105 protein-coding genes and 4 pseudogenes (2 of these 109 only partly in view) are annotated in these 114,591 nt (G+C 52.4%); 62 read left to right on the top strand and 47 right to left on the bottom strand.

Annotated elements, in window-relative coordinates; all coding sequences use genetic code 11:
* A protein-coding gene (locus AB9F29_RS12125) for a KpsF/GutQ family sugar-phosphate isomerase (RefSeq protein ID WP_335584572.1) crosses the window boundary here: on the bottom strand, window positions 1-171 show its 5' portion. It extends 801 nt beyond the left edge of the window; 171 of the gene's 972 nt are visible here — the first part of the coding sequence; it begins with the start codon at window positions 169-171; the stop codon falls past the left edge of the window.
* 86 nt (window positions 172-257) lie between these two features.
* A complete protein-coding gene (locus tag AB9F29_RS12120; RefSeq protein ID WP_335584573.1) occupies window positions 258-1,196 on the bottom strand; it encodes a glycosyl transferase in 939 nt (312 codons plus the stop codon).
* A 255-nt stretch (window positions 1,197-1,451) separates the two neighbouring features.
* Between AB9F29_RS12120 and AB9F29_RS12115 the strand changes: the two genes are divergently transcribed.
* Window positions 1,452-4,889 carry a calcium-binding protein gene (locus tag AB9F29_RS12115; RefSeq protein ID WP_369755852.1) on the top strand — a complete coding sequence of 1,146 codons (3,438 nt, stop codon included), beginning with the start codon at window positions 1,452-1,454 and terminating at the stop codon, window positions 4,887-4,889.
* 248 nt (window positions 4,890-5,137) lie between these two features.
* Window positions 5,138-7,303: a M10 family metallopeptidase C-terminal domain-containing protein gene (locus AB9F29_RS12110; RefSeq protein ID WP_369755851.1), complete on the top strand. Its 2,166-nt coding sequence runs from the start codon at window positions 5,138-5,140 to the stop codon at window positions 7,301-7,303.
* Here AB9F29_RS12110 and AB9F29_RS12105 read toward each other — a convergent pair.
* The 3 genes from AB9F29_RS12105 to AB9F29_RS12095 are packed head-to-tail and all read right to left on the bottom strand — an operon-like array spanning window position 7,300 to window position 10,270.
* Entirely contained in the window at window positions 7,300-9,018 is a 1,719-nt protein-coding gene (locus tag AB9F29_RS12105) for a SulP family inorganic anion transporter (protein ID WP_369755850.1), read from the bottom strand. The two genes, AB9F29_RS12110 and AB9F29_RS12105, sit on opposite strands and share 4 nt — an antisense overlap.
* Before the next feature lie 13 nt (window positions 9,019-9,031).
* The gene (locus AB9F29_RS12100) at window positions 9,032-9,367 is read right to left on the bottom strand and encodes a TIGR01244 family sulfur transferase (protein WP_369755849.1); all 336 of its coding nucleotides are present in this window, start codon (window positions 9,365-9,367) and stop codon (window positions 9,032-9,034) included.
* Between the two features lie 18 nt (window positions 9,368-9,385).
* Window positions 9,386-10,270, bottom strand: a complete 885-nt coding sequence (locus AB9F29_RS12095) for an MBL fold metallo-hydrolase (RefSeq protein ID WP_335584578.1) — start codon at window positions 10,268-10,270, stop codon at window positions 9,386-9,388.
* Between the two features lie 201 nt (window positions 10,271-10,471).
* Here AB9F29_RS12095 and AB9F29_RS12090 point away from each other — a divergent pair, with 201 nt between their 5' ends.
* The 6 genes from AB9F29_RS12090 to AB9F29_RS12065 all read left to right on the top strand — a co-directional run bounded on the left by AB9F29_RS12090 (window position 10,472) and on the right by AB9F29_RS12065 (window position 15,395).
* Complete coding sequence (locus AB9F29_RS12090; RefSeq protein ID WP_335584579.1) at window positions 10,472-10,786, top strand: metalloregulator ArsR/SmtB family transcription factor; 315 nt, start codon at window positions 10,472-10,474, stop codon at window positions 10,784-10,786.
* 80 nt (window positions 10,787-10,866) lie between these two features.
* On the top strand, window positions 10,867-11,385 hold the full coding sequence (locus AB9F29_RS12085; protein WP_039000327.1) for an HdeD family acid-resistance protein: 519 nt from the start codon (window positions 10,867-10,869) through the stop codon (window positions 11,383-11,385).
* Between the two features lie 64 nt (window positions 11,386-11,449).
* Complete coding sequence (locus AB9F29_RS12080; protein WP_369755848.1) at window positions 11,450-12,292, top strand: YihY/virulence factor BrkB family protein; 843 nt, start codon at window positions 11,450-11,452, stop codon at window positions 12,290-12,292.
* A 23-nt stretch (window positions 12,293-12,315) separates the two neighbouring features.
* Window positions 12,316-13,728, top strand: a complete 1,413-nt coding sequence (cls, locus tag AB9F29_RS12075) for a cardiolipin synthase (RefSeq protein ID WP_369755847.1) — start codon at window positions 12,316-12,318, stop codon at window positions 13,726-13,728.
* Window positions 13,729-13,868: 140 nt separating this feature from the next.
* Entirely contained in the window at window positions 13,869-14,558 is a 690-nt protein-coding gene (locus AB9F29_RS12070) for a lysophospholipid acyltransferase family protein (RefSeq protein WP_369755846.1), read from the top strand.
* Window positions 14,559-14,606: 48 nt separating this feature from the next.
* Complete coding sequence (locus tag AB9F29_RS12065) at window positions 14,607-15,395, top strand: DUF2189 domain-containing protein (RefSeq protein ID WP_369755845.1); 789 nt, start codon at window positions 14,607-14,609, stop codon at window positions 15,393-15,395.
* 4 nt (window positions 15,396-15,399) lie between these two features.
* Here the strand turns inward: AB9F29_RS12065 and AB9F29_RS12060 are convergent, their stop codons facing one another.
* A complete protein-coding gene (locus tag AB9F29_RS12060; protein WP_335584584.1) occupies window positions 15,400-16,188 on the bottom strand; it encodes a GntR family transcriptional regulator in 789 nt (262 codons plus the stop codon).
* A gap of 190 nt (window positions 16,189-16,378) precedes the next feature.
* On the opposite strand from AB9F29_RS12060, the gene AB9F29_RS12055 reads away from it, so the two are divergent.
* Genes AB9F29_RS12055 through AB9F29_RS12040 form a run of 4 tightly spaced genes read left to right on the top strand, consistent with a single transcriptional unit; the run spans window position 16,379 to window position 20,066 of the window.
* Entirely contained in the window at window positions 16,379-17,350 is a 972-nt protein-coding gene (locus tag AB9F29_RS12055) for a sialic acid TRAP transporter substrate-binding protein SiaP (protein ID WP_335584585.1), read from the top strand.
* Between the two features lie 24 nt (window positions 17,351-17,374).
* Window positions 17,375-17,950: a TRAP transporter small permease gene (locus AB9F29_RS12050; RefSeq protein ID WP_335584586.1), complete on the top strand. Its 576-nt coding sequence runs from the start codon at window positions 17,375-17,377 to the stop codon at window positions 17,948-17,950.
* Window positions 17,951-17,965: 15 nt separating this feature from the next.
* On the top strand, window positions 17,966-19,243 hold the full coding sequence (locus AB9F29_RS12045; protein ID WP_335584587.1) for a TRAP transporter large permease: 1,278 nt from the start codon (window positions 17,966-17,968) through the stop codon (window positions 19,241-19,243).
* 52 nt (window positions 19,244-19,295) lie between these two features.
* The gene (locus AB9F29_RS12040; RefSeq protein WP_369755844.1) at window positions 19,296-20,066 is read left to right on the top strand and encodes an SDR family oxidoreductase; all 771 of its coding nucleotides are present in this window, start codon (window positions 19,296-19,298) and stop codon (window positions 20,064-20,066) included.
* Between the two features lie 96 nt (window positions 20,067-20,162).
* Here the strand turns inward: AB9F29_RS12040 and AB9F29_RS12035 are convergent, their stop codons facing one another.
* The 4 genes from AB9F29_RS12035 to ltnD form a co-directional block, all read right to left on the bottom strand.
* Window positions 20,163-20,912: an SDR family oxidoreductase gene (locus AB9F29_RS12035; protein WP_335584589.1), complete on the bottom strand. Its 750-nt coding sequence runs from the start codon at window positions 20,910-20,912 to the stop codon at window positions 20,163-20,165.
* A gap of 84 nt (window positions 20,913-20,996) precedes the next feature.
* On the bottom strand, window positions 20,997-21,758 hold the full coding sequence (locus AB9F29_RS12030) for a hydroxypyruvate isomerase family protein (protein ID WP_369755873.1): 762 nt from the start codon (window positions 21,756-21,758) through the stop codon (window positions 20,997-20,999).
* A 12-nt stretch (window positions 21,759-21,770) separates the two neighbouring features.
* A complete protein-coding gene (gene otnK, locus AB9F29_RS12025; protein WP_369755843.1) occupies window positions 21,771-23,045 on the bottom strand; it encodes a 3-oxo-tetronate kinase in 1,275 nt (424 codons plus the stop codon).
* Window positions 23,046-23,054: 9 nt separating this feature from the next.
* Window positions 23,055-23,963 (bottom strand): L-threonate dehydrogenase, encoded by a 909-nt coding sequence (ltnD, locus tag AB9F29_RS12020; RefSeq protein ID WP_369755842.1) that lies wholly within the window; start codon window positions 23,961-23,963, stop codon window positions 23,055-23,057.
* Between the two features lie 134 nt (window positions 23,964-24,097).
* Here ltnD and AB9F29_RS12015 point away from each other — a divergent pair, with 134 nt between their 5' ends.
* Complete coding sequence (locus tag AB9F29_RS12015; protein WP_369755841.1) at window positions 24,098-25,105, top strand: LacI family DNA-binding transcriptional regulator; 1,008 nt, start codon at window positions 24,098-24,100, stop codon at window positions 25,103-25,105.
* Window positions 25,106-25,202: 97 nt separating this feature from the next.
* A complete protein-coding gene (locus tag AB9F29_RS12010; RefSeq protein WP_369755840.1) occupies window positions 25,203-26,324 on the top strand; it encodes a BamA/TamA family outer membrane protein in 1,122 nt (373 codons plus the stop codon).
* Between the two features lie 4 nt (window positions 26,325-26,328).
* Here AB9F29_RS12010 and AB9F29_RS12005 read toward each other — a convergent pair whose 3' ends face one another.
* Window positions 26,329-27,237, bottom strand: coding sequence for a rhodanese-related sulfurtransferase (locus tag AB9F29_RS12005; protein ID WP_369755839.1), 909 nt, complete (start codon window positions 27,235-27,237; stop codon window positions 26,329-26,331).
* Window positions 27,238-27,334: 97 nt separating this feature from the next.
* Here AB9F29_RS12005 and pncA point away from each other — a divergent pair, with 97 nt between their 5' ends.
* From pncA to pncB, 3 genes are all read left to right on the top strand, one after another.
* Window positions 27,335-27,940, top strand: a complete 606-nt coding sequence (gene pncA / locus AB9F29_RS12000; RefSeq protein WP_369755838.1) for a bifunctional nicotinamidase/pyrazinamidase — start codon at window positions 27,335-27,337, stop codon at window positions 27,938-27,940.
* A 78-nt stretch (window positions 27,941-28,018) separates the two neighbouring features.
* Window positions 28,019-30,253, top strand: coding sequence for an ATP-binding protein (locus AB9F29_RS11995; protein WP_369755837.1), 2,235 nt, complete (start codon window positions 28,019-28,021; stop codon window positions 30,251-30,253).
* 62 nt (window positions 30,254-30,315) lie between these two features.
* Window positions 30,316-31,608: a nicotinate phosphoribosyltransferase gene (gene pncB / locus AB9F29_RS11990; protein WP_369755836.1), complete on the top strand. Its 1,293-nt coding sequence runs from the start codon at window positions 30,316-30,318 to the stop codon at window positions 31,606-31,608.
* Window positions 31,609-31,614: 6 nt separating this feature from the next.
* Here pncB and arfB read toward each other — a convergent pair whose 3' ends face one another.
* The 6 genes from arfB to AB9F29_RS11960 form a co-directional block, all read right to left on the bottom strand.
* Window positions 31,615-32,037, bottom strand: a complete 423-nt coding sequence (gene arfB / locus AB9F29_RS11985) for an alternative ribosome rescue aminoacyl-tRNA hydrolase ArfB (RefSeq protein ID WP_039000309.1) — start codon at window positions 32,035-32,037, stop codon at window positions 31,615-31,617.
* A 285-nt stretch (window positions 32,038-32,322) separates the two neighbouring features.
* Window positions 32,323-32,949, bottom strand: a complete 627-nt coding sequence (locus AB9F29_RS11980) for a queuosine precursor transporter (RefSeq protein ID WP_335584599.1) — start codon at window positions 32,947-32,949, stop codon at window positions 32,323-32,325.
* A 91-nt stretch (window positions 32,950-33,040) separates the two neighbouring features.
* The gene (locus AB9F29_RS11975; RefSeq protein WP_369755835.1) at window positions 33,041-33,937 is read right to left on the bottom strand and encodes an esterase-like activity of phytase family protein; all 897 of its coding nucleotides are present in this window, start codon (window positions 33,935-33,937) and stop codon (window positions 33,041-33,043) included.
* Window positions 33,910-34,782, bottom strand: coding sequence for a penicillin-insensitive murein endopeptidase (mepA, locus tag AB9F29_RS11970; RefSeq protein WP_369755834.1), 873 nt, complete (start codon window positions 34,780-34,782; stop codon window positions 33,910-33,912). The genes AB9F29_RS11975 and mepA overlap by 28 nt, the downstream gene beginning before the upstream one ends.
* On the bottom strand, window positions 34,779-36,149 hold the full coding sequence (locus AB9F29_RS11965; protein WP_369755833.1) for an MFS transporter: 1,371 nt from the start codon (window positions 36,147-36,149) through the stop codon (window positions 34,779-34,781). The genes mepA and AB9F29_RS11965 overlap by 4 nt, the downstream gene beginning before the upstream one ends.
* A 61-nt stretch (window positions 36,150-36,210) precedes the next feature.
* Window positions 36,211-36,750 (bottom strand): thioesterase family protein, encoded by a 540-nt coding sequence (locus AB9F29_RS11960; RefSeq protein WP_335584603.1) that lies wholly within the window; start codon window positions 36,748-36,750, stop codon window positions 36,211-36,213.
* A 137-nt stretch (window positions 36,751-36,887) separates the two neighbouring features.
* On the opposite strand from AB9F29_RS11960, the gene AB9F29_RS11955 reads away from it, so the two are divergent.
* The 3 genes from AB9F29_RS11955 to yaaA all read left to right on the top strand — a co-directional run bounded on the left by AB9F29_RS11955 (window position 36,888) and on the right by yaaA (window position 40,064).
* Window positions 36,888-37,175 (top strand): YggT family protein, encoded by a 288-nt coding sequence (locus AB9F29_RS11955; protein WP_335584604.1) that lies wholly within the window; start codon window positions 36,888-36,890, stop codon window positions 37,173-37,175.
* 66 nt (window positions 37,176-37,241) lie between these two features.
* Window positions 37,242-39,293 carry a DNA helicase RecQ gene (gene recQ / locus AB9F29_RS11950; RefSeq protein WP_369755872.1) on the top strand — a complete coding sequence of 684 codons (2,052 nt, stop codon included), beginning with the start codon at window positions 37,242-37,244 and terminating at the stop codon, window positions 39,291-39,293.
* 3 nt (window positions 39,294-39,296) lie between these two features.
* On the top strand, window positions 39,297-40,064 hold the full coding sequence (yaaA, locus tag AB9F29_RS11945; protein WP_369755832.1) for a peroxide stress protein YaaA: 768 nt from the start codon (window positions 39,297-39,299) through the stop codon (window positions 40,062-40,064).
* Here yaaA and AB9F29_RS11940 read toward each other — a convergent pair.
* The gene (locus AB9F29_RS11940) at window positions 40,048-42,330 is read right to left on the bottom strand and encodes an ATP-binding protein (protein ID WP_369755831.1); all 2,283 of its coding nucleotides are present in this window, start codon (window positions 42,328-42,330) and stop codon (window positions 40,048-40,050) included. The genes yaaA and AB9F29_RS11940 overlap by 17 nt on opposite strands.
* A gap of 158 nt (window positions 42,331-42,488) precedes the next feature.
* Between AB9F29_RS11940 and AB9F29_RS11935 the strand changes: the two genes are divergently transcribed.
* A complete protein-coding gene (locus tag AB9F29_RS11935; RefSeq protein ID WP_369755830.1) occupies window positions 42,489-47,933 on the top strand; it encodes an alpha-2-macroglobulin family protein in 5,445 nt (1,814 codons plus the stop codon).
* Window positions 47,930-49,984 carry a penicillin-binding protein 1C gene (gene pbpC / locus AB9F29_RS11930; protein WP_369755829.1) on the top strand — a complete coding sequence of 685 codons (2,055 nt, stop codon included), beginning with the start codon at window positions 47,930-47,932 and terminating at the stop codon, window positions 49,982-49,984. Before AB9F29_RS11935 ends, pbpC begins: the two co-directional genes overlap by 4 nt.
* A gap of 11 nt (window positions 49,985-49,995) precedes the next feature.
* Here the strand turns inward: pbpC and AB9F29_RS11925 are convergent, their stop codons facing one another.
* The 4 genes from AB9F29_RS11925 to AB9F29_RS11910 all read right to left on the bottom strand — a co-directional run bounded on the left by AB9F29_RS11925 (window position 49,996) and on the right by AB9F29_RS11910 (window position 54,939).
* Window positions 49,996-51,171 (bottom strand): acetyl-CoA C-acyltransferase family protein, encoded by a 1,176-nt coding sequence (locus AB9F29_RS11925; protein WP_369755828.1) that lies wholly within the window; start codon window positions 51,169-51,171, stop codon window positions 49,996-49,998.
* 72 nt (window positions 51,172-51,243) lie between these two features.
* Window positions 51,244-52,023, bottom strand: a complete 780-nt coding sequence (locus AB9F29_RS11920) for a metallophosphoesterase (RefSeq protein WP_369755827.1) — start codon at window positions 52,021-52,023, stop codon at window positions 51,244-51,246.
* A gap of 94 nt (window positions 52,024-52,117) precedes the next feature.
* Complete coding sequence (serA, locus tag AB9F29_RS11915) at window positions 52,118-53,713, bottom strand: phosphoglycerate dehydrogenase (RefSeq protein WP_039000298.1); 1,596 nt, start codon at window positions 53,711-53,713, stop codon at window positions 52,118-52,120.
* Window positions 53,714-53,796: 83 nt separating this feature from the next.
* Window positions 53,797-54,939, bottom strand: coding sequence for a phosphoserine transaminase (locus AB9F29_RS11910; protein WP_369755826.1), 1,143 nt, complete (start codon window positions 54,937-54,939; stop codon window positions 53,797-53,799).
* Window positions 54,940-55,094: 155 nt separating this feature from the next.
* Between AB9F29_RS11910 and serB the strand changes: the two genes are divergently transcribed.
* Together serB and AB9F29_RS11900 are read left to right on the top strand one after the other, a co-directional pair.
* On the top strand, window positions 55,095-55,973 hold the full coding sequence (serB, locus tag AB9F29_RS11905) for a phosphoserine phosphatase SerB (RefSeq protein ID WP_369755825.1): 879 nt from the start codon (window positions 55,095-55,097) through the stop codon (window positions 55,971-55,973).
* Entirely contained in the window at window positions 55,966-56,724 is a 759-nt protein-coding gene (locus tag AB9F29_RS11900) for a TSUP family transporter (protein WP_369755824.1), read from the top strand. The genes serB and AB9F29_RS11900 overlap by 8 nt, the downstream gene beginning before the upstream one ends.
* Here the strand turns inward: AB9F29_RS11900 and AB9F29_RS11895 are convergent.
* Window positions 56,721-57,716 carry an asparaginase gene (locus tag AB9F29_RS11895; protein ID WP_369755823.1) on the bottom strand — a complete coding sequence of 332 codons (996 nt, stop codon included), beginning with the start codon at window positions 57,714-57,716 and terminating at the stop codon, window positions 56,721-56,723. The genes AB9F29_RS11900 and AB9F29_RS11895 overlap by 4 nt on opposite strands.
* A gap of 201 nt (window positions 57,717-57,917) precedes the next feature.
* On the opposite strand from AB9F29_RS11895, the gene AB9F29_RS11890 reads away from it, so the two are divergent.
* Together AB9F29_RS11890 and rlmN are read left to right on the top strand one after the other, a co-directional pair.
* Window positions 57,918-58,457: an invasion associated locus B family protein gene (locus tag AB9F29_RS11890; RefSeq protein WP_039000292.1), complete on the top strand. Its 540-nt coding sequence runs from the start codon at window positions 57,918-57,920 to the stop codon at window positions 58,455-58,457.
* Between the two features lie 124 nt (window positions 58,458-58,581).
* Window positions 58,582-59,781 (top strand): 23S rRNA (adenine(2503)-C(2))-methyltransferase RlmN, encoded by a 1,200-nt coding sequence (gene rlmN / locus AB9F29_RS11885; RefSeq protein WP_335584615.1) that lies wholly within the window; start codon window positions 58,582-58,584, stop codon window positions 59,779-59,781.
* Between the two features lie 35 nt (window positions 59,782-59,816).
* Here the strand turns inward: rlmN and AB9F29_RS11880 are convergent, their stop codons facing one another.
* Window positions 59,817-60,662 (bottom strand): TIGR00730 family Rossman fold protein, encoded by an 846-nt coding sequence (locus AB9F29_RS11880; protein ID WP_039000289.1) that lies wholly within the window; start codon window positions 60,660-60,662, stop codon window positions 59,817-59,819.
* A 90-nt stretch (window positions 60,663-60,752) separates the two neighbouring features.
* On the opposite strand from AB9F29_RS11880, the gene dapD reads away from it, so the two are divergent.
* A complete protein-coding gene (dapD, locus tag AB9F29_RS11875) occupies window positions 60,753-61,580 on the top strand; it encodes a 2,3,4,5-tetrahydropyridine-2,6-dicarboxylate N-succinyltransferase (RefSeq protein ID WP_369755822.1) in 828 nt (275 codons plus the stop codon).
* Window positions 61,581-61,639: 59 nt separating this feature from the next.
* Here dapD and AB9F29_RS11870 read toward each other — a convergent pair whose 3' ends face one another.
* Window positions 61,640-61,930: a DUF1330 domain-containing protein gene (locus tag AB9F29_RS11870; protein WP_369755821.1), complete on the bottom strand. Its 291-nt coding sequence runs from the start codon at window positions 61,928-61,930 to the stop codon at window positions 61,640-61,642.
* Between the two features lie 132 nt (window positions 61,931-62,062).
* Here AB9F29_RS11870 and AB9F29_RS11865 point away from each other — a divergent pair, with 132 nt between their 5' ends.
* On the top strand, window positions 62,063-62,410 hold the full coding sequence (locus AB9F29_RS11865; protein ID WP_039000286.1) for a hypothetical protein: 348 nt from the start codon (window positions 62,063-62,065) through the stop codon (window positions 62,408-62,410).
* Here AB9F29_RS11865 and AB9F29_RS11860 read toward each other — a convergent pair.
* On the bottom strand, window positions 62,407-63,510 hold the full coding sequence (locus AB9F29_RS11860; protein WP_369755820.1) for a Hint domain-containing protein: 1,104 nt from the start codon (window positions 63,508-63,510) through the stop codon (window positions 62,407-62,409). The genes AB9F29_RS11865 and AB9F29_RS11860 overlap by 4 nt on opposite strands.
* Window positions 63,511-63,546: 36 nt before the next feature.
* On the bottom strand, window positions 63,547-65,124 hold the full coding sequence (locus AB9F29_RS11855; protein ID WP_369755819.1) for a Hint domain-containing protein: 1,578 nt from the start codon (window positions 65,122-65,124) through the stop codon (window positions 63,547-63,549).
* A 308-nt stretch (window positions 65,125-65,432) separates the two neighbouring features.
* Between AB9F29_RS11855 and dapE the strand changes: the two genes are divergently transcribed.
* The 5 genes from dapE to AB9F29_RS11830 all read left to right on the top strand — a co-directional run bounded on the left by dapE (window position 65,433) and on the right by AB9F29_RS11830 (window position 71,198).
* Window positions 65,433-66,578, top strand: a complete 1,146-nt coding sequence (gene dapE, locus AB9F29_RS11850) for a succinyl-diaminopimelate desuccinylase (RefSeq protein WP_335584618.1) — start codon at window positions 65,433-65,435, stop codon at window positions 66,576-66,578.
* Entirely contained in the window at window positions 66,575-66,997 is a 423-nt protein-coding gene (locus AB9F29_RS11845; protein ID WP_369755818.1) for a GNAT family N-acetyltransferase, read from the top strand. The genes dapE and AB9F29_RS11845 overlap by 4 nt, the downstream gene beginning before the upstream one ends.
* Window positions 66,998-67,014: 17 nt before the next feature.
* Window positions 67,015-67,578 (top strand): TIGR04282 family arsenosugar biosynthesis glycosyltransferase, encoded by a 564-nt coding sequence (locus AB9F29_RS11840; protein ID WP_369755871.1) that lies wholly within the window; start codon window positions 67,015-67,017, stop codon window positions 67,576-67,578.
* 43 nt (window positions 67,579-67,621) lie between these two features.
* Entirely contained in the window at window positions 67,622-69,886 is a 2,265-nt protein-coding gene (rnr, locus tag AB9F29_RS11835) for a ribonuclease R (protein WP_369755817.1), read from the top strand.
* Between the two features lie 175 nt (window positions 69,887-70,061).
* On the top strand, window positions 70,062-71,198 hold the full coding sequence (locus tag AB9F29_RS11830) for a lytic murein transglycosylase (protein ID WP_369755816.1): 1,137 nt from the start codon (window positions 70,062-70,064) through the stop codon (window positions 71,196-71,198).
* 31 nt (window positions 71,199-71,229) lie between these two features.
* Here AB9F29_RS11830 and AB9F29_RS11825 read toward each other — a convergent pair whose 3' ends face one another.
* Both AB9F29_RS11825 and AB9F29_RS11820 read right to left on the bottom strand, forming a co-directional pair.
* Window positions 71,230-72,270, bottom strand: a complete 1,041-nt coding sequence (locus AB9F29_RS11825; RefSeq protein WP_179946761.1) for a LacI family DNA-binding transcriptional regulator — start codon at window positions 72,268-72,270, stop codon at window positions 71,230-71,232.
* Between the two features lie 296 nt (window positions 72,271-72,566).
* Window positions 72,567-73,901, bottom strand: a complete 1,335-nt coding sequence (locus AB9F29_RS11820) for a FliI/YscN family ATPase (RefSeq protein ID WP_369755815.1) — start codon at window positions 73,899-73,901, stop codon at window positions 72,567-72,569.
* An 83-nt stretch (window positions 73,902-73,984) separates the two neighbouring features.
* On the opposite strand from AB9F29_RS11820, the gene AB9F29_RS11815 reads away from it, so the two are divergent.
* The 9 genes from AB9F29_RS11815 to AB9F29_RS11775 are packed head-to-tail and all read left to right on the top strand — an operon-like array spanning window position 73,985 to window position 78,552.
* Window positions 73,985-74,368 carry a FlgB family protein gene (locus tag AB9F29_RS11815; RefSeq protein ID WP_039000276.1) on the top strand — a complete coding sequence of 128 codons (384 nt, stop codon included), beginning with the start codon at window positions 73,985-73,987 and terminating at the stop codon, window positions 74,366-74,368.
* 16 nt (window positions 74,369-74,384) lie between these two features.
* On the top strand, window positions 74,385-74,777 hold the full coding sequence (gene flgC, locus AB9F29_RS11810) for a flagellar basal body rod protein FlgC (protein ID WP_039000275.1): 393 nt from the start codon (window positions 74,385-74,387) through the stop codon (window positions 74,775-74,777).
* 11 nt (window positions 74,778-74,788) lie between these two features.
* On the top strand, window positions 74,789-75,076 hold the full coding sequence (gene fliE, locus AB9F29_RS11805) for a flagellar hook-basal body complex protein FliE (RefSeq protein ID WP_039000274.1): 288 nt from the start codon (window positions 74,789-74,791) through the stop codon (window positions 75,074-75,076).
* A 3-nt stretch (window positions 75,077-75,079) separates the two neighbouring features.
* Window positions 75,080-75,346: a flagellar biosynthetic protein FliQ gene (locus tag AB9F29_RS11800; protein ID WP_335584625.1), complete on the top strand. Its 267-nt coding sequence runs from the start codon at window positions 75,080-75,082 to the stop codon at window positions 75,344-75,346.
* 3 nt (window positions 75,347-75,349) lie between these two features.
* A complete protein-coding gene (locus AB9F29_RS11795; RefSeq protein ID WP_335584626.1) occupies window positions 75,350-76,063 on the top strand; it encodes a flagellar hook-basal body complex protein in 714 nt (237 codons plus the stop codon).
* Between the two features lie 17 nt (window positions 76,064-76,080).
* On the top strand, window positions 76,081-76,866 hold the full coding sequence (flgG, locus tag AB9F29_RS11790) for a flagellar basal-body rod protein FlgG (RefSeq protein WP_039000270.1): 786 nt from the start codon (window positions 76,081-76,083) through the stop codon (window positions 76,864-76,866).
* Window positions 76,863-77,285 carry a flagellar basal body P-ring formation chaperone FlgA gene (gene flgA / locus AB9F29_RS11785; protein WP_369755814.1) on the top strand — a complete coding sequence of 141 codons (423 nt, stop codon included), beginning with the start codon at window positions 76,863-76,865 and terminating at the stop codon, window positions 77,283-77,285. Before flgG ends, flgA begins: the two co-directional genes overlap by 4 nt.
* Window positions 77,286-77,295: 10 nt before the next feature.
* Window positions 77,296-78,024, top strand: coding sequence for a flagellar basal body L-ring protein FlgH (gene flgH, locus AB9F29_RS11780; RefSeq protein WP_369755813.1), 729 nt, complete (start codon window positions 77,296-77,298; stop codon window positions 78,022-78,024).
* Window positions 78,025-78,039: 15 nt separating this feature from the next.
* Entirely contained in the window at window positions 78,040-78,552 is a 513-nt protein-coding gene (locus AB9F29_RS11775; protein ID WP_335584628.1) for a flagellar basal body-associated FliL family protein, read from the top strand.
* Window positions 78,553-78,747: 195 nt separating this feature from the next.
* On the opposite strand, the gene AB9F29_RS11770 is transcribed toward AB9F29_RS11775, so the two are convergent.
* The 6 genes from AB9F29_RS11770 to mgtE form a co-directional block, all read right to left on the bottom strand.
* Entirely contained in the window at window positions 78,748-79,926 is a 1,179-nt protein-coding gene (locus AB9F29_RS11770) for a DNA glycosylase AlkZ-like family protein (protein WP_335584629.1), read from the bottom strand.
* A 178-nt stretch (window positions 79,927-80,104) separates the two neighbouring features.
* A complete protein-coding gene (locus AB9F29_RS11765) occupies window positions 80,105-81,076 on the bottom strand; it encodes a zinc transporter ZntB (protein WP_369755812.1) in 972 nt (323 codons plus the stop codon).
* Window positions 81,077-81,128: 52 nt separating this feature from the next.
* A complete protein-coding gene (locus tag AB9F29_RS11760) occupies window positions 81,129-82,172 on the bottom strand; it encodes a succinylglutamate desuccinylase/aspartoacylase family protein (RefSeq protein ID WP_039000263.1) in 1,044 nt (347 codons plus the stop codon).
* On the bottom strand, window positions 82,172-83,077 hold the full coding sequence (gene rimK, locus AB9F29_RS11755) for a 30S ribosomal protein S6--L-glutamate ligase (protein WP_335584632.1): 906 nt from the start codon (window positions 83,075-83,077) through the stop codon (window positions 82,172-82,174). Before rimK ends, AB9F29_RS11760 begins: the two co-directional genes overlap by 1 nt.
* Window positions 83,078-83,114: 37 nt before the next feature.
* Window positions 83,115-83,549 carry a RimK/LysX family protein gene (locus AB9F29_RS11750; RefSeq protein WP_039000261.1) on the bottom strand — a complete coding sequence of 145 codons (435 nt, stop codon included), beginning with the start codon at window positions 83,547-83,549 and terminating at the stop codon, window positions 83,115-83,117.
* A gap of 23 nt (window positions 83,550-83,572) precedes the next feature.
* The gene (gene mgtE, locus AB9F29_RS11745) at window positions 83,573-84,946 is read right to left on the bottom strand and encodes a magnesium transporter (RefSeq protein ID WP_335584633.1); all 1,374 of its coding nucleotides are present in this window, start codon (window positions 84,944-84,946) and stop codon (window positions 83,573-83,575) included.
* Window positions 84,947-85,026: 80 nt separating this feature from the next.
* Here mgtE and AB9F29_RS11740 point away from each other — a divergent pair, with 80 nt between their 5' ends.
* The 5 genes from AB9F29_RS11740 to AB9F29_RS11720 all read left to right on the top strand — a co-directional run bounded on the left by AB9F29_RS11740 (window position 85,027) and on the right by AB9F29_RS11720 (window position 89,294).
* Window positions 85,027-85,308 (top strand): hypothetical protein, encoded by a 282-nt coding sequence (locus AB9F29_RS11740; RefSeq protein WP_369755811.1) that lies wholly within the window; start codon window positions 85,027-85,029, stop codon window positions 85,306-85,308.
* Window positions 85,309-85,400: 92 nt separating this feature from the next.
* Window positions 85,401-86,027, top strand: a complete 627-nt coding sequence (locus AB9F29_RS11735) for a paraquat-inducible protein A (RefSeq protein WP_039000259.1) — start codon at window positions 85,401-85,403, stop codon at window positions 86,025-86,027.
* The gene (locus AB9F29_RS11730; RefSeq protein ID WP_335584635.1) at window positions 86,003-86,647 is read left to right on the top strand and encodes a paraquat-inducible protein A; all 645 of its coding nucleotides are present in this window, start codon (window positions 86,003-86,005) and stop codon (window positions 86,645-86,647) included. The genes AB9F29_RS11735 and AB9F29_RS11730 overlap by 25 nt, the downstream gene beginning before the upstream one ends.
* On the top strand, window positions 86,644-88,728 hold the full coding sequence (locus tag AB9F29_RS11725; RefSeq protein WP_369755810.1) for an intermembrane transport protein PqiB: 2,085 nt from the start codon (window positions 86,644-86,646) through the stop codon (window positions 88,726-88,728). The genes AB9F29_RS11730 and AB9F29_RS11725 overlap by 4 nt, the downstream gene beginning before the upstream one ends.
* Window positions 88,729-88,730: 2 nt before the next feature.
* Entirely contained in the window at window positions 88,731-89,294 is a 564-nt protein-coding gene (locus AB9F29_RS11720) for a membrane integrity-associated transporter subunit PqiC (protein WP_369755809.1), read from the top strand.
* 54 nt (window positions 89,295-89,348) lie between these two features.
* Here AB9F29_RS11720 and AB9F29_RS11715 read toward each other — a convergent pair whose 3' ends face one another.
* The 6 genes and pseudogenes from AB9F29_RS11715 to AB9F29_RS11690 all read right to left on the bottom strand — a co-directional run.
* Window positions 89,349-91,580, bottom strand: coding sequence for an NADP-dependent isocitrate dehydrogenase (locus AB9F29_RS11715; protein WP_369755808.1), 2,232 nt, complete (start codon window positions 91,578-91,580; stop codon window positions 89,349-89,351).
* Window positions 91,581-91,868: 288 nt separating this feature from the next.
* Window positions 91,869-92,246 (bottom strand): hypothetical protein, encoded by a 378-nt coding sequence (locus AB9F29_RS11710; RefSeq protein WP_369755807.1) that lies wholly within the window; start codon window positions 92,244-92,246, stop codon window positions 91,869-91,871.
* Window positions 92,239-93,336, bottom strand: coding sequence for a flagellar biosynthesis protein FlhB (locus tag AB9F29_RS11705; RefSeq protein WP_039000254.1), 1,098 nt, complete (start codon window positions 93,334-93,336; stop codon window positions 92,239-92,241). The genes AB9F29_RS11710 and AB9F29_RS11705 overlap by 8 nt, the downstream gene beginning before the upstream one ends.
* Window positions 93,333-94,100 carry a flagellar biosynthetic protein FliR gene (locus AB9F29_RS11700; RefSeq protein ID WP_335584640.1) on the bottom strand — a complete coding sequence of 256 codons (768 nt, stop codon included), beginning with the start codon at window positions 94,098-94,100 and terminating at the stop codon, window positions 93,333-93,335. The genes AB9F29_RS11705 and AB9F29_RS11700 overlap by 4 nt, the downstream gene beginning before the upstream one ends.
* An 8-nt stretch (window positions 94,101-94,108) precedes the next feature.
* Entirely contained in the window at window positions 94,109-96,202 is a 2,094-nt protein-coding gene (gene flhA, locus AB9F29_RS11695) for a flagellar biosynthesis protein FlhA (protein ID WP_369755806.1), read from the bottom strand.
* A gap of 371 nt (window positions 96,203-96,573) precedes the next feature.
* Window positions 96,574-96,830: pseudogene (locus tag AB9F29_RS11690) on the bottom strand (IS3 family transposase); the annotation flags it as partial.
* A gap of 276 nt (window positions 96,831-97,106) precedes the next feature.
* On the opposite strand from AB9F29_RS11690, the gene AB9F29_RS11685 reads away from it, so the two are divergent.
* The 4 genes from AB9F29_RS11685 (at window position 97,107) to AB9F29_RS11670 (ending at window position 100,325) form a co-directional block, all read left to right on the top strand.
* Complete coding sequence (locus AB9F29_RS11685; RefSeq protein ID WP_335584642.1) at window positions 97,107-98,642, top strand: flagellin; 1,536 nt, start codon at window positions 97,107-97,109, stop codon at window positions 98,640-98,642.
* A gap of 80 nt (window positions 98,643-98,722) precedes the next feature.
* Window positions 98,723-99,100, top strand: coding sequence for a flagellar biosynthesis regulator FlaF (gene flaF, locus AB9F29_RS11680; RefSeq protein ID WP_039000250.1), 378 nt, complete (start codon window positions 98,723-98,725; stop codon window positions 99,098-99,100).
* Complete coding sequence (flbT, locus tag AB9F29_RS11675) at window positions 99,097-99,504, top strand: flagellar biosynthesis repressor FlbT (RefSeq protein ID WP_335584643.1); 408 nt, start codon at window positions 99,097-99,099, stop codon at window positions 99,502-99,504. Before flaF ends, flbT begins: the two co-directional genes overlap by 4 nt.
* Window positions 99,501-100,325, top strand: coding sequence for a DUF1217 domain-containing protein (locus AB9F29_RS11670; RefSeq protein WP_369755805.1), 825 nt, complete (start codon window positions 99,501-99,503; stop codon window positions 100,323-100,325). Before flbT ends, AB9F29_RS11670 begins: the two co-directional genes overlap by 4 nt.
* Window positions 100,326-100,477: 152 nt before the next feature.
* Here AB9F29_RS11670 and AB9F29_RS11665 read toward each other — a convergent pair.
* A pseudogene (locus AB9F29_RS11665) lies at window positions 100,478-100,678 on the bottom strand (integrase core domain-containing protein); the annotation flags it as partial.
* A gap of 189 nt (window positions 100,679-100,867) precedes the next feature.
* Here AB9F29_RS11665 and AB9F29_RS11660 point away from each other — a divergent pair.
* Both AB9F29_RS11660 and AB9F29_RS11655 read left to right on the top strand, forming a co-directional pair.
* Window positions 100,868-101,005 carry a hypothetical protein gene (locus AB9F29_RS11660; RefSeq protein WP_369755804.1) on the top strand — a complete coding sequence of 46 codons (138 nt, stop codon included), beginning with the start codon at window positions 100,868-100,870 and terminating at the stop codon, window positions 101,003-101,005.
* Between the two features lie 120 nt (window positions 101,006-101,125).
* Window positions 101,126-101,401, top strand: coding sequence for an IS3 family transposase (locus AB9F29_RS11655; protein WP_369755803.1), 276 nt, complete (start codon window positions 101,126-101,128; stop codon window positions 101,399-101,401).
* A gap of 299 nt (window positions 101,402-101,700) precedes the next feature.
* On the opposite strand, the pseudogene AB9F29_RS11650 reads toward AB9F29_RS11655, so the two are convergent.
* A pseudogene (locus AB9F29_RS11650) lies at window positions 101,701-102,526 on the bottom strand (transposase); the annotation flags it as partial.
* Between the two features lie 56 nt (window positions 102,527-102,582).
* Here AB9F29_RS11650 and AB9F29_RS11645 point away from each other — a divergent pair.
* Window positions 102,583-102,964: pseudogene (locus tag AB9F29_RS11645) on the top strand (hypothetical protein); the annotation flags it as partial.
* Between the two features lie 167 nt (window positions 102,965-103,131).
* Here AB9F29_RS11645 and AB9F29_RS11640 read toward each other — a convergent pair.
* Together AB9F29_RS11640 and AB9F29_RS11635 are read right to left on the bottom strand one after the other, a co-directional pair.
* Window positions 103,132-103,491: a hypothetical protein gene (locus AB9F29_RS11640; RefSeq protein WP_335586955.1), complete on the bottom strand. Its 360-nt coding sequence runs from the start codon at window positions 103,489-103,491 to the stop codon at window positions 103,132-103,134.
* Window positions 103,484-103,699: a rod-binding protein gene (locus AB9F29_RS11635; protein WP_236940073.1), complete on the bottom strand. Its 216-nt coding sequence runs from the start codon at window positions 103,697-103,699 to the stop codon at window positions 103,484-103,486. Before AB9F29_RS11635 ends, AB9F29_RS11640 begins: the two co-directional genes overlap by 8 nt.
* A gap of 194 nt (window positions 103,700-103,893) precedes the next feature.
* Here AB9F29_RS11635 and AB9F29_RS11630 point away from each other — a divergent pair, with 194 nt between their 5' ends.
* From AB9F29_RS11630 to AB9F29_RS11620, 3 genes are all read left to right on the top strand, one after another.
* Window positions 103,894-105,819, top strand: coding sequence for a flagellar hook-length control protein FliK (locus AB9F29_RS11630; protein ID WP_369755802.1), 1,926 nt, complete (start codon window positions 103,894-103,896; stop codon window positions 105,817-105,819).
* A 12-nt stretch (window positions 105,820-105,831) separates the two neighbouring features.
* Entirely contained in the window at window positions 105,832-106,503 is a 672-nt protein-coding gene (locus AB9F29_RS11625; RefSeq protein ID WP_335586958.1) for a flagellar hook capping FlgD N-terminal domain-containing protein, read from the top strand.
* A gap of 164 nt (window positions 106,504-106,667) precedes the next feature.
* A complete protein-coding gene (locus tag AB9F29_RS11620; RefSeq protein ID WP_369755801.1) occupies window positions 106,668-107,459 on the top strand; it encodes a phosphotransferase in 792 nt (263 codons plus the stop codon).
* Between the two features lies 1 nt (window position 107,460).
* Here AB9F29_RS11620 and ubiB read toward each other — a convergent pair whose 3' ends face one another.
* Both ubiB and ubiE read right to left on the bottom strand, forming a co-directional pair.
* Window positions 107,461-108,993, bottom strand: coding sequence for a 2-polyprenylphenol 6-hydroxylase (ubiB, locus tag AB9F29_RS11615; RefSeq protein WP_369755800.1), 1,533 nt, complete (start codon window positions 108,991-108,993; stop codon window positions 107,461-107,463).
* Window positions 108,994-109,746: a bifunctional demethylmenaquinone methyltransferase/2-methoxy-6-polyprenyl-1,4-benzoquinol methylase UbiE gene (ubiE, locus tag AB9F29_RS11610; protein WP_369755799.1), complete on the bottom strand. Its 753-nt coding sequence runs from the start codon at window positions 109,744-109,746 to the stop codon at window positions 108,994-108,996.
* An 87-nt stretch (window positions 109,747-109,833) separates the two neighbouring features.
* Between ubiE and mutM the strand changes: the two genes are divergently transcribed.
* The 5 genes from mutM to dnaN form a co-directional block, all read left to right on the top strand.
* Window positions 109,834-110,685, top strand: a complete 852-nt coding sequence (gene mutM, locus AB9F29_RS11605) for a bifunctional DNA-formamidopyrimidine glycosylase/DNA-(apurinic or apyrimidinic site) lyase (protein ID WP_335587008.1) — start codon at window positions 109,834-109,836, stop codon at window positions 110,683-110,685.
* Window positions 110,686-110,747: 62 nt separating this feature from the next.
* Window positions 110,748-111,524, top strand: a complete 777-nt coding sequence (locus AB9F29_RS11600; protein ID WP_039003977.1) for an enoyl-CoA hydratase — start codon at window positions 110,748-110,750, stop codon at window positions 111,522-111,524.
* Between the two features lie 94 nt (window positions 111,525-111,618).
* Window positions 111,619-111,882: a 30S ribosomal protein S20 gene (gene rpsT, locus AB9F29_RS11595; RefSeq protein WP_039003978.1), complete on the top strand. Its 264-nt coding sequence runs from the start codon at window positions 111,619-111,621 to the stop codon at window positions 111,880-111,882.
* 618 nt (window positions 111,883-112,500) lie between these two features.
* A complete protein-coding gene (gene dnaA / locus AB9F29_RS11590) occupies window positions 112,501-113,862 on the top strand; it encodes a chromosomal replication initiator protein DnaA (protein WP_369755798.1) in 1,362 nt (453 codons plus the stop codon).
* Window positions 113,863-113,988: 126 nt separating this feature from the next.
* A protein-coding gene (gene dnaN / locus AB9F29_RS11585) for a DNA polymerase III subunit beta (RefSeq protein ID WP_335586950.1) crosses the window boundary here: on the top strand, window positions 113,989-114,591 show its 5' portion. 516 nt of this gene lie beyond the right edge of the window; 603 of the gene's 1,119 nt are visible here — the first part of the coding sequence; its start codon is at window positions 113,989-113,991; its stop codon lies off the right edge, out of view.

The following is a 114,591-nucleotide window of genomic DNA, read 5'->3' as shown; positions in this document are numbered from 1 at the left end:
TCCAATCCCAGAGAGAATAATGCGCCCCTCGCACTTGAGCATCTTTTCAACGGCAACATGGAATTCAGGCGTCAGGTTTTGGGCAAAATGAACCAGTGCTTCGCCCTCAGACAGCAAAACACGGGCGCCAATGGCATTGATTATTTCCGGAGAGAGGCGAGGTTGGGTCACGTTTGGTCCCTTGGTGCAATTTTTACCAGTTTGGCACGGTCTTAAACTCAAATGGGGGAAATCAACATAGGGTAAAAATTTCCCCGCTAGATTTTGCCAAGGGCGATGGCACTCCACATTGCGGCGTTGCTAAATTTAGTTTGCCGATAGACGCCAACTTTCTGCAGATCATTTAAGCGCGCAATCCCGCGCCGCCGTCGCGCCCGCGCAAACAGTGCAAGGCGACGTTGGTTTTCGGGGGTAAACCGATGCGCAGAGCGGCGCAGCGCGGCGATGTTGATATCGTTCCATTCGCTGAACCTGCCGTTGGCAACCATGCGCGTCCGCGTGAGGAGGGCAGCGGTGCCAACATTCGCGCCGATGAGATTGCCGCCATGTTGGCGATAATAAAGCGACGGTTCCTGATCAAAAATAACCTTTCCGCCCACACCTGTGATCATCTGATAAATCCACCAATCATGGGCCACAATTGCACCCGCTTCCAAGCTGGCGTCCTGCAGCAAATCAAGCGCGGCACGGTTCATCATGATCGTGTTTCCCGCCGCCACATTTTGGACCAACGCATGTGGAAACCCGAGGGTTCGGGCAGGCATCCGGGACAGTCGGAGCGACTTTAATTCGTTGTCACACCTTAGGGTCCGACTGCAGTAAATTGTTGGAATATCTGCGGGTTCGATTTCCAGCATATTACGGCTGCGTTCTATTTTTGCCGGAAACCAGACGTCGTCCTGATCCGAGAGGCAAGCGTAGGCGACATCGGGGCCAGCCAAGCGAATGAGCGAAAGGAAATTCTGAGCAAACCCCTCGCGAGGGCCACTTGCTAGCGTTACAGGGCCTTTGGAGAACCGCTCAAGTGTGAGACGCAAAAAAGCCGAAGGCTCCCCTTCAGAGTCGTCGCTGACGATCAAGGACAAGTCCTCAGCCACTTGCTCTTGAAAGCTCACCACTTGCTCCACGAGAGTCTCGCAAGGTTCATAAGTAGCCATCAAAATTGCGACCTGTTTATTTTCCGACTCTATCTTCAAGGACCGTTCCTGCGTTTGTAAAAATGAGCGGTATGCACGCTCGTTTCCGCTGTTCTAGCACAGGTTTTAAGCTTCAAAAAGGATTTGTAACACAGGGGGAACCGCCGACCTTAAAGGGCGTATTCAAAACGCATTTGTTAAGGATTGTTTGTAAATGCCTTATGGGTGCCACATTTGGAAAACGTTTTGTTATCCATCTGGCCGCTATCTTCCCAGCATGCGTGTGGGCGCAGTATAACAAATGGGGTAGCCTGCGTGGCTTATTTCTCTTACAAAACAACGCTTTTGGGCGGCCATGAGAGCTATTGGTCGGGTATTTCCGACATGGCTGTTCAGTGGAATGATGGGGTGGCATCGTTGTATGCGGCGTCCCAAGTTGGCAATGGCGTGACGTCTTATCAGTTGGGTTCTGGTTCGGATGCGCTTTTCCGAAGCCAGACTGCCTATAGTCAAATCGAAGTCCCTGGAGTTGCGACAGCACTTGAAACCTTCACAATGGAGGGCGGCACTTATGTCATTTCTTCGGGTTTGCAGGCTGATAATTTGCTGTCCTTCACTTATGCTTCATCGGGGGTTTTTTCGAAACTTGAGACTTTCGCTAGTGACGTTCCATTTGAGGCGAATTTGCGGGATGTAACTTGTGTCATGGTGGCAGAGTCGATGTTTCTTTTCTCGGCGCACTCGGGCATTGCTGGCATCTCGATTTATGGAATTGATAGCGACAGAGTGATGACCCAAAGGGGGCCTGAAGCCTTGTCGAGCGGGCAGACGGGCGAAGATGTGGCGGGGATGAAAACCCTTACCAATGCTTCCGCAACGTACCTTTTGGTCGGGTCCGCGTCGCTCGACAATGTCACGAGTTATCGTATTGGAGGCGACGGAACGCTTACATCCGTTGGAAGCATGGGCACGGAGCAAGGCCTTGGGATTAGCGACATTTCGGCGATCTCGACGGTCTCTAATAACAGTGGAGATTATGTCCTGGTCGCCGCAAGGGGGAGTTCGTCCATTTCCGTTCTGCGGATGTATGGCAGTGGAACTCTTGTGCCAGTCGATCATGTCATTGATGACCTCTCGACGCGGTTTCAGAATGTAACAACAATGGAAACCATCGTGAGTAATGGGCGCACCTATGTTCTGGTCGGGGGGGCGGATGATGGGTTGAGTCTGTTCACTCTTTTGCCTGATGGTCGGTTGCATCATTTAACCAGCATGGCTGACACCGTCCAAATGGCCTTGGAAAATATTTCAGCTGTGACGATGTCTGACCAGAACGGCGAGTTGCAAATTTTTGCGGCGAGTGGCGTGGAGGCCGGAATTACCCAGCTTACTGCGACAATAGGTGAGGTGGGAGAAACGCGAACTGGTACGGGTGGCAATGACACGATAACCGGTTCGGCCAGTGACGATATTCTGTTTGGCGCAAACGGAGACGACGAGATTTCGGGGGGTGCGGGCGACGATATTCTCATGGATGGATCAGGGGTGGATCAGCTGCGGGGCGGCGCAGGGCACGACACATTTATCCTGTCCGAAGATGGTCAACGCGACACAATCCTCGACTTTGATGCCACTTTGGACATTCTTGATCTCTCGGGATTTACGCTCTTCAGGAGCATCGAACAGCTTACGGTCACAACGACATCAAGTGGCGCACTGCTGACCTTTGGAGAAGAAGTGATCAGCCTTATGTCTGCCAATGGCCAGCCTATTTACCATTCCACACTCGCTGGAATGACGATCGTGAATGCGACCCATACTCCGGTCTCGTGGATTTTACCCGAAGGTGCGCGCAATGGCAGTGCAGATAACGACGTGATGGAAGGGTCTAGTGCTGTTGATATTCTCTATGGATTAGGAGGGGCTGATTTCTTGCGTGGCTACGGCGGCAACGACACTCTCGATGGAGGCGACGGGGATGACATTCTGGTCGGTCTCGCGGGGGCAGATTACCTCTTAGGGGGGCGCGGGGATGACACCGTGGCATATGTTTATGATGCCGCCAGCGGTGGCACATCTGGCGTATTGGTCAATTTGCATGTGGGCGTGGCATGGGATGGCTTTGGAAATAAAGACACAATTGAGGAGGTGGAAAACGTATCAGGAACCAATCAAGCCGATACGATAACGGGTAACAACGATGGAAATCGACTTTTTGGACTAGATGGCAACGACAAAATCTATGGCCTTGATGGAGATGATCTTATTGCTGGCGGAGTTGGTGCTGATTATCTTCGTGGCGGCCTTGGAAACGACATGATTTACGGCGGAACTTGGGGTGACCAACTTTTTGGAGAAGCAGGGAATGATCTTCTCAATGGGTATTGGGGGAACGACTATCTTGACGGTGGAACCGGATATGACACCTTATTTGGGGGGGATGGCGACGACGTCCTTTCGGGAGGGTACCATCGCGATAAATTATACGGCGACGCTGGCAATGATCGGCTGTATGGCGGCGTTGGCAACGATGACGTTTTAGGAGGTTCTGGGAATGATCGATTGTATGGCGGCCAGGGGAACGACCTTTTGGGTGGAGGCTTGGGGAATGACACCCTGGTGGGCGAGGACGGAAATGACAGGCTCTATGGGTCCCACGGGAACGATTACCTTCAGGGTGGCGACGGTTATGATTTCCTCTACGGGGGAGATGGCGACGACGCGCTTTCGGGAGGGTCCCTTCGCGACATAATGAACGGTGACGCTGGCAATGATCGCCTTTATGGCGGCCTTGGCAATGATGACCTCTTGGGCGGCACGGGTAATGACCAATTGTATGGCGGTCAGGGGAACGATCTCTTGGGTGGGGGAATAGGAGCCGACACCCTTCGGGGCGAGGATGGAAATGACAGGCTCTATGGGTCCCACGGGAACGACTATCTTCAGGGTGGCGACGGGTATGATTTCCTCTACGGGGGGAATGGCGACGACGCGCTTTCAGGTGGGTCCGATCGCGACATATTGAACGGTGACGCAGGCAACGATCGCCTTTATGGCGGCCTTGGCAACGATGACCTATTGGGCGGCGCGGGTAACGATCTAGTCCTCGGTGGCTATGGTTCTGACCTCATTGGAGGTGGCGCGGGCAACGACACTTTATACGGTGAAGCCGGAAATGACCGGATTTATGGCGGTGACGGGGTTGATCGGCTTTTTGGCAACGACGGGGATGATTTCCTTTTTGGCGGCGGCTCTCGAGCAGATGGAGGCGACGTGATCGACGGCGGCTCTGGCCATGATTATGTCAATGGCGGGTATGGAAATGACGTCATCATGGGTCGGGATGGCAACGACACGCTAAACGGCAGTGTAGGTTCGGACACGCTTTATGGCGGGGTCGGTAATGATCTTTTGGTTGGTGGGATCGGTAATGACAGGCTTCACGGCGGAATGGGTGCGGATAGGTTCTATCACAATAGCTATTGGGGGAACGGAACGGACACAGTCATGGATTATGATGGCAGGGAAGGTGATAGGTTGCTTTTCTCGCACGCGGCCTCAGAGAACGACTTTAGAGTTGTTCTGCAACACTCCAGTGAAACAAATGGGCAGCGCATGGGCAGCGATAATATTCGTGAGGCGCATATTGTTTATATTCCCACAGGGCAAACCGCTTGGATTTTAATTGATGGGGCCGCTCTGGATCAGATCAATATAAACTCCGCCGGTGCGACGTTTGACCTGATGAATTAACCTGCGAACGATGTTTAAAATGAGTGCCATAAAATGAGCAAACCTTTGACGTAATTTCGAAGGCAGAGAACTCTATCCTAAAAGTTGAACAATTTTGCTCAATTGGACAATGACTTATGTTTTTTCCAACGAAGGGCACTTACAGATCTTCGGAAACGTGTTTCGACTTCATTTTTTCGGAGAAATGCACGATAATAGGACCACCGCGGAACCAGTTTTCGCACAACAAAGTATGAATGGGAATAGTTATGCCTGCGCTTCGCGTCGATCAGAATTCTGAGTTGGAAAGTGACATTGTCGATTTTGCAGCGCGATCTGAGAACGGTGATGCCGCGGGAAGCACTGCGACGACGGCTTTTCTGTCCGTCGGCGACACGTTCTCAGGGTCGTTGACCTCAGGTAGCGACAACTACGACTGGGTACGCGTTACATTGACCGCGGGGCAACGCTATACGGTTTCCCTTGATGGAAATACTTTGGACGACCCCTATTTGCGTGTTCATAATTCCTCGGGAACCGAAATCGCTGAAAATGATGATAGTAATGGCTACAATTCGGAACTCTCCTTCACAGCGACATCTTCGGGCACCTATTATCTTTCGGCAGGCAGTTATCAGAGCGCGTCATCAGGGTCGTATTCGCTGAATATAGAAGCCGAGGCCGCGCCGTCCATAGGGTCAATCAATGCGATGGCCGCCTATCTCACTGACGGGTATTGGAACGATACAGGGCGCAATCGGCATACGTTTGATACCAGCTCTTCCAATCAGATTTCAGTGGATATCACAGGGCTTTCTTCGGGGGCGCAGCAACTTGCGCGCTGGGCGTTTGAGGCTTGGGAAGCGGTTGCAAACATTGACTTTGTCGAAATTTCGGGTTCCGCAGATATTGAATTCGACGAACCCTCCTCAGGAGGGGCTTCTTCTGGTTATTCCGCCAGCGGGACAACAACGAACTCCGCGACTGTTTCCATAGACTCCTCTTGGATCGCGAGTTACGGCACATCCTTAGATAGCTATAGTTTCTCAACCTATCTTCATGAGATCGGGCACGCTCTTGGCCTTGGTCATCAAGGGAATTACAACGGCGACGCAGAATATGGCGCGGACGAAGAATTCAGCAATGACTCGTGGCAAATGTCAGTTATGTCGTATTTTGACCAAACGGAAAACACCGCTATTACGGCCAGTCGAGCTGGGGTGGTCACCGCCATGCGTTCGGATATCGTAGCGATTCAAGACCTCTATGGAACGCCGGGTGCCAGTTCGGTGTCAGCTGGCAATACGACCTATGGGGTTGGCAACACGCACGGTGGATATATGGCGGACTTGTGGAATGCCACAGTTTCCCCCAACGCCTCAATCTATGGCGGAGATCCCATCACGTTCACGATCTATGACCGTGATGGAATCGACATAATTAACTTCTCAAACGATACAAACGATCAGCGTATAGAGTTGCGGGCTGGGTATGTTTCGGATGCCTTTGGGTTGATTGGGAATATAGCCATTTCAGCAGGGACGACGATTGAACACTACATAGCGGGGAGTGGCCAAGACAGAGTCACTGGGAACAGTGCTCGCAATTATATAGATGGACGCGACGGCAACGATGTCTTGATCGGTTACGGGGGCAATGACAGGCTCTTGGGTGGCAACGGAAACGATAGATTGGTTGGTGGCACCGGCAACGACCGGCTGGAGGGCGGGTATGCCAATGATCTTCTTGGCGGAGGAGAGGGGAATGATACCGTTCTCGGCGAGGCAGGTAATGACGACCTCTATGGCGCCAATGGTAACGACCTTCTTGGTGGCGGCGATGGCTCAGACGCTTTGCATGGAGGGAATGGAGTAGACCGACTTTATGGGGCTGATGGAAATGACGCAATCTACGGCGACGCTGGCAATGACCGCGTCTATGGTGGCGATGGGAATGACCTCATAGGTGGGGGCTCTGGCGACGATTTTGTATTTGGAGATGCCGGCGAAGATCGTCTCTATGGGGGCTATGGAAACGACACGTTGTATGGCGGCTCATACTCCGACCTCCTCGACGGCGGTCCCGGTAGTGACCTGTTTAATGGTGGCGGAAGCAGCGATGAAATCACTGGTGGATCAGGGGCAGATAAGTTTTACCACTCTGGAACTTCTGTCGACGGTCGCGATGTTATAACGGACTTCAACCACTCCCAAGGAGATCGTCTCTTTATGGGTGGAAGTGCGACACGCAGTGATTTTTCCGTTGTTTATGGCCATGCCAGCGACTCCAACGGCCGACTCGGCAATGACAACATTCAAGATGCCTACATCGTTTACTCTGGAACAGGGCGCGCCGTTTGGCTTCTTACCGACGGGGCACAAGTGGGTCACATGATTGTCACTTCAGACGGAGAGTCATTCGACCTCCTAGCTTAACCCATTTCTGCGGTGCGTAAAGTTAGCGTCGTTATCGCTTGATGTTGTGACAAAAATATTTGGCCGCTGAGTTTTTTCTGAAAATCAATGCGCAGAAGGCGATCCATCACGGGGCCTTTCACTTCGCTCAAGTGAAAGGTAACACCGGATGCTGCAAGCCGCTCGTTGATGGCCTCAAGTGAATGCAGGGCGCTCATGTCAATCGCGTTCACTGCGGAACAGAGCAATATCACATGCTTCAAATCTGGGCGCTGAGCGGCAAGGTCATAGATTTGATCCTCCAAGAAACGCGCGTTGGCAAAATACAGACTTTCGTCCACTCGGAGCGTCAGGATTTCGGGGTGGATCTCAACCTCGTGACGCAAAATATTGCGAAAATGTTCGGTGTTCGGCACTTGTCCCACAATGGCCATATGGGGGCGTGAGGATTTGAACAGGTGTACCAATATGGACAGCACAACGCCTGAAGAAACGCCGATTTCAACGCCAGCTCCCAGTGTGATGACAATTGTCGTCAAAACGGCGGCAAAATCGGCTTTTGAGTAGGCCCATGTTTTTCTGAGGATCGAAAAGTCCACCAGACTCATCACAGCAACGATGATGGTGGCGGCAAGGGTCGCTTTAGGAAGAAAGAAAATAAGCGGCGTCAGGGCAAGGGCGGCAACGGCCAAGCCCATAGCGGTGAAAATCCCAGCGGCGGGCGTTTCGGCCCCTGCGTCATAGTTCACAACCGAGCGGGAAAAGCCGCCAGTCACGGGAAAACCACCGGTAAAAGCCGCTCCGAGATTGGCCGCGCCCAGCCCAATGAGTTCTTGGTTTGGGTCGATGCGTTGGCGCTTCTTTGCTGCCAGTGTTTGGGCCACGGAAATGCTTTCTACAAACCCAATCACCGAAATTAGAATCGCGGGTCCGATGAGGGCCGACAGTAGGTCTGGAGAGATATCGGGAAGGGTGAATGGCGGAAGGGATTGCGGGACCTCGCCCACAATTGCGACACCCATATCTTTAAGACCGAGCGCAAAGACCGCCACAGTGGTCAGGGCCACCGCGAAAACGGGTCCAGCTTTGGCGCCAAACTCCGCGCCCGTGGCCGACAGCCCTGCTTTCAACAGCAGAGGTTTAAGTCCCTTGCGGACCCAAAACAAAAATGCGGTGGCCAAAACGCCTAGGGTAAGGGTGATAAAGTTGGTTTGCGGCAGGCCATTGAAAAGGGAAGTGACAAGTTCAGGAAGGGTGTGTCCCTGCGCTGAAATGCCAAAGATATACTTGAGCTGGCTCGCGGCAATCAACACGCCTGAGGCTGTAATGAAACCGGAGATCACGGGATGCGACAGGAAATTGGCGAGGAAGCCGAGACGGAAGATCCCCATAAGCAGCAAGAAGCCGCCCGACAAAAAGGCGAGCGTCAGGGCTGCGATTGCATAGCCCGCCGTACCCGTCTCCGCGATGGCGCCAATGGACGCCGCGGTCATCAGGGAGACAACTGCAACCGGCCCTACGGCGAGCGCGCGGCTGGTCCCGAAAATGGCGTAAAGGATAATCGGGAGGATGGATGCATAGAGACCCGCTTCAGGTGGTAGCCCTGCTAGCAATGCGTAGGCCAACGATTGTGGGATCAACATGATCGTCACAATCAACGCGGCGACCATATCGTTGGAAAATGCCGTGCGGGAATAGGTCTTACCCCACGTGAGAATTGGCAGGTATCTATGCATGTTTTTGCCTAACTTAACTTTCCATTGCCTGTGTCCACAACGCCATCGACCGACCGCCAGAACGACAATAGGCGAGGACCGGAGTTGGCGTGTCGCCAAGTGCTGCTTTTAAATCTTTTGCCGCGGCCTCCGTGGGCTGACCGTTCACAACAGGGATATAGATCGCTTTAAGGCCAAGTTTTTGCGCGACGCGCTCAATCTCAACGAAGTTTGGTTGGTCAGAGCTTTCACCATCCGGGCGATTATCAATGATTGTTTTAAACCCAAGTTCTGCAATTCTTTCCATTTGGCTGGGCAATACTTGCTCACTCACAGAGAAAATCTCTGTGACTTTTCTGATGTTAGACACGTTTGGATCTCCTTGGATCTAGAGCTTGTTTACGGGCACTTTAAGCATGGGGTTGCCGTCTGGGTCGCGCGGAACTTCACCCGCCCGCATGTTCACTTGAAGCGACGGAATGATAAGTTTTGGAACTCCGAGCGTGGCGTCGCGTTCGGTCCGGAACTTCACGAATTCTTCCCGTGTTTTGCCTTTTCCGACGTGGATATTGTGTTCTTTTTCTTCGCCCACGGTTGTTTCCCAAGCGATATCGCGGCCATTTGGTCCGTAATCGTGACACATGAACAACCGCATATCGTCAGGCAGTTTCAATACTTTGAGGATGCTGTCATAGAGTTCGCCCGCATCTCCGCCTGGGAAATCTGCCCGTGCTGAGCCGCCGTCGGGCATGAACAACGTGTCGCCCACGAACGCAGCGTCGCCCACGACATGAACCATACAGGCTGGCGTGTGGCCCGGTGTGTACATCGCAAACGCGTTCAGGGATCCGATCTTATAGGTGTCGCCATCTTTGTATAGCGCATCAAATTGGCTACCATCTCGTTGGAATTCTGTGCCTTCATTGAAGATTTTTCCGAAGGTATCCTGAACCACCAAAATTTGGTCGCCAACGCCGATTTTCCCGCCAAGAATTCCTTGAATGTAAGGGGCGGCCGAGAGGTGATCGGCATGGACATGAGTCTCGATGATCCATTCAAGGTTAAGGCCGTTTTCGCGAATGAATGCGATGATTTTGTCCGCGTGCTCATAGGTTATGCGACCCGCAGCGTAATCAATATCCATCACGCTGTCGATGACGGCGCAGGTTTTGGTGTCCGGATCTGAGACCACATAGCTGATGGTATTTGTCGCCTCATCAAAGAAGGCCTCAACATTTGTTTTTTGTTTCATATCAACGGGATAACCAGACATAGCGTCCTCCTAGTTCAGCATTGGCGCTTTTCCAAAATGGTCGAACCTCACGATAGTTTAGAAGTTCTAGTATTAAAGAGAGCGTTTTTGGGTAGAGACAACATTTGTTTTCTTACTTAGATACACAGAACGGCTTGCGTTTCGGCGTTTCTATTGATAAATACTTATATAAGCACTTGCGTATATACAAGGGGTAAATTCATGGATATCTCAATCAACGCGCTGGACGATCATTTGGACGCCGCAGCTCATTTAATGAATATGCTATCACAACCCGTACGACTCAAGGTTCTTTGTCATCTTTTAGGGAGCGAGAAATCGGTGCAAGTGCTCACCGAAATTTGCGGACTGTCTCAGCCTGCAATGTCTCACCATTTGGCAAAGCTACGCGCCGCAGAGCTGGTCAAAACACGCCGCGACGGGCAAACGATCTATTACAGCGTCGCCTCGAAGGAAGCTGAAGCCGTCTTATCTGTGTTGCACAAAATCTACTGTGCGCCGACTCAAATTACGTAAGCCTATTAGAATTGTCGCCTGACGAAGGTTATTATGCGCAGAGTCTGATTTAGGTTAAGTCCATCAAAAGGATATATAAAATGAAACATTGGTTATTGTGGTTTATAGCTGGTATCGTCCTCGTCGCTGGGGGCATTCTCGCACTTGCTAATCCCCTTGCCGCAACTCTCACGGCGACCGCAATCGCGGCGTGGTCGTTCCTGATCGGTGGCGTTGTGCAGCTCTATGCGGCGCTCAAACATGAGGGTACGGGTAGTAAAGTATGGCCAGCCCTTGCTGGTGGTGTGAGCATTGTGCTTGGCGTTGCCTTGTTAAATAATCCGTTCGCTGGGATTATCTCGCTTACCCTTTTGGTTGCGATTCTGTTTCTTGTGATCGGCATCACCAAGGTCGTCGTCTCATTCTCTCTCAAAGGAACGGGCGCTTTTTGGCCTGTCCTTATTTCGGGCGCGTTGTCGGTTATCTTGGCTTTGATGATTTTCTCAGACTTTCCTCAATCTGCCGTTACGATTCTTGGTGTGTTGTTGGCTATTGAGTTGATTTCAAGCGGCGTTTCCCTGATTATGATGTCTCTGAATAGCAAAGCCGCCACGGCTTAATACACTTCCCCCCTCGTAGCTCTGCTGCGAGGGGGGGCGAAAGTTTTGACAATGGGCCCGACAAATGACAACTAATCAGGTCTTTCGAGCGTTCTTTATCGCTCTCAAAGATTTTGATGCTCGCGATGGTTGGATAATGTGCAGCCACGTTGCTATGGCCATTATGATGGCCATTTTTCCGTTTACGATCTTCCTGCTCGCATTGGCCAGTCAGTTAACCACAAGCTTGAATACCACCGAAATGATGGAATTGATTTTTGGCGGTTGGCCCGATGTCGTCGCCGAACCGATTATGCGTGAACTGCGTGCGGTTCTGGCCCAAGGCTCTGGGCAAACCCTCACATTGAACTTGCTCCTCACCGTTTTCTTCGCGTCGACGGGTGTTGATGCTATTCGCCGCGCGATTTCAAAGTCTTATCGTAGACCAGACCTCCGGCCCTATTGGCGCAAGCGGCTAACCTGCATATTGTTCGTTTTGTGTGGCACCATTACGTTGATTGGTGTGGCCGTCCTTCTTGTTGGCCTGCCGATCTACTTCTCGTACTTTCAGGATGTGATTCCAATTTTGCCGCTAGAAGTGCTCAATAACGAATTTTTGCGCGTGTTATTGGCTGCGACCCCCCTGATCTTCGGCGTTTTTGCATGCCATACCATTTTGACGGGCGCCAAGCGTTCGTTTCGGTCCGTATGGCCAGGTGTTTTGCTGACAATCGCGCTTTGGGTCGTTTTTGCAAAGCTGTTCACCTTTTATTTGGGGAATTTCGCGAACTATAGCGTGACCTATGCGGGCCTCGCGGGGGTGATGTCCGGGTTGATGTTTCTCTATCTCATTGCCGCCCTTCTGATTTTGGGGGCCTCTTTCAATGAAGCCCTCATTGAGCTTAAACAAAGCGAAAACCAAACTTAAACCGCAATAGGAAAGGGGTGGCGATGCTGGTGTTTCTCCTTCTAATCGGTACCATCGTTCTCTGGACGACGGCTATGCTTTTCGCCTATTTCGCGGTGGCGTCCGCGCGCACGCCGCAAGGGTCCGTGGCCTGGGTTTTTTTGCTCCTTGGTCTGCCAATGATCGGCATTCCAGCATATCTCTTTCTTGGGAATTTTCGCTTCAAAGGGTACATCGTTGCACGACGGGATTCCCAACGCGTTATTGCGAGGATCGCGGCATTCGCGAAGGAATTTGAGCCAGTTGGCGATGACGACAATGTCGGGTATCAAGCGTTTGAGAGTATCGCACAGGCCCCCATTGTTTCGGGCAATTCTGTGGAGATTCTTGTAAATGGGGCCGCATCATTTTCGAGTATGTTTGCCGCCATCGACAGTGCAAAAAGCTACATCCTCGTTCAGTTCTATATCATCAAAGACGATACCCTTGGCCGCGAGTTTAAACAGAAACTCATTGATGCCGCGCTTCGTGGTGTCCATGTGCGCCTCCTATTTGATGCGGTTGGAAGTTCAAAACTACCCACTGAATATTTGGCGGAACTCGAAGATAGTGGCATCGAGACAGTAAATGCCCATTCCCTTCACGGGCCACGCACACGGTTTCAAATCAACTTTAGAAATCATCGCAAAACTTTGGTGGTTGATGGTGTGATTGGGTTTACAGGCGGCCTCAATGTGGGGGACGAATACATGGGACGTGACCCCGCGTTTGGGCCATGGCGCGACACGCATTGCCGCCTGATCGGGCCTGTCGTGTTGCAACTCCAACTCGTGTTTTCCGAAGACTGGCACTGGGCGACAAAGCAGGTTTTGGGGGACAATCTGAATTGGTCACCCACACGTGCGCCCGAAAATATGGATGCGCTGCTTATGGCCACGGGCCCTGCGGATACTCTCGAAACAGGCAGCCTCTATTTCTGTGCCGCTATTTCCGCCGCGAAAAACCGGATTTGGATTGCCTCCCCCTATTTGGTTCCAGATGTTGATATTCTGACCGTTTTGAAGCTGGCAGCCCTGCGCGGAGTCGACGTTCGGATCATGGTACCCGAGAAGGCCGACCACTATCTTACATGGCTGGCAGCCTTCGCCTTTTTTGACGAATTGCGCGAGGTCGGAGTGAAGATCTTGAAGTATCAAGACGGGTTCATGCATCAGAAAGTTCTGGTCGTTGATGAGGCAATCGCATCAATTGGTACAACAAATATGGACAACCGCTCCTGTCGGTTAAACTTCGAGGCTACGGTTATGGTTTTTGATAAGCGAGCCGCGTGCGCCGTGGCGGCAATGTTGGAAGAAGATTTCACGCGTTGTAAAATGGTGGCCTATAACCTTAACGAGAAGTCGAGATTGTTGCGCGTCGGTGCGCCGATCGCGCGTCTATTCGCCCCTCTGCTTTAGCTGTCGCAAGATCCATTAATTGCGTTCCCTTCCGCAGAAGTTTGACGTACCAACGAGGACTTTATAGGCACACCTTCCAGAAAACAAAAATCGCTCGGGGAAATATGTCGGGGAAAAAGAAGCAATCGCTTGGAAAAAAGATGGTAAACAGTCGGGCTGTGAGCCGGATTGTTGCCAAAATTCTGGCTAATTATGTGCGCTTTGTTTGGCTGACAACCCGTTGGGAAAGCAAAGGCTTTGAAGACATGCGGGCGGCTCTTAAAAACGGTCCGATCATCGTTGTTCTGTGGCACCAGCGCCTCCTCATGGCGCCGTATCTGTTTGACCTCAAAGCGGGACGAATTTGCTCGCTAACGTCGGAAGCAAAGGGCGGGCGCATGGCTGGGCTCGTGCAAACCGAATTTGGATTTGAAACCATCGCGATGCCCAAGGGAGAGGGCGGTTTTTCTATGTCCCGCGAGGTTCTACGAAAAATGCGCGAGGGCGTTTCGGTGGGGATCGCGGTGGACGGAACAACTGGCCCCGCCCGCGTTGCCAAAACCGCGCCTTTGCTTTGGGCGCGCGCAACCGGTTGCCCAATTTTTGTTGCCGCATTTGCAACCAAGCGGCACAAGATTTTCGGAGCCTCATGGGATCAAGCGATGGTGGCGTGGCCGTTTAACAAAGGTGTTCGGTATTGCGAGCGGTGGCCGCACGAAGTACCGCGCAAAGTGTCAGAGGTCGAAATGGAACGTCTAAGGCTTCAACTGGAAGCCTCGCTAGACGACATAACTGAGCGTGTGGATGCAAAACTTGACATCAACGTGCGGCGAACGCGTCCTCACGATTGATTTGCGTCTAGTCGCAGGCTAGCCTTTCCCAAAGGGGATACGCAACGCATGCAGGACACACACGACAAACCACGGCTAGAGGCCTCGGACCCGCCAGAAATTGGCAAAATTACCCTATTTGAGCTTCGGGCCTGTATTGCAATGGGCGCGAGTGATTTCAAACGGGCGCCGCTTTTTGGTGTATTTTTCAGCAGTTTTTACGTGATCTGCGGCATTATCCTCGGTGTCAGTGGCGCGGGGACATTTGCGTGGACTCTCATGCTTTCGCTTGGGTTTCCCCTCGTGGCGCCCTTTGCCGCGGTTGGCCTCTATGAGGTCAGTCGACGGCTTGAGGTTGGCGAGCCGTTGGGATGGTCGGATATTTTGGGCGTCGTTTGGCGCGAACGGGGGCGGCAAGTCCCATGGGTTGGCGCAATTCTGGTCATCATTTTCCTGTTTTGGAGCTTCTTTGCCCATATGTCGCTGGCCCTTTTTCTGGGCAATATGTCACTCACCAATATCTCGACCTCGTGGGAAATATTCGCGACACCCCAAGGACAGATGCTCATCGGATTTGAGTTTATCGTTGGCGGTTTGGTCGCGTTTCTGGTTTATGCCCTGACCGTGGTTTCCCTGCCGCTTCTTTTGGACCGGGAAATCGATTTTGTGACCGCAATGATTGTTTCCGTAAAAACCGTGGCCGAAAACAAGATCGTCATGTTGGTTTGGGCGGGGGTCATCGGCCTCTCGATGCTTGCGGCCATGCTGCCCTATTTCCTCGGGCTTTTTGTTGCGCTGCCGATCTTGGGGCACGCGACGTGGCACCTCTATCGTCGGGCGCTATATTTTCCCGTTTGAGGCCTTAAATATCGGCGAATTCATTCAAGTCGATGTCATGAATGAAATAATCGGGGTACAAATTTATCCCGACTGCGAAATGCAACTGTAGGCCCGTTAGGTGGGCTTCCATTGCTGCAACGGCGCCATCACCGTCGCCGCTTTCCATGGCTTCAATAATCGCCATATGTTCGTTCTCGACCATTTCGGCGCGTCGCTCTTTTGGAAGCTTTAGGGTTAAGCATCGATACCTGTCGATTTGCACTTTAACCTGTTGAATGAGCTTCCAAAGGCCGGGGAGGCGACCGATTGAGGCGATGGTCGCGTGAAACTCTTCGTCGACCAAATGAAGGGCGCTTATGTTCGCTCGGTCCGTAATTTCTCGGTGTCTCTCAACACAGGCCCGGAGACTCAAAATCTGGCTGCGTGTGGCCAAACGTGTGGCCGAGCGCACGGTCACCGCCTCAAGAGCGCGACGTGCAATAAGCGCTTCGGGGAGGGCGGAAACCGGTATCCTTGCGACGAAGGTTCCCGATTTCGGCACCACTTCAACCAGCTTCTCGTCCGATAAACGTAGGATCGCTTCGCGCACGGGTGTACGACTTACACCTTCGGTGAGCGCCGTTGCGTTTTCTGAAATTGGCGTGCCTGGAGGAAGCTCAAGGCTAATGATCTGAGCGTGCAGACGGTTGTAGATTGAATCCGAAATTGTGGAGGTTGAACGCTTGAGTAAGCCCATGCGGCCCTCTGGGGCAGAATTCGGCGCGCGACGGCGACGTTGGGCAGGCGAACTTGCAACAATTGGCTTTGCCATTTCTTCCCCTCCCAGGGTGATTCCTCAAAGCTTCTACACCAAGCCGCTCTTATTGAACAAAATTTTCCGCCTTGATTTCGTTAATAACTTGTATACTAATTATACTAGAAGCCGTCAAGAAACGCAGTAGCTCTGTTTTTTCGGGCGATTTGGATAGGCTTGGAGTTTTTCAAGCTAATGGGAGGATACAATGAAATTTACTAAAATCACGACGGCCTTGGCCGCAGGCGTACTTGCAATGACATCCGCTTCGGTTGCATTTGCGACGGAAACACTAAAGTTTGCGCATGTTTATGAGATCGGTTCGCCGTATCATAAAAACGCGGAATGGGCCGCAGAAGAGATTGCTAAGAAGACTGATGGTCGCGTTGAAATGAAAGTCTTTCCAGCATCTTCGCTTGGGAAAGAAGTTGAAATCAACGAAGGTCTCGGCATCGGCGCTGTAGACGTTATCTATACGGGCCCAAGCTTTGTTGAGCGGTATTATGGCCCCATCGCAATTTCCGATTACCCATTCATCATGCGTGGATTTGATCACTGGGAATCCTATCGTGGAAGCGAACTCTTTGCTGAGCTGTCCGAAGGTTACCATGAAGCAACTGGAAACCAAGTTTTGGGCCTCGTCTATTATGGCCAGCGTCACGTGACATCCAACAAGCCAATCTTGGTGCCAGAAGACATGAAGGGTCTTAAGATCCGTGTGCCTAACTCACCGCTTATGTTGATGTTCCCGAATGCAGTTGGCGCAAACCCAACACCAATGGCGTTCTCCGAAGTTTATCTTGCCCTTCAGCAAGGTGTTGTTGACGCACAAGAAAACCCGCTTCCAACAATTCAGTTCAAGAAGTTCTATGAGGTTCAATCCAACATTAACCTTACAGGCCACATCCTAAACTCCCTTCTGATCATCGCTTCCGACGACGCTCTTGCGCGTTTGGGTGATGACGAAGCCGTGGTACGCGAAGTTCTTATTGAAGCTGCCAAGAGATCGTCGGACGAAATTTATCAAGCCGAGACAGATCTTATTTCTTGGTTCCGCGATCAAGGCATCACGGTCAATGAAATTGACAAAGCTCCTTTCCAAGCAGCTGTGAAACCATTGCTCACTGGCGACGGCGTTCCATACACTTTGGATCACTACAAGCGCCTCGGCGAGCTTTGATCTGAACGGATTGTGGGAACAGAAATGAACAATCCCAACGACAGTCAGGGCGCGCAAGACGCGCGCTCTGAATTCGTTTTCATGGACTCGGAAGTAGACATCTCGGATTTCGGCACTGCTGACTTGCCAGGTCTTATTGCCCTATGGGGTCTCTCAATTGTGGTTTTCGTACAGTTCTTCACGCGGTATGTGTTGAACGATAGCCTCGCTTGGACCGAAGAGCTTGCGCGTTATGTGCTTGTTGTTGTTGCCTTTTTCGGAGCAATTTCGGTAAGCCGTAAGGGCACGCATATTTTCCTCGAATTCTTCTATCGTTACCTCTCTCCTGTCGCGGGCAAATGGCTTACCGTCGCGATGGAGATACTGACGATGCTGTTTTGGGCCTTTATGTCGCTTCAGGCGTATAAGCTTGCTCTCAAAACAAAAACCAAAATGGCCTCGATGGAGTTTCCAAAGAACGCCCTTTATTACGCCGTCTCATTCAGCCTCGCTGTGATGGCATTGTATTCCCTTTGGTGGCTCATCCACAAAATCCGTCAGTCGCCAGAAGACGTCCTTCGTGAAATCGAAGAGAGCGCCTTGCATGACGTTCCAAAATAGATAGCGAGCAGCACTATGGCTTTGGCCCTTCTCTTTATTATTCTCTTTCTGCTCCTCATTGCAGGAGCCCCTGTGGCGGTTGCACTGGGTGTCGCGTCGCTTGCGTTCACACTCATTGATGGTGTGCCAAGCATGGTAGTTTTGCACCGTATGGTCGGGGGGATTGATAGCTTCCCGTTAATCGCAGTTCCGTTTTTTATCATGGCGGGTCACTTGATGAACTCCGCTGGTGTGACGACGAAAATTTTCGCCTTCGCACGGTCGGCTGTGGGCTGGATGTACGGGGGTCTCGGCCACGTAAACGTTGGTGCCAGCATCATTTTCGCTGGGATGTCGGGCGCAGCGGTTGCTGACGCGGGAGGCCTCGGGAACATCGAAATCAAAGCCATGCGTGAAGCAGGCTATGACACGGATTTCTCGGTTGGCATCACGGCCGCCTCCTCAACAATCGGGCCGATCATTCCGCCCTCACTTCCCCTCGTGGTGTACGGCGTTATTGCGGACACATCTATCGGACAGCTGTTCGCTGCGGGTCTTATCCCCGGTCTTCTGATGGCTTTTTCCCTGATGATCATGGTTGCGGTCTATGCGAAAATTCGCAACTACCCCCGCGATGACCGCTTTCGGTTGAACGTATTCCTGAAGGCATTTGTTCAAGCGATTTTGCCCTTGTTTACCCCGATTATCATTGTTGGCGGTATCCTCTTTGGCATCTTTACTCCAACCGAAGCCGCAATTGCCGCTGTTGCCTATTCCTTGTTCCTCGGGCTTGTTGTCTACCGGACGTTGAATTTCAAACGCATCCTGCGCGTTTCGATGGACACGGTTGAGACCACAGCTTCGATCATGATGATCGTCGCCGCCTCCACCATTTTCGCATGGATTTTGACGTCCGAACAGGTTGCTCAGTCCTTTGCAAACGAGTTGTTGGGCTTCACTGATAACAAAACCGCAATCTTGTTGATCATGATGCTGATTGTTCTGGTTGTTGGGTGTTTCATGGAAACAATTGCTGCCATTACAATTCTGACGCCCGTGCTTCTGCCCGTGGCGATGACGATCGGTGTTGATCCGGTGCACTTCGGGATTATCCTAATCCTGAACTTGATGATCGGCTTGCTCACCCCGCCCGTTGGCATGGTTCTTTATGTGCTCGCCAAAGTGTCGGATGTGCCGTTTGAGCGCTGCGTTGTGGCGACGGCTCCGTTCTTGGTTCCGCTGATTTCGGTGCTCCTTTTGCTGACGTTCATTCCGGAATTGTCGATGTGGCTTCCAACCAAGCTTTATCGTTAAATCATTAGGTGGCGTGATCGTCGCTTCTCAAAATACCTCAGAAAGTTGCAAAATGTCTTCTCTACCTTCGTTCGACCTCACGGGCAAAACTGCCCTCGTCACTGGCTGTAAACGCGGCATTGGCAAAGGCATCACGGTCGCGCTCGCGGCTGCTGGCGCGAACATCATCGGGGTCAGTGCTTCGCTTGAAAAAACAGGAAGCGCCGTTGCCAAGGAAGTCGAAGCCCTTGGCCGCACCTTCACGGCTTATCAATGTGACTTTAGCGATCGCAAAGCTGTCACCGCTTTTGCTGCAGCCGTCCAAGCGGACCATCCCACAATTGATATTTTGGTGAATAACGCGGGCACAATAAAACGTGCCCCTGCCGCTGAACATCCCGACGAAATGTGGGACGAAGTCATCGAAGTTAATTTGAACGCCCAGTTTGTTCTTAGCCGCGAAATTGGCAAAAACATGGTTGCGCGCGGTTCTGGGAAAATCATCTTCACCGCTTCGCTTTTGACTTTCCAAGGCGGCATTACCGTTCCCGGTTATGCGGCATCCAAAGGCGCAATCGGGCAATTAACCAAAGCTCTGGCCAACGAATGGGCGGGCAAAGGCGTGAACGTCAACGCCATCGCACCCGGCTATATCGCCACCGACAACACCCAAGCTTTGCAGGACGATCCGGACCGCGCGCGCTCCATTCTTGAACGCATTCCCGCGGGCCGTTGGGGCCAGCCTGAAGACTTCGCCGGCCCTGCGGTCTTCCTCGCATCCGACGCGGCGAATTATGTGCATGGCACAATCTTAACCGTTGATGGCGGTTGGATGGGTCGTTAACCGCCCCTTCCTGACACATGCAAAAAGGGCCGCGATCAACTCGCGGCCCTTTTTGTTGAATATGTCTGCTTCACGGTTGTTTAAGCAGGGTTTCCCCTAGCAAGTATAGTTCATTCCAAGGCGCCCGCCGTCGACGTAGATCGTTTCGCCGGTGATATAGCTGGCCTTTTCGGAAGCCAAAAACGCCACCACATCGCCGATTTCACGTGCCGTACCGAGGCGCTTAAGCGGCGTCCGTGACAGCAGTGTTTCCATCGCCTTCGGGTTGCCATTCACGCTCGACAACATTTCGGTGTCGATGGATCCGGGTCCAACCGCATTGACGCGAATGCCGTGTGGCGCAAGAGCGAGCGACGTCGCTTTTGTCATCTGCATTACGCCACCTTTGGACGTGCAATACGCGACGATGGTTGGGATCGAGACCACCGCATTCACCGACGACATGTTTACAATCGCGCCTTTGATGCCATTCGCGACCATGGTTTTCGCTGCGCGCTGTGTGGCAAGGAAAACGCCAACCGTATTGATGCTCAGAACTTTCTGGAAATCCTCAAGCGAGGTTTCAAGGAAGTCGGAAGGGATCGACACGCCCGCGTTGTTTACAAGGATGGAAACGTTGCCAACTTCGGCTTCGATTTTATCAAACATCGCGGTGATTTGCGCAGGGTCGCTCATGTCGCAGGTAATTGCTACGGCGTCATTTCCCAATTCCTCGGCGGCTTTCTGCGCGCCTGCTCCGTTAATATCGGCGACAACAATCCGTGCACCATTCTCTGCAATCGCTTGGGCGCAAGCAAATCCGATGCCTTGGGCACCACCGGTAATAAGGGCAATAGGGCGTGACATATGAACTCCAGTTTTTGTGTTAGGGGGTATCGATGAACCCAACTTGTGCGCATGTCAATGTTTGTTAAGGGCGCGGGTGTGCGTCTAAAACAAAGTCCCGTTTTTGAGCCAACCAAGGCCCGCGTCGGTGGTCGCGACGGGCTTGTATTCCGCACCAATGGCACCGCCATAGCCTATCTTGCTCAAGTGCCTAAAAATATGGGCATAGTTCACTTCCCCACAATCAGGCTCGGAGCGCTCGGGTACGGAAGCAATCTGAACATGACCGATGAGCGGCAGAAGTTTGATCAAACGGCGGCTCAAATCCCCCTCCATGATTTGCACGTGATAGCAATCAAACATGAGTTTGAGATTTTCTGCGCCAACCTCCGCGATAATGGCTGCGGCTTGAGACGTGGTTTGCAAAAAGTAATCTGGCGCATCATAGGCATTGAGGGGTTCAATCAGAATTGTGATCCCCCGCAAGGCGGCTTGGGTACAAGCATATTTCAAATTCTCTACAAAGCAGTTGTGCGCCGCCGAGCCACTGGCAAAACCTGCCATCGCATGCACATTCGGCGTTCCGGTTACCACGGCATACGAAAGCGCCTGATCAATCGAAGCGCGGGCTTCGACCTCCCGCCCAACCAATGCCAAAAGCCCATTCATGCCAGTACCGCCTCGTGAAGTATTCAGACCGAGCATGCGCATGTCGACACTTTCAAGCGTGGCGCGCAAGTCCTTTGCGTCCGTATCATAGGGCCAGTGGCACTCAACGGCGTCAAAACCCGCTTCCTTTGCGGCGTGGATGGCCTCTAGTAGGGGCAGCTCTTTCCATAAAAAGCCAAGGTTTGCCGAAATAGGAATTGCCATTGAGCCTCAATTTTCGTTTAGTTTTTCCAGCGCATCTGCGAAAAAGGTTTCGCTGCCAAAGTTACCCGATTTTAACGTCAGCGCAATCTCATGTCCGTCGCTTTCGCAATATGTCCAAGGGACACCGGGCGCGATTTCGGCTCCGATGGTCAGGCGCGATACTTTTAACGCCTTCGTCACGGCTCCAGAGGTCTCCCCACCTGCCACGACAAATCGGCGGGTCCCCGCGTCGCGTGCATCAATCGCTAATTGCGCCAGTGCATCCTCGACAATCTGGCCTGCCTTGGCAGTACCAAGCTTGTCTTGTGCGGAGCGTACGCCATCGGGGTCGGTCGTGGCATAGATCAGTTTGCTCGCGAACGGATCTTGTTTGGCAAGCCACGCACGGGCCGCGTCCACGCCGTTTGCTGCCAGTTCCAGCGGATCAAGCTGATAACCCCCGACCGTTTCCAAACACGCCGCAACTTGGGCGCGGGTCATTTTTGAACAGCTTCCCGAGAGAATAATTGCCCCTTCCGGCAGCACAGGTTTCTGCACCTTTTCGGCGTATGGCGATAGCGTGCCGTCCGCTAAATAGAGCGCGGGCAGGGGCATCGCCACGGCACTTCCCCCCGTCATGAGCGGCATGTCGCGGCAAGCTTCGGCGATGGTGTAGAGGTCCTCGTTCGCCACCGCATCAACCACCACATGGGCAATCCCGTCCGCGCGCAATTCTGCGAGGCGTGTCTTGAGGGCCTCCGCACCCATTGCCACACAAAGCCGATTGGCCAGCCCAACCTCGCCCTGCACTTGGGGGGCGAGCAGGCGTACCAAATTGCTGTCACGCATCGGAGTGAGGGGGTGGTCTTTCATCGGGCTTTCCGCCAATGGCTGCTCCCCAACAAAGAGGTTCCCCATGAAAATACTACGCCCGTTTTCGGGAAACGCAGGGCAGTAAATTGTCTGGTTCGTTTGCAAATCGGCCATAAGCGCCTCGGCCACCGGGCCAATATTTCCCTCGGGTGTGCTGTCGAAAGTTGAGCAATATTTCCAGAAAAACCGCTTCGCGCCCGCCCGTTTGAGCCAGTCAAGCGCGGCCCGCGTTTCCGCGATGGCCTCCGCGACAGGGGCCGTGCGTGATTTTAAGGCGATCACTTCAAAGGCCGAGGTTTCGCATGTTTCGGGGGCCTCCTCAGGTAGGCCCATGCGCAAGGAAACCTTCACGCCACTTCGCGCCAACAGGCCTGCAATATCCGTGGCACCTGTGAAATCATCGGCGACACAGCCCAAAACAACGCTCATAATCTTCTCCTAATTTTGCCGGACATTCGGCAAGGAAACCCCGCCTTTTGCCGCGAGTATTTTGGCAACTGCTGCGTCATCTTCGCGGCCTAAACCGGCTGCGCTGGCCTCTTTGAACAGGGCCAAAGATGTCGCCGTCAGGGGCGTTGTGCATCCAAGGGCTTCGGCTTCGGAGGCGACTATCCCAAGGTCTTTGACGAAAATATCGACTGCCGAATGCGGGGTGTAATCGCCGTTAACGATGTGCGGCCCGCGATTTTCAAACATCCAAGACGTCCCCGCGCATGAGGTGATCACGTCATACAAGGTTTTCAAATCGATCCCCGCCGCCGCACCAAGGGTCATGGCTTCAGCGGTTGCAGCGATATGAACGCCTGCGAGAAGCTGGTTAATCATTTTGACTTGCGAGCCCATTCCGGGGGTATCGCCAAGGCGGAAAATCTTGGTGGCAATCGCGTCAAGGGCGGGCGCTACGCGTTCGAAATCAACTGGATCGCCCGCTGCCATCAGGGTCATTTCGCCACTCAAGGCTTTGGCCGCACCGCCAGACACGGGTAGGTCCAGCGCGCGCATTCCAGCGTCGGTAATCCGTTCGCAAAGCTCGATGGCATCATTGGGTTGCATCGTGGCGCATAGGGCGAAAATCGTATTCGGGCGCGCTGCCGCAACGGCCCCGTTTTCTCCGAACAAAACCGCCTCAGTTTGGGCAGCATTTACAACAAAAATAAACACGATATCCGCGTTTTTAACCGCCTCTGCAGGGGAAGGGGAAGTCGTGCCGCCCTCTGCTTCAAACTTCGCCAAAACCTCGGGCCGAATATCCACCCCGACGGTCGGAAGCTTCGCGCGCAAAAGCGAGATCGCCGCGCCCCAGCCCATCGAACCAAGGCCAATCACGGCTGTTTTGAGTTTTGCCATCCAACGTGCTCCGAATTTTGGTACCGATACCATTTAATGAATACATTGGGCGAGGGGGAACTGAAAGTCAAGGGTGTGCTCCGGTTGGTTTCTGGCTAAACTGCCTTAAAGTCGCTGTCGCATGAGGAGGTCTCGTGGCAAAAAAACGGCCAACACTCGCGGATGTCGCCTTGAAATCTGGGGTGAGCAAAATGACCGCGTCCCGTGCGCTGCGCTCGTCGCAAGGCGTTTCCAAGCAAAGCTATGAGTGCGTCCAAAAAGCCGCGCGTGCCCTCGGATATGTGGGCAACCCTTTGGCGACGTCCCTGTCCAATCGAGCGTCCGATTTGATCGGCGTGATCGTGCCCTCCATGACCAACGCCGTGTTTCCCGAAGTACTCAGTGGTATCGCGGAGGAAATCCAAGGCACGGGCTTGCAGCCGGTTTTTGGCGTGACGGAATACGATCCAGAACGCGAATATCAGATTATTCGCCAAATGCTGTCTTGGCGTCCGGCGGGCCTAATTGTGACAGGGCTCGATCAACCCGAAGAGACCCGCGCCTTGTTGCGAGACGCCGACATTCCGATTGTTCAGATCATGGATTTGGACGGTGATCCCGTGGATTGTTGTGTGGGAATATCGAATTTTGACGCGGGAAAAACGATGGCCGAGGCGTTGTTGGAGCGCGGGTTTCGGGCGTTTGGCTATGTGGGGGCCGTGGACGTTCGTGCGCGCAAACGCCTTGACGGGTTTCGATACGCGCTTGCGGAGCATGGTCTTGAGTTTGTCTCGGAAAAAACCACCGACGCGGCATCCTCAATGGTGTTGGGGCGCCGATTGACTGAAGAGATTCTATTAGAGTCGCCGACGCTCGATTGTCTTTATTTCTCGAACGACGACATGGCGGCGGGCGGAGGATTTGCCTGTATGGCGCAAGGTATTTCCATCCCCGACGCTGTGGCAATTGTGGGTTTTAACGGTTTGGAATTCGTTCAGGCATTGCCGTGTCGTATGGCAACGTCCGTGTCGCCACGCCGAGGAATTGGCAACCGTGCCGCGGCTTTGATCATTGCACGATTGGGAGAAAAAGAGCGTCCCCCTGCCGAGACAATCCGTCTAACGCCACGCATTGATCTTGGTGCAATTTTGCGAAAAGAATAGCGCTTAATCCTAGAAACCCTGAACAATTGCCCCTAGTATCCGGCCTGAAGAAATGAATTTTTACGGACCCCTCAAAGTAAATGAAAGATTGCCGACAATGCATTTGAAAAACATAGCTTTGAGCTTTCTGGCGACTCTAACCCTTGTGACGGGGGCGCATGCGCAGGGAGCGTTGGGGAAACCCACGGCGAATGGTGAAGCGACTGTGGCTCAGGAGGCGAGCGCCTTTGGTTTTACCCATGGCAGTTTCGTCGCAGCGCCTATTCCAATTAAGAACCCTACGCTGGGCTCAGGGTTTGCGCTTGGTGCGGGGTACTTGTTCGCAATGGACGATGTCTCGGACGATTCCTATTTGGGGTTAGGCGGATTTAAAACCGACAATGGTAGCTTCGGATATGGCATTTCAGGCGATATTGCGTGGGACGAGAACCGTTGGAATCTGGCCTTAACACTGGGGGAAGTCTCGCTGAACTACGATTATTCTCTCTTCGACGGCCATGGCCCGAAAATTCCGTTGGAGCAGGAAGGCCGGTTGGTAAACTTCACTTTGAAATACGGTCTTACGGACGCGATGCGCCTTGGATTGAATACCGCCTACGTTGAAACCGAGTTGGGTCTAAATTCATCGGGTAGTTTGCCGCCAATCTTAGAGCGAGACGCCGATTTGAAAATTTGGAAAATCGGCCCAATGTTTGAAATTGATACGCGCAATGACTCAACCTATCCAACTGCGGGCTCACACCTGTCGCTCAATAGCAATTATAACATTGTTGAAAGTAAAATTTTTGAGCGCACATATACCAAGTCGATTGCAAAACTTGATAATTACACAAGCGTAAACGATAGTTTGGTCGTTGCATCTCAGGCAACGATTTGTAACGCGTCAGAAGGCGCTCCTTTCTTTGACCAATGTGGTTTGGGCACGGTCGATGCTTTTCGCGGGTTTGCTTTTGGGGAAGTTTTGAACAACAGCTTGGTGTCGGTTCAAGCCGAGCTTCGCGGCGTCGTCACCGATCGACTAGGCTATGTGGTATTTGCGGGTCTAGGCAATGTAGGTCCCGATTTTTCCGATATGAAGTCGAAAAATATCAGGTCCTCTGGCGGCGTTGGCTTGCGCTTCCGTCTTTCCCAAAAATTCCCATTGGATTTTTCGATGGATGCTGCGCGTGCGGATACGGGCGAAGACACATACTATATCTATGTCGGGCAGCGTTTTTAACAGGCTAGCTATGTGCCCCGAAATGCCGCTCGCCACGCGCCGCCGACAGAGCGATTTGCTTCTGCCGTTCGCGGAACCGCGTTTTGCGATCCTCAGAAGTTGTCTCGTAACACAAATGGCAGCTCACGCCGTCTTCAAACTCAGGACGTTTTGTATCTTCGGGCAGCACAGGTTGGCGACAGGCATGGCATAAAACATGAGGCCCTTCCGTGAGCCCATGACCAATGGATACGCGTCCGTCAAAAACGAAACATTCGCCTTCCCAAGTGCTGTCTTCTGCGGGCACCTCCTCGAGGTATTTCAGGATGCCTCCCTTAAGGTGAAACACATCTTCAACCCCCTGCCCGATCAGGTAATTCGTCGATTTCTCACAGCGAATACCACCCGTACAAAACATCGCCACGCGCTTATTGTGAAAGCGATCCTTATTGGCTTCCCACCATGCGGGGAATTCGCCAAAACTTTTGGTTTCAGGGTCTATCGCGCCTTGAAACGTGCCAATGGCGACCTCATAATCGTTGCGTGTATCAATCACCACAACGTCGTCTTGGGTGATCAGATCATTCCAATCCTTGGGCGCAACATAGTGCCCAACCGAGGCCGTAGGATCGACGTCGGGCTGCCCCATCGTCACGATCTCTTTCTTAAGGCGCACTTTCATCCGCCCAAACGGCATCTCGGCGGCGGGGCTCTCTTTGTGCTCCAGCGTCGCGCATCCTGGAAGCGAGCGCAGATGCACCAGCAAGCGATCAACACCGGCGCGCGGTCCGGCAACCGTTCCGTTCACGCCTTCGGCGGCGATCAGAAGCGATCCTTTGATTCCCTCCTCGGCACAAAGCGCAAGTATGGGCGCGCGCAGGGCGTCGGGATCGGTGAATCGGGTGAAATGATATAAGGCGGCTACAACTGTCATGGGCGTTTAAATAAGCGCATGATGGCCCGCTCGCAAGGGCTACAGTTGACGCAGGCCAAATGGCCTCTTACCAATCCTAAAACGAAAGGTTTCCTCCATGCGCCCCGCCAATGAAGCTCTCCTTGTTATCGACGTCCAAAATGATTTCTGCCCAAAGGGTGCCTTGGCCGTCACGGATGGCGATACAATTATCCCCCTCATAAATGACATGCTTGGCCAGTATCAAACCCGCGTTTTCACCCAAGACTGGCACCCTGCGGGGCACGCGTCCTTCGCAAGCTCTCACGCTGATAAAGCCCCGTTTGAGATGATCGAAATGCCCTATGGTCCCCAAACCCTTTGGCCAGATCACTGTATCCAAGGCTCAATCGGCGCCGCGTTTCACCCCGATTTACGGACGGCCTCCGCCAACGTCATCATTCGCAAAGGCATGAACCCGTCCCTTGATAGCTATTCTGCGTTCTTTGAAAACGACCACGTCACACCAACGGGCCTTGCAGGGTATTTGTCGGCGCGCGGCATTACCTTGGTGCGCCTTGTCGGATTGGCAACGGATTATTGCGTTTTCTACTCGGCCCTCGACGCGGCGGGCCTTGGGCTAGATGTCGAAGTGGACCGCGCAGCCTGTCGCGCCATTGATTTGGACGGGTCCCTGAAAGCCGCGGAGGCGCAGATGGTAAGTAAAGGTATAAAATTGCTTTGATTTTTCTACGAAAGATAAGTGATTTTTAAACTCTAGCTGGCAGGGTGCTTGTATATTGCGCATCGGAACCCAGCGGAAATGACCTCACCGGCTAAAACACCTACAGACGAACTCATGGAATTCGAGGCCCGCTATACGCCTGAAGGTCTCTTCCTTCGCTATGGCCGCGCGCGCGTGCGCGATTTTCGAAGCCGGCAAATTGTAACCCTTGGGGGATCTATTGCCCTTGCATGGCTCGTGTCCCCGTTCTTTGGGCTGGCCATGGCGGTTTTGGTTGTGTGTGGCGAGGTGTTGGATTGCTTTTGTCTCTATCGCCTCACCAAGGCGGATTTGGTCTCAAAAGATCTTCCCCGGGCGCTCAAATTAAGCTCTGTAACGGCTTTTATTCAGGGATGTACGCTTGGACTGTGTGTCCTTGCCACGTGGTATTCTGTTTCCGACGGGTCGACTCACTATTTTGCAATGATTTTCCTGGCGAGTGCATCCATCAATGCTGGGCTTGTGTGGGAACATCACAAACGGGCGAGTAAAGCGCGGCTCTCGGTCTATGCAACCGTCGCGATTTGGTTGAGTTTTTGGGATATTTTTGGGGCTTCAGGGATCGGAAATCCAAACCTATTCGATACGCTCGCAACGGCCATGCTGGCCTATATGACGTTCCTTTATATCAATTATGCAAATTCCACCTTCAAACGGCGCCTCGTGAATAGTAGAAATATTTTTGAACAAAAGAGAAAACTTGCAGAGATGCACGCGACCCTCATTTCAAAGGAATTGCATTCTCGGAATCTCGCATTGGTGGCGCAGTCCGCCAATGACAGTGTAATCATTTCGGGCCCTGACCGCGGGATTGAATGGGTGAACCCAGCTTTTACAAGAATTACCGGATACGATCGAGAAGAAGTTTTGGGCAGGAAGGTGGCCGATCTCCTAAACGGTCCAGAAACCGATCCGAAGACGTTAAAAGCCATCGCTGATGCGCTTGACCAACACAAATCAATTCGGGTTGAAATTCTGAGCCACACGAAATCGGGAGAGATCGTTTGGGTCGATGCGAATATTACGCCGATTATTGCGGAAAACGGGACCCTCGCCAAGGTGATTTCGGTGGAGCGTGACATCACACAGGCAAAGGAACGCGAGAAAGAGTTGGCCCTCGCAAAGGTCGCAGCCGAAGATGGGGCGCGGACCAAGGCGAATTTTCTGGCAACCATGAGCCATGAAATACGGACGCCCCTAAATGGGATCATTGGCATGGCCGATTTGCTAAAACAAACGAAGCTTGAGGGCGATCAAGAAAAGTATACGGATACGATCCTCAGTTCAGGCGAAGCGCTGTTGCGGATCATCAATGATATTCTCGATCTCTCTAAACTGGATGCCGGCGGGATAAAAATCCTGATGGAGCCATTTTCCCTGTCCCGTTGTCTTACGGATTCCGTCAATCTTCTGGCGCCATTGGCGGAGGAAAAAGGCATCGGACTCAAGCTGGAACTCCTCCCCGATACACCTGATTTCTTTGTGGGGGACGTCGGGCATATCCGCCAAATCGTTATCAATCTTGTTGGCAACGCAATAAAATTCACGCCTACGGGAGAGGTGGCCGTTTGCGTCAATATTCAATCTATTGACGCTGGGAGTTTCATTGAAATCGCCATCAGGGATACGGGGATTGGGATTGCTCCAGACGCCTTATCGCGAATTTTCGAAGAGTTTTCTCAGGCCGAAGAAGACACCACGCGCAACTACGGCGGTACTGGATTGGGGCTCACAATCTCGCGCAGGTTTGCCCTTGAAATGGGCGGTGACATTGGCGTCCAATCCATCATTGGCGCAGGGTCATGTTTCATATTGTCGCTCACTCTGACCGCGCATTCCGGTTTTGAAAGCCTACCGCCTCTGGATGCCGCGCCCGTTTCAAATGTATTGGACCTCCGCGATAAGCGTATCCTCGTTGCCGAAGACAACGGGACAAATCGCTTGTTGATCCGAAAAATGCTGGAGCGGCACGCGGGTGATCTTCAGTTTGCTCAGGACGGTATTGATGCCGTGGAGCAGTATAAAAAACACAGGCCGGAATTGGTATTGATGGATGTTTCAATGCCTAAGCAGAACGGCTTGCAGGCGACACGGTGCATTCGAAAATTTGAGGAAGAAGATGGATCGCGCGCCATTATTATTGCGCTTACGGCTAATGCATTTAATAGCGACCGCGAAGAATGCCTAAATTCAGGTATGGACGGCTTCCTCACAAAACCGGTAAAAATGAAAGAATTGTTGGATTGCGTCAGCTTTCATATTGCTCAACGCTAGTTCTAGCTTTTCCAAGCTCGCCCGATGCCCTATCACAAAGGGAACTTAACGGGGACTGAGCAATGGTCGATATCGCGTCACGTGTGTACAACCACAAATGGAAGATTGACCCGATCGTTCGGTCCTTGATTGACACAGATTTTTACAAACTGCTGATGTGCCAATCGGTTTTTCGAAATGAACCCACCGCAATTGTCACGTTTTCCCTCATCAATCGCAGCAAAAATATCCGTTTGGCAGATATAATTGATGAAGGCGAATTACGCGAACAGCTCGATCATATGCGCAGCCTTTCCCTGAGCCGTGGAGAGAGCACCTGGCTGCGCGGGAATATGTTCTATGGGAAGCGGCAAATGTTTCGATCCGATTTCATGGAGTGGTTCGAAAAACTCCGACTACCCGCCTATCATCTCGAAAAAATAGACGGGCAATATGAGCTGACTTTTGAGGGGACTTGGCCAGAGGTCATGCTCTGGGAGGTCCCCGCCCTTGCCATTTTAGTGGAATTGCGCAGTCGGGCCGTCACGGCGGATATGGGCCGGTTTGAACTTCAGGTTCTATACGCCCGCGCCATGACAAAAGTCTGGGAAAAAGTCGAGCGGTTGAGACATGTTGACGGCCTCAGGATCGCAGATTTTGGAACGCGCCGTCGCCATTCCTTTATGTGGCAGGATTGGTGCGTTCAAGCCATGCAGGAAGGTCTCTCGGAAAAATTTGTTGGCACCTCGAACTGCCTGATTGCCATGCGCCGCGAAGTTGAAGCGATTGGCACCAACGCACATGAGTTGCCGATGGTTTCCTCGGCTTTGGCTCCCGATGATGCGACGTTGCGCGAGGCTCCCTACAAAGTTCTTGCCGATTGGCATGAGGAGCATGAGGGAAATCTTCGCATTATTCTGCCCGACACATACGGCACAGAGGGATTTTTGCGTGAAGCTCCAGATTGGCTCGCCAGTTGGACGGGCATTCGGATCGACAGCGGCGATCCCGCAATAGGCGCAGAAATCGCGATCAATTGGTGGAAAGAACGCGGCGAAGATCCCACGAAAAAACTGGTCATTTTCTCTGACGGTCTCGACGTTGAGAAAATCATTGAACTGCAAGCAATGTTTGCGGGTCGCGTGCGCGTATCTTTTGGTTGGGGGACACTACTGACCAATGATTTTCGCGGTTTGGTTGAAAACGATGGCCTTGCGCCTTTCTCATTGGTCTGCAAAGCAGTCAGCGCCAACGGCCATCCCACGGTCAAACTCTCTGATAACCCTGCCAAGGCGATGGGGCCCCCCGAAGAGATCGCAAGATACAAACGGGTCTTTGACGTTGGTGAGCAAACAGCCTTTAATGTCGAAGTCTGAGGCAGGCTAGTCGTCTGTATTGACGCGCCCGCGTAGGGATTTCACCTGCCCACGCTGAACTTTTCCTTCAACCCGCCGCCGTTTGCTCGCGAGGGTTGGGCGTGTTTTGACGCGGTGTTTTGGGCGTTTTAGAGCCGCAAGAATAAGCTCTTTTAGGCGCTCTCTGGCGATCTCGCGATTGCGTGCTTGGCTCCTCGTGTCCTCAACGCGAAGGATTAGCGCGCCTTCCAGTGTCCATTTTCGACCTGCAAGGCGTTTTAGTCGGGTCTTGGCGTCCGCCGGAAGGTTGGGGCTGCGAGCCGCTTCAAAGCGTAACTCAACTGCCGTGGATACCTTATTAACGTTCTGTCCCCCAGGGCCGGAACTGCGGGTGAAACTCTCTGAAAGTTCCCAGTCTGCAAGAGTTATGGCTTCGTTGATAACTAACATGTGTTAAGGATTTCCTGCTCGGCCCTTTAGAGAGTTAACATGCACGTCGTTCAACGGAAAGAGCCCTAGTGAAACTCACTAGGGCTCCCCTCGAGAAGTGGAGGTGGCTAAAAGGGCGAAACAGAGCCCTAGAGCTGGATTATATTTAGAAGGACTGCCTCCTAAACATTTCCCCGCTCGTGACCTTAGCCATCTGCTCCTGTTTCCCAATAATCATAGGCACCTCCTTTCAAGTTGTTACGATAACTAGAAGCCTGCCACATATTTAGGGATTGTCAAAATGTTTTACGCTACATTTGGATGAAGTTTTGTAACAATGACCCGAAATGGCACCAAAGCGATTAATGCGAGGGCGAGTTTTACCGCCCAATCGGCGCAGGCCAACGACACCCACAAAGGCGCCGCCGCCCCAAATCCAAGGAAGGGGATGCTCTCCCATGCCCAACTGATCGCGGCATCAGATTCGGCGCCAAAAATCGTAATACTCGCTGCAAAAGCAATGGTGAAAAACAGTGCGGTATCCACCACGGATCCGACGAAGGTTGAAGCGAGGGGCGCTTTCCACCATTTCCCATCCCGAAGGCGATTGAAAATAGAGATGTCCAATAACTGGGCGACAAGAAAGGCAACCGCGGAGGCAACAGCAATTCTGAGGGCAACGAGGGGGCCGTATTCGCCGATGATTTGGGTTCCGATAAGCGAGCAAATAATGCCAACGAAGAAGCCCACGAGGACAACACGCCGTGCGGCGGAAACACCATAAACGCGGTTCATGATATCCGTCACAAGGAACGCAAGAGGATAGGTAAGGGCGCCCCACGTGAGCCAGTCGCCCAGCAAAAATTGCACTAGAATGTTACTGGTCACAACAATGGCAGCCATGGCGAGGACGCCAGGAAGAATTTTCTTCATGTTTTGATTCCGTTTTTTCAAGGTAGCGGAGACTCGGCCCCACACCTTGCGGGACGGTAGGCGTTTAACCAACGGAACCACAACTTGCAAGCTATTCCGTCAACGAATACTCGACAATTTCGCTGCGCAGAAAGAACTTGAAATTGTTGTCTGCGATCATGGTCAGGCGGGTATTTCCCAAAGCGTCGCGCCAAACGGACAAGCCTTCGAGGTTTCCGTGTTGCCCGAACGTGCTTTCCAAAATGACGTCTTCTTGTCCAAAATCATTCCCAACTATATCAAATCGACGGACACGGGATTGGAAACCCGCGAGCACGCTGAAGTTTCTTTCCAGCAAATAGAATTTTCCATCAGGCCCAAATTCAGCGTCCACAGGCAGGTATTTCCCACGCCTTTCTATGGTGTCGAATAATTTCCATTCGCCGTTGAAATAGCGAAAGACCGAATGCGGGTTTGTGTGTTTGGAAACCCCTTCTGCGAGGGTGAACAGCGCGCCGTTAGGGGCAACAGCCAGTGCCTCAAGCGCGCCGTTTTTTGGCAATTTCATAAAGCTTGGGGGCACGGGAATGTCGACGGCTTTACTCAACGTATTGCGATAGGACAACACGCGGGCTGGGCCCTCAAACGAAACAAAAATTTGCCCGTCTTTTCGCACGGACAACCCTTCGGAGTCATTTTCGGGCTTGAGAACGGGAAGCCCCTCCGTACTCAATAGGGGGGTGGATCGTTCGAGGACAACCTTTCGTATGACGTTGTTTTCGCGCAATAAATGACCAGAGAAGAAAGTACCGTGGTCCGTAATTGTCAAGAATTTGTCGCCAGATGTATCCAGCGAAAGTCCCGAAAAACCACCATTCTCAGGGCTGGTTTGCGGTATCAGAATAGAGCCGACATATCGGGCTTTTGACGTGATGCTGGTTGCTAAACCTTGAGAAAAAAGGCCGATTAAGGCCAAAACCGCTATTGCGACGACAAAACTTGAGCGCATTGGTTGGGAAGGTCCGATAAAATGAGTTCACGACGTTTTTTAGGAGGCGGAGCGTTTGGATCGCGGGGCTTTGGCGCGGGTGGATTTAGAATATCGGCAACCCATTTTTCGGCGTCCGCACAGCCATCACCCTTCGGAGGGGGCGCTTGATCGACGCAGTTTTTCTCGCCTTTGGGACAGGCAAGGCGCACGTGGAAATGATAGTGGTGACCGTACCACGGGCGAATTTTTCGCAACCAATCGCGATTGCCTTTTTCATCCCTACACATTTGGACTTTGGCACCGGGAAATACAAAGATCCGCGCAACGCTTTTGTCTTTTGCAGCGGCTTTCAGGATATTATGGTGCGCCGCCGTCCAGCCAGAATTCACATAAGCGCCTTTACTTTTCTGCATCGAGATCGACGAAAGGTTCTCTCGATCTTTGCGAGACAAATTCAAGTTCGTGGCCGGCAGCATCCAGATATCTGCATCCAAGCCCAGCTGATGACTGCGGTGACCAGACGTCATTGGCCCCCCACGCGGCTGAGACATATCGCCAACATAAAGGCCATTCCAACCGCTTTGTTGCGCAGCCGTTTTCGACAGGCGTTCAATAAACTCAATTGTATCGGAGTGCGCCCAATTGCGATTCCGCGACAGGCGCATTGCTTGCCACGTCGGGCCGGTTTCGGGCAGTTGCTGCGCGCCTGCAATGCATCCTTTTGAGTATCCACCAAAGGACATGGACTGATGATTTGTACCCGTTTTCTTGGCCCCAAAGAGGGAGCGCGCTTCGGGTTCGGCCGCCATACTCGGCGCAGAAGCGAGGGCGAGGATAACAGTCAATATGCCGCGCAATTTCATGCGGTTTGATCTCCTTGGGGTTTCACCCAGACTAACAGGACGAGGCCGATAATGAATAGCGCAATTAAGGGCGTTATCCCTATCCGCGCGTTTCCGCTTATGTCCGAGGTCAATGCCACCAATGCGGGCGCAAGGAAAGAGGTGGCTTTGCCCGACAGCGCATAAAGGCCAAAAGCTTCGGTTGCGTGCAACGGGTTTGCATGGCGGACCATCATGGTGCGCGAACTCGCTTGCAACACGCCGCCCATGCCGCCAATGAGGCCGCCGCAAATGAAGAAAATAATGTCAGGTGCGCTGGAACCCTGCGAAAATTGGATGCCGAACAGGCTCTCGCGTGTCATCGAAACCACAACAATACAAACGCCAATCAGGACGAGGATCGCCACCTTTAGAATTGGTTTCGGCCCCGTCCTTTGATCGATATGCCCGCCGAAATACGCGAAAATCGCCGCCGTGATGGCCCCCACAATTCCGAATATCCCGATCTGAATGATTGACCAATCCAGCACCGCTTTCGCATAGAGCGCCCCAAAGCCATAAAGCCCGTTCAGCGCGTCGCGATAAAACAGACTGCTGGTGAGAAAGGCAAAAAGGCTACTGCGTTGGGGCAAGGATTTAATGGTTTTCCACAGGGACCCAAGAGCGGTTTTTACGCCGCCCTCTGTTGCATTTTCGCGGGGTGTTTCACGTACCCAAAGGAAAAACGGGATCATCCCGATGATAAACCAAAGGGCGGTAAAAGGGCCGACAAACCGAGTGCCTTCACGCGCTCCGCTCTCAAGTCCGAACAGAGGTGAAATGCCCAAAAGAGTCACCCCCGTCGCATTCTCGGCAAAGAACAAAAGCATGATAAAAAGCGATATTACCCCGCCCCAATACCCAAGCGCAAACCCCGATCCAGAGATACGTCCGATGTCCTCGGGGGGCGCGAGGGTTGGCAGGATTGAATTGGTGAAAATCGTGGTGAACTCCGCCCCGATAAGGCCAATACCAAAAAACATCAGGACAATCGCGATGTTGAAATTGCCAGGATCGGCGAACCATAAGCCTCCAGCCCCCAAAACATACAGCACCGAAAACGTTTTAATCCAGAGCGTTCGCCGCCCCGAACTATCGGCAAACGCGCCCAAAACGGGGGCAGAAAAAGCGATAATAAGGCCGGTGATCGAAAGCCCGTATCCCCAATAGGCCTGCGCTTGGGCTTTTGCGGCATCGGGCGTCATGCCCGAAGTCATCAGCGAGTTAGCGACGATTTCCGCAAAATAAGGTCCGAAAATAAAGGTCAAAAGCAACGTATGATAAGGTTGGCTAGCCCAATCAAACATCATCCATCCCCAGATGCGTTTCTTCGCGGAAACCTCTGTCATGCCTATTCCTCTACGTCTTTTTCAAACAACTGAATAGAGAAGTGGCTCTTTGCGCAAGGTTTTAGAGGGCGTCCTGCATTGGTGGCCACGGGCGTTGACCTTCGGCACCCACCCAAGCGGCGACCCATTCTGGCATCGCGGGAGCAGCCGTTTCCACACCCATCGCCGTCATAACGCGATCTGTCGCAACAATCCCGTTGCGATCCGTTATCGCCATTCTGAACAGCGCATGGCTCGTACATTCGCCCTTATACCACATCGATTGCTCCAGAAAGATGAACCGCGCATCCCACGTTACAAGGCGACTGTGCATTTCGAGGCGGTCAAATGCGCGCACGCGGCGTCGGTAACGAACGCTCGATCCTGCTACCGTTAGACCCCATTTCTGCGCCTTCAGCGTTTTCATAACGCCAGTACGTGTGGCCAATGGAATACGCCCAAGGTCATAAATCGAAAGGGTGCGACCATTGTTAAGCTCGAACCAAAAATCCAGATCCCAAGGCCAGCAGATGTGGTGCGAGACATGCGTTTCCCCAAGTTCGAGCGCAGGGGCATTTCGGAACTTAACGACTTCTTTGCCCATTCGGAAAAACGGATACATTGGGAACTCCTTTTTGCATTGGCTTGGCGCGTAACTGACCTATCGTCAATACCTACGTCGCGGCAAATCCACCTAAACTCTTGTCAGCGCGCGCTACGACCTTTACTTGAGGGAAACAAAGCAAAAAGGTTCGGTTCATGTCTTCACTCTATCAAATTCTAAATCTGCTCATCAGTGTCGCGTGGTACATCATGATTGCGCACATCATCATGAGTTGGCTGATTAACTTTCAGGTTCTGAATTTGCGCCAACCGCTTGTCGCGCAACTTTGGTTTGGGTTGAACAAATTACTTGAGCCGATTTACAGTCGAATTCGCCGTTTTCTGCCCGAAATGGGGGGGCTTGATCTCGCGCCGCTGGTTACCTTTCTCGCGCTGATCATCGTCCGCATTCTTCTTCAAAATAACGCAGCGCTTTTCTTCTAGGATCGCTTGCCCTTGCGCACAGCCTGTGGGATTGTGGTGACAACCAAAAAAGCAGCACCACAGGCCATGACCACCGCGCAATCGCTCCTCTCTTCTGTCTTCGGGTTTGATGAATTTCGACCCGGCCAAGAGGAGATCGTTGATGCCGTTACCAACGGCAAAAACACTCTCGCGATCATGCCAACTGGGGGCGGAAAATCGCTGTGTTTCCAACTTCCCGCATTGGTGCGTAGCGGTGTAACGGTTGTTATTTCCCCGCTGATCGCCCTTATGCGCGATCAAGTGCGTGCTCTCAAAGAGGCGGGGGTCGAAGCCGGAGCCTTAACCTCTGGAAACACCGAAGAAGAAACCGCACTGGTGTTTGAAGCACTGGATGCAGGCCGTTTAAAGCTACTCTATTTGGCGCCCGAACGGCTTGCGAACGGCGGCACGATGAACATGTTGCGCCGGATCGGAGTCAGTCTCATTGCCGTTGACGAGGCCCATTGTGTTTCGGCTTGGGGTCATGATTTCCGTCCCGACTACCTCAAAATCGGCGAGTTGCGGGAGCTTCTTGACGTGCCCCTCGCGGCCTTCACGGCAACTGCCGATCAAGAAACCCGCGATGAAATTGTCGAGCGCCTCTTTAATAATGTGCAGCCAGAAACCTTCCTGCATGGGTTTGATAGGCCCAATATCCACCTTAAATTCGAAGCAAAAGACGGCCCGCGCGGGCAAATTCTGGCCTTCGCCGCTGCCCGCAAGGGCCAACCTGGGATCGTATATTGCGCCAGCCGTGCGAAAACCGAGGCCCTCGCCAAAGCCTTGCGCGATGCTGGCCACCACGCATTACATTACCATGGTGGCATGCAAGCCGATGATCGCCGCATTGTGGAAAGCCGGTTCCAACGCGAAGACGGTTTGATCGTCACCGCGACCGTGGCCTTTGGCATGGGCATCGATAAACCCGATATTCGATGGGTCGCCCACGCAGATTTGCCCAAATCCATCGAAACGTATTATCAAGAAATCGGCCGTGCGGGTCGTGACGGGGCCCCAGCGGAAACCCTGACGTTGTTCGGGGCCGAAGATGTCCGCCTACGCAGAACCCAAATTGATGAAGGGCTCGCCCCACCTGATCGGCGGATGGCGGACCATGCACGCCTGAATGCGCTACTGGGTTTGGCCGAAGCGCTGCGGTGTCGTCGCCAAAACCTGCTGTCCTATTTTGACGAAGACAGCCCGCCTTGCGGAAATTGCGACCTATGTGAAACGCCTGCGGATATTTTTGACGGCACCATCGCGGTGCGAAAAGCCCTCTCCGCGATTTTGCGCACGAACGAGTATTTCGGCGCGGGCCACCTCATCGACATTCTGATCGGAAATGTGTCGCCAAAAGTCCGCGAACGCGGCCACGACGCTTTGCCAACTTTTGGCGTTGGAAAAGAGTTCAATAAGCGCGAGTGGCAAGCGATTTTCCGGCAAATGATGGGGCATGATTTGGTGCGCCCTGACGCCGAGCGATACGGCGCCCTTCGGATGACCCAAGCGGCGCGCCCCCTATTGCGCGACGAAACGACGATTGAGTTGCGGCGCGATCTGATCAAAAAGGCATCCGAAACGCGGACGCCTGCGATCAAACGCATGGTTTCCGATGAGGATGAACCGCTCCTCAGCGCGCTAAAAGCCAAACGCCGCGCCCTCGCCGAAACGGCGCGCGTACCCGCCTATGTTGTTTTTAACGACAAAACGCTTATCGAAATGGCGGAAACGCGCCCGAAAAATCTCGACGATATGGCGCGTATTGGCGGCGTCGGTGCGAAAAAGCTCGAAACCTACGGCGCTGTTTTTCTGGAGGTCATCGTTGGGGCGGCATCCGAAAATATGCACCCCTTGCGCCGAAAAATAGCGGGCAGGGCCTCGGGCGATGTTTTTGACAAGCTTGCCGAAACACAGGTTCGACTGGCGCGCGGCGAGTCTGGATTGGATAAATACCTAAGTTGCAGCACGTCCACGCTGCGCCATATAGCTGAGCGAAAACCGGCGTCGTTGGATAATTTGGAACGTGTGTCCGGTATGGGGGCGGTAAAAGCTGAGCGCTTTGGCCCTGCGTTTCTTGAAGTTTTGAAAGAAGATTGAAAAATGCTAACCGTAATCTCCCCCGCAAAACGTTTGAATTTTGATCCCATTGATGGCCCCGTGTCCTTTCCGAAGTTTCAGGAGGATGCTACCTCGCTCGCGGCCACCGCGAGTCGCCTTTCCGTCAAAAAGCTTCAAGAACTAATGTCTATTAGTTCAGATCTCGCCAAACTCAACGCGCAAAGGTTTCGCGATTTTGAATCGGAATCAACATTGGAAAACGCTAAACAAGCGGCCTACGCCTTTGCGGGTGACACCTATTTGGGTCTCGAAGCTTCGAGCCTAGATGCCGACGAGATGGATTTCGCACGCGGGCATTTGCGGATTTTGTCGGGCCTGTATGGCGTGCTGGCACCTCACGACCTCATTCAACCCTATCGTTTGGAAATGGGCAGCCGATTAAAAACGCGCCAAGGAAAAACGCTGTACGCATATTGGGGAAACCGAATTGCTAAGGCCCTCAATGATGCTGCCCAGGCCAGTGGCAGCGATATCCTCGTAAATTGCGCGTCCAAGGAGTATTTCACAGCCGTTGATCTATCGGTGCTTACCTTGAAAATCGTGACCCCTCAGTTTCTGGAAGATCGTCCTGGCGGGCCGAAAATAATTAGTTTTAGCGCCAAGAAAGCACGCGGGGCGATGGCAAGATTTGTTATTCAAAACCGTATTGAAGATCCCCAAGGCCTTCGCGATTTTGAAAGTGGCGGTTTTTTGTTTGCTCCTGAGCGCTCGACCCCTGAGCAACCCGTGTTTATCAAGCCAATGGCGTAGCTTCCAACGCTTCGGTTGGTAGTTGAATTGGCAAAGCACCATGAGGGAGGTGTTTCTCTATTTTTTCGAAAATAATGGCTTTTCGAAGGGGTTTGGTGGAATATTCATCCAAGCCAGCTTTTAAAATTTCGTCCTTATCTTCGGGCATAGCATGGGCCGTGAGCGCGATGATGGGCGTGTGCTTTAATCCATCTTGAGTTTCGATTTTCCGGATTGATCGTGTGGCTTCCTTGCCGTCAACTTCTGGCATGGAAATGTCCATAAAAATAACGTCGGGCCGAAAACTCTGGAACAATTCAATGGCCTCACGGCCGTTGTTCGCAAACTTGAGGTCGATATCGAGATTTTTAACCATCTTTCGAAAAACCAATTGATTGGTTTTATTGTCCTCTGCAGTAAGCACGCGCATTCTGCGAGGCGACCCGTCAATGACCTCATCTTCAGGGGGGGTAGGATTGGGCGCAACAATGTCTGTCTGAGCGGCAGTCGAGGAATCGGTTGGCAGGGCAGGTATGGTTGGCGCCGGATCGGATACTATGGTGGAAATACGTCGCAGAGCGCTATGGAGGTCGCACTTGCGAATGGGGTGTTGCAGGCATTGAGCCGTTTTCGCGTTAGCGGGAAGCACCGTTTTTCCAGAAGCAACCAAAAGGATCGGTTTGTTCGCCCCTGCCTCAGTGATTTTTTCAATAATTTCAGACGCCCCTAATCCATGAAAACTCACACCGACGACAAAAAAATCAGCAGCGTTTTCCGCCAGAGCCAGTGAGAGCGAGGGAGGTGCGATGGTTTCAATTCCCATAGGATTCAACTGTGTGGCAATGATATGGGCAAGTTCCGATTGGTCTTCGAACACATACGCAGTCGATAGATTCTCGAAGTGTTCAGCGCTAATATGGGCGGGCCCTGTAGTCGTCTGTAGTTGAAGTCTGAAGCTGAAACATGACCCAACGCGATATTGCGACGTCACCCAGATTTTGCCGCCCATCAACTCAACCAGTTGTTTGGAAATTGCGAGGCCCAGTCCGGTGCCCTCAAACTTCCTGTTCCGGTCATCCTCAACTTGGTTGAATTCCCCAAAAATGTAGTCGACCATATCTTCCGGAATGCCAATGCCCGTATCCGTAATCGAGACTTGGATATTAGCCACGTTTCGTTGCTCGGAAGGCAACTCTAAAACTTGCACAAGGACGTGGCCTTTGGGGGTAAACTTGACGGCGTTTCCTATTAAATTGGTTAATATCTGGCGAATACGTCCTGGGTCCCCCAAATAGTTCGAAGGCAAGTGCGGAGCATAATCGATAATGAGGTCGATACCCTTGTCATGGGCCGACGGTTGCAAAAGCATGAGTATTTCATGGAGATTCTTCTCTAGATCAAATGGTTCTGGCTGAAGGATTAGTTTTTCCGCTTCGATCTTGGAGTAGTCAAGAATGTCATTAATAATGACAAGGAGCGCTTCTCCCGAGTGTTTGATGGTATCAATATACAGCTTTTGCTCGTCGTTCAGCGGGGTGTCCGAAAGGATGTCGGCCATGCCTACGACACCGTTCATGGGCGTGCGGATTTCGTGGCTCATATTGGCCAAAAAGGCAGATTTTGCTCGATTGGCGGCCTCGGCCTTGGTGCGTTCTTCTTTCAACTCCGCTTCATACCGAATTGTTTCGGTAATATTGATCGCCAAAGACACGGTATCGCCGGCGTCGGCCCGCCGATCGATGAGCTTGATAAACTGGTTGTTCCACATTTTAAGGGTACGAGGTTCAATCTCGGGGGATTGCCATCGATCGAGCATAGACTCCCGCCACTCGGCGCGCGTCTCGCCCTCGGTATCAACAATGCCTTCATCGCTAAAAAACTCAAGGATTTGGGAATAGTTGATCCCCGTTCGCACATCTTCAAGTTCGTCGAAAATGGCCAAATACGCGCGATTAGCAGAAATTAGGTTGCTGTCTTTGTCAAAAACGGCAAACCCGTCCGGAATGGTTTCAATGGAATCCCAAAGACGGCGTTCCGCAATTTGAACTTTGGTTTCCGCATTCCGAAGGTCAGATAATACTTGGTGCTTTTCGTTTTTTAGCGTTGCAGCAGCGCTTCGAACATCCTTCACTTCTTTGCGTTTTTCGACAATTTGATTGGATAGCGCGCGGGCATGATCCCCCAGCCGCGAATTCGCGTTGAACAACTCCGATTGTTTTTGCTCTAGCAATCGCTCCGCCGCAAGACGTGCGCGCCGTTCTTGAGCTAGCTTGTTGGCGATGTTCATTCCAAAATTATGCCCCGAAGAATGCTTAAGAAAGCGAGTTTGGGCGATTCTGGTAAAAAGATTCTTAAGGACATCTAAATTCGCCTGATAAAAGGCAGTTGGTGGATTTTTAACAAAATTTGTGCAAGGCTTCGAACGATTCATTTTGAGGGTTTTCCATGCGCATTATTTTTGCCGTTTTCGCTTTTCTCTTGCTCCTGCCAATCAGCGTCGCCGCGAAGGATGGCATGCCGGACCGGCGGTTCTCGATTTCCCGTGATTTGGATTTTTACGGCGCTGATTTACAGTCCATTTTTGATACAACTTTCGAGGTTTGCCAGCGCACCTGTCTGGCCGATACTCAGTGCAAAGCCTTTACCTTCAATAAGCGCTCTAATGCCTGTTTCACCAAGAAAAGTGTCGAAGATACAGTCGCTTATGAAGGGGCGCTTTCGGGCCGTGTCTGGGACAATGACCCTCGATTGGTTGCTTCTGCTGAACAGCGATTGACTGAAATACCCTTCGTCGGCCAACCGCTACGCGATGGGGCTTATACGTTGGCGGCAAACCTTGGTCAGTATCACTATAGTGGCGAATGGGGTGCCGAAGACCTGTTGAATTCCGCCAGTGATCGTGAGGCCAATGGCGATCTGATGAATGCTCTGCATTTTGTTGGCGGCGCACTCTCCCTAACGGATTCGTCGGATTTATGGGTTGAATATGCGCGTCTTGCATTGGCCGTGAAGTTTGAGAACAGCGCCACACAAAACACCTATCGCCAACGCGCGATGTGGGCCGCGATAAACGGATATATTCGCGCAGTTAACAATCCTCAAAAATCCAACGCGCTTTTCCAACTCGCGCTCGCGTATGAAGCTAATGACCTTGGTCGCCAGATGATTCCCGCCCTCAACAAAGTCGCAGAAATCGCGCCACGGGCCGATGCGGATGCCCTCCTAGAAAGCGCCATTGCCAAATACGGATTCCGCATTACGGGCAACGAAATCGAGAGCGATTTGGCCGCTCCGCGCATCTGTGCAACCTTCTCCGAAAATCTGGTTGCCGCTGGGGTTGATTATACATCCTACATGCAGTTTCCAAGTGCCTCGCTTGCCGTAGAAGTCGAGAATGATCGCCTCTGTATTTCGGGTCTATCCCACGGCGAACGCGCCAAATTCACCTTCCGCCAAGGGCTACCTGCTGCCAGTGGCGAGACCCTCGCAAAAGACGTCGAAATCACCGGATATGTCCGCGATAGAACCCCCAGCGTCAGCTTCCCAAGCCGCGCTTATGTTCTTCCCAAAACCCCCAATGCCGCCCTGCCGATTGAATCGGTTAACGCGAGCGAAATCGACCTAACCCTGCGCCGCGTTTCGGACCGCAATTTGTTGCGCGCCATTCAGGACAACTACTTCGGTCGCCCCATGTCCACATGGACCGAGCAAACCTTCGCCAGTGAAATTGCCGAAGATATCTGGACGGGCACGGCGACCCTCACTCAAGACCTTAACCAAGACGTCACCACGCGCCTGCCGCTTGATGAAGCACTTGCGGGGCAGCCTGCGGGAATCTATGCGCTCAAAGCCAGCATTCCGGGCACCGACCCCTATGATAATCCGCCCGCAACCCAGTGGTTTGTGCTCTCTGATCTTGGGGTCGCTACAGCGAGTGGCATTGATGGGCTGCATGTATTTGTGCGCAGCCTTGCGAGTGCCGACGTAAAGTCCGGCGTGACGGTCACCTTGCTTTCTGAGGCGAACTCCGTGCTGGCCGAGGGGCTAACCGATGCAAAGGGTTATGTTCATTTTGATGCGGGGCTCACTTTGGGCACTGGCGGCCGCGCGCCCGCGCTTGTGACGGTCACGGATGGCGAAACCGATATCGCCTTTCTCTCGCTCAAGGACGCCGAGTTTGATCTCTCGGATCGCGGTGTTGAGGGGCGGCCTCCCGCGCCTCCGATTGACGTTTTCATGACCACGGATCGCGGTGCGTATCGTGCGGGCGAGACGGTAAATGTGACCGCTCTTTTGCGCGACCAAGCGTCCCAAGCGCTGCAGAATGTGCCTGTAACTGCCATTCTTCGCCGCCCCGATGGGGTTGAATATACGCGGCAAGTTTCCACCTCCTCTGAGATGGGCGGTCACGTGCTTTCGCTGCCAATTGCCGCCACGGCGCCGCGTGGGAAATGGACGCTTGCCTTATATGCCGACCCTGAAGTCGCAGCTCTCGCAACCCAAACTTTCCTTGTTGAAGATTTCCTCCCCGAACGTATTGATTTCACGTGGGACTTTGCCGACACCCCTCTGCGCCCGGGACAGGATATGTCCGTGGCTTTTGATGTGAAATACCTCTTTGGTGCCCCCGCCGAGGGGATGGGGGTATCTGGTTCCGTGTCCTTGCGCGCATCTGAAGGCCTAAGCGCCTATCCTAGGTATCAATTCGGCCGCTACGACGAGAGTTTCTATGCCGAGCGCAACTATTTTGACGGCGGCGATACCGACGCCCAAGGGCTGGCAAACGCTGTGCTCACACTCCCCGAAAGCGATGGTGCAAATCGCCCTCTGAGCGCTGATTTCACCTTTTCGGTCACCGAAGGGTCGGGTCGTCCTGTTGAGCGCCGCGAAACCCGCGATCTTGATCTTGCGGGGTCTGTCATCGGAATCAAACCCCAGTTTGACGATGTGGTCGCCGAGGGTACAGCTGCCGAGTTCCTCATCCTACCTTTGGACAAGACCCAAACCCCCGTTGCGATGGATTTGGTCTATGCGGTCAATCGCGTGGAAACCACCTATCAATGGTACCAACAATACGGCAATTGGGACTATGAACCGATCACCCGCCGCACCCGCGTTGATAGCGGTTCCCTCGCCTTTACGGGCGATCCAATCACCGTAAGCACCCCTGTTGAGTGGGGCCATTATGAACTGGTCGTGGAGCGCGCAGGCGGTGAAGCCCTCTCAAGTTCGCTGGACTTCTACGCCGGTTGGTATGTCGCCGCCGATGTGACCACCACGCCCGACGTGCTCGACGTTTCCTTGGACAAAGCGAGCTATGTTCCTGGCGAGACTGCGACCCTGCGTTTTGTGCCGCGATATGCCGGCAGGGCCCTGATCACGGTCATGTCGAACCACCTGATTGATATGCAAATGATCGACGTGGTTGAGGGCGAAAACACCATCTCCCTCCCCGTCACCGAGGCTTGGGGCGGCGGCGCATATGTCACCGCCACGGTCATCCGGCCCATGGATACGGCGACCAAACATAATCCCGCCCGCGCACTCGGTCTGTCCTATGCGCCCGTCGATCCGGGGGCGCGTGTTTTGACCGCAACTTTCCTCACGCCTGAGGAGGTCGCCCCGCGCGGCCCGCTCGATGTTTCCCTCAAAGTCGACGGAATAGAGCCACATGAAGACACTTACGTCACCATTGCTGCCGTCGATGTTGGCATTCTCAATCTCACAGGATTTGATGCCCCCGATGTGTCTGGTCACTACTTTGGTCAGCGCCGCCTCGGCGTCGGTCTGCGCGATATTTACGGCCGTCTTTTGGATGGCATGAACGGCGCGATGGGCGAAGTACGCTCGGGTGGCGACGCGGCCCAAAGCGGAAGTTTTGACGCACCACCCCCCACCGAAGAACTGGTCGCGTATTTCTCTGGTCCGCTCAAAGTTGCCGCCGATGGCACCGTCCAAACCACCTTCGATCTTCCCTCCTTCAACGGCACCGTCCGCTTGATGGCCGTGGTCTGGTCGGATACCGCCGTTGGCGAAGCACAGGCCGATATCCTCGTGCGCGATCCCATCGTTGTCACGGCTTCTGTACCGCGCTTTATGGCCCCCAACGACACTTCGCGCCTATTGCTCGAAATCGTGCATGCAAAAGGCCCCGCAGGTCACATGGACATCGCGGTTTCCTCCGCGGGTCTTGATCTCGACATCACCGCTTTGGTCACAGGGTTCGAGTTGGCCGAGAAAGGCACAGCGCGCCTGACGGTTCCCATTCGTGCCACGCATACGGGCCTTCAGGAAATCGCAATTACCCTGATCACGCCTGACGGAAAAATCTTGGAAAAAACCCTAACGCTCCCCGTGCAAAACAACGATCCCGCCGTGATGCGCACCAGCCGTTTTGACCTCGCGAACGACAAAAGCCTGCTCTTTAACAAAGACGTTTTCGCAGGCCTCCTTCCGGGAACGGGCGAAGCCACTTTGGCAATAGGCACCCTCGCACAGTTTGATGCCCCCGGCCTTCTGTCCGCGCTGGATCGATACCCCTATGGCTGCACCGAGCAAGTCACCTCCCGCGCGATGCCGTTGCTCTATCTAAGCTCCGTTGCCGAGGCGATGGACCTCGATACCCCCGAGGGCCTCAACCTGCGGATCGATCAGGCCATAATCGAGGTTTTGGCCAATCAATCTTCCAGCGGAGCCTTCGGTCTGTGGCGTCCGGAATCAGGCTCTCTTTGGCTTGATGCCTATGTGAGCGATTTCCTGTCGCGCGCACGCGTCACGGGGCATGACGTGCCCGATCTCGCTCTGCGCTCTGCCTTGGACAACCTGCGCAACCAAGTGAACTACAACGCCGATTTTGACTCTGGTGGCGAGGGTCTTGCCTACGCGCTCCTCGTTCTTGCCCGCGAAGGGGCGGCGGCGATGGGCGATTTGCGCTACTATGCCGATGTAAAAGGCGACGCTTTCGCAACGCCCCTTGCCCAAGCCCAAATAGGCGCGGCGCTGGCCAGCTATGGCGATCAAACCCGCGCGGATCGGATGTTTAAGAAAGCCGCCGTGTCCTTGTCGCGGATGGAATCCGACCGTGATCGTCAGTATTGGCGCGCCGATTTCGGCACGAACCTGCGCGATACTGCCGCCGTCATCACCCTTGCCGTGGAATCCGGTTCCACCGCGCTGGATATCGACGCCCTCACGCAATTGGTCACTCAAAACGGCGAAACCACGCGCTCTACCCAAGAAAATATGTGGACGCTCATGGCCGCGAATGCCCTGCTTGAGGATCCCTCCGTCGCAGGCTTTACGGTGGATGGCGTCCCCGCAACTGGGCCATTGGTACGCGTGCTTGACGCCCAAACCAATGCGGGACAATCGCTCGATATTCGCAACCAATCAGGCAAATCCCAGCAAGTCACCGTCACCACCTATGGCGTCCCAGAAGTGCCCGAACCCGCGCGCGGCAACGGCATGAGCATCACCCGCAGCTATTTCACCATGGATGGCGAAGCCGTCACTTTGGACAGCGTTAGTGCCGGAACGCGGCTGGTCACCGTCCTTGAAATTACCCCCTTCCGCAATCTCGAGGCCCGCCTGATGGTCGCCGATCCCCTCCCTGCGGGCTTTGAAATCGACAACCCATCCTTGCTGCAAGCGGGCGATATCAAATCTCTCGAATGGCTCGATTTGGATATCTACGTCGAAAACGCCGAATACCGTCAGGATCGCTTCCTCGCCGCCGTAAATCATCGGTCCGACAAAGCGTTCAATCTGGCCTATATCGTACGTGCGGTTTCTCCCGGCGACTATCATCACCCCGCCGCCAGTGTTGAAGATATGTACCGGCCTCAATTCCGCGCCCATACCGATTCTGGCCGCGTTTCTGTCGTGGAATGATACTCAGACACATCACATGGCGGGGGCTCGTTTTCCTCGCTGTGTTCCTCCTCATGCTGGCAACTTTGCGCGACCGGTTCGACCAATGGGTGCGCGACACAGAGCTGCCCCCGATCGTTCAGGAAACCTCGGTCGAAGTGCGGGATCGCAGCGGCGCACTGCTGCGGGCCTATACCACCTCTGGCGGGTACTGGCGCCTCGCGACAACCTTGGATCACGTCGATCCACGTTATGTCGACATGTTGATTGCCTTCGAAGATAAACGCTTTTTCACCCACAATGGGGTCGATTTGCGCGCCATGAGTCGTGCCGCCAGCCAAGCTATTTGGAACGGTCACATCATCTCTGGCGCGTCCACTCTTACCATGCAAGTCGCGCGTCTGCTTGAGGGCGGAAGCACGGGGAGTTGGCAAGGGAAAATCCGCCAAATCCGACTGGCCTTGGCGCTCGAGCGCACCCTCACCAAAGACGAAATCCTCACGCTCTATCTCAACCGTGCGCCGTTTGGCGGCAATATCGAAGGGGTACGCGCCGCGTCTCGCGCCTATTTCGCTAAGTCCGCCCGACGCCTGACCGCCGCCGAGGCCGCGCTGCTCGTGGCGCTCCCCCAATCGCCAGAAGGGCGTCGCCCTGACCTGAATTCCGAAAATGCGCATCTTGCCCGTGACCGCATTCTAGACCGCCTCGCGTTGGCAAATGTACTGCCCCCCGACGAGATTGTTGCCGCTAAAACAGAGCCTATCCCAAGGAATAGACGCGAATTTCCCCGTCTCGCGCCGCATCTCTCGGACCGCGCAATCGGTCAAGCTCCGCTGCGCAGCGAGCACTATCTTACGGTTGATGCGCGGCTTCAGGAATCCCTTGAGGCCCTCGCCATTACCGCCCTCAGAAACCAAAACGAGTCGATGCAGGTCGCAATTCTTCTCGCCGATCACACAACGGGCGAAATCCTCGCAAGTGTCGGATCGGCGGGGTACAAAAACACGCGTCGCCGTGGGTTTGTCGATATGACCAACGCCGTGCGCTCCCCCGGTTCAACCCTTAAGCCGCTCATCTATGGCCTCGCGTTTGACCAAGGGCTCGCGCATCCCGAGACCCTGATCCAAGACCGCCCCACTGCTTTTGGCTCCTACGTGCCGCAAAATTTCGACGGTCAGTTTCGCGGCCTTTTACCGGTGCGAAAAGCGCTCCAACTCTCGCTCAATATCCCCGTGGTTTCCCTCACCCAAGCGCTTGGCCCCGCACGCCTCGTTGCGGCTCTAAAACAGGCCGGCGTGACCCCCATCATTCCCGGTGGCAAGGCGGGCCTTGCGGTCGCTTTGGGCGGGGTTGGGGTCACATTAACCGATCTTGTCACCCTCTATGGCGGCCTCGCCGAAGGCGGCCAAACGCGCCCGCTTTATTGGCGCCAAGAAGACGAACCCATCCGCACAGGACGCCGTTTTCTGGCCCCGATTCCCGCGTGGTACGTCAACGATATCCTCGCAGGAGTCGCCCCGCCCAAAAACGCTCCCAAGGGTCGGATCGCCTATAAAACCGGCACGAGTTATGGCCACCGCGATGCATGGGCGATTGGCTTTGACGGTAAATACGTGGCGGGGGTCTGGATGGGCCGCGCCGATGGGACGTCCTTACCCGGCATTTTTGGCGGCGAACTCGCAGCGCCGATTTTGTTCGAAGCCTTCGCCCGCCTTAATCAACCAACCTATCCCCTTGCCCCGCCACCCGCCGCCGCCCTCACGGTGGCAAACGCCGACCTCCCTCAGCCCCTAAAAGAATTCCGCCCCCGCGACGCCGCCTTTAGCGCACCAATGGGCGGGCCGGAATTGGCCTTCCCCCCCGATGGGGCAATCCTTGAGAAGATGGATGTGTTCGTCGCCAAAGTCCGCGACGGAGAAGCGCCATTCACATGGCTCTTGAATGGGGCGTTGGTGCAATCTGGCACCCGCACGCGCGAGGTCGCGCTGCCCTATCCGGGCCGTGGATTTGTCTCGCTTTCGGTGATCGATGCGCAGGGCCGCTCCGCGCGCACCGATGTGTTTGTGAACTGAATTAGGGCGGGTTAGAGCCTTTCAATGGCCAGTGCGATCCCCTGACCGCCGCCAATGCACATCGTGATCAAGGCCCGTTTTCCGCCCGTGCGTTCCAATTCATACAGCGCCTTCACTGTCAAAATCGCCCCCGTCGCGCCCACGGGATGCCCAAGCGCAATCGCCCCGCCGTTTGGGTTAATCACGGCGGGATCCATCCCCAATTCCTTCGCCACGGCCAAGGCCTGAGACGCGAAGGCTTCGTTGCTTTCAATCACATCAAAGTCGCTGATTTTGAGGCCAGTCTTTGTTAAAAGGTCTTTAACCGCTGGCACAGGCCCGATCCCCATAACCTCGGGGCGCACCCCCGCAATCCCATATCCCAAAACACGCGCGCGTGGTTTTAGGCCCGCTTTCTCCGCAGCCGACGCCGTGGCATAAACCAAAGCCGCCGCCCCGTCGTTGATCCCTGATGCATTGCCCGCCGTAACGGTCCCGTCCTTTTGAAACGCTGGGCGCAACCCCGCCAAGGCCTCAAGCGTCGTTGCACGCGGATGCTCGTCGGTATCAAACTGAACCGTCTCGCGCTTCACCTTGATTTCAACCGGTACGATTTGGCTCGTGAAATATCCGTTCTTAATCGCCGCGATCGCCTTCTCTTGGCTCGCAAGCGCAAAGGCGTCCTGCTGCGCCCGTGTGATGTCATGTTCCTGTGCCACGTTCTCGGCGGTGACGCCCATATGCCCCGACCCAAACGGACAGTTCAGCGTGCCCAACATCATATCCTGTGCCACCGCATCGCCCATTTTCGCGCCCCAACGCGCCGCAGGGAGGATATACGGCGAACGGCTCATATTCTCCGCCCCTCCGGCCAGTCCAAAGTCACAATCTCCCAGCATTAGAGACTGAATCACCGAAATTTGTGCCTGAACTCCTGACCCGCAAAGTCGGTTCACATTCATCGCGGGAACCCCGTCTGGCACACCTGCCTGCCGCGCGCAAACGCGTGAGAGATACATGTCTTGTGGTTCAGTATTGATCACGGTTCCAAAAACCGCTGTGCCAATTTGCTCCGGTTCAACACCCGCGCGCAGCATGGCTTCTTTGGCGACGATTGTGCCCAATTCAGTTGGAGCAACGCCGACCAAACTCTTGCCAAAACTGCCAATTGCCGTCCGCGCGCCGTCTAGAATTACGATGTCTGTCATGGCTCTCTCCAATGTCATTTTGAAAGAGCCTAGCATTCTGGCGGCGCACGCAAAGAATTACGTCACGTCGGTCTAACGCTTGAAAAAATGCGCCTCTGGTAGGGCCGTCGGAACCTCATGCCGCATAATTTCCTCGCGCTCAGTTGACGAAAGTTGCCAAACATCCCGCCCCTCAAAAACGGCTGCCGTCAGGTAATTTCCGTAAGCCGCAGAACTGTCCAAATTAACGCGGTTAGGATAGCGCGTCGCATGCATTAACGCCGTATGCCCGTGCACAATAAGCGCCCCGTGGTCCACATCGCTGTCCAAAAAACCTTCGCGAATCCAAACCAGATCATCCTCATCTTGGGCATTCAAAGGCACTGTCGGGCGAATCCCCGCATGTACAAAATGCACATCGCCGCGTGTAAAGGACGTCGGCCGTTGGCTCAGGAAATTGATGTGGGATTGCGGAACACTGCTGCGCGCCTCGGCATGAACTTCGCCATAGCGCCGCTTCGCGTCAACCTCGACACCATAGGACGCCAGCGTTTCCGTGCCACCAATCCGCGCATTCAGCCAGTCGAGACCGATAAATAAATGCGGGTCGTTTTTGGACACCTCTTCCAAATACCACAGGAACATGCGGTCGTGATTTCCCATCAGGACGACCCAGTTTTCACCAGCATCAATCCCGTCGAGAAGATATTGCACCACCGCTTTGCACGCGGGGCCACGGTCCACCAAATCGCCCAAATGCACAATCGGCGCTTCGGTATCCTGCACACGCTTTTTGTCCTGCGCAATACGGGCGTGCGCATCATGCAGCATGTCGAGTTGTCCGTGGATATCACCGATTGCATACGTGCGCATATTGCGTTCCTTCAAGATTATTTTGCGATAAAACCACAAAAGACCCGCCAGCAAAACCGGCGGATCTTCTGTGAAATTCTCAGTACCCGTGGGCCTAGGTAGCGTCAAATTCCAAAGGCTTCACGGATTGGAACAAGCCCGTATCCGTGAGTTTTTTCAGGACGGTGTCAGAGACCTTTCCATCCACATAAAGCAACGCAATCGCGTCGCCGCCTTGATCTGCGCGACCCAAAGTGAAGTTGGCGATATTGACGCCGTTTTCACCCATGATGCCGCCCAACGTCCCGATAATGCCCGGAACATCTTTGTTGGTGGTATAGAGCATATGCGCGCCGACTTCGGCGTCGATGTTGATGCCTTTGATCTGGATAAAGCGTGGCTTGCCGTCGTTGAAAACAGTTCCCGCAATCGAGCGTTCCCGTTTCGCCGTGGCGATTGTTACCTTGATATAAGCATCAAACGCGCCCGATTTTTCCTGCGTGGTTTTGCTGATTTTAATGCCACGGTCCTTGGCGATAACTGGCGCTGAAACCATGTTAACGTCGGGGTTTGTCGACTGCATGATGCCAGCAATCGCTGCACATTCGAGGGCGGCCAAGTTCATTTCGGCAACCGTGCCATCATAGGTGATGTTGATGGCCTTGATGGGTTCGTCGGTCAATTGGCCGATGAACGCGCCAAGGTGCTCGGCAAGTTTGATCCAAGGGCCCATGATTTTCGCTTCTTCGGCAGTCACCGATGGCATGTTGAGCGCATTTGTGACGGCCCCAGTGAGGAGGTAGTCGGACATTTGCTCGGCAACTTGCACCGCGACATTCTCTTGGGCTTCGGTGGTGGACGCGCCAAGGTGCGGCGTGCAAACCACGTTGGGAAGGTTGAACAATGGGCTGTCCGTCGCAGGCTCAACTTCGAAAACATCAAAGGCCGCGCCAGCAACGTGACCAGATTTGAGGGCTTCGGCAAGGTCCGCTTCGATCACAAGACCGCCGCGCGCACAGTTGATAATGCGGACACCTTTTTTCATTTTCGCAATTGTCTCGGCGTTGATCATGCCGCGTGTCGCATCCGTTGCCGGCACGTGCAGCGTGATGAAATCGGAACGCTCAAGCAACTCGTCGAGTTCAACTTTGGTAACGCCAAGTTTCGCTGCGCGCTCTTCCGAAAGGAAAGGATCATAGGCGATCACTTTCATTTTCAAGCCAACCGCCCGATCACAAACGATGCCACCAATATTACCCGCGCCAATCACGCCGAGGGTTTTATGCGTCAGCTCAACACCCATGAATTTGGATTTTTCCCATTTGCCCGCATGTGTGCTGGCGCTCGCTTCTGGGATTTGACGGGCCACCGCAAACATCATCGCAATCGCGTGTTCGGCGGTGGTGATCATGTTGCCAAACGGCGTGTTCATCACGATCACACCTTTTTTGGACGCCGCAGGGATATCAACGTTGTCCACCCCGATGCCAGCGCGCGCGATGACTTTGAGGTTGTCGGCAGCAGCGAGGATTTTTTCGGTGACTTTGGTCGCCGAGCGAATGGCCAAGCCGTCATAGTCTTTGATTTTCGCGAGCAACGCGTCCTTGTCTTTGCCAAGGTTGGGTTCGAAATCTACGTCGATTCCACGGTCGCGGAAAATTTGAACAGCAGCGTCGCTGAGTTTGTCGGAAACGAGAACTTTAGGTGCCATGGTGGCCTCCTCAGAAGTTTAAAAAATTTAAAAAGGGGGTGCCTGAAGGTTTAAAAACTTTAAAGTTTCAACCTTCAGACAGATTATTGAGCGGCGATCTCGGCGTTGAACGCCCAGTCGACCCACGGCATCAGCGCCGCAACATCGGAGGCTTCAATCGTGCCACCACACCAGATCCGAAGACCCGCAGGCGCATCGCGATACGCGCCAATATCCAGCGCAACACCCTCGTTCTCAAGGCGCTTTGCAACGGCTTTGGCAAATACTGCGCCATCCTTGATCCGCGCATCCGTGAACTTCACGCAAACCGAAGTTGTGGAACGAATAGCAGGGTCGGCGGCGAGGAATTCAATCCAGTCATGTGTCTCAACAAACTTGGAAATCTCGGCAGTATTTGCGTCCGCACGAGCGATCAAACCCTTAAGGCCACCTTGTTTTTTGGACCATTCAAGCGCCACAAGATAGTCTTCAACACAGAGCATCGAAGGCGTGTTGATTGTTTCGCCGCTAAAGATGCCGTCGATCAATTTGCCACCTTTGGTAAGGCGGAAAATCTTGGGCAGGGGCCAAGAAGGTGTATAGTTTTCAAGGCGTTCCACGGCACGTGGGCTTAGGATCAACATCCCGTGCGCCGCTTCGCCGCCCAGCACTTTCTGCCAGCTAAAGGTTGTAACGTCGAGTTTATCCCATGGCAGGTCCATCGCGAATGCCGCCGAAGTTGCGTCGCAAATGGTCAGGCCTTCGCGGTTCGCGGGGATCGCGTCGCCGTTGGGCATCCGCACACCAGACGTCGTTCCGTTCCATGTGAAAACAACGTCCTTGTTGTAATCAACGGCGGTCATATCGACGATTTCGCCATAGTCTGCGGTGCGCACATTGGCTTCGATTTTGAGCTGTTTCACGACATCGGTGACCCAGCCAGCCCCGAAGGATTCCCACGCAACCATTTCTGCGGGACGTTCGCCCAAAAGCGACCACATCGCCATTTCCATCGCGCCAGTATCCGAAGCGGGGACAATGCCAATTTTATAATCTGTAGGGATTCCAAGGATTTCGCGGGTACTTTCGATCGCGGCCTTGAGTTTTGCTTTGCCGACAGCTGCACGATGCGAGCGGCCCAAAGGCGCGTCAGCGAGATCGTTTAATGTCCAGGAAGCAGGTTTGGCACATGGGCCAGAAGAGAAACGCGGATTGGCCGGGCGCGTTGCCGGAGTCGTGGTAGCCATTGATGGTATCCTCACAGATATAAGCCCTTCGTTGGGGAAGGGTGTCCCACGGATCGAGATAGAGGGCTTCAATGACTGGCGCAAGCCGCTAAATTGCGCTAATTCGCGGTTAGTCACACAATTTTACCGCGCAATATCCACTATCGGAAACTTCCATGTATATAGCCACGCTCCTTACCAACCCCGCTTCTCCCACGCTTACCCGCGAGACCGTTGAATCCCTGCGCAATGCGTGGGGTGGGGGCGATGCGGTTTGGCTTTCTGTTGGCGAAGCGGCGGAGTTTATCCTTGCGGATATACCGGTAAATCGTTGGGAAGTATGGGAGAATCTTCAATCCTTGGGTGTGGATTTGATCGTGCAGCCCCGCGAAAATCGCGTGAAAAAAATGCTGCTCGCGGATATGGACAGCACGATGATCGAGCAAGAATGCATTGATGAATTGGCCGATGAAGCGGGCGTTGGCCCCCGAGTTGCCGACATTACAGCGCGCGCGATGAACGGGGAATTGGATTTTGACGGCGCTTTGCGCGAACGCGTGGGCTTGCTCAAGGGACTCGACGAATCCGTCATCGATCAGGTTTTGGAAACACGCATTACCTTGATGCCCGGAGGCCCCGTTCTTCTCGCAACCATGAAGGCAAACGGCGCTTATGCTGCCCTTGTTTCGGGTGGGTTTACCGCCTTTACCGCCAAGGTCGCGGCCACGCTAGGGTTCGACGAAAATCGCGCGAACACCCTTATTATCAAGGACGGAAAGCTTAGTGGCGAGGTGGGAACACCCATTCTTGGACGGCAGGCAAAAGTCGACGCACTTGAACAAATCACTACCCGTCTGGGGATTTCGGAAACGGATGTCCTTGCTGTCGGGGATGGTGCGAACGATCTTGGGATGCTGGGCCGCGCGGGTTCTGGGGTTGCTCTGCATGCCAAACCGACGGTTGCCGCCCAATGTGATATTCGCATTAACCACGGTGATTTGACGGCGCTACTTTACCTCCAAGGCTATGCCAAAACTGATTTTGTAGATGTTTGAAGTCACCTATGAGGTCCTTGCGCTCCTGATCCTTGCGGGTTTCTTTGCAGGGTTTATCGATGCGATTGCAGGGGGCGGTGGGCTAATTACTGTTCCGGTTTTGCTGATTGCGGGGGCGTCACCAATTGAGGCGCTTTCCACCAATAAAGTGCAGGGCGTTTTTGGCGCAGCGACGGCCGCTTTGTCTTATGCGCGGGCGGGCCAAGTCTCGCTGCGAGAGCAAGTTTTCCCAGCAATCATTGCCTTTTTCGCCTCTGCTGCGGGCGCGTTCATGGTCTCGTTTCTACCGGTTCATTTGATCCGTTTTATCCTGCCTATCCTCATGGTTGGCATCGCCCTTTTCTTTGCGTTCAAGCCCGGTCTGGATGATTTTGATCGCACAAGGCGTATGTCGGTTCCGGTTTTTACGGCCACCATGATTCCGCTTGTTGCGGCATATGACGGGTTGCTTGGGCCGGGGACGGGCTCCTTTTTTATGATCGCCTTTGTGACTTTGGGAGGCTATGGAATTCTTAAAGCAACGGCGCATACGAAGTTGCTAAATTTCGCCTCAAACCTCGGCGCAATCGTGGCGTTTTCCATGGTGGCAACGCCGTGGTGGTTTACCGGATTGGCCATGGGCGCGGCGCAAATTGCGGGCGCAACCTGCGGCGCGGCGCTCGCGGTGAAGATCGGAGCGCGGGTCATAAAACCCCTTTTGGTCATCACATCAGCGACGTTGGCAGCCAAATTGCTTTGGGATTTACTCTAGGCGAAAGCTGCGCTCGGCCGAATCCATGCCGCCTCAATGCCACGCCTGTTTAACTGCGGCGCATTCATCCGCTTCCGTGTGGCGAGGTGGTTCGCGTCCAAAACGCCAAGCTTCACCAGAATCGCGGCAATGGCGCATTCACTCGCCCGCGTCGCACCATCGGTGATTTTCAAAGCGATCCCAAGTTTCTGTTCTGGGAGAATGGCAACAAAAACACCGTCCGCGCCGGTTTTTACGGCGACTTTATGATCCATCGCCCGCATCAATTCGGTACAGGCCCGTGTTTCCCCCGCCACGAGTTCAGGGTAGGTGCGCATGGCTGTGACGAGTTTGGCGGCCGCTGTTTCGCGTGTGCCTTGGCCTTCGCGTGCGGTTGCGAAAAAGGCCATCGCGCGGGCTAACCCGTGAACCGATGTCGCGTAATTTGGTGCGCTGCATCCATCGATGCCATATCCGGGACTGGTCACGCCTGTAACTTCTTCAAAAGCGGTCTTAATTGCGGTTTGGACGGGATGGTTTGGATCGATATATTCCGCATCCCCGCCGATATGTTTGTTCAACGTCAAGAAACCCGCGTGTTTTCCTGAGCAATTGTTGTGTAGCTGACAGGGGGATTCATGTTCCAGAATTAAACGTGTTCTTTCGGCGTCATCCTGTGACGGCTGCGGGCCACAGCGTAAATCATCGTCACTTAGGCCCAAACCGGACAACCACTTTTTAACACGTGTGGTGTGGATCGAGGCGCCTTGGTGGCTGGCACAGGAGAGTGCGAGTTGTTCTTGGGTAAGGTTTGCGGCCTCGGCGGCGCCACTTTCCATCAAGGGGAGTGCTTGGATCATTTTGCAAGAACTGCGCGGGAAAATGATCTGCTCAGGGTCGCCCCACGCGTTCACAATCGCACCAGATTCGTCGCAAACCACGGCGTGTCCCATGTGATAAGATTCGAGAATTCCGCCGCGCCAGAGTTCGGCCATTTGGATTGGGGATGTCATATTTAGCTTCCTTGAATTCCGTCATCTGGTCGCGCGCGCAGTTTTGAGCAATTTTCCGCCAACGGGGCTTTTAAAATCTGTTCGCTTTACGCTAAAGTACGCTTATCGAGAATAAAAACTCAGGACCAGTGCAAAAGTCATCCTATAGAGTGACGACAGTCTTGGAAAATTGAGGCAAAACAGCTGGAGGCTGTGAACAGTATGAAATCACTATTTACAAAAACACACGGCATTGTTTTTGGACTACTTGCGTGTGTTGCTTTTGGAACAAGTGCAGGTGCCCAAGAATCCACGAATCGTGTGGCGGCAAACACCGATTGGAGTGTGTTTGTTGAGGATGACCCCACCGAATGTTGGGCCGTGTCCGCGCCTAAGAGCACCAAAAACACCAAAGATGGTCGGGATGTGGCCGTTCGTAGAAGCGACATTTTGCTTTATGTAACGTATCGCCCGGGGTCTGCGGTAACTTCGGAAATATCGTTCACGGGCGGCTATCCCTTCGCGGATGGCTCGATTGTGACTGTCAAAGTTGGCGAAACGACATTTGATTTCTTCACCACCAAAGAGAACGCATGGCCCGCAACCTCTGGAGATGACGCGAAAATTATCGGTGCCATGAAGCGCGGTGCCGATGCTGTGGTGACAGGGCGCTCTTCGCGTGGAACGCAAACCCAAGACACGTTTAGCCTGCTTGGATTTACTGCGGCCATTGATGAAGCCGAAAAACGGTGTGGTTCCTAACTCGAGATTATCGAGAGGATTTTACAACTGGACGTAATTGCGGATTCGCTCGTTTGAGCGAATCCTTTGGCATTCCGATAGATTCCCTGTATAGACCCGCCTTCGTCCCCGTCTGGAGAGTGAAATGACCGATCCAATTGTGCCCGTCTCAAAAGCTGTAACACCCGATATCCTGACCTTGCCGCGCAAAGACGCGCCGAGCGAGAAGGTGAATCTTGTAGGCTTAACGCGACCTGCTTTGCAGGACGCGCTGATTGCCATCGGGACCAAGGAAAAACAGGCCAAAATGCGGGCTGGTCAGGTCTGGCAGTGGATCTATCAAAAAGGCGTGCGTGATTTTGCTCTGATGAGCAATTTGGCCAAGGACTATCGCGAACTTTTGGCGGCCACTTGCGAAATTCGGATACCCGAAGTTGTGACCAAACAGGTTTCCGAGGATGGAACGCGCAAATACCTCGTGCGGATTGCGGGCGGCCATGAAGTCGAGATCGTTTATATTCCCGAGGAAAATCGCGGCACCCTTTGTGTGAGTTCGCAGGTCGGGTGTACCTTAACCTGTACGTTCTGTCACACAGGGACGCAAAAATTGGTGCGCAATCTGTCGCCCGCTGAAATTATTGGCCAAGTTTTGGTTGCGCGGGACGATTTGGGCGAATGGCCCAAACTCGGCGTGCCGAACCCGCCTGAAGCACGACTTTTGTCGAACCTCGTTTTGATGGGCATGGGCGAGCCGCTTTATAATTTTGAAAACGTGCGCGATGCGATGAAAATTGCGATGGATCCCGAGGGTATTTCCTTGTCGCGCCGTCGTATCACGCTGTCGACGTCTGGAGTGGTTCCCGAAATTTGGCGCACTGCCGAGGAAATTGGTTGCCAACTTGCGGTGTCTTTCCACGCGACAACCGATGAGGTGCGCGACGTTTTGGTGCCGATCAACAAACGCTGGAATATTGAAGCCTTGCTAGATGCGCTGCGGGCCTATCCCAAGGTCAGTAATTCCGAGCGCATTACTTTTGAATATGTGATGCTCAAAGGGGTGAATGATTCCGACGAAGACGCCCATCGTTTGACGAAGCTGATCGAGGGAATTCCTGCGAAAATCAACCTCATCCCCTTCAATCCATGGCCCGGTGCCCCCTATGAACGCAGCTCGAACAACCGCATTCACGCCTTTGCGGATATTGTGCACAACGCGGGATATTCATCGCCTATTCGTCGTCCCCGTGGCGAAGACATCATGGCCGCTTGTGGTCAGTTGAAGTCGGAAACCGAACGCGTGCGTAAAAACAAAAAGCAGATCGCAAGAGAAGCTGGTTTAAGCTGAAAATAGGGCGACCTGAGGGCCGCTCTAACTTGGAACTAGCGCCCCGGAACGCTCTTGCGTTTCGCGGTCTTTTCCCAGCCTTCCATTACTTCAATGGCTTCTGCCGCCGTATCCACAAACTGGAACAGCTTTAAATCCTGCTCGGAAATAGTTCCCGCCTCGGCAAGGGCTTCCCAATTGATGATTTTTTGCCAGAACGCTTTGCCAAACAACAGGAACGGGACGGGTTCCATCCGTCCCGTTTGAATGAGTGTCAGGGCCTCAAAAGTTTCATCCAGCGTACCAAACCCACCCGGAAAAACCACGATCGCACTGGCACGCATCAGGAAGTGCATTTTGCGAATGCCGAAATAGTGGAAGTTGAAGCAAAGCTCGGGCGTGACATATTCGTTGGGGGCTTGCTCAAACGGTAAAACAATATTGAGGCCAATCGAGCGCCCGCCAGCATCAGCGGCACCGCGGTTTCCGGCTTCCATCACACCAGGACCACCGCCTGTGACCACGACATTATCGCGGCCCCCAGTTTCCATAGATTTCAACGTCAATATCCGCGCAAATTCGCGCGCTTCGTCGTAGAATTCCGAAAGATCGGCGAGCGTTTTGGTGCGCGCCGTGTGTTTTTTGGCGGGTTCTGGAATCCGCGCGCCGCCAAACATGACGACGGTGGAGTCGATGCCCTGCTCATCTAGCATCATTTCGGGTTTGAGTAATTCAAGCTGTAATCGAACGGGCCGAAGCTCTTCGCGGCACATGAAATCATGGTCGTCAAAGGCCAACCGATACGAGGGCGAGAGCGACTGCGGCGTGTCTGGCGTGTGGTGCGATTGCTCGCGGTCTTGATGGCTGTCGCGAAACGGGTGGCGGCGGCTGTCTTCATTCATGTTCCGTATCCTTTAACCTGCATTGCGCGTTTGTCCTTCTAGGTTTATATCCTTCGACCAACCAACGCCATACAGGAAGACGAAAACGCTATGTCAAACGCACAATTAGAGAACGCCATCGAAGCCGCTTGGGAAGCTCGCGACACGATCACCCCCGCCACAAAGGGTGAGCAACGCGACGCCATCGAAGACACATTGAATGCGCTAGATAGCGGTAAATTGCGGGTCGCAGAGCGTCAAGAGAATGGCGATTGGCACGTCAATCAATGGGCCAAGAAGGCCGTATTGTTGGGCTTTCGCATCAAAGATATGGAAGAACAATCCGGCGGCCCACAAGGCGCAAGCTGGTGGGATAAAGTTGATAGCAAGTTTTTAGGCTGGGGTGAAAGCGAATGGAAAACAGCTGGATTTCGCGCCGTACCAAACGCGATTGTGCGCAAATCTGCCTATATCGCGCCGCGCGTGGTTTTGATGCCATCGTTTGTAAATCTTGGGGCACACGTCGGCGAAGGCACCATGGTTGATACATGGGCCACCGTTGGCTCCTGTGCGCAAATCGGCAAAAACGTGCACCTTTCTGGCGGTGTAGGCATCGGCGGCGTACTTGAGCCCATGCAAGCAGGTCCTACAATCATCGAAGATAATTGCTTTATTGGCGCGCGTTCGGAAGTTGTTGAAGGCTGTATTGTGCGCGAAGGCGCGGTTCTTGGCATGGGGGTTTTCATCGGCCAATCCACCAAAATCGTCGACCGCGAAACGGGCGAAATCATGTACGGCGAAGTGCCCCCTTACTCGGTCGTTGTTTCAGGCTCCTTGCCAAGCAAAAATGGCGTGAACCTCTATTGCGCTGTGATCGTGAAAACGGTTGATGAGCGCACGCGTTCCAAAACGGGCATCAACGAATTACTCCGCGATTGATCCATTCGGTTCAGTGAAATTAGCGGTGGCGACCATTTATTGGGCTGCCACCGCACAATTTATTCAATACCTTCGACACTCACCAAGCGCGCGGAACTGCACCCATCTCGTATGTGTTTCAAGTTTTGATAGGTCTCGCCGTAGTAAAATTCTTCCCATGCTTTGTGCGACGGAAACTCCAGCAAGACAATCCTGCGTGGCTGCCAATCGCCTTCATAGGTTTTGAGATCGCCACCTCGCGCCAGATACCTTGCGCCAACCCGTTCAAGTTCTGGTGAAACCCCCTTCATAAATACCTGATATTGTTCAATGTCCGAGATTTCGACGTCGAAAATTACATAGGCCACCATATGTCTGATCCCCGCGTTGGTTCGTTTCTGAAAATCGATAAGATGAGCTTAAGTGCTCAAGGCCAAATCGCGGAACTATAAATTTAAAAGGGAGAAGATTGACCGCATGCGCTGCGATTGTTAAGCGGAGGCATGACACAAGACTCACAGCCCAAAAAACCAAAAACGCCTTCCCGCCAACAGGTCTATACTTTGCTCGTCGAAGTTGGGCGCAGCGATAACGATGGTTTGCCCGCAAAGTCTACGGGGGCCGCATTAATGATCTATGCGAGTGGCGTAGATGAGGCCGAAGCCGTGCGCGAAACCGTCGCGATTTTGAAGCAGGCAGATATGGCACCGCTGGATGTGTCGGGCTATGGCACGCTTGATGAGCGCCTTGCCGAAGGGCATGATATATCCGACGATGAGCGCGCGTTGATGGCCCGAGCGAAGGCAGAAAACAGCGTTATTGTCGTTCAATCAACACCTTTTTACGACTAGCCCATAAGCGCCGATCTCAGGCTTAGCGCTTCGTATGAACGCAACAGCGGGCGGGCAAGGTTTAGATGGCGTGGCAATGATCCGGCGGGCATTTTGGCCAGAAGAGTGGTTTGCAACAACTCGGGATCATCGCAAATTGATCCTGTGTACAGGCTTTCAAGAGACCCACCAGACACATCAATCACCTCGTGGTTATCCAAGAGCACTTGATAGTATCGGATAGCCGAGAACCTCGATTCCTTAAACGCTGTGCGGCCATTCACAAGATGGCGGGCTTCGACCAAAATTTCCTCTTCGCCAAACAAGTATTCCACCTCTGCACCACCAACGAGGAGGCGCTGCTCTGGTGCCACAAGGAGATCATGCGTCAGGCCAAAATACGGAGCAGACAGGCGCACGGGCTGAAAACTACCCTTGGTTGGTACGTGTCTACTCCCCACCCAGCGCACGATCTGTGGCCCATTATCGCGCGTGAGAATTTCATCGCCCACCCGCAGTCTTTCAATGGCTTTGGGACCACGCGGCGTCATGACGGGCGCACCCGCGGCGATCGTCGCGGCGAACCCGACGGGTTCCACGCGGTCCGATATGCCAAAAAAAACGGTCGCCGAATCCGCACGAGTTGTTTGGCGCAAAACGGTTAGCCGTTCGACGATATGAATTGGGAATTCGATGGCTGTGCGCTTCTCGGCCTGAACTAGAACCCCTTCGAGGAGGTTCTCAATCGTTAAGAGAGATCGTTGGTGCGTCATGTCCCAAGAGTAGGTGATGCGCATATTGCGGTCGCGCATTGACGTCCCCGTTGCGACCGACATTGTTTGTCTATTCTGGCCGTTAACCATTTCCAGAACAGTTTGGCCCGTAGGGTCCAATCGAAGCGAAAATCTCTGGTTCCAGTCGCCGACTGCGGAGTATTCAAGGAGCACGATTTGCCCCGTGCGTTCCGGGCTAATTTCGACCTCAACAATAAGACTTCCAGTCGCTATTCCAGTTGGCGGGGACGTGCGGGCGAACACATTGTTGGTCCCCTGATCGCCCTTGGAAAGCTTGGGATCCATGAAGGCACTATTGGTGAAATCGCAAAGGGCGAGCCAAGTCATTTGGGGGCCTCGCTGAGGGAATAGGACCTTCGCATTCTAAGCGGCCGCCTTGCCATTAACCAGAAGCTGGGCTTCAAAACCACGCAATGTGCGCCGTGCAGAGGGGCTGTAACCGATGCCAGTATTAGGGTCTATTTCGGGGAAAATAGCGCAAATCTCATCTATGATTTCGCGCTCAAAGTTTTGAGCCATTTGCGGTCCGGGAAGGAAGCTTTCGGTTGCAAGACCCGCTGAATAGACAACTTCATGCGTATCAAAAAGGATGTGCACGTATTCAACGGTTCCACCTTCGAGCCGCGTCACGGAGTGGTCGTTCACGAGGTCTTTGGCGGAAACCAAAACTTCAGTATCGCCAAAAAGAAGCTCGGCTAGACTGTCGCGAACCAGAACGCGGTGTTGAGGTGAGACCATAAGGTCCTCGTGGTCGCCAAAGGTTTTTGCGCGAATGTGAATTGGGGCCATGACCCCAAGGGCAGGAACAACACGACGGCCAATCCAGCGCACAGGTTGTGCCCCGTTGTCGTGGGTGACCACAAGATCGCCGGGCAGGAGCGTTTCGACCGCAACCTCGCCGTGGGGCGTAAGAATACCGGTCCCTGCGACAAAGCAGGGTATCGTTGAAACGGTGACATAGCCGGTGTCAGTAACGCCGTCGGAGTTTTGAATGCCATAGGTGAAGTTGATGGTTTCCGGATCGGAATCAACGAGGATCGAAAAGGTTGAGTCGGCATTCAGGGTAACCGTTTGGCCAGTGGCTAACGTGATTGTATCGCCTGCGGAAACAGCATGGCCATTGATGTGGGTGACAGTAAGGACGCCACCCGATGAATCGTAGTCGTTTGCCAAAACGTCCACTCTCCGCGATCCGTCCACGTACATTTCGACTTCATCATGGTGGGCAATCAAAACCGTTTGAACGGAATTTCCCGCGATCAAGATTGACGAGTCATACTGGCTATCGGAAACATCGGCGATGCCTATCTGGATCGAGTTAACCTCCCCAGGGATTACTGTCATCGTTAGGGTTAGGGTGACAGTAAAGCCATCCATTTCTGTATTGTATTCGCTGCTGACGTTGCTGGTGAAAAGGTTAATATTATTGGCTTGATTGACGGTATTCACCGTGGCGTTTGCGTCCCCTATAACCGTTGGCGCAACGTCGCCGTTGATCCAAACTCCGATTGCATCGTTGTAGATTGAGTTCGAATATTCGGGAAATTCATCCGAGGCGAACACGAATTGCATCGTGAGGGTGTCCGTTGTCGGGATAAAGTCGATGTTCATATAGCTCGCGTCATAGGTCCGTGCGCCTGCGAGATCATCAAAGTCGTCGTTGCCGTTTTCCCCATCACTTGACGAGGTGTAATTGCTGGATTGGTTGGCGTTTCCTGAGGAGCGCGTTATCCCGCTAGCTCGTCCAGTCGAAAGTATAACGCCTGTATCAGAGGGGGTTACGCCGTCGGCGGTCGCGTCGCCCCCAGTATAAATACCTGAGGAACGAGAGTCGCCAGAATAGCTTGCGCCAACGACGGTTACGCCGTCGCCGAAAATTTCTTCAGCCATTTGTATCGCGCTCGCATTGGTGTCAATTGCGAGTTCTGATGCTGCTACCATGCCTGTCCCCAATCATTGGAAACAGCGCAAACGCCGGGGCGGACTGCTCCGCCTATCTTGAAACTGTTTTACTACTTACTGCTCGAAGTGGACCATTTTAGGTCCGCGTTTGCCCTGCCTCGGGTCAATTATTATTGATTTTACAGAAGCAGATTTTTGCTGCTGTGTTAACCTAATTCTGCCTTCTTTCTGATAGTTACCCAGATTTCTGTTTCCCAGATGCAACAAGTTCCTCTCTCTCGATCGGGCATCAGGCTTGCGAAGGCGCAAACGAACGGGTACCGAATGATCGCAAAAAGGAGAATGTAATGCCCCCCATCGACGCCGTTTCCCTAACCGCCGACCTTATTCGATGCCCGTCAGTTACCCCAGTTGAGGGTGGTGCGCTCGTGTTGCTTGAGACGCTTTTGAACGAGGCTGGATTTGAATGTACGCGCGTGGATCGGGCAGGGGTCAGCAACCTTTTTGCACGTTGGGGACGGCGTGGTGCCAACCAAACTTTCGGTTTCAATGGGCACACAGATGTTGTTCCCGTTGGGGACTTGGCGGCTTGGACGGTGGACCCATTTGGCGGAGAAATCCGCGATGGATGGCTCTTTGGTCGCGGGGCGACGGATATGAAGTCGGGGGTTGCGGCCTTTGTGGCTGCTGCGATTGATTTTGTGAAAACGACTCCGCCTAGCGGAGCAATTATCCTGACAATCACGGGCGACGAAGAAGGCGATGCGCTTGATGGCACGACGGCGCTTCTCGATTATATGCAGCAGGCTGGCGAAGCGATGTCGGTTTGCCTTGTTGGGGAGCCAACCTGTCCCGATACCATGGGCGAAATGATGAAAATTGGCCGCCGTGGGAGCATGACGGCCTTTTTTACAGCCAAGGGTGTTCAGGGGCATTCGGCCTATCCGCACCGCGCCAAAAACCCATTACCAGCTTTGGCTCGCCTGATGGATCGTTTGGCGAGCCATGAGCTGGATGCGGGCACCGATCATTTCGATGCGTCGACCTTGGCAATTACGACGATTGATACGGGTAATCCCGCGAATAATGTTATCCCTGCGGTTTGCAAAGGCACGGTGAATATCCGCTTCAATGACACCCATTCAGGCGAGAGCTTAAGCGCTTGGTTGCACCAAGAGGTGGCAAAAGTTTCCGAGGAAATGAACGTCGAAATCGATGTTGTGATCAAGGTTTCCGGCGAAAGTTTTGTGACCCCTCCGGGCGAATTGTCCGCGATGATTTCCAAAGCGGTGACTGCTGTTACAGGGGTGGTCCCTGTCGCCTCCACTACGGGCGGAACTTCGGATGCGCGGTTCGTAAAAAACCATTGCCCCGTTGTTGAATTCGGACTCGTTGGCAAAACGATGCATCAAGTTGACGAGCGCGTAGAGGTCGCCCACATCGAACAACTCAAAAGCATTTACGCGCGCATTCTGGCGGATTATTTTCAATGACCGTCGCCATAGAGGTAACGGAAGACGTGGCAACATGCATTGGTTTGCGCATGGAAGTTTTTGTAGGGGAACAAGGCATCCCTGTTGAGGAAGAAATCGACGCCTATGATGATGACGCCGTGCATCTTTTGGCCGTCGATGAAAATGTGCCTGTCGGAACGGCGCGGCTTCTCCTTTTAGGAGATACTGGCCGGATTGGGCGCGTTTGTGTGGTGAAATCACATCGTGGAACGGGCCTTGGCGCGGCACTAATTACAGCGGGGCTTACGCATTTTTCAACACTTGAGGGTGTGCGTCGGGCCTATCTCTCGGCCCAAGTTCAAGCACTTGGTTTCTATGAAAAACTCGGCTTTGTACCCTATGGTCGCGAGTATGACGACGCAGGGATTTCACACCGAGACATGGAACGCCTTTTGTGAGGAAGCAGCTCATTGTGATGCTTAAGGTCCCGCATGCTGGCCGTGTGAAAACGCGCTTAGGTGCGGATATGGGAATGGTTGGGGCCGCATGGTGGTTTCGTCATCAAGTGCGCAATTTACTGCGACGCTTAGAAGACCCAAAGTGGGATTTAATCCTCGCCGTTTCTCCCGATATTGAGGGTCTCAAAAGTCGCGTTTGGCCGGCGCATCTTCCCCGCATTTCGCAGGGGCAGGGCAATCTTGGCGATCGAATGGCGCGGGTTTTTCGCGACCTGCCTGCAGGGCCGGTACTCATTATTGGTGGGGATATTCCGGGCATTCAAAAACGTCATATTACCGAAGCGTTTGCCGCGCTGGGCAATCATCAGGCGGTTTTTGGTCCGGCACCCGATGGCGGGTATTGGCTCGTTGGGATGAAGCGTGTGGCCGCCATTCCCGCGGCGATATTTCGGAATGTGCGATGGTCGTCGGAAACCGCCCTCGCAGATTCACGCGCCAGTCTATCGGGCCTGTCCATCGCCGAAATTTCCGTGCTACAAGATGTTGATACAGTTTCGGACCTAGAACTTTTGGCCGAATAACCAGAGCATGGACGGGGTTAACGCCGCGTGATAGGGCAATCGAATGGTACATATTCCTTCAAAACAAGAGATCCTGAATTGGATTTCCGAGAATCCGACAAAAACCAACAAGCGCGATATTGCGAAGGCATTTGGCCTTAAAGGTGCGGCGCGGATCGACCTTAAGCGCATGTTGCGTGAGCTTGAGGCCGATGGGGATTTGCAAAAACGCCAACGCAGTTATGGCGATCCGGAGAGCTTGCCGCCTGTCAGCATGTTGGAAATTGTGGGACCAAATAGTGACGGAGACCTCCTTGCACGGCCATTGGAATGGCAAGGGCAGGGGGAGGAACCGACAATTCTTATTGTCGATAAGGATGGCGATCCAGCGCTTGGTGCTGGCAATCGAATTTTAGCGCGCCTTCGGAAACTAGAGAATGAAGAGCATGGCTATGAAGGGCGCTTGATCCGTCAAATAGGGTCTAATCCACTCAAACTCGTCGGTATTTTCCGCACCGGCCACGAAGGTGGGCGGCTGGTTCCCATCGATAAAGGTAGCGACAAAGAGTGGCAGATTGCTGCGGGCGCAACCCTTGAGGCGCGCGATGGTGAACTGGTTGAAGCACAACAAGTCGGCCCGAAATCGCGCATGGGTTTGCCCCGTGCGAAAATCGTGGCGCGCCTTGGCGATCCTTCTTCCCCCAAGGCGGTTTCCCTCATTGCTATTCATCAGCACGGAATTCCCGACAGCTTTCCCGACGAAGTGATTGGCGAAGCCGATAATGCGAAGCCTGCGGGTTTGGGCAAACGTCTTGACCTGCGCGAGATGCCTCTTGTGACCATTGATCCGCCAGACGCGCGGGATCATGATGATGCGTGTTTTGCACAAGCGGATGATGATGCCACTAATCCCAACGGCCATATTGTGTGGGTGGCGATTGCCGATGTTGCGTTTTACGTCACGCCTGGCAGTGCTTTAGACCGCGAAGCGCGCAAGCGTGGCAACTCAAGTTATTTTCCCGATCGTGTCGTGCCCATGCTTCCTGACCGGCTTTCTGGCGACCTTTGTTCGTTACACGAGGGTGTTGAGCGGGCCTGTATCGCGGTGCGTATGGTCTTGGATAAAGACGGCAATAAACTTAGCCACACGTTCCATCGGGCCATGATGAAGTCTCATGCTTCGCTGGCTTACACTGATGTTCAGTCGGCGATGGATGGCGATGTAAACGAAAAATGCGCGCCCCTGTTGGATGAGGTTATTCGCCCTCTTTATGCGGCCTACGACGTTTTGGTTAAGGCACGCGAGCGGCGCCAACCACTTGAATTGAACCTTCCCGAACGGCGTATTGAGCTTTCCGACGAGGGCAAAGTCACCTCTATTTCGTTCCGTGATCGCCTTGATGCGCACCGTCTGATAGAAGAGTTTATGGTGTTGGCAAATGTTGCCGCCGCTGAAACCTTGATCGAGAAAGAACAGCCGCTACTCTTTCGCGTGCACGAGGAACCAAGCGTTGAAAAGCTAGAGGCCTTGCGCGAGACTGCCATCTCTGCGGGCCTTGCTTTGGCAAAAGGGCAGGTGCTTAAAACCCGCCATTTGAACCAGCTCTTGGCACAAGCCGCAAAGACAGAACATGATGAGTTGATCAATATTTCGACCCTTCGTTCGATGACGCAGGCCTACTATAGCCCCGAAAACTTTTCGCATTTTGGCCTCGCTTTGAAAAACTACGGGCATTTCACGTCGCCCATTCGCCGTTACGCGGATCTCATTGTGCACCGTGCTTTGATTACGGGGCATGGGTGGGGAAAAGACGGACTTTCCCCCGAAGATGTCGCGCAATTGGACGATACAGCAAAACAAATTTCGGATACCGAACGGCGCAGTATGGTTGCCGAACGCGACACAACGGATCGGTATCTTGCGAGCTACCTTTCGGAGCGTGTGGGGAATGAATTTCAGGGGCGTGTCGCAGGAATCGCACGGTTTGGCGCGTTCATTAAGCTGGACGAAACCGGTGCGGACGGGCTTGTACCTGTGGCCACGATTGGGCGCGAATATTTTGTGCACGATCCGGAAGCCAATACTTTGACAGGCGAGCATTCGGGCCTCAAAATTTCGTTGGGCCAACGCGCCCTCGTGCGATTGGCGGAGGCCACGCCCGTTACTGGTGGCATCACTCTTGAGTTACTGGAATTGGACGGCAAGGCGCTACCCAAAGGCGGCGGATCGCGCGGCGGAAAAAGCCATAAAGGCCGACGTGTTGGCCAAGCGCGCGCCAAGAATGCCAAGATGAACCGCAAGGTGGCCCGCAAACGCACAAAGAAATAGACGAGACAAACCCATTTCACACGGTGTTTCTATTTGCTAATCTAGGCCAAATTTCGCGGGGTATCGAATGCGCTTCATGTTTATATCCGCTTTGTGGATCGTTATGCTTTTTCCAACGCTGGGAATGGCCGCAAATGATATTGCACAACCCACGCCCGTTTTAGGAGACGTTCAAATGACTGCACCACAGGGTGCCGAGGGTTTTAACGCGTGGCTAGTGGAGTTTCGCAAGAGGGCACAGTCGGCGGGTATTTCAACCAGCGTGTTAGACGCAAGTTTGGCGGGTATTTCTTACAATCCCGATGTTGTTAAAAAAGACCGTAACCAATCCGAATTTACCAAACAAATCTGGGAATATTTGGACAGTGCAACCTCAAATGCGCGTGTCACAAACGGGAAGAAAGCTCTCGCTGAAAACGACGGCATCCTTTCGCAAATTGAAGCCAAGTTCGGTGTGGAAAAGGAGATTGTGGCGGCCATTTGGGGACTCGAAAGTGCTTATGGAACTTTCCGAGGAAATGTCCCGATCATCGAATCCCTCGCGACCCTTTCCTATGATGGTCGGCGCGGAGATTTTTTTGAGGCGCAACTCATTGATGCGTTAAAAATCATTCAATCCGGCGACGTGGCACCTGCGAATATGACGGGTTCATGGGCTGGAGCCATGGGGCATACACAGTTTATGCCCTCGTCATATTTGTCCTATGCCGTTGATTTCACAGGCGACGGCAAGCGCGATATTTGGGGGGACAGCCCCGCCGATGCGCTGGCTTCAACGGCGGCCTATTTGAAAGGCTATGGTTGGACATTTGGTCAGCCGTGGGGTGTTGAGGTTATTCTGCCGAAAGGTTTTGATTTCCTCCTGTCGAGCGAGCGAGTCAAGAAGCCTGCAACTGTTTGGGCGCAAATGGGCGTGCGGGATACCAAAGGGAAAATCGTTCCGAATTATGGCCCGTCTTCAGTACTCCTCCCCGCCGGGGCACAGGGGGCGGCCTTCATTATTTTCAACAATTTCCATGTGATCGAGCGTTATAATACCGCAGATGCCTATGTCATTGGGGTCGGGCATTTGGCCGATCGGATTGCGGGAGGGACGGAGATTCAAGCGGATTGGCCTCGAGAGGATCAGGCGCTTCGATTTATCGAGAAGATACAAATGCAGGAACGTTTGACGCAGGCGGGATTCGATACACTGGGAACGGACGGTATTATTGGTCCGAATACAATCGCGGCGATCAAGGCCTTTCAAGCGAGTGTTGGGATGATACCGGATGGGTACGCCAGTTCGCGGGTGCTCTCAAGACTCAAGTAGGTGAGATCTCACCGCGATTAACGGCGAGTGTCTAGCTGTTTCTACGTTTGAGCGTGTCGCCAAATTGGAGTTTTGGCGAGAGTTCAATTGAATCATCTGGGCTGGCCTCTGCGCCGGCCGCACGGCGAGCGATGATTTGGGCAGCAAGGCGTCCGATTTCATTTCGCTCCGACCCCATTGACGCCAACATGCGCGGCAGCCCTTCCAAGAGTTCAACGCCATTGAAACCCGCAAGACCAATCGTTTGCGGAACTTTTATACCTTGATCCAAACAATACAATAGACCACCAGCGCCAATCATATCGTTGGAATAATAGAGAAAATCCAGATCTGGCGTACGTTTGAGCATGGCTTCCGTCATCTCGCGCCCCTTACGCAAGGCCGACCCCCCCGAATAAAATTCTTGATCGGCAACCTCTAGCCCTTCTTTTGCCAGAGCTTCCGTGAACCCTTCAAAGCGTTTGCGCGCGCGGTGATCCAGCGGCATTTTTGTACCCATGAAACCGATGCGTTTGTAGCCTTGCTTGATGATCGCTTGGGCCATTTTGCGACCCGCTCGCCGGTGCGAAATCCCGACCATGGCGTCGATGGGTTCACCGTCAACGTCCATTATTTCAACGATGGGAATGCCCGCATTTCGCATCATGGCTTTAGAGGCTTCGGTGTGCTCAAGACCGGCAATAATCACGCCCGAAGGACGCCACGAGAGCATTTCATACAGCACGGATTCTTCTTTTTCAGGACGATAGTTGGTAACGCCCACAACAGGTTGCAAAGGCGTATCATCCAAAACATCGGAAATGCCGGTCAACACCTCTGGAAACACCATATTTGAAAGTGAGGGGATGATCACGGCAACCAAATTGACGCGCTGGCTTGCAAGTGCACCCGCGATTTTGTTGGGGACATACCCCAAGCGCTTTGCTGCGGCCTGAACTTTCTCGCGGGTGTCTACGGAAACATCGCCCCGATTCCGCAACACCCTTGAGACGGTCATTTCACTTACACCCGAAGCCTCGGAAACATCACGTAATGTTAGGGTACGCTTCGGCGGAATTCTGAGCTGGGTCAATTGCTGAAACCTTGTTAAATTCTGTGTAAACCAACATAGCGCAAAAATCCCTCTTGTCCACGGCGCGATGGAGCGCTATGTTATCGCTAACAGTAAGTTCAACGCGTCCTGCAAGCTCTCTATCTCAGGCGTTGTTGGATAAGGGGGAGTGGTGGGCCAAATTCACTCCCCCTTCACTGCTTATTCTCAATTACTTTAGAAATATTCCTTTTTAAGCGATCACACGATTGTTGCTATTGCAGATGGTCATGATTCACGCGCAATAACGGCTTAGATTTATGGGTTTATATGAATTTTTACCCGGCTTCTTCAGTGTCCATCGCCAAAATCGCAGTGAGTCGTTCAAAACTTGAGGACACATTGTTTGGCTCGTCTTGCGCAAGAAAGGCGTCCAAACCTGGCCAAGTTCTAATTGAGGCATCTACGAGCGGATCAGAACCCGTAGAATAAAGTCCCGCCTGAATCATCATTTCGGCACGATCATACGCCCCTAAAAGCTGCCTACTGCGCTTGATAAGTTCATTTTCTTCATAAGATGCAGCCAAAGGGAGGCTTCTGGAAACTGATCTTAGAAGGTCAATTGCAGGAAACCTTCCCCTTTCAGCAATGGTGCGATCCAAGACGATATGCCCATCCAAGACACCACGCAAAATATCTGCAATCGGCTCTTCCATATCCGATCCCGCGACCAACACGGTTAAAATTGCGGTAATATCGCCAGAAGTTCCCGCGCCTGGCCCCGCGCGTTCGCACAGACCCATAATCATTGAAGAGGTCGACGGAGGGAAGCCGCGCAAATTGGCCTGCTCGCCGGATGACAGAGCAACTTCGCGGTGCGCTTCGGCAAATCTTGTGATGGAGTCCGCGAGCAGCAGGACATGCAGCCCTTGGTCCCGAAAGAATTCGGCAACGGCCATCGCGGTAAACGCGCACCTCCTTCGTACAAGGGGGGATTGATCGGACGTGGCGGCAATAACCACGGCACGCTTCATGCCTTCAGGTCCCAAAACTGTATCCACAAATTCGCGAACTTCTCGTCCTCGTTCTCCGATGAGGGCCACCACCACAACATCCGCCTGCACGTTTTTGGCGAGCTTTGACAGAAGGGTGGATTTGCCTACTCCTGACCCTGAAAACAACCCTAATCTTTGTCCACGGACAATGGGCAAGAGTGTGTTGAAGACAGCAAGGCCTGTCTCTAGGCGCGGCCCCATGGCGCGTCTTTGAGTGGGGTTTGGCGGTGGCGACTTCAAGGCCTTCTCATGCGCCCCTTTGGATAGTTTGCGACCATCCATCGGCATCCCTGACGGGTCGATAACGCGGCCAATCCAATTATTGTGCGGGAAAATTGAGTTCTTGCCCAGAAGCGCGACGCGATCGCCCATGACGACACCTTCGGTCGTCCCGTCGAGCAAAACGGTCATGGAGCCAACAGATAAATTCAAAACATCGCCAGAAATAAGTCTCCCTTCGCGACTTTGAACTTGGACCTGATCCCCGACACTCGCCTTATCCGAAAGACCTCGAACGATGACCGTGCCCTGTGAAACACCACTCACACGCCCAATCGCACGCGTTAGCGGAGTCGCATTAATTCCTGCGGACAACTCTTTGAATTTCGAGTCGGACATTCTGTGCTCCTTCTGATCACTAAACCCTTTTTAAAGGAATCAGGGTTAAGAGTTAGTTGAAACCGGTCGAGGGAGAAGCCCCGATGTTTGATAAACTAGATATTATGCGCATGTCGCAAGCGATGGCATCGCACGCAAGTACCCGTCAGGCGACAATCGCCCAGAACGTGGCCAATGCAGATACGCCCGGGTACAAAGCCCGTGATGTTGTCGCCTTTTCGGATGCCTATGAGGGCACCAATGAGAAACCTTTGCGAGCATCTCGTGAAGGCCATCTTACTGAGGCCGACCGAGGCTTCACCCCTACCATTGTAACCGACACAACGCGCGGCGCGCTGTCCCCTAACGGCAACTCTGTTTCCTTAGAAACGGAACTTATGCGGGCCAGCGAGACACGGCATCAATTTGATACCGCAATTTCAATCTACAAGTCTTCGCTGAATATTCTGCGAACAAGCATCCGTTAAAAGGGAGATTCCAAGAATGAGTGATTTAATGAAAACTCTCGCGCTATCCGCGAGCGGTATGCAGGCCCAAGCCACACGGCTTCGCCACGTTTCCGAGAATATCGCGAATACCGACACCCCCGGCTATCATCGTAAAACGGCCTCTTTTGAAGAGGTGATTTCCGAAGGGCTCCGCACAGGGGAGGTCAAAGCCGGCGATGTAAAGCTGGACCGTTCTGAATTGAAGCGGATGTTTGACCCCGCAAACCCCTTGGCGGATGAAACCGGCCACTATGATGGATCGAATGTCGATCTAGTGGTCGAAATTGCTGACGCGCGCGAAGCGCAGCGCAGCTACGAGGCGAATCTCAAAATGTTCGATCAGGCGCGACAAATGTCGTCTGCTCTGCTCGAACTCCTTCGCCGTTAGAGGAGATCAGAATGGATTTCAAATCCTCAATAGCTGCCCAACAATACGCAGCAACCAGACCCGCGACAGCGCCGAAGCCTGACGCGGGCGGCGGGGAGGCCTTCGCTAAAGTTGCTCAGGATTTTGCCAGCACGCTCGCCAACGGCGAGAATCAAGCGAAAGCGGCAATGATTGGTGGCGCCGATCCCAATGCCCTTGTGCAGGCTCTGGCGCAAACTGAGCTTGCCGTGGAAACGGCAGTGACGGTCCGCGACAAGGTTGTCGAAGCGTATTTAGAAATTTTACGGATGCCGGTGTAAGGTATGGATGACATCGTTTTTTACGACACCCTTCGGCAGGCCCTGTGGATTGCAGTTTTAGTTTCCACCCCAATTTTAACCGTCGCCCTTGTTGCTGGCGTTGCGGTTGGGTTGTTTCAAGCTTTGACGTCAGTTCAAGAAATGACGCTCACTTTCGTCCCTAAATTGGCGGCCATTTTGATTGTGTTTTGGATGACCATGGGCTTCATGACAGAGACATTGGTTGCGTTTTTTACGGACCAAATCGTCCCATTGATCGTGGGGGTATAGCGCATGGACAATGCAAGTTATACCACCCTCACCCGTCAATCTGGCTTGATGCGCGAAATGCAAACTGTCGCCAATAACTTAGCCAATTTGGCCACGACGGGATTTCGTAAAGAAGGGGTCATTTTCGCAGAGCATGTGAAGGCCTTGGGCCGCGATGATCCCAGTCTCTCCATGGCTACAGCTTCGGTGGCCAACACGGACTTACGGCAAGGCTCATTGAGCCAAACCAACGGCACATTCGACTTCGCCATCGAAGGTGAAGGCTTCTTTATGGTTGAAACTCAAGACGGTAACCGTCTGACCCGAGCAGGTGCTTTTACCCCAAACGGGGAGGGCGATCTCGTTACGCATGATGGTAATCGACTTCTGGATGCTGGCGGTGCTCCAATATTTGTACCCGCGGGGGTCGCAGATTTGCAGGTTTCCGCAGACGGAACCTTGAGTGCGGATGGTCAACCTCTCTCACAGATCGGGTTATTTCAGCCTGAAAACCCATTCGATTTGCGCCGTGAGAACGGTGTCCGTTTTGAATTTACCGGCGAAGTTACACCCGTCGAGAACCCAACAATTCTGCAAGGTTTTGTCGAAGATTCGAATGTGAACCCAGTCGGCGAAGTCGCTCGAATGATTGAGGTCCAAAGAGCTTACGAGCAAGGGCAAGGGTTTCTTGAGAAAGAAGATGAACGCATCCGTGCCGTAATTAGGGCTCTTGGTTAAATGAGAAAGGATTTTTCATGCGCGCGCTACAAATAGCAGCCACCGGAATGGCGGCCCAGCAAATGCGGGTTGAAACGATTTCGAACAATCTCGCGAATATGAACACAACGGGGTATAATGCTCGACGAGCCGAGTTCGCCGACTTGCATTATCAACAGCAGACGCGGGCCGGAACTATTAATGCCGCGGATGGAACGATTGTTCCAACTGGGGTGCAGCTCGGCCTTGGCGTTCGTCCATCGTCCGTAACGGTTGAATTATCCCAAGGTAGCTTAGGCGCGACAGGCGGCGACCTTGATCTCGCGATTGAGGGTCTCGGTTATATTGAAGTGACTCTCCCTTCAGGGCAGTCGGCGTTCACGCGAGATGGCGGTTTAAAGCGATCTGCTGACGGCCTAATTGTCACATCCGACGGGTATCCCGTCGTTCCAGAAATTACGATTCCCTCCGATGCTCGCAGTATTTCCATCAATGCCGAAGGTGAGACCTATGCCTATTTTAACGACCGAGTGGAACCCGAGTTGCTGGGGCAATTGTCCATCGCAGGGTTTTCGAACTCAAAAGGGCTTGAAGCGATTGGATCAAATTTGTTCCTAGAGTCCGCTGCGTCCGGTGCTCCTACGGTCAGTACCCCCGGTGAAAACGGGCTGGGAACACTGCGCCAAGGATATCTTGAGAATTCGTCTGTCGATGCCGTTCGAGAGATCACAGAATTGATCGAAGCTCAAAGAGGATACGAGCTAAATGCGAAAGTGTTGACCGCAGCAGATCAGATGCTCGGCGCAACAACGCAAATACGATGATGAAGTATCTATTGTTCATATGCGCGCTGACTGCCGCAAACGCGTCGCATGGCGAAACCCTCGTAGCGGCTCGAACGATCCCAAGTCACACAATCATCTCGCCCGCAGATGTAGCAATAAAAGACGGTAATACCCTTGGCGCGCTAACGCTTTTGGAAGAGGTCATCGGACAAGAAGCTCGCGTAGCAATTTACGCCGGCCGACCAATTCGAAGGAACGACATCGGCGCGCCTGCACTCGTTGAGCGCAATCAAATCGTCAAACTCGCCTATTCCAACGGTGTCCTGAACATATCAGTCGAAGCACGGGCATTGGGACGCGGGTCGGCAGGGGATGTACTCCGTTTTATGAATCTAGACTCACGCACAACAATTTCAGGGACCGTTCAAGATGATGGCTCAATTCTCGTCACAAAATAGAGGAAAAAAAATGAAGAAAGTTTCGATTGCTTTTCTATCCGTCGCTTTTTTGTCCGGCTGTCAGTCGCTGAGTGAAGTAGGGCAAGCGCCCGAATTTACGGAAACCAGAGGCTCGCTTGAGTACTCGTCGATGATGTCACCCGGTTTTCCCGTTTCACTTGAACCAACGAGCAGGAAAGATGCGGCCTCATTGTGGAGTGGAGAAGATCAGTCGCTGTTTAGCGATCGCAGAGCGCTGCGCCGTGGGGACATCTTGACCGTCGTCATCGAAATTGATGAGAAAGCCGAAATTTCGAACACCTCCTCCCGAGACCGAACCGGCAATACATCGATGGGAATTCCTCAGTTATTTGGAATTCCTCAGCGCCTTGATGAAATGCTTCCTCCTGGGGCTTCAATGGCCGATGCTGTTGAAACAAATTCGTCTACGTCCCACCAAGGCAGTGGTTCCGTTCGAAGAAATGAAAAGCTTACGTTGAAGGTGGCAGCGACAGTCGTTGATGTTCTCCAAAATGGGGTTTTTGCGATCAAAGGCTCCCAAGAAGTCCGTGTAAACTTTGAAATAAGAGAGCTGTTGGTTTCAGGATATGTGCGACCAGAAGACATTTCACGCCAAAATCAGATCACGTATGACAAGATTGCCTCGGCTCGGATTTCATATGGCGGCCGCGGGCAGATTACCCAGGTTCAACAGCCATCTTACGGTCAGCAAATCAATGATATTATTCTTCCATTCTAATCTAGAAAGCTCCAGATGAAGAAAATACTACCTATTCTTATGGCTGTAATAGGTATCTGTGCCGGTATTGGCGCCGGTGTCGCGATTAAGCAAGAGCCAGAGGAGCCAAGTATCGTGTGTGAACCTGATTTGCAGGAGACTTCCGGCCTTGAGGTTGCTGACGCAGCACCAATTCCTGCTGACGAAATGGATTCGTCAACTCATGAATATGTGAAGTTGAGCAACCAATTCGTTATCCCCATCGTGGAGGATGGGAGGGTGAAAGCTTTGGTTGTACTTGCTCTAAATTTGGAGGTGGTTTCAGGGTACAGCCAAGCTGTATTTGCACTCGAACCTAAGCTAAGGAACGCATTCCTTCTTGTTCTTTTCGATCACGCAAATGCTGGAGGTTTTGAGGGCTCCTTCACTAGCAGCAACAATATGATGATTTTGCAAAATGCCCTTCTGGAGTCTGCTCGCAAAGCACTAGGCAATTCGGTTTCGGACGTCCTAATAACGGATGTTGTTCGGCAGGAGTCCTTTGGATAATTGTCCGCGACTTGGAGTTTTCTCCTACCGAGACTACAGCTTTCGCCTCTTGCGACTCTGCTCCCTATGAAGGGCCAGTCGTTCCTGCGGCTTAATCTCGCGGGCAAGATCAAGAAACTGGAGCGTGGTTAGATTTGCTTTAAAAACTTGAACTGAGTTACTGCATGTAAATTGGTGTTTCGCCCGAAGGGCTACTTAGCTCCATGAAACCGTATGGGTTCCGACAAAACGTGCCAAACGATCTAATTCGGCTTCGAGTTTTACGCGTCTGCTCGTCGGCCAATTAGTGTTACCCTGCGGCCAAAAATTAAGAACGTGTAGCACTAAATTTTTTCGATCGGCCTTCAATTCGATCCGCCCAACAAAACGGTCGCCCTCCAAAATCGGGAATACATAATAGCCCCAAATACGTTTTGCGGCAGGAACGAACATTTCCACTCGATAATCAAAACCAAAAAGTCGACTCAATCGGCTCCGGTCGCGGATCACTGGATCAAATGGATTCAATATCCGCAACCGTGAAGTAGGTGGCTTAAGATTCGCAATGCGGTCCTCTATGTCCGCCGGAGCAAGAGCTTCGAGGAGCGTTCCTTGCGCGGTCACGATTTCAACCCGCCGCACATCACTTTTCGCCTCGACCCAGTTGCGGACTTCGGTTCTATCCACGGCTTCCCAAAATTTTTGTACCTCGGCAATCGTACCAAATCCCATTCGGTCAAGTGCCGCATGGCAAAGCCAATCAATTTGTTGTTGGTCCGACAGATGCGGTGCTGTGGTCTGCTCGGGGTAAATCCGCTCCGCTAGATCGTAATATTTGGTAAAGTTAACGCGGTGGGACGTGGCAAGTTCGCCAGTGTACCACATATAATCCAATGCCAACTTATGCGGCGGGCGTGACCACATTTTCTTTGGGCCAGTGATCTTTGTGTCAAATGCGTGGGTAGAAAGCGGGCCTTCAGCAGCGATACGTGATTTGATAGCTTTCCGCGCAACCGTGTTGGGCAATCCGTTGAACCAGCTAGATTTATCCAGATATTCTCGTTTGCGGCGGAACTGACGGCGCCACATGGGAAGAAATTCCATTGGAATTATCGAAGCGTCATGGGTGAAATGCTCAAAAACGCTTCGATGTTTTGCCAACATCTCGTCCAACAAATGCTCGCGGTATTTCTGGTTGCGACTCCATAATATATGGTGGTGGGCGCGTGAAACAATTTGGATTGAATCTAATTGCACAAAACCCATTTTGCGGATGATGCCAAGCACATCAAGTGGCCCCGTCGGAGCTTTACCCAGCCCCTGAGAATGCAGCCAAAGCCTGCGCGCGGTTCGGTTGTCGATCCTAAGAGGCGTCTCTTTTGTTGTCCTAATCACCGAGACCCACTTTAAACATCTGCAGGGCTTTCAGTTTCAAGGTGCCCGCAAGAAGGAAATATAGCCGAATATGGGTTTGGAAATCCAACTCTTTCAGCGCTCAAAAGGTATTCGGTTTCGGACGCGGCGCCCGCAGAAACACTCACCTGCATTACCGTTTGAGCGGAACTCTTTTGATTTAGAGCCACTTTAAGCGCCTAAATACCGCATAGAGCACGAGGCCGAGAAATGCTGATCCGCCTGTTACTGCCAAAAAGCCGTACCTCGAATCAAGCCCTGGCATTCCGCCAACATTGATCCCGAACAGGCCTGTTAAAAACCCTAGCGGGAGGAATATTGCAGCAACGACAGACAACACATAACTGTTCCGGCCTAGGGTTGTTGCGTGGAGCATGTCTAAATGCTCTTGAATGACGTGCAAGCGATCTGATGTCGCATCAAGTTCTTCCATCGTGCGGACAGCACGGTTCGCAACTTCCTTGAGGACGTCGCGCTGGTGGGGTTCGAAAGTCCAAGTTGAGCCGCTGGATAGATCAGCGATTGCCTCGGTTTGTGGGCGAACGAATCGTCTTATTTTTATGACGCTGTGACGCAGCGCTGAAAGCTCACCGCTTACGCGTTGTACTTGGCTCATTGCGCTATCTTCAACCGCATCAGTGCCTTCTACTAAATCCAGCGACACTTTTTCAATGCGTTTGGTAAGGCCGTATGTCAATTCAGCGAGAAATGCGCCAATACTTTCCGGCCCGACCCCAGTCTCCATTTTCTGACGAATAGCATCGACAGCCCATATTTTTCGGGCGCGTGCGCTTACAATAAGCCCCTCCTGAATCCACAATCGTACGGAAACCATGTCATTTGGGTCCGCGCCGGGATTGAGGTTTACGCCACGCAACGTAAGGATCATCCCATCCTCCAATCGGTCGCACCGTGGACGTGTTTCTGGCTGAAGCAATGCTCTTGCGGCTGTGCGTGGGAGGACCTGTTCAATCCAAGCCTCCAAATTGGCATCATTCAAGTCAAAATGTAGCCACAGATATCCCGTCGCAGGAAGTTCAATCTTGGGGCCGAGCGGAGCCACAATGCGCTCGCACCCCCCCTCAGAGGACACATTAAAGGCACATATGGGTTTGGGGCTCGTCTTCAACATCAAGGGCCCTTTCAAAATGGCTTCGGCAAAGATTGGTGCGACTCAAAATCCGCTAAATAATTTCGTCCTCATCAAAGAGAGGATCATCGGCTAGTTGCTCGCTCAAATCCTCAACGTTTTCGGTTGTCTTTGCAACCGACGTCACGCGCGCCAAGTGAAAAACAGCGTCCCCTTCGTTGACGATTGGCATAACGGCCCGTCCAATAACGATGCCATTAAAGGGCGCAATAATTTCTTCATCCACTTGCCCAAACGGATCCGATACAGAGGCGATGACCTCACCCTTTTTTACAACGTCGCCATCGCCACGAAAATTCCGCAACAACCCACCCATGGGGGCTCGAAGCCATTTACTAGATGCACAATATTGCGAGGGCGCCTTGGGTTTTGCCACTCCCTTTGCTGAAATCATCCCCATGTGGCGCAAAATTCGCAAAATGCCCGCAACACCGGACCGCACTGACATTTCGTCAAAGCGGAGCCCTTCACCCGCTTCAAACAAGAGCACATCCTTGCCAAGAGCCTTAGCCGCTCCCCGCATGGAACCTTCCCGCAAAGGTGACTGCAAAATCACGGGCGCACCGAAAACCTCGGCCAATTCCGCAGTGCGTGGCACATCAGGGGAAATCCGGATCTGTGGCAAATTAGTGCGGTGTATTGCTGCTGAATGTAGATCGATCCCAAGGTCACTTCGGGCGACCACTTCAGTTAAAAACAGATAGGCCAACCGCGCCGCCAAGGAGCCGCTTGGGCTTCCAGGGAACGAGCGATTCAAATCGCGCCGATCTGGCAAGTATCTGGAATGATTTATGAACCCGAACGCATTTACGATCGGAACCACAATCAATGTGCCGCGCAAAGTTTTCACATTTGACGTCCGCAACAGACGGCGCACAATCTCAACGCCAATCACTTCGTCCCCGTGCACGCCCGCGCTAATGAATACCACAGGCCCGTTGAGTTTTCCGTGAATAACGTGCGCCGACATTGAAACGGGTGTGTGATCGGACATGACGCTTACGGGTAGGTCAACGGTTCTTCTTGTGCCCGGTAGAATTTCTTGCCCTGCAATTATAAAACTTTTGCGCGTTGGCATTAACCCTTACCTTTTGTTTTGGTCGCGTAGGGTTTTGCCGATTTTTCAATGTATTCAATGATTTTTCCGGCAACATCCAAACCTGTTGCTTTTTCTACACCCTCAAGTCCCGGAGAGGAGTTTACTTCCATCACAACGGGGCCGTGGTTGGCGCGGAGCATATCAACACCACAGACATTGAGGCCCATGGATTTGGCCGCACGGGATGCTGTTAAACGTTCCTCAGGCGATAGCTTGATCAACTTTGCCGAGCCACCGCGATGCAAGTTTGAACGGAAATCGTCGCCTGCTCCCGTGCGTTTCATCGCCGCAATTACCTTGCCGCCAACGACGATCGCGCGGATGTCGGTGCCGCCGGACTCCTTGATGAATTCTTGCAAAAGGATGTTCACTTTCGCACCGCGAAACGCTTCTACCACAGATATGGCGGAACGATCTGTATCGGCCAAAACCACACCAATCCCTTGCGTGCCTTCAAGCAATTTGATGACCACAGGCGCGCCGCCTGCGAGCTTTAGAACTTCTTTGGTTTGTTTCGGATCGTGGGCGAATGTTGTCACCGGAAGGCCAATGCCGTCGCGCGCCAAAAGTTGCATAGAGCGCAGTTTGTCGCGTGAGCGCCCGATGGCGACACTTTCGTTGAGAGGGTAAACGCCCATCATCTCGAACTGGCGCAAAACGGCGAGGCCATAAAACGTAATAGAGGACCCAATGCGTGGAATGACCGCGTCAAAACCCTCAAGTTTTTCGCCGTTGTAGTACATTTCTGGACGGCGAGACGCGATGTTCATGTAACAACTCAGGGTGTTAATGATGCGAAACTCATGTCCGCGCTCTTCGGCAGCTTCTTTGAGGCGTTTATGGGAATATAGGTCTGGATTCCGAGCCATCATTGCGATTTTCATTTTGTGGTCCTTCCGCTTAAAGAGCGCCGCTGTTAGGTCAGTTGGCTGTTAAGTTTGTTCTGTGTGTGTGGACGGCAATATTGTGCTTTTTCAACGCGGTCCTACCCACGATCATTGGAAACCGCATCTTACTTCGATCGGTTAAAGATACTGAAATCGGCCAAGATTGTCCCGCAATATGGAGTGCGGCACGGATTACGATGCGCTCTTCCGGTATGCCACCCGTGTTTTTAATATGGCGAATATCATAAATTGGTGTTTCCACTCGGACGTTCGGTGCTTCGTCATGGAGTTGAGCCACAAACCGCACCCAGAGTTCGCCGTCCTTTTGAAACGGAGTAATCTCAGTTGCATGCAGGGCGGACGTTCGCGCGCCGGTATCTATTTTGGCCCGAATATTTGGCAGGGAAAGCTCAGGCAGCGAGACATGCTCAATCCATCCGATAACCAAAGGGGCTTTTTTCATAGGCATAGTTTTTCTCAATCAGCGCTAAATTATATCAGCCAAGGCATCATGAGTGATGCGAGACTCAAAACAAAGAAGAAACCGGCCATATCGGTCACGGTTGTGAGCAAAGGGCCGCTTGCGGCAGCAGGGTCTTGTCCCAAGCGTTTGAGCAAAAGTGGGACCACGCCCCCAATCGACACGGCGAGCATGGTGTTAAGCGCAAGCGCGAGGCCAATGACGAGGCCAAGAGCCGGATTGCCCTTCCAGACCCAAGCCACGATTCCAATGAGAAGACCAAGTGCAATACCGTTAATCACACCCACGGTGATTTCTTTCATCCAGACTCGCGCGGCATCTTTGGGGCGGACCAAACCGAGGCTCAACTCACGCATACTGACACCGACCGCCTGATTTCCCGAACACCCTGACATGTCCGAGACCATCGGTAGGAAAATTGCGATGGCGATCACGGCGGTAAGGGTTTCCTCATAAGCAGATATAACAGAAGCCGCTAGGATATTGAGGACGATATTGGCCGAGAGCCACGCCAAACGCCGCTTCGATCGCAACCACGTCGGCATTGAGCGCAACTCATCCCCAACAACACCCTGCAATTTCATTGTCTCGGATTCAGATCGTTCGAGCAAAGCTTGACTCACAGCTGCGCGCGAAACCACGCCCACGAGCTTTCCGTCCTCTTCAACAACCGGCATTCCTAGGAAGGGATGCTTATTGAAAATATCTTCGAGCTCAGAAAGGCTGGCCGTCACTGGTATCGTTAACGGCTGCACCATAATCTCAGTCAAACGATCAGAACGTTTTGACGTCAAAAGGCCACGCAGAGACACAACACCAATGGGCTCGGACGCCGCGTTCAAGACATAAGGGTGTTGCCCTCGATAGCGATCCACGTCGTTGTCGTCACTGGCCAATTGCCGAAGTACGGCCCCTACGGTTTGGGTGTCCGAAAAGACAAAAACCTCAGCCATCATTAGACCACCGGCAGTGTCATCTTCGTAATCGACTAGGCGACGAACATCCGCAGCGTCTTCAGCATCCATCTGCTGCAAGATCGCTTCGGCATCTTCGTATTGCATGTCACCAATAAGGTCGGCCTGAATGTCGGAGTCCAACTCCTCCATAATCTCGTAGGCGCGCAGAACCTCAAGGGTCTCCATGAGGTCGGCACCCGTTTCGTGGGGCGCTTCCTCAATGATTGCCGCCGCAAGCTCTGCGGAGATAAGGGACAGAACAGTCGCACGCCCAGCGGAATCCATTTGTAAAATTTCGCGCAAGGCTTCTGCGAGAGACAATGGTTCTAGGAGGTTTTGCAACGCAATAGCATCACCGCTTTCGACCGCACTATACAGTGCGTCTGAAACTTCGATGGGTTGGTCGATCTGTTCTGGGTTCATAGTCATGGAAAATCTCCTTGCCTCCCTATAAATGGATGTATTTATTTGTCTATAGACAAAATTTATTTACCTTATATAAATTCGATATGAATAATTTTGAACACACAGCCAAACAGCTCAGCGCACTTTACCTTACCAGTTTTGGCGGTAAAGACTCTGGGCGTTATCGAATTGCCTCAAAAGTTTTGCGCGATATGCTAGACCGTAAGCGATTGTATCCCGAAGATATTCAGAGCCTTTCGCGGGCACTTTTAGAAGAAGGCTATGTACTTATCGATATGGATACGTTTTTTGTTGTTTTGAGTGCGAAAACGTTTGTGAATTACCGTCGTGCAAATGCGGATTCAGTTTTGGGTCTTGAGGACTAGGGCGGCATCCAAACACCGAAGCATTTGCGGTGGAATTTAGAAATAGAATGGGTGCTCTGTAGTCTGCACTCGAATTAGGATAATTATGTTTGATGTCTGAAGCGCCTGCGATTCCCCTTAGCGACTTGATTGTTTGCCCGCATTGTGATGCGGTTTATACGTTGCGCCGTCCGGAGAATGGGGAAAAGGCGTCGTGCGGCCGCTGCGGAGCTGACCTGATTACACCCCGCCGCAAAGCAGGGCTGCAAATTATTGCTGTTTCGCTTGCGATTGCCATCCTGATTATCGCAGCAACTGTTTTTCCATTCCTGACGATAGATGCGGCTGGAACGACTAACTCGATGTCGATCCTAGATGCGGTTTTTGCGTTTAATCACGGGTTGCTCATTGCGCTGTCTCTCGCCATGGCTTCGCTTATTATTGTCATTCCCCTGACGCGCGCCTTGTTGGGAATCTATGTGCTTGTACCAATTGTGCTAGACCGCCCGCCCGCCCGCGGAGCAGTCCACGCCTTTCGCCTGTCGGAAGCCCTACGGCCATGGTCGATGGCAGAAATATTTGCAATCGGGTGTGCAGTTGCGTTGGTCAAGATAAGTGGTATTGCGGACGTTTCATTTGGGCCCGCGTTTTGGATGTTTGTAGCTTTGGTGATATTAACAATATTCCAAGATAATTTTGTATGTAGGTGGTCGGTATGGAACTCGCTGGACAAGGCCTAGACATCGTGAGCGCGCACGACCTTGGAGTTGTGGCGTGTACGCGCTGCACGCAGGTTTGGCCTGTGGGCACACCTGCGTGCGGCCGATGTGGCAAAAAAATTGTCTCGCGTGAAGTGAAAAGTATGCAGCGGGTTTGGGCGCTCTGGCTGGTTGGGCTTATGTGCTATGTACCAGCAAACGTGTATCCGATGCTGCAAACCCGCACTTTGGTTTTTACGCAAGAAAATACGATTGTTGATGGGGCGGTTGAACTAATGCACCACGGTTCCTTTGCTGTCGCTTTCATCATCCTTTTCGCCAGTGTGGTCATCCCCGTTGGAAAATTCATGGCCATTGCCTTTTTGGCTCTCTCTGTGAATCGCACGTCCAACGTCACGAAACACCAACGCCAATTTGTCTACGAGATGGTGGAGTATATTGGTCGATGGTCAATGATCGACATCTTTGTCGTTGCGATTATGTCCTCTCTGGTGCAACTCAATACGATCGCGTCTATTAATCCTGGTCGTGCCAGCCTATTTTTTGCCCTCTCGGTTATTTTTACAATGCTATCCGCGCAAGCTTTTGACAGCAGAATGATCTGGGATGTCCAAGCCAAACAGAAAGCCATCAAAACATGAATGATCGCCCACCTCCCGTTGCTATCAAGCCGGCTCGGAAATCCTTTTTTGATCGCGCTTCAATTGTCTGGGTGATCCCCTTGGCGGCGCTAGTGGTCTCGCTCGGCGTGGCATGGCAGGCCTATGACAGCCGTGGACCATTGATTGAAATTGCGTTTCAAAACGGTGCGGGCATTGCTGCAAAGAAAACAGAGCTTCGGTATCGCGATGTTACAGTTGGTGTTGTTGAAGGTATTGAATTCGCACCCGACCTTGCTGCGGTCATCGTTTCTGTGCGCTTACACAAAGAAATCGCGCCTTTTGTGGATGTCGCCTCAAACTTCTGGGTCGTGAGGCCCGAAGTGAGCGCCAGTGGCGTTACCGGCTTGGATACGGTTTTGTCCGGAGTTTATATTGAAGGATCATGGGACAGCACGATCAGTGCCAGGGGGACAAAATTCAAAGGGTTAGTAGATCCGCCGCTTTCCCAGCAAGGGAAAGAAGGTCTTGAAATCGCAGTGCGTTCCACGTCTGGCGGTAGTTTGACCGACAACAGCCCGATCACATTTCGCGGGATAGAAGTTGGGCGCATCGGAAAAGCACGCATTTCGGTCGAGGGAAGTTATGCAATTGCCGAGGCCATCATTTATGACCCGCACAGCCAGTTGATTACGCCGTCAACACGGTTCTGGGACACCTCCGGATTTACATTTTCGGTTGGTGCGTCGGGCGCCAAGATTGATTTCTCCTCGCTTGCGACCCTCTTAGGCGGTGGTGTGACCTTTGATACTTTTGTTTCCGATGGCTCACCCGTCGCCAGCGGGACCGTCTTCGAAGTTTTCACCGACAAAGCAACGGCACGCAACAATCTCTTCGTTGGGGCCGAAGTCGAGACCGTCGAAATGCGTGTGGTCTTTGAAGAGAATATCTCGGGGCTCGCCGTAGATGCGCCTGTCGAAATCAATGGCCTGAAAATCGGCAAAGTGCAGAGCGTTTCGGGGATCATTGATGCAAAAACTTTTGGTGATAATCGCGTACGACTGAATGCCGTGCTGTCGATCCAACCCGCGCGCCTTGGGTTGCAGGGCGAGGCGTCGCCCAAGACCGCGCTAGAGTTCTTATCGCGACGGGTTCAGGAGGGTTTGCGCGCGCGTCTAGCTTCCACCAGTATCTTGACGGGAGGCCTTAAAATCGAACTTTTACAGGTCGATAACGCGCCAAAAGCTGTCATGTTGACTGGTGAGGGCATCGTGCCTGTTATTCCGGCAACGAAAAGCGAAATCACAGATGCTGCAGGTACTGTCGAGGGTGTGCTAGACCGCATTAACAAACTGCCCATCGAGCAGCTCCTCCACAGCGCCATTGATTTCCTCGATAGTGCCGAGGCCGTGGCTTCCGATGGAAACTTGCGCGAAATACCAAAAGAGGTGAGTGATACATTGATTGAGGTTAGAAATTTTGTGTCATCGAAAGATATTCAGAATATTCCAGTCTCCCTCAACGCCGCGATTGTCCGCTTTGAAACGTTACTCGCTGAAGTGGAAAAAGAGAAACTCGCAACTCAGCTCGTTGCGGCTGTCGATGCCGCTGCGGCTGCGGCAAACAGCGTGACGGAATCTGTCAAAGGTGTACCAGCGTTGGTTGCACAAATAGAGGCCGTCGCGGTAAGGGCCGAAGAACTACCCCTTGAAGACTTAACGATCCAACTTACCCGCCTCACTGAGTCAGCTGACGAGTTCATCAGCTCGGACGCCACTCGTGCGCTACCGCAAGAATTAGGTGCTGCTCTGACTGAAATAAGCACGATCCTAAATGAGTTGCGCGAAGGCGGAAGCGTCACCAATGTCAACGCAACGCTAGACTCCGCTCGCCAAGCAGCGGATGCGGTTGCAACCTCCACCAAAGAACTTCCGGCATTGGTGGACAGTATCAAACGCATTCTAAATGAAGCCAGCGCAACAATCGCAGGGTATAACAGCGGAAAAGTATTAAGTCGTGACGCCCAAGAGACCCTGCGCGACATTTCAAAAGCTGCAGCGGCGATGACGTCTCTGGCGCGTATGCTGGAACGCAATCCCAGCGCCCTAATCCGAGGACGATAACCATGAGTTTTTTCAGAACTTCCCTTGCCATAACCGCTTTAACGCTTGCTGCCTGCTCAGGTCCCGCTGATCGATATTCCGTCGCTCCGCCCGCTGTTACAGAAACGATACGCATCGGTTTTCGCTCCATAGAAGTGCGTGAAATATCTCTGCCAACCTATGCCGCAGCCGATGAAATCGCACTTCAGGACGCGAGCGGTAAATTGGTAACTGAGAGTGGGGCACTCTGGGCTGATAGCCCCGAACGTGCCGTTGCTATGGAACTCTCTCGCGCGCTTTCGAAGCTAACAGGTGCGCGGGTGGCATCGTCGCCATGGCCGCTTGAGGCTTTTCCCGATGCTCGACTAGAAGTTCGCTTTGAAAGCCTAATTGCACGGGGTGACGGGCAATATCATGCAGCGGGTCAGTATTTCGTCGGGGTGAGTGATGGTGGCCGCGAACGCTCAGGTCTCTTTGAACTGGCCGTTTCTTTTGACCCAAACGGGGGACCGCAAGCCATCGCATTGGCACGTGGTCAGCTCATCCTCGACTTGGCTAAATACATTGCCCGCAGCGGACTAAGCTGAGTCAAACAGGAACAAGGATCGGTTGGCCAATGAGATGGCCAACCGAATTTTCACTTATCCAACAATCGCGTTAAATGTCGCGCTTGGGCGCATTACGGCCACAGTCTTTTCAAGTTCCGTGTGATAGTAGCCGCCTAGATCAGCAGCCTGACCCTGTGTTGCGGACAGCTCAGCCAGAATCACATCCTGTTTCGCCGCCAATTCCGCCGCGATTGGCGCGAAATGCGCAGCAAGGTCGGCATCGTCGGTTTGAGCAGCCAAAGCTTCTGCCCAATATAAGGCAAAGAAGTAATGGCTATCGCGGTTGTCAAGTTGACCCACTTTACGGCCAGGAGATTTGCCCGTGTCCAAAAGTTTTTCAGTTGCGTCATCTACAGCGCGGCCCAAAACAGCAACTCTAGGATCGCCCTTACTCTCGGCAAGGAACGTCAAAGATTCACCAAGTGCGCAGAATTCGCCAAGGGAATCCCAACGTAAGTGCCCTTCAGACACCAGTTGCTGAACGTGTTTCGGGGCAGAACCACCAGCACCCGTTTCGAACATACCACCACCGTTCATCAACTTAACGATCGAGAGCATTTTTGCTGAAGTTCCCAATTCAAGGATCGGGAAAAGGTCAGTGAGATAGTCGCGCAAGACGTTCCCCGTGATCGAAATCACGTCCTTACCCTGACGAATAAGTTCAAGGCTATAACGCGTAGCCTCGCGTGGGGTCATGATCAGAAGGCCCAGATCATTGGCACCCTCTTCGGTCAGGATTGCTTTGACCGCTTTGATCAACTGCGCATCATGAGCGCGGTTCTCATCTAACCAAAACACCGCTGCAGAACCCGTCGCTTTCTGACGGCTGATGCCCAGTTTTACCCAGTCTTTGATCGGAGCAGCATTCGCAGAAGACGAACGCCAAATGTCGCCGGCCTCTACTTCATGGGAATGCAAGACATCTCCTTTGGCCAAAACATAGCGAATTGTACCATTAGAAGGCGCTTCGAATGTTGTTGGATGCGAGCCGTATTCTTCAGCCTTCTGGGCCATGAGACCGACGTTGGAAACGCTCCCCGATGTGGTCGGGTCCAAGGCGCCTGTCTCTTTGAAATAGTTGATCGTTTCGTCATAAATACCCGCATAGCAATTGTCGGGAACCACGCATTTAGTGTCTGCGGCCTTGCCATCAGGACCCCAGCCTTTGCCTCCCGCCCGGATGAGTGCCGGAAGCGATGCGTCGATGATCACGTCAGAGGAAACGTGAAGGTTGGTGATGCCTTTGTCGGAATCCACCATGTAAAGCGGTGGTTTCGCAGCCATACTCGCCTCAATATCAGCAGCAATCTCGGCCTTTTTGTCGGCGGCGAGACTGTCGATTTTTGCCAATAGATCACCGATCCCATTATTCGGGTTTGCACCCAATTCCGCCAAAACATCAGCGTGCTTGGTGAATACATCTTCAAGGTAAACGTAAACAAAATGACCGAAAATGATAGGATCCGAAACCTTCATCATCGTTGCTTTGAGATGAACGGAGAATAGGACGCCTTGCGCCGCCGCGTCGACTATTTCATTGCGGATAAAGGCACGCAATGCAGTTGCGCTCATGAAAGTTGCGTCTACGACCGTGCCTTCGCGAAGATTGAGATCACCTTTCAGCAGGGACACTTTACCTGCGGTATCAACAAATTCTATTTTAGCCTTACCCGTTTGGGCCGACGAAATCGTTGCAGATTTTTCATTGGCGTAGAAATCATTCCCGGGCATTGAAGCGACGTGGGTTTTGGATGTGGAGGCCCATGCACCCATCGAATGTGGATTTTTCATCGCATAGTTTTTTACAGCCCGTGCGGACCGACGATCAGAGTTGCCTTCCCGCAAAACAGGATTAACCGCACTCCCTTTAATCGCGTCATAGCGCGCCTGAAGGGATTTTTCCGCATCAGTTTGGGGGTTTTCAGGGTAATTTGGAACGGCAAAGCCTTGCACTTGCAACTCGGAAATCGCAGCAGACAGTTGGGGAATAGATGCCGAAACGTTTGGTAGTTTGATCACATTGGCTTCGGGAGTTTTTACAAGTTCACCCAATACGGCAAGGTCGTCAGACTGGCGTTGCTCCTCGGTAAGAAACTCAGGAACCGTCGCCAAAATTCTACACGCCAGGGAAATATCTCGGGTACCGACGGTGACGCCGACTGCCGAAGCAAAGGATTGAATGATGGGCAGGAGTGAGACGCTAGCGAGCTGGGGAGCTTCGTCTACAATGGTATACAATATGTCGGGGCGTTTTTTATCTGACATCGATTTAAACCTTTTTGCGTTTTTCGGAGATGAGCGCACCAAACGATTGAGTGCCACAAGTTTTTGAAATGCTCGTGACACTCCAAAAACGATTTTGAGAATGCCACCAAGCGCTGCTTATTAGGGCATAAATCAAGATGGTAGGAATTTCAATCCGAACGAGAATATATCGACGATAATAACAGTACTATTTGTTTATCTAACAGGCTTCGCTACGGTAGATTGTTCCAAAACCCCCGTACTTCCCCATATCATTCGACAAACTATAGCCGAGGTTTTGTGATAATATCAGGGCCTCATTTTCTTCTTGGCCATATTTGTGTCGCGCTTCATAAGTTCCTTCACGGCTTCGGACCTGCCAAACATCTCCTGTGTTTTCTTTCGTTGTTTTTCCATCTCCACCCGCAAAACAGCTTGCTCTTGGTTCAGGCTCATTGATTTTTGAGTACACCACTCCTCCCATTTGGAAAAAGCGCCCGCAAGCAGGGACGGATCCATTCCGTTTGCCTCTGTCAAAGTAACCGCTTGTTGGCTTTTAGACTCTCGAATTCTAAGGATTTCATCCGAAAGCCGCTGCTGATCTGCCGAAATTTTTTTTAGCTTGAACAATTCGATATCCAGCAGGGTCGCTGAAAGGTTTTTCAGGTTTTTAAGGCGTTTATCCAAACGGTTTCACCCCGTAACCGCGTGCCTTCTTGCGTATTTTTTCGGCGAAGCGGATTGCTGCGGCGACGGCTTGATAATGTGTTGCATGAATTTCATGGCCAATTTCCACAACTGCAAAAATGGCACGTGCCGTGGGAGGATCACTGTGAATGGGGACGCCATGCTCGCTCGCTAGTTCCCTTATGGTTGCGGCAACTTCATCAACCCCTTTTGCAACACAAATTGGGGCGCCGCCATTGGCACGATCCCACTTTAAAGCAACCGCATAATGGGTCGGGTTAACAATGATGACATCAGCTTTCCCAACGTCCGACATCATTTGGCTCATGGCAATTTCATAGCCCTTTTGGCGCCGCTTCTGCTTCACATGCGGGTCGCCTTCGCTGTTTTTGTGTTCGTCTTTCATATCCTTGTGCGACATTCGGTTCTTGCGCATGTGCTCTTGATACTGAAACAGAAAATCCAAAACCCCAAGGGTGGTAGCAATAATGAGGACGATGAAGAAGAACTTCATCACCAGTTCCAGTAATACTGTTGTGGCCATTGCGGGTGTCATATGGACCGTGGCAACAATGGTGAGAACATTTTGATATAGAAACACACCCAGAACGACGCCATATATTCCAAGTTTTACAAAGCTTTTAAAGAACTCAAAAATGCCAGCGCGCCCAAACTTATTTTTGGCGTTAGAGATGGGCGAAATTCGCGACAATTTCGGTGCAAGTTTGTCGGGGGCCACGACAAAACTTTTCTGGGCTACAATCATTACAATTACAAGCAAGCTAGGTAGTGCGAACCACGGCGACATAATTTTAAGGGTCGACATCATAATGCTTCCCGTCACAGGAAGGCCATTGCCTTCAAAAAGCGTCGGGGCAATTCTATCCGATTGGCCGATAATACTCGCCAACAATTGCCCCATGTCCTTCATGCTGCTGCTTCCAACCGCATAGGCGGCGACGAGAAATCCACCATAGCCTGCGGCAGTCATGAGGTCGGTCGATTTTGGTACCTCACCCTTTTTGCGCGCATCATCCAATTTCTTTTGCGTCGGTTCGTGTTGCTTGTCGTCGTCATCGTCGTCACTCATTTCATCACACCAAATGGTGCTTGAAGAAATACCGACAGTTCGTCCCACCACACCGCCAATAGAACCGGAGCAACAATCAAAAGAAGGGCCATGCCTCCAAGGGTGATCGCGGGTGCGCCGACCATTGCAACCATCAACTGAGGCATGGCGCGGTTGATAACCCCGAGCGCGACATTATAAACAAGAGAAGCAATGACAAACGGCGCGGCGAGGGAAAACGCGAGGGAAAAGGCGCTTGCAATTCGGGCGACGCCCCATTGAGATACATCGCTTGCTTGGGGAACGTCCCCAGGTCCGAAGACGTTATAGGAAAGGATGAAAGCCTCGGCAATTCTGATATGGAGACCGTTCATCACGGCCAGCGCGAGGCCCGCCATAAGTAGCAATTGTCCGATTGCGGCCGTTGGCTCAGCCTGTGCAGATCCCAATATTTGCGACAGCGAAGTTGCCTGCGCTGCAATTGATCCCGCCATTTGCAAAGAAAAAACAAACAATCTTAGCCCCAAGCCCAGTATCAAACCGACGAGAATCTCACTCGCATATCCTCCCCAAGCTTGGCCTTCAGCCATAGTATACGCACGAATTTCCACTGAAACCGCGGGATAGACAACGGCTGTAAAAGCAATGGCTAGGCCTAGGCGAACACGCTGTGGAATGGATTGTTCACCGAACGCTGGAAGAAGGGAAAGTGCTGCTCCTACACGCAGAAAAACGAAAAAGAAGGACGTGAGTTCGTCTTTTCCCCAGCCACTGATGAGTTCCATTGCTTCATTCATAAAGGCACGAAACCTACGAGTGCAGGGCGCGCATCCGTCCCAATTTCTTCGAACGACAGGACAGGATTGCTGATCCCCTTGGCCGACAGCACAGTGCGGATAAAGCGTCTCCTGAGCCGAGAGGTTACGATTGCGGGATAGGTTCCCGCCTCCGCAGCCCGCGCAATGCGATCAGCGACGCCGTCCGCCAATTTATTGAACTCAAGCGGGGGGAGCGCCACATCCACCTGACCGCGATCCCCAACCATTTGGTACAGATTGAAAGACGCTTCCCACTCAGGCGCCAATTGAATCAATGGGATTGTGCCATCGGCTCGCTTGATATCAGCGACCAGTTGGAAGCCTAACCGCTGTCGAACATGTTCGCATATTCCTTCGGCGCTTGGATAAATTGGTCTTGCCTCGGCAGTCGCCTCAAGAATAAGCGGTAAATTTCGCACGGAAACTTGCTCCTCCAAGAGGAGCCGCATGACATTTAAAAGCAGATCTACTGGAACCTTCTCAGGAACAAGTTCATCTAACATTTGCCGATTGGCAGCAGCGCGGTTTTCGTCGGACAAGTTTGTCAAAGCAGCTAGAATTTTGCGCAAAGCCTTCAACGTTAAGAGCCGCGGGAAGTTTCGCTTAATGACTTCAAGCAAGTGCGTTGCAAGAACCTCGCTTGAGTTCACAATTGTGGACCCAGATAGAGCCGCCTCGTCTTGGTCCTCTTGTGCGATCCATCGCGCGGGAGCCCCGTAAACAGGCTCGCTAACATCCTCCCCTGAAGGAAGAGAATCCCCACCATCAAGCATCAGCGCCAAAACTTTTTCGGGGTGCAGCACGTCTCTTGCCTGCTCGACTCCCTGGACGCGAATGATATACGAGCCAGCAGGCAATGAAGCCTCGTCTGTCAAACGAATTTCAGGCAGAATCAGCCCGTATTCGGTGGCCACATGCGTGCGCATATTCTCAATTCTGGCATCCAAACCTGTCGCCGGATCCAATATCATGTTAATGAGATCGGGCGAAAATTCGACGTGGATGTCGTCCAGATCCAAAGTGTCTCCGATGGGTTTTTTTTCCGTTTTGGGCAGCGCATTTTCGGTTACTGCCGTCTCGGTTTTCTTCTCTTTGGCCAACCGTTTATGAACCAGCCATGAGCAGTATCCCAAAGTAAGAGCGCCGGCGATAAACGGTAAAAACGGAAGTCCTGGAACGAGCGCGAAAAGCGCCATCAATACGGCCACGGTTCCCAAGGCAGCAGGGTGCCTTCCGAGTTGCGCGACCATTGCCAAATCCGTCGAACCCGTTGTGCCACCACGCGCCAAAAGCAACGCGGATGCGATCGATATAATCACCGCAGGAATTTGAGAAACGAGGCCGTCCCCAATTGTTAAGATGGCATATGTTTCAAAGGCCCGACCAATTGGCATGTCGTGGATTGCTACGCCAATAATCAAACCCATAACCAAATTTAGGAGGGTAATAAGAAGCCCAGCGATTGCGTCGCCTTTTACAAACTTTGAGGCACCATCCAGTGACCCGAAGAACGTCATTTCAGCCTGATCTTTTTCGCGTCGCTCCTTTGCTTCATTGTGGTCGATGGCTCCGGCGGACATATCGGCATCAATTGCGAGCTGTTTTCCAGGCATCGCATCAAGGGCAAAACGCGCTCCAACTTCCGCCATCCTCCCAGCACCCTTGGTGATCACGACAAAATTTACAATGAGAAGTACGCCAAAGACGACGAGGCCTAAAAAGACACTTCCACCCATAACGAAACTAGCGAAGCCCTGAATGACATCGCCTGCGGCACCTGGTCCCGTATGCCCCTGTCCAATGATCAGTTTGGTTGATGAAACATTGAGTGACAATCGCAACATCAGCGACGCGAGCAATACAGTGGGGAATGCCGAGAAATCTAACGGGCGTTCAATAAATAGCGTGACCGTGAACATGAGAATAGCTAGTGCAAAGGACGTCGCAAGGCCTATGTCCAGAACCCATGCTGGCACCGGTAAAATCATCATGACGATGATAGCCATCAGCACCAATGCGAGTAATACAGTGGGGCTAAATAGGTTCGAAACTGACAGCTTTGTTTCCATTCTGGAACTAACTTTCTTCAATTTTATTAGGTAGTTTTCGACAGGCCAATCGAGAAAATGTGGTCAACGTTTTTCAATCAGAAATAAATCGACTAGATTCGATGCGTCGATAACAAATGCGTTGCAGTGACACCTGTAGACTTAAGATTGGAAGCTATTTTAAGGACTGGAGGTGCAAAGCAATTGGTGGAATTCTCTATCCCAAACAGCCGTTGCACTCGCATTCTCCGAGTTAAAGAATTCAGGGACGTCATGATCATCATTGAGACAGCACTTCCAGATATTGTTTAATGAAAATTATCCGGAAACCGTTTATAAAGTGTAAGGAATACGGTGATCATCCCATTTTTATTGAAGCTCAGCCGTAGATTTTATTCGGCTGCTTTTAGTTTCATTGCGGGGGTTATGCCACCAATGCCCATGGGAAGCTCGTTGTTGTAAGTCCAGAGCGATTGTAACACTCAATATGAGCGTTTTATGGGCCATTGTCGGCGCGTATGCTCCGAGGTTTTCCACGCCACTCAATGATTTGGTTTAAGCTCTGGACGACGCGCTCTGTGGGTAATGAGAAATCCACGTCAATTCACAGACCTTCGAGATTGAAGTTTTGCAGCAAGTTCCACATTCGAATTGCCTGGCGTACGCAAGCTGATGCGCCCCATAGAACCTGTTGCGCTCGTGTCAGATGATGAAACTCCAAATTTTAGTAAAATTCTACAAAACTTAGACTGCGCACTTAGGGTTCTCTTAGGTTTTGTCCTTCAGTTTGGATGAACATCTCCAAGCGGGATGATGCGGCGAGAAATAATATGACCGTCGTAAATGTCAGAATGACATCAGCTGCGCCTTAGTCGGTGCGAAATGAAAACCGGCGCAAAAGCGTCTTAGGAATTAGGAAAACACGATGTCCAGCATTCTGACAAACACAGGCGCGATGGTCGCGCTTCAAACTCTAAAAGGTGTAAACGCCAGCATGGCGACTACGCAAAACGAAATTTCCACTGGTAAATCCGTGTCTTCGGCCAAGGATAATTCTGCAGTTTGGGCAATTTCAAAAGTGATGGAGGCGGATGTGAGTGGGTTTAAGGCGATTTCCGACAGTCTATCGCTAGGTGAATCGACTGTGGCAGTTGCGAGACAAGCCTCTGAGACCGTGACGGACCTCCTAACAGACATCAAAGGTAAAATTGTTGCCGCTCAAGAAGAGAATGTAGACCGAACAAAAATCCAAACGGATATCTCGGCTCTTCGTGATCAGATTACGGCAGTTGTTGGGGCGGCCCAGTTTAATGGTTTGAATTTGGTTCAAGGTACTGAGGACGTCAACGTTTTGTCTTCACTTGATCGATCGAGCGATGGTTCAGTAACAGCCACAAATATTAAAGTTTCACGTCAAGATCAAACTACGACTGCGGGTACATTTGGAACGGGTACTTCAATTGCCGCCAATGCCGTTGTTGCAGATAGCGCTACTGCAGTAGCTTCCGCAGCAAACACTGCAGTAGTTACCTATGCGGATACGTGGGCAGCTGCTGACACAGCGCAATTAACTGTTGCGGGGGTTGATCTTAGCTTTACGGCAACAGGAACAGACGTCACAGACGTTGCGTCGTATTTTGCCGGTGCAATTAATGGTCTAGGTCTAGAGGGCGTTACGGCTTCAAACACCGCGGGTGTACTAACGATTAGCTCAACGCGGGCGTTTGAAGGTATGAATGTTAAGTCGACAGCGACTACGGCAGGAGACGGTTCTTCAGACATTACAGCTGTAAATGGAGCTGGTCCGACCGGCACCAACACAGCCTCGGACAGTACGATTGCTCAACGTTCAGAGAAAATTGACTTATCGACTGTGGCCGCTGTCGCAGATGGCGATGGATACAAAGTAACTGTAGGTTCCAATTCATACAACTATATCGCCGGAAAAGACGAGTCGATGGAAGACGTAGCCAAAGGGCTTAAAACCGCGATTGATGGCGGCAGTATTGCTGGCGTAACGACCAAAGTTGTCCAGGATGCAACGACCAAGGCTTGGAGTCTTCAAGTTGACAATGACGGAACTGGATCGGCGTCTCTTGCATTTTCGACCGCTGGCAATGCTGGTGGCAAAGCCTCGGGTGGCCTTTTCGGCTTGGACAAAATTGATGTTCGTACGAATGCAGGCGCTAATGCAGCGTTAGATAGCATTGAAAACTTGATCCAATCCTCGATCGACGCCGGAGCTAATTTTGGTTCTACACAGTCACGAATTGAAAACCAAAGCGACTTCATCGGAAAGCTGACCGATTCTTTAAAATCGGGCATTGGCACACTAGTTGATGCGGATATGGAGGAAGTGTCTGCACGTCTGACGGCACTTCAAACACAGCAACAATTGGCTGTTCAGTCTTTGTCCATCGCAAACCAGGCACCTCAATCGATCCTCTCACTCTTCCGCTAAGCCGATAAAAACCGGAGCGCCGGAAAGGCGCTCCGGACACAAATTTAATTTTATTGTGCTATTTCCTGGAAGGACTCACAGTGAACGCATTACATCAGGCCAAGACGGCTTACGGCTCAACCCAAAAGACAACTCGAACTTCACGTGGAATTGAATACGAGGCGTTTGCTCGCATAACCCACGCCTTAAAGGTTGCAGAAGCCAAAGGTAAACAGGGCTTTAGGGAACTCGCCATGGCTTTGCATCAAAATCGACAGCTTTGGACAATTCTCGCCTCAGACGTTTCTGAGGAAAGTAATGCACTACCAGAAGAGTTGCGCGCCCGAATTTTCTATTTAGCAGAGTTCACGAATTTCCACACCCGCCGAATTCTTAAAGACGAGGCGTCGGCCGAAGTCTTGGTAGACGTCAACTCCTCAATAATGCGTGGGTTAAGAGCCGGGGCGGTGGCGAAATGAGTGGTCTGGTATTGAAATTGGGTCCAAAAGAGCGTGTCTTAATTAATGGAGCGGTAATCGAAAACGGAGATCGGCGCTCGCGCCTTTCAATTGTTACACCAAACGCTAATATTTTACGCTTACGAGACGCAATACATCCAGAGGAAGTAAACACACCTGTCCGTCGTGTGTGCTATATTGCACAACTGGTGTTGTCCGGTGATGCGGACAAAAGCGAAGCCAAAATCCAAATGCTGCGGGGGATCGAGCAATTGAGCCAAGTCCTTGTGGATTTAGATAGTCGAGATCAACTAACAGCAGCGACTGATGCAGTGATAGAAGAGCAATACTACCAAGCATTAAAGCTACTTCGCACACTTCTTCCGCGCGAAGAGCGGTTGATGGCCGCCGCAGAACTATTATGACCTTCCAAGCTCTTATTCCTCTCTCGGGATATGCTGGATGGACATTCTTGACTCGCACAAGAGAATCTCAACAAGAAGTGCATGATAATTCCCCACTGATTTCAAGAGAAGTAGAATACTTCAAGGAAAATATTTCGAAAATTTCAACGGCCAAAGAATTGGTCAAAGACCGGACTCTTTTGAAGGTTGCCCTCGGAGCGTTTGGACTCGATGCTGATTTGCCAAATAAAGCATTTGTTGAGAAAGTACTGGTGGAAGGTTCACTTTTGGAAGACGCTTTTGCGCATCGCCTTAGCGACAAGCGCTATTTAGAAATGACGGTAGCCTTTGGCTTTGATCTTGGAACTCCTAGGTCAAAACTATCCGACTTTGGAGACAAAATTGTTAAGGCGTATAAAGGACGCCAGTTTGAAGTGGCCGTTGGGCAGGCAAACGATAGTATGCGTTTAGCTTTAACGGTTCAAAGAGATCTGACCGACATAGCCAATGATGACATGACCTCAAACAGTAAATGGTTTACCGTAATGGGAAATCCGCCTTTGCGAAGCGTTTTTGACACTGTGTTCAACTTACCGTCTTCGTTTGGTGCTTTGGATCTTGATAGGCAGCTTGAAGTTTTTCAAGATAGAGCGGAAAGATTATTTGGTTCCAGTGACCTAACACAATTTTCCGACCCGGAGAAACAAGAAGATTTAATTCAACAGTTTCTAGTCCGCTCTCAACTTAATAGCATTAATATCGGTGTTCAATCTGGGCGGGCAGCACTGTCCTTGCTTCAAAATTCGCGCTCATATTTCTCCAATTCCCAACAATTCTTCTAGTCTGGCTGTGAACCTAGTAAACCTCTCCCTAAGTTTCAGACACTAATGTACACAACTATTTTTTATTTTGCTGGATTTCAACTCGAAGTAGATCGGATGTGACGGGCTGGGCTGGTAATCCCCCCATTTTTAACGGGGTGCGGCTGTAGAACTTACGCGGCCATTTTAAGTTTCTGGGCGGGGGGCATGCCGCCGATGCCCATATTCGGGCGGTCATTGTTGTAACTCCATAGCCATAGTGTGGCGAAGTCCTGTGCCTCCTCGATGTTTTTAATAATATGTTGGTCCAGCCATTCATGCATGACAGTGCGGCTGTAACGCTCGATGTAAGCGTTCTGTTGCGGCTGAAGTGGTCCGGCAAAACTGGACAGCGTGCTAAGGTGTATCCAACACGAATGAATGGATACGAGAATGACGAAGCGGCGGAACTTTTCGGACAAGTTTAAGGCTGCTGTGGTGTTGGAAGCGCTGCGTGGAGATAAGAACAGTTCAGGAGATCGCGGCCAAGCGCCAGCTCCACCCATGCCCGACAGGCAACGCAGGTGAGTTCATGGAAACGGCCGGCGATTGAAGGGGAGGTAGGCGTATTTTCGGACAAGGTCAAGAAGGCTGAGAATAACGAGGGCGAGATCAAGGACCTTCACGCCAAGATTGGTCAGTTGGCGCATCTCGGGGTGTAAATACCTCTGCCAGCCAACAGGTGGAGAACAATTTTTTGTCACAAGGGTTGAAGCGATGAGCCCGACAGACCGCCGCGAGATGATCCGCACAGAAAACACCGATTTGAGCCTGACAAGCTAATGCAAGCTGCTCAAGATTCGCCGCCCGTCGATCATTACACGCCGGTCGCCCTTGATCAGGCAACGCATGATCTGATGCGTGAAATTGATCGAATATTTACGAAGCATCCCTTCTTTGGCAGCCGGAAGATTACGGCCTATCTTCCCCAGCTGGGGTTTTCAGCAGGTTGGCACCGTGTTCGTCGTTTGATGGGCATTATGGGCTTGCAGGCCATCCAAAAAGGCCCCAACACAGCAAAAAGCACCTTCAGCACCGCATTTACCCATACTTGCTGAGAAAGCTGCCAATTACGCGTCCTAAACATGTTCTCCTCTCGGGCATGTAAACATGCCCTGCTGGGCTTCGGGTGCAGCGACATCACTTACATACCCGTGAAAAACGGCTTTTTGTACTTGGTCGCGAGGGGTGTTTACACCCCGAGAAATATGGATTGGGCAACCCGTAAAGTGCTGTCCTGGCGGCTCTCAAATACCCTGGATGCCGGCTTCTGTGTTGAGGTGCTGGAGGAAGCTATCGCCAAATATGGAAAGCCAGGGATCATGAAGCCTGTCCTGAAAAGCAGCTTACCACTTCAGTACTCCGGCCCATTATCGACCCGAATAGTTTCTGGTTTCCCTCGCCATTCAATGATCCGATTAAGGCTGCGAATAACCCGTTCGGCTGGCAAAGAAAAATCGACCTCGACGCCCAATCCCTCGCGGTTTAAATATTCCAGCACGTTCAAGAGCCGAAACGCTCGACCATCCATTGCGCGGCGGTGCATGCTTACATGCATGAGAGGGGCCGAGGTGATCCGCCATGAAGTGCATCGACCAGGTCACGTTCGGTACGCGAGGCACTGCCAGCACATTGGGTTTGTCCCGCTTTAACCGTTTCCGAGGTTTGATCCGCAAGTTCAGTTCCAGTTCGCAGTAAATCCGATACACCCTTTTGTGGTTCCATGGATAGCCCTGCACGTTAGGTAGATGCTGGAAATATAACCCAACCGCCCAAGTCTTCCATGCGACCGTCAGTCCAACCAGAAAATCGGCAATCTTTTCGTTCTCATTGATCAAGAAAGGGCTGTAATGATAGCCCGTCTCACTGACATCAAACGTGCGGCAGGCCAGCGCAATGCCAGTACCGTGGCGCGCCACCGCGTTCTCGGCCAGACCCCGGCGCAGGGCTGGCCGGAGCACTTTTTTCCTAGGGCTTCATCTGGCTGATCATCGACGCGTCTATTACCCGGCAGGTGATGCCCTGCATCACTGAGAGGGCATCCCGCCATACTTCGCCCGTCATTTGTAGAACGACGCGTTGCTCATGCCATGTTCGCGGCACAGCTCCGTTACCGACACACCGCTTTCGGCTTGGTATAGGATCGCAAGAATTTGGGGTTCGCAATATCTCGCCATCTTCATCAAATTCTCCTCAGATATCTTGCCAAGAAAATTCTATTTTCGCATCCCCTTAGTTTAGGGAGATGGCCATGTATGTGATGGCATTGCATGGGGTCAGTATTGCGCTGGCCTGTCGGACATTCCAGATAAGCGAAACCTGTTATCGGTCCAGCACGGTTCTGAGCTACGAGAACGAAGAAATTTCCGATCGGTCGGAGCGTTTGACAACGCCAAACACAGTTGGGGCTTCGGCTTATGTTTCTTGTATCTACGTAACGTGCAAGGCTACGGGTGGAACCGCAAACGGGTCTATCTCATAAGCTGACAGGTAAATGCGAATCAATCACCGAGAGGTGGATCTATTGCGAACTGGGGCTGAATCTGCGGACCAAGCCAAAGCGACGTCTAAAGCGGGACAAGCTTGAGCCGTCGGCGGCGCTAGGTGCGCCAAACGATACATAGTTCATGGATTTCCCTCTTTGAAGTGGTCCACCCGTTTGGTTTGGAACGTGTAGAACTGAAGATGGCTTTTAGGAGACCCAAGCTGAAAGAGATTGTAGTGAAGTTCCTGTAGGTTGAGGTTCTAATCGGGCAAGGTATGCCTCGGAAGGAGGCAATCAGACAGATTAGGTGCGTCGTTCAAATCGAACGTTACCATTGCTTCCAAGTTGTTCGCGTTGCCCTGTATTTGTATACGTGGTGAGGGCTTTGTTTTGGCCTTGTATTGCTGTCAGCCGCCCATTTACACTGCGAACTGCACGCACAGCAGCCCCCAAAAGTCGTTGATTTCGGCTTGCTTTTATGCGGATTCGAGCCAAAATTGCGGCTTCAGGTGCAGGCTCTTTTAAAAGTTTTTCCGTCAGAAGAGCCTTTGCTTGAGTAAACTTAGCGAAGTTCTCTATTGCACCTGCGAGGATGTTTTCACGTTCCTTATCTAGCAAGAGTTCTAACTCTACAGCCAAGGTGGCTGGGGATGTACTATTCATTCTCGGACTCCTTCAAGGCTTCAAAAAGCGATTGGGCAAGGCCAATGCCGCCTTTCTCAACCATTGCTTCAGCCTGAGCTTGAACTAAAAAAGAACCGAATTGATCTTCCCCTGCTCCCCCTCCCAAATTCTCACGCGATTTTCCAAACCCAGCAGATTTCAACATTTCCGCAAGGAAACTGGCTTCAAGCTTTTTTGCGGCATCCATAAGCTTGGTATCTTCAGAGGATAACGGCTTAGGGCTTGTTCTGTTCTGGGAAAATGTTGGTGCGATCAGATCGGACATCGGAATGCTTTCAATTCTAGACAGTTTCTCCAATATTGGATCAAACCAGTAAACATCTGGTAACCAAGTCATCACATAGTAGCACTACCACGAGGAAGAATTCCCGAAAGGCTACGATGAACAATTTGATTTCGATAGTTTCCCGCGCGCCAAGTAGTTTGGATTCGCATTCCAATGGGCCTTTGGTTCAAGGTGAAAGTGCAAGCCTACCTTCTCGCAACACTCCGGAAGCTCAAAGCAAAGCTGGGCTTGCCCTAGTTTCAATTCCGTCTCAAAATGGGGCGAATACGGTGCATGAGTTGAATGGCGAAGCCACTTTCGGGGACATTTTTAATGGAAGCTTAGAGAAAAAGCCTAGCAGTTCCGGCTTAGGAACACCCGAACTTCTTCTTGAGAATACTAATTCCACAAAAGCCGGTTCAACGTATTCCAGCGCTGACGGAGAGATATCCGACGTCGTGCAAAAAGAACCGCAAGCTGTTTTGGATTCCGCAGTTTTATTTGGTCATCCGTCAAACATTCAAACATTACCCTTGAGTTTTGGAGGCCAATACCCTGTTAAATTGACAGAAAGTACAAATAGTATAACCGCCAGTACTACTCTCGAAACTGATCTACCAAAAGTTCCTTCTGATTTTGTTTCGCCAGTTCCTGTATCTGAATCGTCAGAAGGGACAGTGCCACTTCGTGCTCTTGAACAAAGCATTACATTGAAGGCGGAAGCCACCGACAAACCTTTCAAAACAGGGAAGGCCGAGACAACTTTCACTCCTTCCTCACTTCTAAATGAAAGTGCCACTTTGCAAGCGCCCAACAATGCGTCGATGAACGTTCAAACGGAGATCGCTTCCTCCATGAGAAACCCTGTGGATTCGCCTCCAAGTTTGATGCCAACCGCAAAACCAGACAATAGTGCAGCGATCTCGGAGGCTTCCACAAATTCTACTGAAACCCCCCAGATGCAATCGCAACTTCGTGACGCCACGTCGGTGCTTAGGGCAATGATGCCAACCTCAAATGAGACCCGTGTCGCGCGCCCTCAAGTTTTCGCAAATAACGGTGAAGTTTTACGCGGAGTTTCTGCATCTCCAAAAGACAGGTTGGCATCTACCGGGCAGGACCGCTCTTATTCTCAAGCGCTTTCCACTTCAAATGGGGGAGTGAGTTTGCAAAAGGACGGATTTCAAGTAAATCACGACGTGGCAACCTTTGTAAAAACGGTCCCACAGAGCGCCGAACCCACGCCCTTACCAAGTGAGCAACAACTGACAACGCAAAAGCTAAGTTCAGCTTCTGATCACCAGCAAATTGGAGCATCCTCTCAACCTATGCAGGGGAATTCTACTAATGTCATAAATGTAGTTCCTTTAACTTCGGAATCTGTTTCTCCTAATGAGACCGCAGTGAAAACGGCTTCAACTCCAGCCGCCACTACACTTGCGCAAACCACGTCGACCACATCTCCGCCACAAGTTCCTAATGCCCTGATCGACACACCTTATAATATGGCCGCGCCTTTGGTCGAAGATTTTGCAAGTGACTTGAGTTTTACTCCGGACACGATGAGTTTAGAATCCAGCCGCGTTCCTCTCGCACAATCCCAACACCAAGCTCTAGCGACTCCCCCACAATTACATCCCGATTTGGCGCGTTCAGTTGCACAACAACTGGCTTCCGCTTCAATAGGCGAGGCCAATAGGCCGCTGGAACTTGCACTTTCTCCGGAGGAGCTTGGACGTGTAAAGCTTACTTTTTCCCCCACTGAGGGTGGGATGGTCGTTTCGGTACTAGCAGAGCGACCGGAAACGCTCGATTTAATGCGCAGAAACATTAACTCCCTTGCTCAGGAATTTCTTGGAATGGGGTACGATCAAATTTCGTTCAACTTTAATCAATCTGGTTCCGAGCAGCAGCAAAATGGTCAGTCTTCTCCGGATCAACCACACGTGCCGCCATCAGAGTTCCAGCCTATTGGAACACCGGAATCGGGTCCGATTGCAATAGATCTGACGCAATCTGATCGCGTCGACATTCGTATTTAAAAGGACGTTACAATGGAAGTTACCCAATCTTCGCCTGCACTCCAAACATCCTCCAGCCAGATCGTATCTGAATCCCAAACGGACGCCGCTTCGCTTTCGTCGGATTTTGATACTTTTCTCAAGATGTTGACTGCACAAGTCACCAATCAAGATCCCCTGAATCCGACCGATTCTACAGACTTTGCCGCACAGCTTGCGACGTTTTCTAATGTAGAGCAATCAGTGAAAACGAATGAACTCCTAGAAAATTTGGTCGCTCAATTTGGCGGTTCTGGGATGGCTGAAATGGCAAGTTGGGTAGGTATGGAGGCGCGGATCGAGGCCCCGGCGCATTTTTCAGGGAGCCCAGTTACAATTTCACCAAATCCGATTGTAGGAGCAGATCAGAATTTCCTTGTCGTGCGGGATTCCGACGGAACAGTCGTTCAGCGAAACGAGATTCCAGTGAGTGCAGGAGCGTTAGAATGGGCTGGTGTAGACGACGGCGGAACGCCCTTTGAGAACGGTCTGTATACTTTTGCGTTGGACAGTTTCAAAAATGGAGAACAAATGGGCGAGATTCCCGTTGAAGTTTATAGTCGTGTAACGGAAGCTCGGGGCGAAGGAGGGATAACAGTTCTTGTTCTGGAAGGGGGGGCAATGGCTAACTCCGCAGATGTCACTGGCCTGCGCGAAGCTGCTTGATGTATTCTGTTTCATAGTTCACTTGCCTTGAAATCTACGCATCCCTAAATTGCATGAAACCAAGGATCGGCCTAAGTGGAATGTCTCTAACCTCTATGCAAACTCAACTCGCACGCGAGCTTTCGCAGAATTGTTTAGTGCCAAGCCAAGCAGCGTGGCAACAGTTGAGCGGTGGGCGCACCAATACCTGTTGGCGCATAAAAAATCAGGAAATCGATGTTGTTTGCAAATTGTTTCAAAAAGGTCAAAACAACCCTCTTTTTCCAAACAGTCCAAGCGACGAGTTTTCGGTACTCAAGTTACTCGAAAGAGCAAATCTTTCCCCCGATCCAGTTGCATACCAAGAAACGACTTTCGGTACTTGCGTGATTTATTGCTTTCTTGATGGCGACGCCATTTCTGGCGGCGATGCGGGCGAAGTTGGCAAAACTCTTGCCCAACTGCACAACACGCCAATTCCAGTAAGAACCCATCTGCGAAAGCTTTCGCTTTCACCAAATGGAGTATCGATTCACGGCGTAAAAATTTTGGATGTCTGCTCCTTTCAAACGGCACAGGCACACCAAAAACTAATGCCGGTTCTTCCGAACTTGCCGGCGGCTACTCCGGTCTTGTTGCACGGGGATTTGGTGCCTGCCAATATCATTCGAACCAAGATAAACGTGCGGTTTATTGATTGGCAATGCCCTGCGCTTGGCGACCCCTGTGAGGATATTGCAACTTATTTGTCACCGGCGATGCAGTACCTGTATGCCGACAAGCCGCTTGACGAGCATCAAGAAGCAGAGTTCCTGCGCTCGTATGGGAACAAAGATGTAATCGAACGTTATTATATCCTAAAGCCGCTATACCACTGGCGCATGGCAGCATACTGCTTGTGGAAGGCAGGGGAGGGTGTCGAAGATTATGCGCAGGGCTACGCGCTGGAAATGATGGCCCTTAATCGTCTCGTGTAAACTAAGAAACGTGCAGCCAGAGCCAATGGCCGACGTAAACAACGCCCATCCCCGCGAGGAACACTAGCGCGTACACGCCCAAGCTTTTCTTCGGCGCGGTATCTGCCATAGTCGTGCGCGCAATTAGGGCTTGCTCGGCCATTCCGGGTAAAAGCGGGCCGAACCGGCTTAAAATCCGAAGAGTCTTGACCAAGTCTGACACCACTGCTTTGGGCCCAATGCTTTCTTTGATGTACCCTTCGACGATTGGCTGTGCCACGTGCCAAATGTTGATTTGCGGATCAAGCGACCTTGCCACGCCCTCGACGACAACCATCGTGCGCTGGAGGAGGATCAACTCGGTGCGCGTTTCCATCCCAAATCGCTCGGTGACTTCAAAGAGGTAGTGCAGGAGGCGGCCCATGGAAATTCCACTCGCTTCCATTCCGAAAATGGGTTCACCAACGGCGCGCAGTGCATTTGCGAATTCTTCTACATCACGGTCGGCGGGCACGTACCCTGCTTCAAAATGGACTTGCGCGACGCGTTTGTAATCTCGTGTGATGAAACCATAAAGGATTTCGGCATAGACGCGGCGTGTGTATTCGTCGATTCTCCCCATGATCCCAAAGTCATAGGCGATGATGTCGCCGTTCTCGGCAACCTTCATATTGCCCTGGTGCATGTCGGCGTGGAAGTACCCATCGCGCAAGGCGTGGCTCAAAAAGAGTTGCAGCACGCGCGCACCGAGGGCTACGCGATCATGCCCCGCCGCATCTAAAGCTGCATTGTCGCCAATCGGCGTACCTTCTGCCCAACCAAGAACCATGACGCGGCGACCCGAGAGTTCCCAATTGGCTGCGGGAACTTGAAATGCTAAATCGTCTTTTGTGTTTGCGCCAAACTCCGATGCCGCAGCGCTTTCAAGCCGCAAATCAAGTTCGCCGGTGACGCCTTTATCAAAGTGTCGGATCACTTCTGTTGGTCGCAACCTTCGAGACGCAGGCGATAGAAATTCAAAGACACTGGCCGCAAAGTAAAAGGCATCAATGTCCTTTCGGAATGCCTTTTCAATACCGGGGCGTAGAACTTTTACCGCAACTTCTTGACCCGTTTTGGCCAACCGCGCACGGTGCACCTGTGCGATACTCGCGGCGGCCACAGCATCGCCAAACTCACTGAAAAGTACGTCACTTGAATAGGTCAATTCTTCGGCGACCGATGCTTTGGCGATTTCAGTCGGGAAGGGGGGAAGCTTGTCTTGTAAGACCCGAAGTTGCCGCGCTAAATCTTCTCCAGCAATATCGGGGCGCGTGGACAGAACTTGGCCAAATTTAATATACGCAGGCCCCAAGGCGTTGAGGGCGCGTGTCACAGGTGTTAATGCTGGGTCGCCTTTGACTCCAAGCCACTTAAATGGCCACGCCAATGATCTTAACGCCACACGAACAAGGGGGGGCGCATCAATGGCTTCGAGAATCGGTGCCATTGCGCCATTACGTTCAAACGTTGCACCCGTGCGAATGAGGCGCCAAATATTATGTGGGCCGCGCATCTAGATTTTCCATCCCGAATGAAGCGCCGCGATTCCCATGGAGAGGTTGCGGTATTTTACGTTCTCAAATCCTGCATTTCGGATCATCGACGCAAAGGTTTCCTGATCCGGAAAGTTCCGAATGGACTCCACAAGATATTGATAACTCTCGGAATCGTTAGCAATGAGCTTGCCCATTTTCGGGATCACATTGAACGAGTACAGATCATAAGCTTTCTGCATCAACTCATTGGGAAGCTGAGAGAATTCAAGCACCATAATCCGGCCACCTGGGCGCAAAACACGGTAGGCTTCCGCTAATGCATCGGGAATGCGCGTGACGTTCCGAATGCCGAAACTGATAGTGTAGACGTCGAAAGTGTTACTCGGGAAGGGGAGCGCCATTGCGTCGCCGACCACCCAATCAAGTTCGTCTGCGCGCTCAATAGCTTCTTTGCGTTGCGCGCCAGCAACCAACATTCCCTCGGTCATATCACAGACAGTGGCGTGACCATAACCGGCTCGCTTGAGGAATTTGAACGAAACATCTCCCGTTCCGCCCGCCACATCGAGCAGCTTCTGGCCTGCGCGCGGTGCAAGCCAATCCATCATCGCTTCTTTCCAGATGCGGTGGATGCCCATCGACATTGCGTCATTCATGACGTCATATTTACTCGCAACATTCGTGAAAACGCCGTGGACCATGCCCGCTTTTGCGTCTTCATCTACGGTTTGGAAACCGAAATGCGTGGTTTTCTGGGAATTCTCGGTCATTTTGCCTTGCCCATTCTAATTCATCTCGACTCTTATATAGTGCTCACATGTGGTTACAACGTTCGCAATACTAAAGGAAAGCTGCCGATGCCCGAATTACCCGAAGTCGAGACGGTTCGTCGCGGTTTGGCACCTGTTATGGAAGGTAAAACAATTCTTAATGCGGATGTGCGCCGTCCAGACTTGCGGTGGCCGTTCCCTCCTAATATGGCGGAGCGGCTCACGGGCGCGCGGGTGCTGGGCCTACGACGGCGATCCAAATATATCTTGGCCGATCTGGACACGCGCGAGACGTTACTCATTCATTTGGGAATGTCGGGCCGCATGCTCATCTCGGGGGAACCACAGGGAAATTTGCACTATGAACTTCCTACGCCGCTCAAGCACGACCACGTAATTTTGGATCTGGAGGGTGGTGTTCGCGTGGCATTTAATGATGCGCGACGGTTTGGTGCGATGGATTTGGCGCCGACAGATACAATTGATGCACACAAGCTTTTGGCCAAACTGGGGCCAGAACCGCTAGGGAACGATTTCAACGGTATCTATTTGCAGGAGCGCTTGGGGAATAAGAAATCACCAATTAAATCCGCGCTGCTAGATCAGGGAATCATCGCAGGGTTAGGCAACATTTATGTCTGTGAAGTGCTTTTCCGGACACAGATATCGCCAAAAACACCAGCAAACACCCTCTCTAAGGCCTCTGTAAATGGATTGGTTCCAGCCATAAGAGACGTCCTAAACGAAGCCATCGAATCAGGAGGCTCAACCCTGAAAGACCATCGGCAAGCAGATGGTGAATTGGGTTATTTTCAACACAATTTTAAGGTTTACGGCCGAGAAGGAGAACCGTGTTTGCGCGAAGGCTGTGGAGGGACGATTGGGAGGATTGCACAGTCGGGTCGCTCAAGCTTCTATTGTTCGCAATGCCAAAGATGACTTGATCGGAACTGTAAGACTGGTAAGTCAGGGCTTAACAGAAATTATACGGTAGGCCTATCATGGCGTATGAGACACTCATTGTCGAAGTTGAAAATCACGTAGCCCTCATCAAGCTTAATCGGCCAGAGGCGCTAAATGCCCTCAATTCGGTATTGCTGAGTGAGCTCGCGCAGGCCCTGAAAATTGCCGAAAAGAACGACAAAGTGCGCTGCATTGTTCTGACAGGGTCTGAGAAGGCTTTTGCCGCAGGCGCTGATATCAAGGAAATGGCTGACAAAACCTTTGTGGAGATGTTCAGTTCAGACTTCTTTGGTGCGGAATGCAAAAGCCTTTTGGCCAATCGCAAGCCGGTCATTGCCGCCGTTGCGGGCTATGCGCTGGGCGGTGGATGCGAACTGGCCATGATGTGTGATTTCATTATTGCGGCAGATACCGCGAAGTTTGGCCAGCCAGAGATTAACCTTGGTGTTATTGCTGGAATGGGTGGAAGCCAGCGCCTGACACGATTCGTTGGAAAATCGAAATCGATGGATATGCACCTCACGGGGCGTTTCATGGACGCGGAAGAAGCAGAAAGGTCGGGATTGGTTAGCCGATTGGTTCCTGCCAAAAAATTAATGGAAGAGGCGATGTCTGCCGCTCAAAAGATTGCAGAAAAATCCTTACTGGCGACGAAGGCCGCTAAGGAAGCTGTTGATCGCTCTTATGAAACAACACTTTCGGAAGGGTTGCTCTTTGAGCGTCGCCTATTCCACTCGTTGTTTGCAACAGAAGATCAAAAAGAAGGTATGGCTGCATTTCAAGAAAAACGAGAAGCGCAGTTTCGCGATAAATAACAAAATCGTCGCACACCCCGTTGACTTACGGCTGAGTCGGGTCTAGAAGCCCAACTTCAGATTTATGCGACCCCAAAAAGTGGGAATTCGAGATATGGCTAATACGCCCCAAGCAAAAAAACGCGCTCGTCAAAACGAACGTCGTTTCCAAGTAAACAAAGCACGCCGTTCACGCGTTCGCACTTTCCTCCGCAAGGTTGAAGAGGCGATCGAGTCCGGCAACAAGGACGATGCATTTGCAGCATTGCGTGCCGCTCAACCTGAGCTGATGCGCGGTGTAACAAAAGGTATTTTTCACAAGAATACTGTTGCACGCAAAATGTCGCGTCTCTCTTCACGTGTTAAGGCAATCGCCTAAGACGTTAAGACTTAATTAGTTTTAAAAGAGCGTCCTTTCGAGGGCGCTCTTTTTTTGTGCGCGTGCGGCAAAATTGCTGCAGCGCAGGTAGGTTTTAAAGGGCAATTAGATTCGTTTTGAGAAAGTTCGAGTCAAGGTCGAAGATAAGTTGCGAAGCAACGCGACCAGTTGCTACTTAGGTCATGCGATTCACATCTTCGCTGGAGACACGACGAATTTTGAGCCATCTCTAATCCATTAGAGGCGGCAACTGTATCTGAGTTTTGGGCTTCCCACATCTCTGATGCGGAAGTGGTAATTTTGAATTGGATCAGTTCTTGCCTGGTTTCTTGAAGTTATTACTGTTTTTAACCTGATTTCTATTCTTGGATCAGGGCTTAAAGTTAAATCGGTCTCCATCTCCTCACGACGTGAGGTTTGAATGAGCTTGAGAAAGGGACTTCTCGTGCTCCTATCAATCTCGAAAGGCAGTACCCGCAAGGCACTGTCTTAGGGCGGTTTTTGCGTTTTCTGCAAACGTGATCATCGAGGGATGTGAAGGACGACTTGGGGGGTCTACCCACACGAAATCAGAAGGTCATTGGCCTAAAAAGATAACTGGCGAAGCGGGTAAAAAAGATGACGAATGAGACTTGGGGAACCGTACGAAATGAGCTGCAAAAAACCGTTGGGCAAAGCAATTTTACAAACTGGATTGAACCTCTAGAGTTTTCGAGCTTGAAAGACGGAATTGCAGTGTTTGCAGTTCCGACGAGCTTTATGGGCAATTGGGTTTCGCGGAATTTCGGCGATCAGATCAAACATCTTCTGAACGAAGCAGGGGCCGCTGTTAGCCGCTTGGAGTTCGCCGTCGCGAGCAAGCCAGTGGCGCGTCCTGCGTCAAAGGCACAGAAAGCCGCACAACACGCCCCAGCCATTGAGCCTACAGCGGATATTTCTGTTCCCGGAGCTCCTCTGGATTCGCGTTTCACGTTCGAAAGCTTTGTTGTTGGCAAGCCGAACGAACTTGCGCACGCTGCTGCGAAACGCGTTGCTGAGGGCGGGCCCGTGTCCTTCAACCCACTTTTCCTTTACGGCGGTGTAGGGCTTGGTAAAACCCATCTGATGCATGCCATTGCACATGAACTTCGGCGCGACCGTCCCGAGTTGAATGTTGTTTACCTTTCCGCAGAGCAGTTCATGTACCGCTTCGTTCAGGCTTTGCGCGAACGCAAGATGATGGATTTCAAAGAGCTTTTCCGCAGCGTTGACGTCCTCATGGTTGATGATGTTCAATTCATCGCCGGCAAAGACAGCACGCAAGAAGAGTTTTTCCATACGTTCAACGCGCTGGTTGATCAAAACAAACAGATTATTATTTCCGCTGACCGCGCACCGGGTGAAATCAAAGACCTCGAAGACCGCATTAAATCGCGCCTTCAGTGTGGTTTGGTCGTGGATTTACACCCAACCGATTATGAACTGCGTCTCGGAATCCTTCAGCAAAAAGTCGAGCATTATCGTAAGCAATATTCCGGTTTGGTTTTAACCGACGGCGTCTTGGAGTTTTTGGCACACCGAATCTCGACCAATGTTCGGGTACTTGAAGGGGCTCTCACGCGGCTTTTCGCGTTTGCTTCTCTTGTTGGTCGCGAAATCACGCTGGAACTTGCGCAAGATTGCCTCGCAGATATTCTGCGCGCGAGTGATCGTAAGATTACCATTGAGGAAATTCAGCGTCGCGTCAGCGAGCATTACAATATCCGTCTTTCCGAAATGATCGGCCCGCGCCGCGTACGGATTATCGCACGGCCACGCCAAGTTGCGATGTTCCTAGCAAAACAACTCACCAGCCGCAGCCTTCCTGAGATTGGCCGCCGCTTTGGGGGACGCGACCATACGACGGTTATGCATGGCGTAAAACGGATCGAAGAGCTAAAACAGCTCGACAGTCAGATGGCCGAAGACCTAGAACTGTTGCGCCGCAGCCTTGAGGCTTGAAAACTAACGCAACAAGCGTCTCAGGCCTTGACGGCCCCCCGATATAATCGGACATTCTGACGAACAGTTAACAACGGGCGGAAGCGTTGGCTTCTTCGCCCCTGCACCTGTCAATAGGAGCATTGAATGAAATTCAGTATCGAACGCGCGGCCCTGCTAAAGGCCATTTCCCAAGCTCAGTCCGTGGTTGAGCGCCGCAATACGATCCCAATTCTGGCGAACGTATTGATTGAAGCCGAAGGGGAAAATGTTTCATTTCGTGCCACTGACTTGGATATCGAAGTTGTCGACAAGACCATTGCTCAAGTGGAGCGGGCTGGAGCCACAACGGTTTCGGCTGTTTTGCTTCATGAAATTGTCCGCAAATTGCCGGATGGCGCATTGATCAAACTCACCGACGATGGTGCTGCTGGCCGCCTCACCGTGGAGGCGGGGCGTTCCAACTTCTCGCTCGCGACACTGCCTCGCGAAGATTTCCCTGTGATGGCCTCTTCGGAATACACATCAAACTTTACCGCAAAGGCGAGTGTTCTGCGACGTCTTTTTGACAAATCAAAATTCGCAATTTCGACTGAAGAAACACGGTACTATCTCAACGGCGTCTACATGCATATTTCGGAGTCCGAAGGCGGAAAAGTTCTGCGCTGTGTGGCCACAGACGGTCACCGTTTGGCGCGGATCGATGCTGAAATGCCTGAGGGTGCTGCGGATATGCCCGGCGTTATTGTT

This window comes from Falsihalocynthiibacter sp. S25ZX9, assembly GCF_041205405.1.
Taxonomy (GTDB): Bacteria; Pseudomonadota; Alphaproteobacteria; order Rhodobacterales; family Rhodobacteraceae; genus Falsihalocynthiibacter; species Falsihalocynthiibacter arcticus.
Note: the sequence above shows the minus strand (reverse complement) of the source record. Positions and strands in the feature narration are given on the sequence as shown.

What these genes read in the sequence shown, in the direction of transcription:
- pbpC (WP_369755829.1), top strand. Translation starts at nt 47,930, where the DNA reads ATGATACTCAGACACATCACATGGCGGGGGCTCGTTTTCCTCGCTGTG.
- flgH (WP_369755813.1), top strand. Translation starts at nt 77,296, where the DNA reads ATGAAGAAAGTTTCGATTGCTTTTCTATCCGTCGCTTTTTTGTCCGGC.
- pncA (WP_369755838.1), top strand. Translation starts at nt 27,335, where the DNA reads ATGCGCCCCGCCAATGAAGCTCTCCTTGTTATCGACGTCCAAAATGAT.
- AB9F29_RS12045 (WP_335584587.1), top strand. Translation starts at nt 17,966, where the DNA reads ATGGCTTTGGCCCTTCTCTTTATTATTCTCTTTCTGCTCCTCATTGCA.
- AB9F29_RS11715 (WP_369755808.1), bottom strand. Translation starts at nt 91,580, where the DNA reads ATGTCAGATAAAAAACGCCCCGACATATTGTATACCATTGTAGACGAA.
- AB9F29_RS12070 (WP_369755846.1), top strand. Translation starts at nt 13,869, where the DNA reads ATGGTAAACAGTCGGGCTGTGAGCCGGATTGTTGCCAAAATTCTGGCT.
- ubiE (WP_369755799.1), bottom strand. Translation starts at nt 109,746, where the DNA reads ATGACCGAGAATTCCCAGAAAACCACGCATTTCGGTTTCCAAACCGTA.
- dapD (WP_369755822.1), top strand. Translation starts at nt 60,753, where the DNA reads ATGTCAAACGCACAATTAGAGAACGCCATCGAAGCCGCTTGGGAAGCT.
- AB9F29_RS11800 (WP_335584625.1), top strand. Translation starts at nt 75,080, where the DNA reads ATGGATGACATCGTTTTTTACGACACCCTTCGGCAGGCCCTGTGGATT.
- AB9F29_RS11960 (WP_335584603.1), bottom strand. Translation starts at nt 36,750, where the DNA reads ATGTATCCGTTTTTCCGAATGGGCAAAGAAGTCGTTAAGTTCCGAAAT.
- AB9F29_RS11995 (WP_369755837.1), top strand. Translation starts at nt 28,019, where the DNA reads ATGACCTCACCGGCTAAAACACCTACAGACGAACTCATGGAATTCGAG.
- AB9F29_RS12085 (WP_039000327.1), top strand. Translation starts at nt 10,867, where the DNA reads ATGAAACATTGGTTATTGTGGTTTATAGCTGGTATCGTCCTCGTCGCT.
- AB9F29_RS12090 (WP_335584579.1), top strand. Translation starts at nt 10,472, where the DNA reads ATGGATATCTCAATCAACGCGCTGGACGATCATTTGGACGCCGCAGCT.
- AB9F29_RS11700 (WP_335584640.1), bottom strand. Translation starts at nt 94,100, where the DNA reads ATGGAACTCATCAGTGGCTGGGGAAAAGACGAACTCACGTCCTTCTTT.
- flgG (WP_039000270.1), top strand. Translation starts at nt 76,081, where the DNA reads ATGCGCGCGCTACAAATAGCAGCCACCGGAATGGCGGCCCAGCAAATG.
- AB9F29_RS11855 (WP_369755819.1), bottom strand. Translation starts at nt 65,124, where the DNA reads ATGGTAGCAGCATCAGAACTCGCAATTGACACCAATGCGAGCGCGATA.
- AB9F29_RS11625 (WP_335586958.1), top strand. Translation starts at nt 105,832, where the DNA reads ATGGAAGTTACCCAATCTTCGCCTGCACTCCAAACATCCTCCAGCCAG.
- AB9F29_RS11935 (WP_369755830.1), top strand. Translation starts at nt 42,489, where the DNA reads ATGCGCATTATTTTTGCCGTTTTCGCTTTTCTCTTGCTCCTGCCAATC.
- recQ (WP_369755872.1), top strand. Translation starts at nt 37,242, where the DNA reads ATGACCACCGCGCAATCGCTCCTCTCTTCTGTCTTCGGGTTTGATGAA.
- flbT (WP_335584643.1), top strand. Translation starts at nt 99,097, where the DNA reads ATGAGTGGTCTGGTATTGAAATTGGGTCCAAAAGAGCGTGTCTTAATT.
- AB9F29_RS11760 (WP_039000263.1), bottom strand. Translation starts at nt 82,172, where the DNA reads ATGCCAACGCGCAAAAGTTTTATAATTGCAGGGCAAGAAATTCTACCG.
- dapE (WP_335584618.1), top strand. Translation starts at nt 65,433, where the DNA reads ATGCCCCCCATCGACGCCGTTTCCCTAACCGCCGACCTTATTCGATGC.
- AB9F29_RS11820 (WP_369755815.1), bottom strand. Translation starts at nt 73,901, where the DNA reads ATGTCCGACTCGAAATTCAAAGAGTTGTCCGCAGGAATTAATGCGACT.
- AB9F29_RS11940 (WP_369755831.1), bottom strand. Translation starts at nt 42,330, where the DNA reads ATGAACATCGCCAACAAGCTAGCTCAAGAACGGCGCGCACGTCTTGCG.
- otnK (WP_369755843.1), bottom strand. Translation starts at nt 23,045, where the DNA reads ATGAGCGTTGTTTTGGGCTGTGTCGCCGATGATTTCACAGGTGCCACG.
- AB9F29_RS11765 (WP_369755812.1), bottom strand. Translation starts at nt 81,076, where the DNA reads ATGTTGAAGACGAGCCCCAAACCCATATGTGCCTTTAATGTGTCCTCT.
- AB9F29_RS12060 (WP_335584584.1), bottom strand. Translation starts at nt 16,188, where the DNA reads ATGGCAAAGCCAATTGTTGCAAGTTCGCCTGCCCAACGTCGCCGTCGC.
- serB (WP_369755825.1), top strand. Translation starts at nt 55,095, where the DNA reads ATGTATATAGCCACGCTCCTTACCAACCCCGCTTCTCCCACGCTTACC.
- AB9F29_RS11630 (WP_369755802.1), top strand. Translation starts at nt 103,894, where the DNA reads ATGAACAATTTGATTTCGATAGTTTCCCGCGCGCCAAGTAGTTTGGAT.
- AB9F29_RS11865 (WP_039000286.1), top strand. Translation starts at nt 62,063, where the DNA reads ATGACACAAGACTCACAGCCCAAAAAACCAAAAACGCCTTCCCGCCAA.
- mepA (WP_369755834.1), bottom strand. Translation starts at nt 34,782, where the DNA reads ATGAAATTGCGCGGCATATTGACTGTTATCCTCGCCCTCGCTTCTGCG.
- mgtE (WP_335584633.1), bottom strand. Translation starts at nt 84,946, where the DNA reads ATGACTATGAACCCAGAACAGATCGACCAACCCATCGAAGTTTCAGAC.
- AB9F29_RS12035 (WP_335584589.1), bottom strand. Translation starts at nt 20,912, where the DNA reads ATGTCACGCCCTATTGCCCTTATTACCGGTGGTGCCCAAGGCATCGGA.
- AB9F29_RS12010 (WP_369755840.1), top strand. Translation starts at nt 25,203, where the DNA reads ATGCATTTGAAAAACATAGCTTTGAGCTTTCTGGCGACTCTAACCCTT.
- rnr (WP_369755817.1), top strand. Translation starts at nt 67,622, where the DNA reads ATGGTACATATTCCTTCAAAACAAGAGATCCTGAATTGGATTTCCGAG.
- AB9F29_RS11730 (WP_335584635.1), top strand. Translation starts at nt 86,003, where the DNA reads ATGGAACTCGCTGGACAAGGCCTAGACATCGTGAGCGCGCACGACCTT.
- AB9F29_RS12050 (WP_335584586.1), top strand. Translation starts at nt 17,375, where the DNA reads ATGAACAATCCCAACGACAGTCAGGGCGCGCAAGACGCGCGCTCTGAA.
- AB9F29_RS12080 (WP_369755848.1), top strand. Translation starts at nt 11,450, where the DNA reads ATGACAACTAATCAGGTCTTTCGAGCGTTCTTTATCGCTCTCAAAGAT.
- AB9F29_RS11840 (WP_369755871.1), top strand. Translation starts at nt 67,015, where the DNA reads ATGCTTAAGGTCCCGCATGCTGGCCGTGTGAAAACGCGCTTAGGTGCG.
- AB9F29_RS12005 (WP_369755839.1), bottom strand. Translation starts at nt 27,237, where the DNA reads ATGACAGTTGTAGCCGCCTTATATCATTTCACCCGATTCACCGATCCC.
- mutM (WP_335587008.1), top strand. Translation starts at nt 109,834, where the DNA reads ATGCCCGAATTACCCGAAGTCGAGACGGTTCGTCGCGGTTTGGCACCT.
- pncB (WP_369755836.1), top strand. Translation starts at nt 30,316, where the DNA reads ATGGTCGATATCGCGTCACGTGTGTACAACCACAAATGGAAGATTGAC.
- AB9F29_RS11735 (WP_039000259.1), top strand. Translation starts at nt 85,401, where the DNA reads ATGTCTGAAGCGCCTGCGATTCCCCTTAGCGACTTGATTGTTTGCCCG.
- AB9F29_RS12055 (WP_335584585.1), top strand. Translation starts at nt 16,379, where the DNA reads ATGAAATTTACTAAAATCACGACGGCCTTGGCCGCAGGCGTACTTGCA.
- AB9F29_RS11925 (WP_369755828.1), bottom strand. Translation starts at nt 51,171, where the DNA reads ATGACAGACATCGTAATTCTAGACGGCGCGCGGACGGCAATTGGCAGT.
- AB9F29_RS11815 (WP_039000276.1), top strand. Translation starts at nt 73,985, where the DNA reads ATGTTTGATAAACTAGATATTATGCGCATGTCGCAAGCGATGGCATCG.
- AB9F29_RS11860 (WP_369755820.1), bottom strand. Translation starts at nt 63,510, where the DNA reads ATGACTTGGCTCGCCCTTTGCGATTTCACCAATAGTGCCTTCATGGAT.
- ltnD (WP_369755842.1), bottom strand. Translation starts at nt 23,963, where the DNA reads ATGGCAAAACTCAAAACAGCCGTGATTGGCCTTGGTTCGATGGGCTGG.
- AB9F29_RS11705 (WP_039000254.1), bottom strand. Translation starts at nt 93,336, where the DNA reads ATGAGTGACGACGATGACGACGACAAGCAACACGAACCGACGCAAAAG.
- AB9F29_RS11910 (WP_369755826.1), bottom strand. Translation starts at nt 54,939, where the DNA reads ATGGCTACCACGACTCCGGCAACGCGCCCGGCCAATCCGCGTTTCTCT.
- AB9F29_RS11750 (WP_039000261.1), bottom strand. Translation starts at nt 83,549, where the DNA reads ATGCCTATGAAAAAAGCCCCTTTGGTTATCGGATGGATTGAGCATGTC.
- flhA (WP_369755806.1), bottom strand. Translation starts at nt 96,202, where the DNA reads ATGGAAACAAAGCTGTCAGTTTCGAACCTATTTAGCCCCACTGTATTA.
- AB9F29_RS11635 (WP_236940073.1), bottom strand. Translation starts at nt 103,699, where the DNA reads ATGGATGCCGCAAAAAAGCTTGAAGCCAGTTTCCTTGCGGAAATGTTG.
- AB9F29_RS11880 (WP_039000289.1), bottom strand. Translation starts at nt 60,662, where the DNA reads ATGAATGAAGACAGCCGCCGCCACCCGTTTCGCGACAGCCATCAAGAC.
- AB9F29_RS12095 (WP_335584578.1), bottom strand. Translation starts at nt 10,270, where the DNA reads ATGTCTGGTTATCCCGTTGATATGAAACAAAAAACAAATGTTGAGGCC.
- AB9F29_RS11900 (WP_369755824.1), top strand. Translation starts at nt 55,966, where the DNA reads ATGTTTGAAGTCACCTATGAGGTCCTTGCGCTCCTGATCCTTGCGGGT.
- AB9F29_RS12110 (WP_369755851.1), top strand. Translation starts at nt 5,138, where the DNA reads ATGCCTGCGCTTCGCGTCGATCAGAATTCTGAGTTGGAAAGTGACATT.
- AB9F29_RS11640 (WP_335586955.1), bottom strand. Translation starts at nt 103,491, where the DNA reads ATGAATAGTACATCCCCAGCCACCTTGGCTGTAGAGTTAGAACTCTTG.
- AB9F29_RS12065 (WP_369755845.1), top strand. Translation starts at nt 14,607, where the DNA reads ATGCAGGACACACACGACAAACCACGGCTAGAGGCCTCGGACCCGCCA.
- AB9F29_RS11890 (WP_039000292.1), top strand. Translation starts at nt 57,918, where the DNA reads ATGAAATCACTATTTACAAAAACACACGGCATTGTTTTTGGACTACTT.
- AB9F29_RS11685 (WP_335584642.1), top strand. Translation starts at nt 97,107, where the DNA reads ATGTCCAGCATTCTGACAAACACAGGCGCGATGGTCGCGCTTCAAACT.
- flgC (WP_039000275.1), top strand. Translation starts at nt 74,385, where the DNA reads ATGAGTGATTTAATGAAAACTCTCGCGCTATCCGCGAGCGGTATGCAG.
- fliE (WP_039000274.1), top strand. Translation starts at nt 74,789, where the DNA reads ATGGATTTCAAATCCTCAATAGCTGCCCAACAATACGCAGCAACCAGA.
- AB9F29_RS11775 (WP_335584628.1), top strand. Translation starts at nt 78,040, where the DNA reads ATGAAGAAAATACTACCTATTCTTATGGCTGTAATAGGTATCTGTGCC.
- AB9F29_RS11655 (WP_369755803.1), top strand. Translation starts at nt 101,126, where the DNA reads ATGCAAGCTGCTCAAGATTCGCCGCCCGTCGATCATTACACGCCGGTC.
- AB9F29_RS12040 (WP_369755844.1), top strand. Translation starts at nt 19,296, where the DNA reads ATGTCTTCTCTACCTTCGTTCGACCTCACGGGCAAAACTGCCCTCGTC.
- AB9F29_RS11980 (WP_335584599.1), bottom strand. Translation starts at nt 32,949, where the DNA reads ATGAAGAAAATTCTTCCTGGCGTCCTCGCCATGGCTGCCATTGTTGTG.
- AB9F29_RS11720 (WP_369755809.1), top strand. Translation starts at nt 88,731, where the DNA reads ATGAGTTTTTTCAGAACTTCCCTTGCCATAACCGCTTTAACGCTTGCT.
- rimK (WP_335584632.1), bottom strand. Translation starts at nt 83,077, where the DNA reads ATGAAAATCGCAATGATGGCTCGGAATCCAGACCTATATTCCCATAAA.
- rlmN (WP_335584615.1), top strand. Translation starts at nt 58,582, where the DNA reads ATGACCGATCCAATTGTGCCCGTCTCAAAAGCTGTAACACCCGATATC.
- dnaA (WP_369755798.1), top strand. Translation starts at nt 112,501, where the DNA reads ATGACGAATGAGACTTGGGGAACCGTACGAAATGAGCTGCAAAAAACC.
- AB9F29_RS11740 (WP_369755811.1), top strand. Translation starts at nt 85,027, where the DNA reads ATGAATAATTTTGAACACACAGCCAAACAGCTCAGCGCACTTTACCTT.
- flgA (WP_369755814.1), top strand. Translation starts at nt 76,863, where the DNA reads ATGATGAAGTATCTATTGTTCATATGCGCGCTGACTGCCGCAAACGCG.
- AB9F29_RS11895 (WP_369755823.1), bottom strand. Translation starts at nt 57,716, where the DNA reads ATGACATCCCCAATCCAAATGGCCGAACTCTGGCGCGGCGGAATTCTC.
- AB9F29_RS11870 (WP_369755821.1), bottom strand. Translation starts at nt 61,930, where the DNA reads ATGGTGGCCTATGTAATTTTCGACGTCGAAATCTCGGACATTGAACAA.
- AB9F29_RS11845 (WP_369755818.1), top strand. Translation starts at nt 66,575, where the DNA reads ATGACCGTCGCCATAGAGGTAACGGAAGACGTGGCAACATGCATTGGT.
- AB9F29_RS11965 (WP_369755833.1), bottom strand. Translation starts at nt 36,149, where the DNA reads ATGACAGAGGTTTCCGCGAAGAAACGCATCTGGGGATGGATGATGTTT.
- rpsT (WP_039003978.1), top strand. Translation starts at nt 111,619, where the DNA reads ATGGCTAATACGCCCCAAGCAAAAAAACGCGCTCGTCAAAACGAACGT.
- AB9F29_RS11795 (WP_335584626.1), top strand. Translation starts at nt 75,350, where the DNA reads ATGGACAATGCAAGTTATACCACCCTCACCCGTCAATCTGGCTTGATG.
- AB9F29_RS11670 (WP_369755805.1), top strand. Translation starts at nt 99,501, where the DNA reads ATGACCTTCCAAGCTCTTATTCCTCTCTCGGGATATGCTGGATGGACA.
- cls (WP_369755847.1), top strand. Translation starts at nt 12,316, where the DNA reads ATGCTGGTGTTTCTCCTTCTAATCGGTACCATCGTTCTCTGGACGACG.
- serA (WP_039000298.1), bottom strand. Translation starts at nt 53,713, where the DNA reads ATGGCACCTAAAGTTCTCGTTTCCGACAAACTCAGCGACGCTGCTGTT.
- AB9F29_RS11725 (WP_369755810.1), top strand. Translation starts at nt 86,644, where the DNA reads ATGAATGATCGCCCACCTCCCGTTGCTATCAAGCCGGCTCGGAAATCC.
- AB9F29_RS11975 (WP_369755835.1), bottom strand. Translation starts at nt 33,937, where the DNA reads ATGCGCTCAAGTTTTGTCGTCGCAATAGCGGTTTTGGCCTTAATCGGC.
- AB9F29_RS11830 (WP_369755816.1), top strand. Translation starts at nt 70,062, where the DNA reads ATGACTGCACCACAGGGTGCCGAGGGTTTTAACGCGTGGCTAGTGGAG.
- AB9F29_RS12105 (WP_369755850.1), bottom strand. Translation starts at nt 9,018, where the DNA reads ATGCATAGATACCTGCCAATTCTCACGTGGGGTAAGACCTATTCCCGC.
- AB9F29_RS11955 (WP_335584604.1), top strand. Translation starts at nt 36,888, where the DNA reads ATGTCTTCACTCTATCAAATTCTAAATCTGCTCATCAGTGTCGCGTGG.
- arfB (WP_039000309.1), bottom strand. Translation starts at nt 32,037, where the DNA reads ATGTTAGTTATCAACGAAGCCATAACTCTTGCAGACTGGGAACTTTCA.
- AB9F29_RS11920 (WP_369755827.1), bottom strand. Translation starts at nt 52,023, where the DNA reads ATGCGCACGTATGCAATCGGTGATATCCACGGACAACTCGACATGCTG.
- AB9F29_RS11600 (WP_039003977.1), top strand. Translation starts at nt 110,748, where the DNA reads ATGGCGTATGAGACACTCATTGTCGAAGTTGAAAATCACGTAGCCCTC.
- yaaA (WP_369755832.1), top strand. Translation starts at nt 39,297, where the DNA reads ATGCTAACCGTAATCTCCCCCGCAAAACGTTTGAATTTTGATCCCATT.
- ubiB (WP_369755800.1), bottom strand. Translation starts at nt 108,993, where the DNA reads ATGCGCGGCCCACATAATATTTGGCGCCTCATTCGCACGGGTGCAACG.